This window comes from Promicromonospora soli (assembly GCF_014653785.1).
Taxonomy (GTDB): Bacteria; Actinomycetota; Actinomycetes; order Actinomycetales; family Cellulomonadaceae; genus Promicromonospora; species Promicromonospora soli.
This window is the reverse complement of the sequence record NZ_BNAS01000003.1, coordinates 138,117-253,459: the sequence shown is the minus strand read 5'-3', so window position 1 is coordinate 253,459 and position 115,343 is coordinate 138,117. Positions and strand designations below refer to the sequence as shown.

Annotated in this window: 96 protein-coding genes (1 of these 96 only partly in view); 55 read left to right on the top strand and 41 right to left on the bottom strand. The window is 71.8% G+C overall.

Features of this window, described 5'->3' with window-relative positions; genetic code table 11:
• Together IE250_RS11295 and IE250_RS11290 are read right to left on the bottom strand one after the other, a co-directional pair.
• A protein-coding gene (locus tag IE250_RS11295) for a UvrD-helicase domain-containing protein (protein ID WP_189669386.1) crosses the window boundary here: on the bottom strand, positions 1-574 show its 5' end (the start). 2,147 nt of this gene lie to the left of the window's left edge; the window shows 574 of its 2,721 coding nt (coding positions 1-574); the start codon lies at positions 572-574; its stop codon lies beyond the left edge, outside the window.
• Between the two features lie 61 nt (positions 575-635).
• Entirely contained in the window at positions 636-1,409 is a 774-nt protein-coding gene (locus IE250_RS11290) for a class I SAM-dependent DNA methyltransferase (RefSeq protein ID WP_229872364.1), read from the bottom strand.
• A gap of 141 nt (positions 1,410-1,550) precedes the next feature.
• Here IE250_RS11290 and IE250_RS11285 point away from each other — a divergent pair, with 141 nt between their 5' ends.
• The 3 genes from IE250_RS11285 (at position 1,551) to IE250_RS11275 (ending at position 4,764) form a co-directional block, all read left to right on the top strand.
• Positions 1,551-2,195: a LysE family translocator gene (locus tag IE250_RS11285; protein ID WP_189669385.1), complete on the top strand. Its 645-nt coding sequence runs from the start codon at positions 1,551-1,553 to the stop codon at positions 2,193-2,195.
• 164 nt (positions 2,196-2,359) lie between these two features.
• Positions 2,360-3,739 carry an MFS transporter gene (locus IE250_RS11280; RefSeq protein WP_229872363.1) on the top strand — a complete coding sequence of 460 codons (1,380 nt, stop codon included), beginning with the start codon at positions 2,360-2,362 and terminating at the stop codon, positions 3,737-3,739.
• Positions 3,736-4,764 carry a hypothetical protein gene (locus IE250_RS11275; protein ID WP_229872362.1) on the top strand — a complete coding sequence of 343 codons (1,029 nt, stop codon included), beginning with the start codon at positions 3,736-3,738 and terminating at the stop codon, positions 4,762-4,764. Before IE250_RS11280 ends, IE250_RS11275 begins: the two co-directional genes overlap by 4 nt.
• Before the next feature lie 83 nt (positions 4,765-4,847).
• Here the strand turns inward: IE250_RS11275 and IE250_RS11270 are convergent, their stop codons facing one another.
• On the bottom strand, positions 4,848-5,648 hold the full coding sequence (locus tag IE250_RS11270) for a hypothetical protein (protein WP_189669384.1): 801 nt from the start codon (positions 5,646-5,648) through the stop codon (positions 4,848-4,850).
• 4 nt (positions 5,649-5,652) lie between these two features.
• Positions 5,653-9,528 carry a DUF4082 domain-containing protein gene (locus tag IE250_RS11265; RefSeq protein WP_189669383.1) on the bottom strand — a complete coding sequence of 1,292 codons (3,876 nt, stop codon included), beginning with the start codon at positions 9,526-9,528 and terminating at the stop codon, positions 5,653-5,655.
• A gap of 315 nt (positions 9,529-9,843) precedes the next feature.
• Here IE250_RS11265 and IE250_RS11260 point away from each other — a divergent pair, with 315 nt between their 5' ends.
• From IE250_RS11260 to IE250_RS11215, 10 genes are all read left to right on the top strand, one after another.
• Complete coding sequence (locus IE250_RS11260; RefSeq protein WP_189669382.1) at positions 9,844-11,067, top strand: glycosyltransferase family 4 protein; 1,224 nt, start codon at positions 9,844-9,846, stop codon at positions 11,065-11,067.
• Between the two features lie 201 nt (positions 11,068-11,268).
• Positions 11,269-12,333 (top strand): Gfo/Idh/MocA family protein, encoded by a 1,065-nt coding sequence (locus IE250_RS11255; protein ID WP_189669381.1) that lies wholly within the window; start codon positions 11,269-11,271, stop codon positions 12,331-12,333.
• A complete protein-coding gene (locus IE250_RS11250; protein WP_189669380.1) occupies positions 12,330-13,361 on the top strand; it encodes an NAD-dependent epimerase/dehydratase family protein in 1,032 nt (343 codons plus the stop codon). Before IE250_RS11255 ends, IE250_RS11250 begins: the two co-directional genes overlap by 4 nt.
• Positions 13,358-14,506, top strand: a complete 1,149-nt coding sequence (locus IE250_RS11245) for a DegT/DnrJ/EryC1/StrS family aminotransferase (protein ID WP_189669379.1) — start codon at positions 13,358-13,360, stop codon at positions 14,504-14,506. Before IE250_RS11250 ends, IE250_RS11245 begins: the two co-directional genes overlap by 4 nt.
• A gap of 1 nt (position 14,507) precedes the next feature.
• On the top strand, positions 14,508-15,164 hold the full coding sequence (locus IE250_RS11240; RefSeq protein WP_189669378.1) for a NeuD/PglB/VioB family sugar acetyltransferase: 657 nt from the start codon (positions 14,508-14,510) through the stop codon (positions 15,162-15,164).
• Complete coding sequence (locus IE250_RS11235; protein WP_189669377.1) at positions 15,161-16,339, top strand: glycosyltransferase family 4 protein; 1,179 nt, start codon at positions 15,161-15,163, stop codon at positions 16,337-16,339. Before IE250_RS11240 ends, IE250_RS11235 begins: the two co-directional genes overlap by 4 nt.
• Complete coding sequence (locus tag IE250_RS11230) at positions 16,332-17,843, top strand: oligosaccharide flippase family protein (protein ID WP_189669376.1); 1,512 nt, start codon at positions 16,332-16,334, stop codon at positions 17,841-17,843. The genes IE250_RS11235 and IE250_RS11230 overlap by 8 nt, the downstream gene beginning before the upstream one ends.
• Entirely contained in the window at positions 17,840-19,021 is a 1,182-nt protein-coding gene (locus IE250_RS11225) for a DegT/DnrJ/EryC1/StrS family aminotransferase (RefSeq protein WP_189669375.1), read from the top strand. Before IE250_RS11230 ends, IE250_RS11225 begins: the two co-directional genes overlap by 4 nt.
• Complete coding sequence (locus IE250_RS11220) at positions 19,018-20,217, top strand: glycosyltransferase family 2 protein (protein ID WP_189669374.1); 1,200 nt, start codon at positions 19,018-19,020, stop codon at positions 20,215-20,217. The genes IE250_RS11225 and IE250_RS11220 overlap by 4 nt, the downstream gene beginning before the upstream one ends.
• 16 nt (positions 20,218-20,233) lie before the next feature.
• Positions 20,234-21,451 carry a rhamnosyltransferase WsaF family glycosyltransferase gene (locus tag IE250_RS11215; protein ID WP_189669373.1) on the top strand — a complete coding sequence of 406 codons (1,218 nt, stop codon included), beginning with the start codon at positions 20,234-20,236 and terminating at the stop codon, positions 21,449-21,451.
• A 28-nt stretch (positions 21,452-21,479) separates the two neighbouring features.
• Here IE250_RS11215 and IE250_RS11210 read toward each other — a convergent pair whose 3' ends face one another.
• The gene (locus IE250_RS11210; protein WP_189669372.1) at positions 21,480-22,136 is read right to left on the bottom strand and encodes a hypothetical protein; all 657 of its coding nucleotides are present in this window, start codon (positions 22,134-22,136) and stop codon (positions 21,480-21,482) included.
• A gap of 124 nt (positions 22,137-22,260) precedes the next feature.
• Between IE250_RS11210 and IE250_RS11205 the strand changes: the two genes are divergently transcribed.
• From IE250_RS11205 to IE250_RS11185, 5 genes are all read left to right on the top strand, one after another.
• Positions 22,261-23,046, top strand: a complete 786-nt coding sequence (locus IE250_RS11205; RefSeq protein WP_189669371.1) for a YveK family protein — start codon at positions 22,261-22,263, stop codon at positions 23,044-23,046.
• A gap of 4 nt (positions 23,047-23,050) precedes the next feature.
• Entirely contained in the window at positions 23,051-24,358 is a 1,308-nt protein-coding gene (locus tag IE250_RS11200; RefSeq protein WP_229872361.1) for an O-antigen ligase family protein, read from the top strand.
• Positions 24,359-24,442: 84 nt separating this feature from the next.
• Positions 24,443-25,096: a polysaccharide deacetylase family protein gene (locus tag IE250_RS11195; RefSeq protein ID WP_189669369.1), complete on the top strand. Its 654-nt coding sequence runs from the start codon at positions 24,443-24,445 to the stop codon at positions 25,094-25,096.
• Positions 25,096-25,995: a glycosyltransferase family 2 protein gene (locus tag IE250_RS11190; protein WP_189669368.1), complete on the top strand. Its 900-nt coding sequence runs from the start codon at positions 25,096-25,098 to the stop codon at positions 25,993-25,995. The genes IE250_RS11195 and IE250_RS11190 overlap by 1 nt, the downstream gene beginning before the upstream one ends.
• The gene (locus tag IE250_RS11185; protein WP_189669367.1) at positions 25,992-26,843 is read left to right on the top strand and encodes a glycosyltransferase; all 852 of its coding nucleotides are present in this window, start codon (positions 25,992-25,994) and stop codon (positions 26,841-26,843) included. Before IE250_RS11190 ends, IE250_RS11185 begins: the two co-directional genes overlap by 4 nt.
• A 6-nt stretch (positions 26,844-26,849) precedes the next feature.
• On the opposite strand, the gene IE250_RS11180 is transcribed toward IE250_RS11185, so the two are convergent.
• The gene (locus tag IE250_RS11180) at positions 26,850-27,842 is read right to left on the bottom strand and encodes a hypothetical protein (protein WP_229872360.1); all 993 of its coding nucleotides are present in this window, start codon (positions 27,840-27,842) and stop codon (positions 26,850-26,852) included.
• Positions 27,839-29,101, bottom strand: a complete 1,263-nt coding sequence (locus IE250_RS11175; protein ID WP_229872359.1) for a glycosyltransferase — start codon at positions 29,099-29,101, stop codon at positions 27,839-27,841. Before IE250_RS11175 ends, IE250_RS11180 begins: the two co-directional genes overlap by 4 nt.
• A gap of 176 nt (positions 29,102-29,277) precedes the next feature.
• On the opposite strand from IE250_RS11175, the gene IE250_RS11170 reads away from it, so the two are divergent.
• The 9 genes from IE250_RS11170 to IE250_RS11130 all read left to right on the top strand — a co-directional run bounded on the left by IE250_RS11170 (position 29,278) and on the right by IE250_RS11130 (position 39,725).
• Positions 29,278-30,144, top strand: a complete 867-nt coding sequence (locus IE250_RS11170) for a hypothetical protein (protein WP_189669366.1) — start codon at positions 29,278-29,280, stop codon at positions 30,142-30,144.
• Positions 30,145-30,378: 234 nt separating this feature from the next.
• Entirely contained in the window at positions 30,379-31,983 is a 1,605-nt protein-coding gene (locus IE250_RS11165; protein ID WP_189669365.1) for an acyl-CoA ligase (AMP-forming), exosortase A system-associated, read from the top strand.
• Complete coding sequence (locus IE250_RS11160; RefSeq protein ID WP_229872358.1) at positions 31,980-33,233, top strand: pyridoxal-dependent decarboxylase, exosortase A system-associated; 1,254 nt, start codon at positions 31,980-31,982, stop codon at positions 33,231-33,233. The genes IE250_RS11165 and IE250_RS11160 overlap by 4 nt, the downstream gene beginning before the upstream one ends.
• Before the next feature lie 21 nt (positions 33,234-33,254).
• Positions 33,255-33,560, top strand: coding sequence for an acyl carrier protein (locus IE250_RS11155; RefSeq protein WP_189669364.1), 306 nt, complete (start codon positions 33,255-33,257; stop codon positions 33,558-33,560).
• A 15-nt stretch (positions 33,561-33,575) separates the two neighbouring features.
• Positions 33,576-34,205: an acyltransferase gene (locus tag IE250_RS11150; protein ID WP_189669363.1), complete on the top strand. Its 630-nt coding sequence runs from the start codon at positions 33,576-33,578 to the stop codon at positions 34,203-34,205.
• Positions 34,206-34,609: 404 nt separating this feature from the next.
• Positions 34,610-36,097: a sugar transferase gene (locus tag IE250_RS11145; RefSeq protein ID WP_268247823.1), complete on the top strand. Its 1,488-nt coding sequence runs from the start codon at positions 34,610-34,612 to the stop codon at positions 36,095-36,097.
• Positions 36,098-36,202: 105 nt separating this feature from the next.
• Entirely contained in the window at positions 36,203-36,841 is a 639-nt protein-coding gene (locus tag IE250_RS11140; RefSeq protein ID WP_189669362.1) for an arsenate reductase/protein-tyrosine-phosphatase family protein, read from the top strand.
• A 75-nt stretch (positions 36,842-36,916) separates the two neighbouring features.
• Positions 36,917-38,620 carry a tyrosine-protein kinase domain-containing protein gene (locus IE250_RS11135; RefSeq protein WP_189669361.1) on the top strand — a complete coding sequence of 568 codons (1,704 nt, stop codon included), beginning with the start codon at positions 36,917-36,919 and terminating at the stop codon, positions 38,618-38,620.
• On the top strand, positions 38,604-39,725 hold the full coding sequence (locus IE250_RS11130) for a glycosyltransferase family 4 protein (RefSeq protein ID WP_189669360.1): 1,122 nt from the start codon (positions 38,604-38,606) through the stop codon (positions 39,723-39,725). The genes IE250_RS11135 and IE250_RS11130 overlap by 17 nt, the downstream gene beginning before the upstream one ends.
• Positions 39,726-39,792: 67 nt before the next feature.
• On the opposite strand, the gene IE250_RS11125 is transcribed toward IE250_RS11130, so the two are convergent.
• The 5 genes from IE250_RS11125 to IE250_RS11105 all read right to left on the bottom strand — a co-directional run bounded on the left by IE250_RS11125 (position 39,793) and on the right by IE250_RS11105 (position 47,223).
• A complete protein-coding gene (locus IE250_RS11125; protein ID WP_189669359.1) occupies positions 39,793-40,863 on the bottom strand; it encodes an acyltransferase family protein in 1,071 nt (356 codons plus the stop codon).
• Complete coding sequence (locus tag IE250_RS11120; protein ID WP_189669358.1) at positions 40,860-42,116, bottom strand: hypothetical protein; 1,257 nt, start codon at positions 42,114-42,116, stop codon at positions 40,860-40,862. The genes IE250_RS11125 and IE250_RS11120 overlap by 4 nt, the downstream gene beginning before the upstream one ends.
• Positions 42,113-45,388, bottom strand: coding sequence for a LamG-like jellyroll fold domain-containing protein (locus IE250_RS11115; RefSeq protein ID WP_189669357.1), 3,276 nt, complete (start codon positions 45,386-45,388; stop codon positions 42,113-42,115). The genes IE250_RS11120 and IE250_RS11115 overlap by 4 nt, the downstream gene beginning before the upstream one ends.
• A gap of 147 nt (positions 45,389-45,535) precedes the next feature.
• A complete protein-coding gene (locus IE250_RS11110) occupies positions 45,536-46,201 on the bottom strand; it encodes a hypothetical protein (RefSeq protein WP_189669356.1) in 666 nt (221 codons plus the stop codon).
• Between the two features lie 53 nt (positions 46,202-46,254).
• Positions 46,255-47,223 (bottom strand): glycosyltransferase family 2 protein, encoded by a 969-nt coding sequence (locus IE250_RS11105; RefSeq protein ID WP_229872356.1) that lies wholly within the window; start codon positions 47,221-47,223, stop codon positions 46,255-46,257.
• Positions 47,224-47,313: 90 nt separating this feature from the next.
• Here IE250_RS11105 and IE250_RS24510 point away from each other — a divergent pair, with 90 nt between their 5' ends.
• Genes IE250_RS24510 through IE250_RS11095 form a run of 3 tightly spaced genes read left to right on the top strand, consistent with a single transcriptional unit; the run spans position 47,314 to position 50,845 of the window.
• Entirely contained in the window at positions 47,314-48,528 is a 1,215-nt protein-coding gene (locus IE250_RS24510) for a glycosyltransferase family 4 protein (RefSeq protein WP_229872414.1), read from the top strand.
• Complete coding sequence (locus IE250_RS24505; RefSeq protein ID WP_373301663.1) at positions 48,525-49,538, top strand: glycosyltransferase; 1,014 nt, start codon at positions 48,525-48,527, stop codon at positions 49,536-49,538. Before IE250_RS24510 ends, IE250_RS24505 begins: the two co-directional genes overlap by 4 nt.
• Positions 49,535-50,845 (top strand): lipopolysaccharide biosynthesis protein, encoded by a 1,311-nt coding sequence (locus IE250_RS11095; RefSeq protein WP_189669355.1) that lies wholly within the window; start codon positions 49,535-49,537, stop codon positions 50,843-50,845. The genes IE250_RS24505 and IE250_RS11095 overlap by 4 nt, the downstream gene beginning before the upstream one ends.
• Before the next feature lie 23 nt (positions 50,846-50,868).
• On the opposite strand, the gene IE250_RS11090 is transcribed toward IE250_RS11095, so the two are convergent.
• The 5 genes from IE250_RS11090 to IE250_RS11070 form a co-directional block, all read right to left on the bottom strand.
• Positions 50,869-51,759, bottom strand: coding sequence for a glycosyltransferase (locus tag IE250_RS11090; RefSeq protein WP_229872354.1), 891 nt, complete (start codon positions 51,757-51,759; stop codon positions 50,869-50,871).
• Positions 51,756-52,202: an FAD synthase family protein gene (locus IE250_RS11085; protein WP_189669354.1), complete on the bottom strand. Its 447-nt coding sequence runs from the start codon at positions 52,200-52,202 to the stop codon at positions 51,756-51,758. The genes IE250_RS11090 and IE250_RS11085 overlap by 4 nt, the downstream gene beginning before the upstream one ends.
• Positions 52,199-52,930: a CDP-alcohol phosphatidyltransferase family protein gene (locus tag IE250_RS11080; protein ID WP_189669353.1), complete on the bottom strand. Its 732-nt coding sequence runs from the start codon at positions 52,928-52,930 to the stop codon at positions 52,199-52,201. The genes IE250_RS11085 and IE250_RS11080 overlap by 4 nt, the downstream gene beginning before the upstream one ends.
• A gap of 13 nt (positions 52,931-52,943) precedes the next feature.
• On the bottom strand, positions 52,944-54,185 hold the full coding sequence (locus IE250_RS11075) for a DUF1972 domain-containing protein (protein ID WP_189669352.1): 1,242 nt from the start codon (positions 54,183-54,185) through the stop codon (positions 52,944-52,946).
• Between the two features lie 128 nt (positions 54,186-54,313).
• Positions 54,314-55,549 carry a glycosyltransferase family 4 protein gene (locus IE250_RS11070; RefSeq protein ID WP_189669351.1) on the bottom strand — a complete coding sequence of 412 codons (1,236 nt, stop codon included), beginning with the start codon at positions 55,547-55,549 and terminating at the stop codon, positions 54,314-54,316.
• Between the two features lie 423 nt (positions 55,550-55,972).
• On the opposite strand from IE250_RS11070, the gene IE250_RS11065 reads away from it, so the two are divergent.
• The gene (locus IE250_RS11065) at positions 55,973-57,409 is read left to right on the top strand and encodes a sugar transferase (protein WP_229872353.1); all 1,437 of its coding nucleotides are present in this window, start codon (positions 55,973-55,975) and stop codon (positions 57,407-57,409) included.
• Here the strand turns inward: IE250_RS11065 and IE250_RS11060 are convergent.
• Positions 57,389-57,871 carry a GNAT family N-acetyltransferase gene (locus tag IE250_RS11060; protein ID WP_189669350.1) on the bottom strand — a complete coding sequence of 161 codons (483 nt, stop codon included), beginning with the start codon at positions 57,869-57,871 and terminating at the stop codon, positions 57,389-57,391. The two genes, IE250_RS11065 and IE250_RS11060, sit on opposite strands and share 21 nt — an antisense overlap.
• A 13-nt stretch (positions 57,872-57,884) precedes the next feature.
• Positions 57,885-59,954 carry a S9 family peptidase gene (locus tag IE250_RS11055; protein WP_189669349.1) on the bottom strand — a complete coding sequence of 690 codons (2,070 nt, stop codon included), beginning with the start codon at positions 59,952-59,954 and terminating at the stop codon, positions 57,885-57,887.
• 24 nt (positions 59,955-59,978) lie between these two features.
• Here IE250_RS11055 and IE250_RS11050 point away from each other — a divergent pair, with 24 nt between their 5' ends.
• Positions 59,979-60,518, top strand: coding sequence for a PaaI family thioesterase (locus IE250_RS11050; protein WP_189669348.1), 540 nt, complete (start codon positions 59,979-59,981; stop codon positions 60,516-60,518).
• A gap of 134 nt (positions 60,519-60,652) precedes the next feature.
• On the opposite strand, the gene IE250_RS11045 is transcribed toward IE250_RS11050, so the two are convergent.
• On the bottom strand, positions 60,653-61,135 hold the full coding sequence (locus tag IE250_RS11045) for a DUF456 domain-containing protein (RefSeq protein ID WP_189669347.1): 483 nt from the start codon (positions 61,133-61,135) through the stop codon (positions 60,653-60,655).
• A gap of 92 nt (positions 61,136-61,227) precedes the next feature.
• On the opposite strand from IE250_RS11045, the gene IE250_RS11040 reads away from it, so the two are divergent.
• Positions 61,228-62,073: an arylamine N-acetyltransferase family protein gene (locus IE250_RS11040; protein WP_189669346.1), complete on the top strand. Its 846-nt coding sequence runs from the start codon at positions 61,228-61,230 to the stop codon at positions 62,071-62,073.
• A 12-nt stretch (positions 62,074-62,085) separates the two neighbouring features.
• On the opposite strand, the gene IE250_RS11035 is transcribed toward IE250_RS11040, so the two are convergent.
• On the bottom strand, positions 62,086-62,442 hold the full coding sequence (locus IE250_RS11035) for a hypothetical protein (RefSeq protein WP_189669345.1): 357 nt from the start codon (positions 62,440-62,442) through the stop codon (positions 62,086-62,088).
• A 403-nt stretch (positions 62,443-62,845) separates the two neighbouring features.
• Here IE250_RS11035 and IE250_RS11030 point away from each other — a divergent pair, with 403 nt between their 5' ends.
• From IE250_RS11030 to cobA, 3 genes are all read left to right on the top strand, one after another.
• Positions 62,846-64,624, top strand: a complete 1,779-nt coding sequence (locus IE250_RS11030; RefSeq protein WP_189669344.1) for a nitrite/sulfite reductase — start codon at positions 62,846-62,848, stop codon at positions 64,622-64,624.
• On the top strand, positions 64,621-65,496 hold the full coding sequence (locus IE250_RS11025) for a phosphoadenylyl-sulfate reductase (protein ID WP_189669343.1): 876 nt from the start codon (positions 64,621-64,623) through the stop codon (positions 65,494-65,496). The genes IE250_RS11030 and IE250_RS11025 overlap by 4 nt, the downstream gene beginning before the upstream one ends.
• Positions 65,497-65,646: 150 nt before the next feature.
• Complete coding sequence (gene cobA, locus IE250_RS11020) at positions 65,647-66,927, top strand: uroporphyrinogen-III C-methyltransferase (protein ID WP_189669342.1); 1,281 nt, start codon at positions 65,647-65,649, stop codon at positions 66,925-66,927.
• A 103-nt stretch (positions 66,928-67,030) separates the two neighbouring features.
• Here the strand turns inward: cobA and IE250_RS11015 are convergent, their stop codons facing one another.
• Together IE250_RS11015 and IE250_RS11010 are read right to left on the bottom strand one after the other, a co-directional pair.
• Positions 67,031-67,726 carry a LuxR C-terminal-related transcriptional regulator gene (locus tag IE250_RS11015; RefSeq protein WP_189669341.1) on the bottom strand — a complete coding sequence of 232 codons (696 nt, stop codon included), beginning with the start codon at positions 67,724-67,726 and terminating at the stop codon, positions 67,031-67,033.
• Positions 67,723-69,150 carry an ATP-binding protein gene (locus IE250_RS11010; RefSeq protein WP_189669340.1) on the bottom strand — a complete coding sequence of 476 codons (1,428 nt, stop codon included), beginning with the start codon at positions 69,148-69,150 and terminating at the stop codon, positions 67,723-67,725. The genes IE250_RS11015 and IE250_RS11010 overlap by 4 nt, the downstream gene beginning before the upstream one ends.
• Positions 69,151-69,286: 136 nt before the next feature.
• Between IE250_RS11010 and IE250_RS11005 the strand changes: the two genes are divergently transcribed.
• The 5 genes from IE250_RS11005 (at position 69,287) to IE250_RS10985 (ending at position 74,277) form a co-directional block, all read left to right on the top strand.
• A complete protein-coding gene (locus IE250_RS11005) occupies positions 69,287-70,939 on the top strand; it encodes a PspC domain-containing protein (RefSeq protein ID WP_189669339.1) in 1,653 nt (550 codons plus the stop codon).
• A gap of 11 nt (positions 70,940-70,950) precedes the next feature.
• Positions 70,951-71,628 carry a hypothetical protein gene (locus IE250_RS11000; protein ID WP_189669338.1) on the top strand — a complete coding sequence of 226 codons (678 nt, stop codon included), beginning with the start codon at positions 70,951-70,953 and terminating at the stop codon, positions 71,626-71,628.
• A gap of 55 nt (positions 71,629-71,683) precedes the next feature.
• Complete coding sequence (locus IE250_RS10995) at positions 71,684-72,847, top strand: glycosyltransferase family 4 protein (protein ID WP_189669337.1); 1,164 nt, start codon at positions 71,684-71,686, stop codon at positions 72,845-72,847.
• A gap of 55 nt (positions 72,848-72,902) precedes the next feature.
• Positions 72,903-73,529, top strand: coding sequence for a prepilin peptidase (locus IE250_RS10990; protein ID WP_189669336.1), 627 nt, complete (start codon positions 72,903-72,905; stop codon positions 73,527-73,529).
• Positions 73,530-73,713: 184 nt separating this feature from the next.
• Positions 73,714-74,277, top strand: a complete 564-nt coding sequence (locus IE250_RS10985) for a hypothetical protein (protein ID WP_189669335.1) — start codon at positions 73,714-73,716, stop codon at positions 74,275-74,277.
• Between the two features lie 67 nt (positions 74,278-74,344).
• Here IE250_RS10985 and guaA read toward each other — a convergent pair whose 3' ends face one another.
• From guaA to IE250_RS10965, 4 genes are all read right to left on the bottom strand, one after another.
• Positions 74,345-75,955: a glutamine-hydrolyzing GMP synthase gene (gene guaA / locus IE250_RS10980; protein ID WP_308434126.1), complete on the bottom strand. Its 1,611-nt coding sequence runs from the start codon at positions 75,953-75,955 to the stop codon at positions 74,345-74,347.
• An 85-nt stretch (positions 75,956-76,040) separates the two neighbouring features.
• The gene (dgoD, locus tag IE250_RS10975; protein WP_444544352.1) at positions 76,041-77,174 is read right to left on the bottom strand and encodes a galactonate dehydratase; all 1,134 of its coding nucleotides are present in this window, start codon (positions 77,172-77,174) and stop codon (positions 76,041-76,043) included.
• A 101-nt stretch (positions 77,175-77,275) separates the two neighbouring features.
• Positions 77,276-77,890 carry a 2-dehydro-3-deoxy-6-phosphogalactonate aldolase gene (locus IE250_RS10970; RefSeq protein WP_189669333.1) on the bottom strand — a complete coding sequence of 205 codons (615 nt, stop codon included), beginning with the start codon at positions 77,888-77,890 and terminating at the stop codon, positions 77,276-77,278.
• Positions 77,887-78,936 carry a 2-dehydro-3-deoxygalactonokinase gene (locus IE250_RS10965; protein ID WP_189669332.1) on the bottom strand — a complete coding sequence of 350 codons (1,050 nt, stop codon included), beginning with the start codon at positions 78,934-78,936 and terminating at the stop codon, positions 77,887-77,889. The genes IE250_RS10970 and IE250_RS10965 overlap by 4 nt, the downstream gene beginning before the upstream one ends.
• A gap of 69 nt (positions 78,937-79,005) precedes the next feature.
• On the opposite strand from IE250_RS10965, the gene IE250_RS10960 reads away from it, so the two are divergent.
• Positions 79,006-79,851: an IclR family transcriptional regulator gene (locus tag IE250_RS10960; RefSeq protein WP_229872352.1), complete on the top strand. Its 846-nt coding sequence runs from the start codon at positions 79,006-79,008 to the stop codon at positions 79,849-79,851.
• A 91-nt stretch (positions 79,852-79,942) separates the two neighbouring features.
• Here the strand turns inward: IE250_RS10960 and IE250_RS10955 are convergent, their stop codons facing one another.
• Together IE250_RS10955 and IE250_RS10950 are read right to left on the bottom strand one after the other, a co-directional pair.
• Positions 79,943-81,688, bottom strand: a complete 1,746-nt coding sequence (locus IE250_RS10955) for an ABC transporter ATP-binding protein (RefSeq protein WP_189669331.1) — start codon at positions 81,686-81,688, stop codon at positions 79,943-79,945.
• Positions 81,685-83,526 carry an ABC transporter ATP-binding protein gene (locus IE250_RS10950; RefSeq protein WP_229872351.1) on the bottom strand — a complete coding sequence of 614 codons (1,842 nt, stop codon included), beginning with the start codon at positions 83,524-83,526 and terminating at the stop codon, positions 81,685-81,687. The genes IE250_RS10955 and IE250_RS10950 overlap by 4 nt, the downstream gene beginning before the upstream one ends.
• 54 nt (positions 83,527-83,580) lie before the next feature.
• On the opposite strand from IE250_RS10950, the gene IE250_RS10945 reads away from it, so the two are divergent.
• Positions 83,581-83,994, top strand: coding sequence for a DUF3817 domain-containing protein (locus tag IE250_RS10945; RefSeq protein WP_189669330.1), 414 nt, complete (start codon positions 83,581-83,583; stop codon positions 83,992-83,994).
• 54 nt (positions 83,995-84,048) lie between these two features.
• On the opposite strand, the gene IE250_RS10940 is transcribed toward IE250_RS10945, so the two are convergent.
• A complete protein-coding gene (locus tag IE250_RS10940) occupies positions 84,049-84,861 on the bottom strand; it encodes a hypothetical protein (protein ID WP_229872349.1) in 813 nt (270 codons plus the stop codon).
• A 148-nt stretch (positions 84,862-85,009) separates the two neighbouring features.
• Between IE250_RS10940 and IE250_RS10935 the strand changes: the two genes are divergently transcribed.
• The gene (locus tag IE250_RS10935; protein ID WP_229872348.1) at positions 85,010-86,176 is read left to right on the top strand and encodes a MalY/PatB family protein; all 1,167 of its coding nucleotides are present in this window, start codon (positions 85,010-85,012) and stop codon (positions 86,174-86,176) included.
• Between the two features lie 10 nt (positions 86,177-86,186).
• Here IE250_RS10935 and IE250_RS10930 read toward each other — a convergent pair whose 3' ends face one another.
• On the bottom strand, positions 86,187-87,089 hold the full coding sequence (locus IE250_RS10930; protein ID WP_229872347.1) for an SURF1 family protein: 903 nt from the start codon (positions 87,087-87,089) through the stop codon (positions 86,187-86,189).
• 176 nt (positions 87,090-87,265) lie between these two features.
• Between IE250_RS10930 and IE250_RS10925 the strand changes: the two genes are divergently transcribed.
• From IE250_RS10925 to IE250_RS10915, 3 genes are read left to right on the top strand one after another with little or no spacing between them, the layout of a single operon-like run.
• Complete coding sequence (locus tag IE250_RS10925) at positions 87,266-89,752, top strand: phosphoketolase family protein (protein WP_189669327.1); 2,487 nt, start codon at positions 87,266-87,268, stop codon at positions 89,750-89,752.
• A 34-nt stretch (positions 89,753-89,786) separates the two neighbouring features.
• The gene (gene pta / locus IE250_RS10920; protein WP_189669326.1) at positions 89,787-91,889 is read left to right on the top strand and encodes a phosphate acetyltransferase; all 2,103 of its coding nucleotides are present in this window, start codon (positions 89,787-89,789) and stop codon (positions 91,887-91,889) included.
• Positions 91,886-93,103: an acetate/propionate family kinase gene (locus IE250_RS10915; RefSeq protein WP_189669325.1), complete on the top strand. Its 1,218-nt coding sequence runs from the start codon at positions 91,886-91,888 to the stop codon at positions 93,101-93,103. Before pta ends, IE250_RS10915 begins: the two co-directional genes overlap by 4 nt.
• A gap of 92 nt (positions 93,104-93,195) precedes the next feature.
• Here IE250_RS10915 and IE250_RS10910 read toward each other — a convergent pair whose 3' ends face one another.
• Positions 93,196-95,448 (bottom strand): RICIN domain-containing protein, encoded by a 2,253-nt coding sequence (locus IE250_RS10910; protein ID WP_189669324.1) that lies wholly within the window; start codon positions 95,446-95,448, stop codon positions 93,196-93,198.
• Positions 95,449-95,718: 270 nt separating this feature from the next.
• Between IE250_RS10910 and IE250_RS10905 the strand changes: the two genes are divergently transcribed.
• Complete coding sequence (locus tag IE250_RS10905; RefSeq protein ID WP_189669323.1) at positions 95,719-98,997, top strand: RICIN domain-containing protein; 3,279 nt, start codon at positions 95,719-95,721, stop codon at positions 98,995-98,997.
• Between the two features lie 95 nt (positions 98,998-99,092).
• Here IE250_RS10905 and IE250_RS10900 read toward each other — a convergent pair whose 3' ends face one another.
• Positions 99,093-99,530, bottom strand: coding sequence for a hypothetical protein (locus IE250_RS10900; protein WP_189669322.1), 438 nt, complete (start codon positions 99,528-99,530; stop codon positions 99,093-99,095).
• Between the two features lie 280 nt (positions 99,531-99,810).
• Here IE250_RS10900 and IE250_RS10895 point away from each other — a divergent pair, with 280 nt between their 5' ends.
• Positions 99,811-100,722, top strand: coding sequence for a DUF4031 domain-containing protein (locus IE250_RS10895; RefSeq protein ID WP_189669321.1), 912 nt, complete (start codon positions 99,811-99,813; stop codon positions 100,720-100,722).
• 19 nt (positions 100,723-100,741) lie between these two features.
• Positions 100,742-101,365 (top strand): SanA/YdcF family protein, encoded by a 624-nt coding sequence (locus tag IE250_RS10890; protein ID WP_189669320.1) that lies wholly within the window; start codon positions 100,742-100,744, stop codon positions 101,363-101,365.
• 4 nt (positions 101,366-101,369) lie between these two features.
• Here IE250_RS10890 and IE250_RS10885 read toward each other — a convergent pair whose 3' ends face one another.
• The 4 genes from IE250_RS10885 to IE250_RS10870 all read right to left on the bottom strand — a co-directional run bounded on the left by IE250_RS10885 (position 101,370) and on the right by IE250_RS10870 (position 105,240).
• Complete coding sequence (locus IE250_RS10885; protein ID WP_189669319.1) at positions 101,370-101,852, bottom strand: hotdog fold domain-containing protein; 483 nt, start codon at positions 101,850-101,852, stop codon at positions 101,370-101,372.
• A 39-nt stretch (positions 101,853-101,891) separates the two neighbouring features.
• Positions 101,892-103,526 (bottom strand): succinic semialdehyde dehydrogenase, encoded by a 1,635-nt coding sequence (locus tag IE250_RS10880; protein ID WP_189669318.1) that lies wholly within the window; start codon positions 103,524-103,526, stop codon positions 101,892-101,894.
• Positions 103,527-103,639: 113 nt separating this feature from the next.
• Complete coding sequence (locus IE250_RS10875; RefSeq protein ID WP_229872346.1) at positions 103,640-104,119, bottom strand: GNAT family acetyltransferase; 480 nt, start codon at positions 104,117-104,119, stop codon at positions 103,640-103,642.
• Positions 104,116-105,240 (bottom strand): GuaB3 family IMP dehydrogenase-related protein, encoded by a 1,125-nt coding sequence (locus IE250_RS10870; RefSeq protein ID WP_189669317.1) that lies wholly within the window; start codon positions 105,238-105,240, stop codon positions 104,116-104,118. The genes IE250_RS10875 and IE250_RS10870 overlap by 4 nt, the downstream gene beginning before the upstream one ends.
• Before the next feature lie 174 nt (positions 105,241-105,414).
• Here IE250_RS10870 and IE250_RS10865 point away from each other — a divergent pair, with 174 nt between their 5' ends.
• Positions 105,415-106,137, top strand: a complete 723-nt coding sequence (locus IE250_RS10865; protein ID WP_189669316.1) for an exonuclease domain-containing protein — start codon at positions 105,415-105,417, stop codon at positions 106,135-106,137.
• Between the two features lie 51 nt (positions 106,138-106,188).
• On the opposite strand, the gene IE250_RS10860 is transcribed toward IE250_RS10865, so the two are convergent.
• Entirely contained in the window at positions 106,189-106,827 is a 639-nt protein-coding gene (locus IE250_RS10860) for a Rid family hydrolase (RefSeq protein WP_189669315.1), read from the bottom strand.
• Positions 106,828-107,189: 362 nt separating this feature from the next.
• On the opposite strand from IE250_RS10860, the gene IE250_RS10855 reads away from it, so the two are divergent.
• Positions 107,190-108,803, top strand: coding sequence for a flavin monoamine oxidase family protein (locus IE250_RS10855; protein WP_189669314.1), 1,614 nt, complete (start codon positions 107,190-107,192; stop codon positions 108,801-108,803).
• Positions 108,804-108,892: 89 nt separating this feature from the next.
• Here the strand turns inward: IE250_RS10855 and guaB are convergent, their stop codons facing one another.
• Together guaB and IE250_RS10845 are read right to left on the bottom strand one after the other, a co-directional pair.
• Positions 108,893-110,407, bottom strand: coding sequence for an IMP dehydrogenase (guaB, locus tag IE250_RS10850; RefSeq protein ID WP_189669313.1), 1,515 nt, complete (start codon positions 110,405-110,407; stop codon positions 108,893-108,895).
• 67 nt (positions 110,408-110,474) lie between these two features.
• Positions 110,475-111,698 (bottom strand): MerR family transcriptional regulator, encoded by a 1,224-nt coding sequence (locus IE250_RS10845; RefSeq protein WP_189669312.1) that lies wholly within the window; start codon positions 111,696-111,698, stop codon positions 110,475-110,477.
• Positions 111,699-111,888: 190 nt separating this feature from the next.
• On the opposite strand from IE250_RS10845, the gene IE250_RS10840 reads away from it, so the two are divergent.
• Positions 111,889-112,176 (top strand): WhiB family transcriptional regulator, encoded by a 288-nt coding sequence (locus tag IE250_RS10840; RefSeq protein WP_020016179.1) that lies wholly within the window; start codon positions 111,889-111,891, stop codon positions 112,174-112,176.
• Positions 112,177-112,244: 68 nt separating this feature from the next.
• Here the strand turns inward: IE250_RS10840 and groES are convergent, their stop codons facing one another.
• Positions 112,245-112,541, bottom strand: coding sequence for a co-chaperone GroES (gene groES, locus IE250_RS10835; protein ID WP_171104253.1), 297 nt, complete (start codon positions 112,539-112,541; stop codon positions 112,245-112,247).
• A gap of 334 nt (positions 112,542-112,875) precedes the next feature.
• Here groES and IE250_RS10830 point away from each other — a divergent pair, with 334 nt between their 5' ends.
• Both IE250_RS10830 and IE250_RS10825 read left to right on the top strand, forming a co-directional pair.
• Positions 112,876-114,144, top strand: a complete 1,269-nt coding sequence (locus tag IE250_RS10830) for a class I SAM-dependent methyltransferase (protein WP_189669311.1) — start codon at positions 112,876-112,878, stop codon at positions 114,142-114,144.
• Positions 114,141-115,316, top strand: a complete 1,176-nt coding sequence (locus IE250_RS10825) for a glutamate--cysteine ligase (protein WP_189669310.1) — start codon at positions 114,141-114,143, stop codon at positions 115,314-115,316. Before IE250_RS10830 ends, IE250_RS10825 begins: the two co-directional genes overlap by 4 nt.
• Positions 115,317-115,343 lie beyond the last annotated feature (27 nt).

Sequence of the window (115,343 nt, the reverse complement as noted above, 5' to 3'; positions counted from 1 at the left end):
GCTGGCTGTCCGCGGCGTCGTAGATGCTGAAGCTGGACCTCAGCCCCAGGGTCGTCGCCTCACGCCGCAGGATCCGCACGCACGCCGAGTGGAACGTCGACACCCACATGCGCGCCGCCGACGGGCCCACCAGGCCGACGACCCGCTCGCGCATCTCGGCCGCGGCCTTGTTGGTGAACGTGATCGCGAGGATCTCGCCCGACCGCGCCCGCCCGGTGGCCAGCAGGTACGCGATGCGATGCGTCAGCACGCGCGTCTTGCCCGACCCGGCACCGGCCACGATGAGCAGCTGCCCGCCCTCGTGCACGACGGCGGCCCGCTGCTGCGGGTTCAGTCCGTCCAGCAGCGCGTCCGGGTCGAGGTGCGCGTACGCACCGCGAGCGCGCGGCGCCTCGGACTCGTGCGGCAGGCCCTCCAGCCAGTCCGGCTCCGCGGGCAGAGCCGCCTCGCCCGGATCGCCGGCGGTCGCACCGTCGTCGTCCCACTGCGGTGCCGTGCTCGGCAGGCGCGACAGAGTGCCGGGCGACGCGGGGTCGACGCCGGGCAGAGAGAGGCTGTCAAAGAGGGAAGTCATCGTCCCCAAGCCTATGTGCGCTGACTGACACTGCCGAAGCCCCGCGCGGACTCGGTCGGCGTCAGACCTTCTCCCACACCGACACCTGCTTGGTGCTCTCGTGCTCGAATCGCGACCGGTCCCAGTCCGCCCAGCGGTGCTTGAGCCGCATCCCGGCGATCCGCGCCATGAGGTCCATCTCGGCGGGCCACGCGTACCGGAACGGGACCACGCGGAACTCGCCGCCGTCAGGCGTCACGGTCACGTGGTTCGACGTGAAGAGCTGCGTCGCGACGTCGTAGCGGTCGAAGCCGATGTACCCGCCGCCGGCGTCGGGCGCCACGGTGAAGGGCACCGTGTCCTGACCGGGCGGCATACGCCGCAGGTCCGGGATGCCCACCTCGACGAGGAACAGACCCCCGGGCCGCAGGTGTGCCGCCGCGTTGCGGAAGACGTCGACCTGCCCGTCCTGGGAGGTCACGTTGGCGATGGTGTTGAAGACCAGGTAGACCAGCGAGAACTCGCCCGGCACGCGGGTGGAGGTCATGTCGCCGATCGTGACGTCGATGTCCGCGCCGCCGGGCTTCTCACCGATCCGGGCGGCCATGGCCCGGCTCAGCTCGATGCCGCTCACGGGTACGCCGCGCGCCGACAGCGGCGCCGCGATCCGGCCGGTCCCGATCGCGAGCTCCAGCGCCGGGCCGCCGTCGGCCAGGTCGGCCAGCAGGTCGACCGCCGGGTGCACGGCCTCTGGCGCGTTCGCCCCGCCCGGGCCGTCGTAGCCGGCGGCCACGCTCTCGGGGAACAGGCCGTCGCGCGGGTCGTCGCTCGTCGTGGTGCTCACCTCGTCGCTCACGGCCCCGACGCTATGCCCGACGACGGCGCGGGTTCACCCTGTTTTCGGCCCGGCCGCGCGTGCGACCGGCGCTCCTCCAGCAGGTTCCCATCTTCGACGAATACCGACGACCACCGGCGAGCCGGTCGCTACGCTGAGTTCATGCCCACCGCCACTCAGCTCGCCGCCTTCCTCGCAGCGTCCGTCGTCTTCATCGCGCTGCCCGGACCCAGCGTGCTGTTCGCGATCGGCCGGGCCCTGACGGTCGGACGCCGGGACGCGCTCCTGTCGGTGACCGGCAACGCGCTCGGCCTGCTCGTCCAGGTGGCGTGCGTGGCGATCGGGCTGGGCGCCCTGGTCGAGGCGTCCGCCACCGCCTACACCGTGCTGAAGCTCGTCGGCGCGGCGTACGTGATCTATCTCGGCGTCCAGGCGATCCGGCATCGCGCCGATGCCCGGCTCGCCCTGACCACACCCGACAAGGCTCGTCCAGGCAGCCCGTGGCGTGCGGTCTGGGCAGGCTTCGTCGTGGGCGCGACCAACCCGAAGACCATCGTGTTCTTCGCGGCGTTCCTCCCGCAGTTCATGAACGACGCCGCTCCCGCGACGCCGCAGCTGCTGTTCCTCGGCCTGCTCTTCAGCGCGCTGGCCCTCTGCCAGGACTCGATCCTGGCGTTGATCGCGGGCCAGGCCCGCGCTTGGTTCTCACGCAACCCGAAGCGGCTCGACCACCTGAGCGTCACCGGCGGAGTCGCCATGGTCGGCCTGGGCACCGGCCTCGCGCTCGAGGGCACAGTCAAGGCCTGAGGGCGTGCCTCGGCACCCGCCGCTCCCGCGTCCCCTGTGACGGGGTGAGAAACCCAGTTCACCCGGGCCTGACACGCCACGACGGGCCGGGTCGCTCGTAACCTGGCAGGGCATCGCACCATCTGCCCACACGGGCCGCGTGAGCCGAGATCCGCTGGAGCACCATGTCAGGGCTAGTTCGTGCCGCACCTGGAGAGGCCAGCGGACCGACGAGCGCCCCGGCTCGCGGCCGGCCGGACGCCGGCCGCCGGCGCGCCGGCCGGGTCTCGTCCACCGTTGTGACGCTCGGCGTGGTCAGCTTCCTGACGGACGTCTCTTCGGAGGCGGTCGCCGCGATCCTCCCGCTGTACGTCACGGCAGCGCTCGGCATGTCGGTGGTCGCCTACGGCATCGTCGACGGGCTCGTACAGGGCGCGGGCGCCCTGGTCCGGGTGGCGGGCGGCTGGGCCGCCGACCGCACCGACCGGCCCAAGTGGGTGGCCGCCGTGGGCTACGGCCTGTCGGCGCTCACCCGCGTAGGCCTGCTGTTCGCCTCGGGCCTCCCGGGGGTCGCGTCGCTCGTCGTGGCGGACCGGGTCGGCAAGGGGATACGCACGGCCCCGCGGGACGCGCTGATCGCCGCGTCGTCGAACCCCCGCAACCTCGGGCGTTCCTTCGGGGTGCACCGGGCGCTGGACACCGCGGGCGCTGCCCTCGGACCGCTGCTCGCGTTCGTGGTCCTGTGGGCTGTGCCGGACGGCTATACGACGGTCTTCGTGGTCTCGCTCGGCGCGGCGGTGCTCGGAGTCGGCGCCCTCGTGCTCCTCGTCCCGGACCTCCGACCGCGGCGCGCGGCCTGGCTGCGGACCCATCGGACTCGCGAGGACCGCGGCCTGCCCAAGTGCAAGGGGTGCACGTGCGACGCGCCGGGCGGCCTGGAGCTGACCGGACGCCCCTTCTCCTGGGCCTTCCTGCGCCGCGGGGCCACCGTGCGGCTGCTGGTCGTCGCCGGGCTCCTCGGCCTCCTGACAGTCGGCGACGGGTTCGTCTACCTCGCGCTGCAGGACCGCGACGGGTTCGCTACGCAGTGGTTCCCGCTGCTCTACGTCGGGACGAACGCCGTGTACATGCTGCTCGCCGCACCGGTCGGCCGGCTCGCAGACCGCGTCGGCCGCGCCCGGGTCCTGGTCTGGGGGCACCTGCTGCTGGTCGGCGCCTACGCCTGTGCGGCCGCCCCGTTCCCCGGCGCGACCACGACCGTGGCAGCGCTCGTGCTCCTCGGCACCTTCTACGCCACGACCGACGGCGTCCTCGCGGCCCTGACCAGCGCGCTGGTACCGACGTCGGTCCGGGCCACCGCGATCGGCACCGCGCAGACGGTCACCGCGGTCACACGGATGGTCGCATCGGCAGGGTTCGGCGTGCTGTGGTACGCGTCCGGCCGCGTCGACGCGCTGTGGATCGCGGCTGCAGCCCTGCTGGTCGCGGTTCCGGTGTGTGCTTACCTGATGCGAGGCGGCCGTCTGGAACGGGACCCTGATCTGGTCGAGGAGGCCCCGGCGTGAACCGGAGCCCCGCCATCCGCCGTCGGACGTCGTTCGCCGTGCTGGTCCTCGTGGTGCTGGCCGGCACCGGCTGGTATGTCGCGGCCCAGGTCCGCCAGGCGCGGGCCGAGCATGCGGCCCCGACCCAGGTCGAGATGGCCGAGGGCGTGCTGGACGGCCCGCACGTCCTGTTCCGTGGCACCGCCCCGGGCGACCTGTACGGCAGGGTGGCGGCCGTCGCCCTGGACGACCTGTCCGGCCCCCGTGAGGTCACGCCTGCCGTGTGCGACCGCGTGGACTCCGACGGCGAGACGACCGTCTGCTTGCGCACGCGCCGCGGCGTCGTCACCACGTACGAGGCCGAGGTGCTCGACGCCGCATGGCGCACCACGGCGAGCTGGCCCCTGCCCGGCATGCCGAGCCGGACCCGGCTGTCGCCGGACGGCCTGGTCGCCACCACCTCGTTCGTGACGGGCCACTCCTACGCAGCGACCGGCTTCTCCACGGAGACGACGGTGCACGGCGCGGACGGGGCGGACGTGTCCGGCAACCTCGAGGACTTCACGCTCCTCGCCGATGGCAAGCGGCTGGCCCCTGTCGACCGGAACGTATGGGGTGTGACCTTCGTGGACGCACGGTACTTCTATGCCACGGTCCAGTCGCGGTCCGAGGGGCGCACCTGGCTCGTCCGCGGCGACCTCGCCGAGCGCACGCTCGTGACCCTGCTCGACGGCGTGGAGTGCCCCTCGCTGTCCCCCGACGGGACCCGGCTGGCCTTCAAGCACGACGCCCGCAAGCCCGGTGACGTGACACCCCACTGGACCCCGGCGGTGCTCGACCTGGCCACGATGACGGTCACCGTGCTCGACGCCGAGCAGCGGTCGGTGGACGACCAGATCGCCTGGCTCGACGATGTGACCCTTCTCTACGGTCTGCCCCGCGCCGACGAACCGGGCACCACGGATGTCTGGTCCCTGACCGCCGACGGAACGGCCGACCCGGCCGTCGCGATCCCGCAGGCCTGGTCCCCCAGCGTCGTGGAGTGACGGGAGCCCCAGGCTCCGCTGGCGCCGCGGCGCCGGACAGGTGCGCCGGCGCGCGGTGGATCACCGCGCCTTGGCCACCTTGCTCACCGCGCCGACAGCGTGGCGAACACCGTGACCTCACACCCGGCGGAACTCCGGGCGGTGCCCAGCATGACGCTGCCGTCGTTCCGCTCGAGCTCCACCGTCGTGCGGCCCGGGCGGGTGGTCGTGCCGGTCTCGGCGAAGCCCCCGGTCGTGAACCAGACGCGGTAGTCGAGCAGGACGTCGGTGCAGGCGGCGTCCACGGCCGCGTCGAGCGTCACCTGGTACCGGCCGTCCGACCCGGTAACGGAGCTGGAAGCCACCTTGGCGCCGGCGGGAACCAGCACCACGTCGTCGGGGAAGCCCCGGACGAGGCCCGCGGCGCTTCCCGTCCGCAGAGCCGTGCTCAGCCGGCCGGCGGACGGGACCGGGGTGTCACCCAGGCTGTCGCCCGGAGACCGGTCCTGCGACCCGGCCGGAGCCACCTCGCTACCTTCGCCCCCGCTCTGGCCACCGCTGCGCCCGCTCGGAGTCGGCGTGGGCTCTCCTGCGGCGTCCGGGTCGGCCGTGTCCGGGTCGGCCGTGCCTGGCTCGGCGGTGTCCGGTCCAGCCTTGTCCGGTCCAGCCTTGTCCGGATCCGCGTCGCCCGGGTCCGCGTCGTCCGGTCCAGCCGTGCCCGAGCCGGCCTCGCCCCGTTCTGCCGGCGGGGTCGTCCGGACCGCGCTGGGGCCCGGCTCCGAGGCGGGGCCGTCATCCGGTCCCTGGCCCGGCCCGGCCGTGCAGGCGGTCAGCAGCGCGGCGGCAAGCAGCGGCGCGGCCAGGCGGCCCCTCTTCGGGGCCGTGCGAGTTCTCCTGGGGTTCATGTCGTCACTGGTCCGTGAACACCGGATCGACCCAGTACCCGGCGCTCTGCCACGAGAACTGCGGGAACCCGCCACCGTACAGGTAGCGGCCGGCGTTCGCCGGCGCCGTCAGCGGACCGACGGTGCGCGGCTGCGCGAAGTAGTTGTGCCCCGCGGCGTAGTGGCCGTTCGGCGCAAGGTAGGAGACGACGTACGTGGTCCCCGCCGTGATCGTCACCGGCGTCGGCAGCTGGACCGTCTGCCAGCCGTCGCCCCCGCCCGACGGCGCCTGGGCGGTTGCCAGGCGAGTGCCGCCGGCCGACCACACCGACACCGTGTGCGGGCCGGTGTTCCCAGCACCCCGGTAGAACCGCACCGCGCGGACCACGCCGTTGCGGTTCGCGGAGAACTGGGTGCCGAGCTCCACGGCCGCGCCGTCGTCGGCCGCCGCGATGGGCGGCACGTCGCCGCCGAAGATCAGGCATGGGCACTGGCCGTCGAGCGCCTTCGTGGTGAACGACCACGTGTCCGGCCCGACCGAGGACCCGTCGGTGGTCTTCCCGGTGAACTTCGCCGTATAGCTCGCCCCCGGCAAGAGGTCCGGGAGCGCCAGGGTCGCCGTCGCGTCGTTGACGGAAAGGGTGCCTGGCACGGGCTGACCGTCGGGGCCGGTCAGCGTCAGTGTTGTTCCCGCGGAGGCCAGCGGCTGCGACACCGTGACCGACAGGTCGGTGCCCACCGGCACGTCGACCGCGTCGGCGGACGGCGTCCGCGACACGACCACCGGTACGGCCGGGTTTGGCTGGAACTGCACGTCGACGAGGTAGGACGTCGAGGTCGCCGTCGTCGGACGCCCCGAGCCGTAGACGTACACACCGGCGTTCTGCGGCGTGCTCAGGCTGCCGACGGTGCGCGGGGCGCCGAGCGCCCCGAGCGTGGCCGGATACTTGCCGGTCGGCGCACGGTAGCCCACCGTGTACACCTGCCCGGCAGTCACGTCGACAGGAGTGGCGAACGCGACGTCCTGCCAGCCCTGCGGGACCGAGTTCGTGACCGTCGCCTGAGCGAGCACCTGCCCGCTCGGCCCCCACAGGGTGGTCGCGAACGGGCCGACCATCTGCGTCGACTTCCAGAACTGCATCCCGACGATCTTGCCGTTCACCCTCGGCGAGAAGCGCATGCCCAGCACGACGGCGTCGTTGTCGGCATCCGCGGTGATGTCCGGCACTACGGTGTCCTCGAACAGGCCGCACGGGCACGCCGCGGACGGCGGTCGGACGGTACGGAAGCTCCAGGTCCCGCCGGCGGACAGCGCGGTGCCCTCGGCGGACCGGGCGGTGACCGTCACCGTGTACGTGACGAACCCGGCCCAGGGCGCCGACGGGGTGAAGGTCGCGGTGCGCGTGGGCGCGTCGTACGACACGACCCCGGGGGCCCTCGTACCCGCCTCGTCGGTCACCGCGAAGTCGATCGAGGACGCGACGGCGCTCTTGGAGAACGTGGCGCGCACCGGGGCGTTCAGGGGCACGCTGACCTCCCCGGAGACGGGGGCGCGCGCCGTGACGACCAGCGGCGAGGTGTCCGTGAATGTGAACACGGGGTCGACGTAGTAGGCGGAGTTCTCCCAGGACTGCGTCGGGACGGTTCCGGGCGAGCCGTAGAGGCCTGCCGGAGCGACGCCGAAGCCGCCCTCGACGGTGAGCGGACCGGCGTCGCGCCCCCGGGCGAGGAACGCCCCGCTGGTCACGTTGTACCGGCCGAGGGGTGCGGTGTAGGACACGATGTACTTCTGACCCGCGACGACTGGGACCGGCGTGGTGAACGACGCCTTCTGCCACCCGGACGCCGTCTCACCGGTGAACTGGACGCGGCTCAGCTGCTGGCCGGCCGCGTTCCACAGCGTGCCGTAGTGCACGCCCTTGTTGGCCGCGTCCTTGTGGAACCGGACGCCGCTCACGTAGCCGTCGGCCGCCGCGACGAACCGCAGGCCCAGCTCGACCGCCGACGTGTCGCTCGCCGCCCCGTTCGCGGGCGTCGTGTCGCCGAACACCGTGCAGGGGCAGGTCACCTGGACGCCTACGGACGCGGCGGCCCCGATGTTCGCACTGTCGTCGATCGCGCGGGCACGGACCTGGACCGGGCCCGACCCGAAGACCTGGCCGGTGTACTGCCAGCTCGCGCGGCCCTGGGCGGGGTGCCACGTCTTGCCGTCCAGCGACACCTCCACGCCGGCCACCCTGCCACCGACGTCCGTGGCCGTGCCCGTGACGGTGACCTTGGCCCCGCCGCTGAAGGACGCCTGCGCTGCCGGGCTCTGGATCTGCGTCGTCGGCCCGGTCGCGTCCGTCGTCTGCGTCGCAGGGGTGATGCCGGACGCGATGGTGTCCGGCTGCACGCCCATGTCCGCGAACAGGTTGACCGTCGCCTGGCGCATCCGGGCGTCCGCAGGGGCGCCGCTCCCGTCGTGCTCCTGGTCCAGGCCCCACGACCACTGCACCGTGCCGGCCGAGAACACCAGCGCGCCGCTCGGGGCCCGGTACATCGTGATCGTGTGCGTGGTCACGCCGGGCGCCACCGTGTTGCCGAAGTCCTGCAGGTACTCGGGTACGTTGCCCACGGTCTTCGACATCCGGATCAGACCCTCGGGCCGGAAGCCGTTGTCGAGGTCCTCGTTCGACTCGTACCCGACCGTGTGCTGCGCCAGCGCCTGAGAGGTCCCGGCGGCAAGGGAGGCCAGCGACGTGCCCCGCCAGATCCTCAGCTTGCCCTCCTCGGCCGGGACAGTGACGGGCAGGTCCGAATAGTTGGTCGTGTACAGGGTGCCGATGAGGCCGTTCTCGGGGAGGCCTGCCCCCGCAGCCTTGCTCGCGTACCGCGGGTCCCGCCACGTCCCGGTCCACTCGGTGGAGGGGTCGATCTTGGCGCGGCCCCAGGTCTCCTTGTACGACACGAGGGTGCGGTAGTCGGCCGCCGGGCCGGCCACGGACGGCTCCCAGCGCGTACGCCAGTAGACCTCGTTGCCGGCAAAGAAGGCGAGGTGCACCCCGGCGTCGCGGGCCTTCTCGACGGCCGCTCGCTGCGGGCCGGACCAGTACTCGTCGTGGCCCACCGACAGGAACGCGTCGTGGTTCAGCAGCCGAGCCCCGTCGCGGTGGGTGTCCGCCCCCGCGATGTAGGTGACGTCGTAGCCGTTCTGCTCCAGGAACCGGACCATCGCGTACTCGGCGCTGAAGTAGAAGTCACGGCCGGCCTGCAGCCCGCGTGTGTTGAACGGGCGGTTGTAGCTCAGCTTGTAGGCCCGGTCGTTGGCGCCGCCCTGGTAGAAGCTGGAGCCGCCGTAGGTGTTGTAGGCCTGCCACGTGGTGTCCGCCGTCTGGAAGACCATGTCGGAGGTGGACCCGTCGTCACGCACGACGAACGTGATGTGGCTCTGTCCGCCGGTGTCGGTCCGGGTCAGGAGCGCGATGTACACCCCGGACACTGCGGTGGCCGGGACGTCCCAAGCCGCCGACACGGCCCAGCTCCCGCAGTCGACCAGCTCGGTGGTCACGTCCCAGGCACACTCCGGCTGGTTCTGCGGCAGTGCGGCGCTCGGCGTGACCTGGGCTACCTTGCGCGCCCCGAGCCCCTGGTACCAGCCCGTGCGGAAGACGTCGATCGTGTACGCCCGCGCGTTGGTCTTGACCTTGAACTCGACCCGGTTTCCCGTGTCGACGCTCATCTTGGTGGCGAACCCCTGGATGCTTGGGTCTCCCGCGCCATCGATGTCCCACACCTGGGGGGACGTGCCCGGCTTCGAGTTCTCGCAGACAACAGCGTTGCCCCCGGGAGCGCACGGGTCGGCAGCGGTAGCGGCCGGAACGACCGCCAGCTGCGCCGACGACAGGACGAATGCGCCCACGACGAAGACCGCCAGGGGCCGAAGGCCGCGGCGGGACCGAGATTGCGGAATTTCCTGAGAGGTGCCCACATCGCCACTTTAGGAGCGCAATAGCCGTCGGCGCTGTGCGGAGAGCGTGTATCACCCGCGGTTCACCCGCTCCCAGGAACAGCCCATTCCTTCACAAATGCACCGGGCAGAGAAATGCCCTCTGAAGAAAGCACCGAATCTGGTCCATATCGCCCCAGAAGCCAAGAAATCCGTCAGAGGTGAAAACCCCATATTCACCCTCTCCCCAGGTTTCTGCCTGGCAATTCCTGTGTCAACACTTCGATCATGTATTCCGTCGCTCCACACGTTCTGGTCATCATCCAGAACCTGCCGTTTCGGCTCGACCGCAGAGTGCGGTCCGAGTGCCGCGCCCTGACGGACGCCGGCTACCGGGTGAGCGTGATCTGCCCACAGGAGAACCGGGACGAGCCCAGCCGGTCTCGGATCGACCAGACCACCGTCTACTCCTACCCGGCCCCGCCGGAGTCACAGGGCCCGCTGGGCTACGTGCGTGAGTTCGCCGCCTGCTGGTGGCGGACGGCGCGCGCGGCGGCGCGCGTGCACCGGGACGCCCCGTTCCAGGTGATCCAGGCGTGCAACCCGCCGGACACCTACTGGCTGCTCGCGTGGGTGTGGCGGCTGCGACGCGGGGTGCGTTTCGTCTACGACCAGCACGACCTGTGCCCTGAGGTGTACGTCGCGAAGTTCGGCCGGGGGGGCCTGCTGTACCGGGCGCTGCTGCTGCTGGAGCGGGCCACTTACCGCAGCGCGGACCACGTGATCTCCACCAACGGCTCCTACCAGGCGATCGCGCAGCGGCGCGGCCGCGTCGACCCGCGCCGCAGCTCGGTGGTGCTGAGCACGCCCGACGCCGGTCTCATGCGGCGCGGCGACCCGGAACCCGGTGCCCGTGACCAGGCGAAGCACCTCGTGGCCTACGTCGGGATCATGGGCGCACAGGACGGCGTCGACCGGCTGCTCGCCGCGGCGGACCACGTGATCCACCGCCGCGGCCGCACCGAGGTGCGCTTCGCGCTGCTCGGCTTCGGCGACGCGCTGGAAGACCTGCGCGCGGACTGTACGCGTCGGGGCCTGGACCCCTGGGTGCAGTTCACCGGACGGGTGGACCACGCGGCGATCGGCCGGTGGCTGTCGAGCGCCGACCTGGGAGTCACGCCCGACCCGCCCAACGAGTTCAACGACCGCTCCACCATGAACAAGACCCTCGAGTACATGGCGCACGAGCTGCCGGTCGTGGCCACGGACCTGACCGAGACCCGCCGCAGCGCGGGCGCCGCCGCGCGATACGTCGCGGGGAACGATCCCGCGGACCTGGGCGACGCGATCCTCGAGATCCTCGACGACCCGGAGCGCGCCGGTGTGATGGGCCGCATCGGGCGGGAGCGGATCGTGGGCGAGCTCTCCTGGCGCCGTCAGGCCGAGACCTACGTGCGGGTGTTCGACGGCCTGACGGGTCGCGCCGAGGCAATTCCCGAGAACCACGGGTGAATACCGCTTGCCAGGATTAATGTTGCGCTCTCGCATTCATATTCACCCGTGGGTGAAGACGGCCGGGCGGATGAATACGGACCAGCCAAGGGTGATTTCAAACGCACCGGCCGGTGCGCCGCGGAGCCGGGACCTACATTGATCTTCAGCCAGCGAAGGAATTCTCCGAGTCGATCCGAGCTGATACCGGAAGAAGGCAGCATGGACCAGAAAAGTCTGCGGGCAGCCGTAGTGGGTGCCGGCTACTGGGGCCCCAACCTGGCACGCAACTTCGCGTCGTCGGACCGCTGGGAGCTGGCGGCGGTGTGCGACCTCGACGCGGACCGTGCTGCCCGGGTCGCGGGCGTGAACGGCCGGGTGGACGTCGAGACGTCGCTCGCCGCCCTGCTCGACCGGGACGACATCGACGCCGTGGCCATCGCCACCCCCGCCCGTACGCACCACGCGATAGCCATGGCTGCTCTGCGTGCCGGCAAGCACGTTGTCGTCGAGAAGCCGATCGCGGACAGCGCGGCCGCAGCGGACGAGATGGTCGCCGAGGCCCGCGAACGGGGCCTGGTCCTCATGACGGACCACACGTTCTGCTACACGCCGGCGGTGCGCAAGATCCGCGAGCTGATCTCGCTCGGCGAGCTGGGCGACATCCTGTACATCGACTCGGTGCGGATCAACCTGGGCCTGGTCCAGCCCGACGTCGACGTGTTCTGGGACCTGGCACCGCACGACCTGTCGATCGTGGACTTCGTGCTGCCCGGCGGGCTGCGGCCCGAGTCGGTGGCCGCACACGGCGGGGACCCGCTCGGCACCGGCAAGGCCTGCGTGGGGTATCTCTTCCTGCCGCTGGCCAGCGGCGCCGTCGTCAACGTGCACGTCAACTGGCTCAGCCCCACCAAGATCCGGCGGATCACGATCGGCGGGTCCAGGCGGACGCTCGTCTGGGACGACCTCAACCCGCAGCAGCGGCTCAGCGTCTACGACCGGGGCGTCAACTACGAGCAGATCGCCGCCGACGGCGAGGAGCGCCGGGCAGCCACTGTCTCGTACCGCCTGGGCGACACCTGGTCGCCTGCGCTGCCCGAGCAGGAGGCGCTCGGCCTGATGGTCGCCGAGCTGGCCGACGCGATCACGCAGGAGCGGGCGCCGCTCACCGACGGCCGCGCCGGACGCCGGGTCCTCGGCGTCCTCGAGGCAGCGTCGGCGAGCCTCGCCGCCGGCGGCACCGCCGTCACCCCCGATCCCAACCGAGAACTGGAGCTTTCCGCATGACCACACTGAAGGGCGCCAACGTCCTCGTCACGGGCGGCGCCGGGACCATCGGGTCGACCCTCGTCGACCAGCTCCTCGACGCGGGCGCCGCGCACGTCGACGTGCTGGACAACCTGGTTCGCGGCCGACGCGCCAATCTCGACGACGCGCTCGCCGACGGGCGGGTCACCCTCGTCGAGGGCGACATCCGCGACCGGGACCTCGTGCACGACCTCACCCGCGGCAAGGAGCTGGTGTTCCACCAGGCCGCGATCCGCATCACCCAGTGCGCCGAGGAGCCCCGCCTGGCCCTCGAGGTGCTCGTCGACGGCACGTTCAACGTGGTCGAGGCCGCGGCGGAGCATCGCGTGAGCAAGCTCGTGGTGGCGTCGAGTGCGTCGGTGTACGGCCTCGCCGAGGAGTTCCCCACCACCGAGCGGCACCACCATCACGACAACGACACGATCTACGGCGCCGCCAAGACGTTCAACGAGGGACTGGCCAGGTCGTTCCGTGCGATGCGCGGCCTCGACTACGTGACGCTGCGCTACTTCAACGTGTACGGCCCCCGGATGGACGTGCACGGCCTGTACACCGAGGTGCTGGTGCGCTGGATGGAGCGGATCGCCGACGGGCGTCCGCCCCTGATCTTCGGGGACGGCCTGCAGACCATGGACTTCGTCTGCACGCCGGACATCGCCCGGGCGAATGTGCTCGCCGCGGCCAGCGACGTCGCCGAAGGCGTGTACAACATCGCCAGCGGGACGGAGACGAGCCTGCTGGAGCTGGCCCAGGCCCTGCTGCGGGTCATGGGGTCCGACCTACCCGTGGAGCACGGCCCGGAGCGGGCCGTCAACGGCGTGGTGCGGCGCCTGGCGGACACGACGGCGGCACGCGACGACCTGGGCTTCGAGGCGGAGATCGGGCTGGAAGAGGGCCTGCGGCTGCTCGTCGACTGGTGGCGTCCGCTGCGCGAGGAGATTGCCGCGGGGCGGTCCCTGTCCGAAGCGCCGGCCCTCGCCGCCACCACGGCCGGGGGTGCCTCATGACCGCCGTCACGCCGTCGCGCATCAACGTCATGAAGCCATGGCTCGGGGCCGAGGAGGTCGCGGCGGTCACCGAGGTGATCGAGTCGGGCTGGGTGGCACAGGGACCGCGCGTCGCCGAGTTCGAGACCGCGTTCGCGAGCGCGATGCGGGCCCGCGCCGCGGTCGCGACGTCGAGCTGCACGACCGCACTGCACCTCGCCCTCGTCGTCGCGGGCATCCGCCCGGGGGACGACGTCGTCGTGCCGTCCTTCTCGTTCGTCGCCACAGCCAACGCCCCGACGTACGTGGGCGCACGGCCGGTGTTCGCCGACGTGGACGCTGTCACCGGCAACGTCACCGCCGAGACGGTCGCCGCGGCGCTCACGCCCGCCACCCGCGCAGTCGTCGCGGTGGACCAGGGCGGCATGCCGGTGGACCTCGCACCGATCCGGGAGCTGTGCGACCCGCTCGGCATCGTGGTGATCGAGGACGCCGCGTGCGGAGCGGGTTCGACCTACCTCGACCGCCCGGTCGGGGCGGGCGCCGAGATCGCCGCCTGGTCCTTCCATCCCCGCAAGATCCTCACCACCGGCGAGGGCGGGATGCTCACCACCAGCCGCCCGGAGTGGGCAGCCCGCGCACGCCGCCTGCGGGAGCACGCGATGAGCATCTCGGCGGCGGACCGGCACGGCTCCCTCGTGTCGCCGCCGGAGGAGTACGGAGAGATCGGCTTCAACTTCCGCATGACGGACCTGCAGGCCGCCGTCGGCCTGGTGCAGCTCGGCCGCCTCCCCGAGATCGTGGCCCGACGGCGGCAGCTCGCCGACCACTACCGCGACGAGCTGTCCGGTGTGCCTGGCCTGCGGCTCGTCGAGGATCCCTCCTGGGGCACGAGCAACGTGCAGTCGCTGTGGCTGGAGATCCTGCCCACCTACGGGACGAACCGGGAAGGCCTGCTCCTGGCGCTCGCCTCGGCGGGGGTCTCCGCGCGGCGCGGCATCATGGCGGCGCACCTGCACCCGGCGCACGCCGACAGGGTCCAGGCACCGCTTCCGGTGACCGAGCGGCTCACGGACAGCACGCTGATCCTGCCCCTGTTCCACCAGATGACGGACGACGACCTGGACCGCGTGGTGCAGGTGCTCCGCGACCACGGAGGGCAGTGACGTGCCGGCGAGGGGTGGAGTCCCGCTGCTGCTGATCGGCGCGAGCGGGCTGGCCCGCGAGGTGCTCCCCCTGGCGGCGGAGGCGGGGTACGAGGTGCTCGGCGTTCTCGACGACCGGCACGCCGACCTTCCCCCCACGATCGGCGGCGTGCCGGTGCTGGGCCCGGTGACCGAGGCGTCGGCCCACCTCGAGGCCGACATCCTGCTGTGTGTCGGCCCGAGCCGTACCCGTGCCGCAGTGCAAGGACGCCTGGGACCGTGGGCCCGGTTCGCAACCGTCGTGGACCCGTCGGTACGCAACCCTGCCGGCTGCCCGGTCGGGGTCGGATCGATTCTGCTGGCCGGCGTGTCGATCACCGCGGACGCCGAGCTCGGCGCGCACGTCGTCGCCATGCCCAACGTGACAGTGACTCACGACTGCGTCGTGGCCGACTTCGCCACGCTCGCCGCCGGCGTCTCGCTCGGCGGGGGCGTGCGGGTCGGCCGGGCGGCCTACCTCGGGATGAACGCGGCGGTGCGCCCAGGCGTGCGCATCGGCGACGGCGCCGTCGTCGGCATGGGAGCCGTAGTGGTCGCCGACGTGCCCGCCGGCGAGACGTGGGCCGGGGTGCCGGCGCGCGCGCTGGCACCCCGCCCGGCTGTGGGGGAACCGCGATGAGGGTCGTCGTGTACGTGCACCACATGGAGATCGGCGGCAGCCAGCTCAATGCGCTGGAGCTCGCCCGCGAGACGGCGGCCCGCGGGCACGACGTCGTCGTCCTCGCGCCTCCCGGCGGCGCCCTGTGGGACGTCGCCCGCCGGTTCGGGCTGGACATGGTGACGCTCCCGACCCACCTGACCTGGCCGTCGCCCCGGAACATGGCGCGCGCCGTCTCCGCGGTGCGCCGGCTGCGCGCCGACGTCGTGCACGCCTACGAGTGGGGCCCGGCGATCGACGTCGCCCTCGGGCCGCACCTGCTGCTGGGGACGCCCGCCGTCGTCACCACCCTGTCGATGTACGTCTCCGGCTACATCCCGCGGCACGTGCCCCTGATCGTCGGCACCCGCAGGCTCGCGCAGGAGGCCACGGCCAGGTATCGGCAAGTGCGGCTCATGGAGCCGCCGGTCGACACCATCGCGAACACTCCCAGCAGCGTGGGCGGCGCGGCGGCGCGGGACCGGTGGGGCTTCGGACCCGACGACGTGGTCCTCTCCGTGGTCTGCCGCCTCTCCGACGACCTGGACAAGACGGCCGGCGTTCTCGAGGCGATGACTCTGATCGAGCGGGCGGGCCGCACCAGCCCGCTGCGGCTGCTCGTGGCGGGGGAAGGCCCGCGGTCGGCCGACGTCGCGGCGCGCGCCGCAGCGGTCAACGCTGCGCTCGGCCGGCGCGCCGTGGTGGTGGCGGGACCGCTCGACGACCCGCGACCGGCGTACGACGCGGCAGACGTCGTGCTGGGCATGGGCAGCTCCGTGCTCCGCGGGATGGCGTTCGGCAAGCCCGTGGTGGTCCAGGGCGAGCTCGGGTTCTGGCGCCGCCTGGAGGAGGAGACGCTCCCGACGTTCCTCGACCAGGGCTGGTACGGGTCGGGCGGGGCCGGCGTGCCGGACCTGTCGGCCGCGCTGGAGCCGCTGGTCCACGATGTGGGCCTGCGGCTGCACCTCGGTGCGTTCGGGCGGCGTGTCGTCGCCGAGCGGTTCTCCCTGACTGCCGCCGCGCAGCAGCTGGAGCAGGTCTACCGCTCCGCCGCCCTGTCCGGGCGCCGCTCGGCCGGTTCCCTCGGCCGGACGGCCGCCCTCGTCGCCCGTGACACCGCACGCGGCCGCCTGCGGGAGAGGCACTCCGGTGGCTGAGCACCGGCCTCTGAGCGGCCAGGTCGCACGGGCCCTGCGCTGGAGTACCACCGGCACGCTGGTGGTCCGGCTGGGGAACCTGGGCCTCGGGATCGTCGTCGCCCGCATCGTCTCGCCGGAGGAGTTCGGCCTCTACGCGATCGCCCTGACCGTGCAGAGCGTCGTCATGGCGCTGGCGGACCTCGGCCTGAGCGCCGACCTGATCCGCAGCCCCGACTTTGCGCGCCGAACCGGTCCGGTCGCGGTGCTCGGCCTTGTCACCGGAGGCAGCCTGACTGTCGCCGCTGCACTGTCCGCGCCCGCGCTCGCGACGGCGATGGGTGGCCCCGGCGCCGCCGGGCCGATAGCGATCCTGGCCGGGACTTTCCTGCTCGCCGGCATCGGCGTGGTCCCGTTCGCCACACTCCAGCGGCGGCTCGACCAGCGCGGTCTGTTCCGCTCCAACGCCATCGACTTCGGCGTCGGCGCCGTGGTGACCCTCGTCCTGGCGGCGCTCGGTCACGGCCTGATCGGCCTTGCGGTGGGCCGGGTCGCCGGCCAGGCGTGCGGCGTCGCCACACAGTTCTGGCTGACGCGCTCGGTGCCGCGGCTGTCGTGGGACAAGACGGTCGCGCGGTCCGTGCTGGCGTTCGGGCTGCCCGTCGCGGCGGCGAACCTGCTGTCCTGGGTGCTGCTCTCGGTGGACCGGGTGGTGCTCGGCAACACCGCCGGCGCCGTCGCGCTGGGGTACTACGTGCTCGCGGCGAACATCTCGACATGGCCCATGACCTTGGTCGGCCAGGCGCTGCGGTCGGTGACGCTGCCCGCCTTCTCCCGTGTGGGCGAGCACGCCAGGGCCGCGCTGGTCCCGCTGGTCGGGCCTGTGTGGTGGACCGTAGCCGGCGCTGCCGCCATGCTCGCCGCGCTGGCTCACCCGGTGGTCGTGCTGGTCTACGGCGAGCGGTGGGAGCCGGCCGTGCAGGTCCTGGTACCGCTCGCGGCAGTCGGTGCCGTGCGTGTCATCGCCGACGTCCTGGCCGGCTACCTGTACGCGCTGGGCCGCTCCCGCGGCGTCCTCGTGGTGCAAGCGGTCTGGCTCGTGGCCCTCGTCCCCGCCGTCGTGGTGGGCGCACGGGCCGGCGGAGGCGTCGGCGTCGGTGTGGCGCAGGCTGTCGTGGCCGTCGTCGTGCTGGTGCCCGCGTACCTCCTGCTGCTGCGCCGATCGCGGGACGAGGTGGGGGCGCTCGCCCGCGCGCTCGCCGTGCCGGGACTCGCTGCGGTGTGCGCGGTCCTCACGGGCATGTTCGTCGCGGACCGGGTGACCGGAGAGCTCCTGGGCGACCTGCTCGGCGGCGCGACGACCCTCGTCGTCTACCTGGCCACCACCGTCGTCTGGGTGCTGCCGCGCTGGCGCGCCGCCCGCGCGGCCCTCGACCAGCCGGGCGACGAGCCGAGCGAGACTCCGGCGGAGGTCGCCGCGGCACCTGCCGTCCCTGCCGCCCGAACGAGAGGAACTACGTCATGACCGAGACCGTGCTCACGACACCCCCGGCACCCCAGCAGAACCCGGTGCCTTTCCTGGACCTGCAGGCCCAGACCGACGAGATCCTGCACGAGCTCCGCGACCCCTGGGACCAGGTCCTGCGCACATCCGGGTTCGTGCTGGGACCGGAGGTCGACCGGTTCGAGCGCGAGTTCGCCGTCTACTCCGGCGCGCGGCACGCCGTCGGCGTCGGCAACGGGACGGACGCGCTGGAGATCGCCTTCGCGGCGGTGGGGCTCGGCCAGGGAGACGAGGTGATCGTCCCGGCCAACACGTTCTTCGCGACAGCGGAAGCCGTGCTGCGGTGCGGTGCGACGCTGGTGCCCGCCGACGTCGACGACGACTTCCTGCTCGACCCGCAGGACGTCGCCGAGCGGGTGACGGCGCGGACGCGGGCGGTCGTCGCCGTCCACCTGTACGGGCAGATGGCGCCCGTGGCGCGGCTGCGTGAGGTGGTGGGGCCCGACGTCCTCCTGGTCGAGGACGCCGCGCAGTCCCAGGGCGCGAGCCGGGACGGGTTCCGCTCCGGCGGGGCGGGTGACGTCGCCGCCACGAGCTTCTACCCCGGCAAGAACCTGGGCGCGTTCGGCGACGGCGGCGCGGTCCTGACCTCCGCCGACGACGTCGCGCAGCGCGCCCGCCGCCTCCGCAACCACGGGGGGATCGGGCGGTACGAGCATCTTGACGTCGGGACCAACTCGCGCCTCGACACCCTGCAGGCCGCCGTCCTGTCCGTGAAGCTGACCAGGCTTGACGCGTGGAACGCCCAGCGGTCGGCCGCCGCGGCCCGATACGGCGCCCTGCTGGCGGAAGCGTTCGGCGATGTCCCGGAGGTCGTCGCCCCCCGCGAGCTTCCGGGGGCCGCGCACGTGTGGCACCTGTACGTGGTGCGGACCCCGGACCGGCCGGCGGTGTCGGAGGCGCTTGCTGCCGCTGGCATCGGGCACGGCATCCACTACCCTGCCCCGGTCCATCTGCTCCCCGCGACGGCGCACCTGGGCTTCGGCCCCGGCACCGCCCCCCGCGCCGAGGCGCACGCCGACCGGATCCTCTCGCTGCCGATGTTCCCCGGCATCACCCCGGCACAGCAGGAACGCGTCGTCAGCACGCTGCGCTCCGCTGTGACGGGGCGGCGCGAACGCCCGGCGGTGGTCGTATGAGCACCGGAGCGCTCGACCGGGCTGCCGCCGCGTGGCGCGCCTGGGTGGACCGGAACGCGACGGGCGGGCGCGGTACGGACCGGCTCGTCCAGGCCCTGGGGTGGTGGGTCCGCTCACCGCTGCGAGCACGTGTGGTCCGCCGGCGGCCGCCGTCGTTCCCGGAGTCCCGGCCCCGCGTCTCGGTGGTGGTGCCCTGCTACAACTACGGCCGGTTCCTGCCGCAGACCGTCGGCAGCCTCGTCTCCCAGACGGGCGTCGACGTCGAGGTGATCATCGTCGACGACGCCTCGACGGACGACAGCCTCGCCGTAGCGCGCGGGCTGGCCGCCCGGCACCCCTGCGTTCGGATAGTCGCGAACGCGCACAACGCCGGGCAGGTCGAGTCCTTCAACCGAGGCTGGGAGAGCAGCACGGGCGAGCTCGTGGTGCGGCTGGACGCCGACGACATGCTGCCGCCCGGTGCGCTCGCCCGCGCTGCGGCCCTGATGGAGCAGCACCCGGAGGTCGGGCTGGTCTACGGCCACCCGCAGCACTTCGACGACGGGACGGTGGCGCGTCCCGCGCTCGGCGATCTGACCTGGACGGTCTGGGACGGGCGCGCGTGGCTCGACGAGCGCTGTCGCACCGGCGTCAGCTGCATCACCTCCCCCGAAGTGGTCATGCGCTCCGACCTGCTCAAGGAGTTCGGGCCGCTGGACCCGGAGCTCCGGTTCACGATGGACGTGGAGATGTGGCTGCGACTCGCCGCCGTCAGCGACGTGGCCTACGTCGGCGGCGCCGACCAGGCGCTGCACCGCGAGCACGCGGGCAGCCTGAGCGTGAACGAGGGGGCCGGGGCACTGCTGGACCTGCGGGCCCGCGTGGACGCGTACGACCGGCTGTTCGCCAATGTCGGCGACCGGCTGACCGGCGCGGACGCACGGCACGACCGGGCACGCGCCGCGCTCGCCCGCGACGCGCTGCGCTATGCGGCGGCCGCCGCCGACCGGGGCGACTCGCCCGCCGGCTACCTGGAGCTCGCGGCCGACGTGTGGCCGCCGTCGGGCGCGTGGCGCTCGACGGCGCGTGTGCGGCGGCAGGCCGAACCGGCCGGGAGGCCGTGGGTCACGGGGCGGGCCGGGGTCGCGGTCCGCCGCGTGGCCCGCCGCGCGCGGACCGAGCTGATGTACCTGCGCTGGGCGACGTCCGGCCTGTGACCAAGGAGACCTGTACATGAACCGGCTGACCAGAACCGCCGCGACTATCCGCCGCCTGCGCCGTGCGGGGATCAGCGGGCTGGCCCAGCGGGTCGCCGCCCGCGCCTTTCGGGCCACCGACGCCCGGTCGCTCAGCTTCCAGCTCGAACCGGCGGACGTCGCGAGCGCGGTCCCGGAGGCGCTCCCGGTGCCGGATCCCGCGCCGTCGGACCAGCCGTTGGTCGTGGGCTGGGTGACCTCCCCTCCCGCGGCCGGCTCGGGCGGTCACACCACGCTGTTCCGCATGGTCGAGGGGCTGGAGGCGCGCGGGCACCGCTGCGTCGTGTTCCTGTACGACCGGCACGGGCTGGACGTCGCCCTGCGAACCGCGGAGCTGCGGCACGGCTGGCCCGGGGTGAGGGCCGAGGTCCGGGACGCGCGCGCCGGCATCAGCGGTGTGGACGCGGTGGTGGCGTCGTCGTGGGAGTCCGCGCACGTCGTGCTCTCCCGGAGCGTCGAGCCGGCGCACCGGCTCTACTTCGTGCAGGACTACGAGCCGTACTTCTACCCGCGCGGCTCGGAGTACGAGCTGGCGGCCATGACCTACCGGTTCCCGTTCCGCCGCATCGCCCTCGGCGAGATGGTCGCCGGCTGCCTCCGGTCCGAGCTGGGCCAGGACAGCGACGTCGTCCCGTTCGGGTGCGACACCGACACCTACCACCTGCCGGAGACGGAGGCGCCCCGCTCCGGGGTGGTCCTCTACGCCAAGCCGGACGTCGGGCGCCGGGGCTACCTGCTCGCCCGCCTGGCGCTGGAACGCTTTCACCGTGCGCACCCGGACGAGGAGATTCACGTCTACGGCTCGCGGCCGGCGGACCTGCCCTTCCCGGTGACCTTCCACGGGCGCCTGACGCCGGAAGAGCTCAACACCCTGTACGGGCGCGTCGTAGCGGGCCTCGCGATGTCGTTCACCAACATCTCGCTCGTGGCGGAGGAGATGCTCGCCGCCGGTGTCGTGCCGGTCGTCAACGACTCGCCGTTGGCCCGGGCGGACCTGGCCGACCCGCACGTCGGATGGGCCGAGCCGACCGCGGCCGGCATCGCCGCCGGGCTCGCCGCCGCCGTCGAGCGGCCCGACCGCGACGCCTACGCCGCCAAGGTCGCGGCCGGCGTCGTCGGCCGGTCGTGGGGCCCGACGCAGGAGATGGTCGCCCGCATCGTGGAGGACGAGGTCCGTGGCCCTGCGCGGGGATGACTCGGCGCCGCCGGGCTCGGAACGGCCGTCAGCGCGGGGCCGACGGCGCGGTGCGGGGCCGCCGTGCGCGCGTTTCGAGCATGATCACGACAGCCAACGTGGCACCGACGCCGAGCACGCCGGCCATCCCCAGGCTCCGGGCCCGCGAGCCCTTCACCTGGTGGACGACCGTCGACTCCGGGGCGACCGTCACGCTGATGTCGTTGACGGGCGCCACCTTGGCGTCGCGTTGAAGACGATCCAGCTCCTGCGCGATCTGCTCGATGATCGCCCTCTGCCGCGCTCCGACCTCGGCGGCCGTCGCGCCCACGACCTCGACGTACAGGATCTGCTGAGCGAAGTTGGTGGCCCACTGACCACCGGTGTCCGGCAGTCGGATCGACCAGCCGTCGCGGATGCCCTCGCCGACGAGCGTCGCGTCCGGGGAGGCGTACTTGGTGACCTTGCCGGGTCCGGCGACCCCCTTGGCAACCACGCCGGCCGTGATGATCAGGTCCTCGGAGGTGGTTTTCAGCGCGTTCGGGTAGGCGTTGCTCGTCGGTGCGAGGAACACCACCTGCGTGCGACTCCAGTAGACGCCGTCGTCGAGGGTGGTGGCGTACGCGACCAGAAGCGTCGCCACGGCACCCACCACCAGGACGGGCCAGCGCCGCAGCGCCGCGCGGACCAGGTCCCACAGCGTCATCGGATCTCCGGCATTTCTCAGAGCGGGTGAATTCGCGTGTAAATTCCACGACTCATTCCTTTTCCGTCCCTCGGCACGATACCTTTGTCGAGCGCAGTGTGATACGCCCAGAAAGGGTGAACAAATGCCATTCCTCGACGTGATGCCAGCCCTGCGCCACCAGTGGTTGGTGACAGTGATGGGGCTGCTCGCGACCGCGGCACTGGCCTGGGGTGCAACCGTCGTGTCCCCGCCCGTGTACACCGCACGCGCGCTGGTCCTTCTGGTGCCCTCCGAGCAGGCCGTCGGCGAGGGCGGCAACCCGTTCCTGGCGCTCAGCGGGCTCGACCTGCCGGCCCGCGTGGTGGTCGCGTACTACGAGAGCGACGTCGCCCAAGCCAGGTTCACCTCCGGGTCGTCCGACGCCGAGTACGTCGTGGCCATCGAGGAGTCCACGCGCGGGCCGGTGATCTCCGTCGACGTGACCGACGCGAGCCCGCAAAGCACCCTCGAGACGCTGGACCTGCTCACCGCGTCCATCCCCGTCGAGCTCCAGCGCCTCCAGGACGAGGTGGACGTGCCGCAGGACTCCATCGTGTCGACGCTCGTGCTCGCGAAGGACGAGGAGGCCGAGGCGGACAACAGCGGCACGGTCCGTATGCTCATCGCTGCCGTGGGCGCCGGCCTCGTTGTCACCGGCGTCGTCGCCGTGGCGCTCGACGGGATTCTCCGCAGCCGCAGGACTAGGAAACGGGAACCGGTCACCGGGCCGCCCGTCATCGGCCCCCTGCCGGCCGAGCTCCGGCTCTCCGAGCCGGCCGGGCGGTTCCCGCCAAGCGTCCCCCCGCAGTGGAGCAACCCGCCCCGAGACACCCGCGAGCGGCACCCGGACGACGTCCCGGCCAAGGCATCCCGCGCCGAGACCCGGTGACGTGGTGACGCAGACCCGGACGACCGCGTCCGTGCGTCATGCCGCGCCGGGGCAGGGCCGGCGCGGCGTGCCCTTCGACGCGGTCACGTGGCTGTCGATCTACCTGGTCCTGCTGTTCGCCGTACCGTCGAAGCTCGTCATCGGGCCCCTCGGTAGCGCGGGCGCGCCGTCGATGGTGTTCGGGCTCGGCAGCCTGCTGGTGTGGGTCCTCCTGCGGGTGGCCGCTGCCAAGCCCGCCCCGCCGCGCGCCCGGCCGGTCCGGATCGCCCTCGGCGCGTTCCTGTTCGCCGTCGGGGTCTCGTACGTGATCGCGATGTCGCAGCCGATGGTCGCCGGCGAGGCGAGCCCGGCGGACGTGGCAGTCCTGGCGCTGCTGGCGTGGTCGGGCACGCTGCTCCTGGCGCACGACGGGATCGCCTCACCGGAGCGGGTCGACACGCTCGTGTGGCGGCTGGCCCTCGCGGGCGGCGCGCTGGCCGTGCTGGGGCTCGCGCAGTTCGCGGTCGGCGAGCTGTTCGTGGACCGGATCTCCCTCCCTGGACTGACCCTCACCACGCCCTACGAGCTCGGGCAGCGCAACGGGCTCATCCGGCCGCAGGGTACGGCGGCCCACCCCATCGAGTTCGGCGTGCTCGTCACCATGCTGCTGCCACTGACGCTGCACGTCGGCTTCGAGCACACCGAGCGCCGTGCCGTGGTGCGCTGGGCTCCCGCGGCCGCGACGCTCGCGCTGGTGCCAGCCATGGGCTCCCGGTCCGCCTACATCGGAGCGGGCGTCGGCCTGGTGATCCTGATGATCGGCTGGAAGGGAGCGCGCCGCCGCGCCATGCTCGCTCTCACGGCGGTGAGCGCCGTCGTCGGGGCGGTCGTCGCCCCCGGGATGCTGTCGTCGATCCTCGGACTGTTCACCGGCGCCGCCGAGGACCCGAGCGTCGTCTCCCGGACCGGGTCGTTCGCACTGGCGGGCGATTTCATCGCACGCGATCCGCTCTTCGGACGAGGACTCGGCACGTTCCTGCCCACCTACCGGATCTTCGACAACCAGTACCTGCTGCTCCTGGTGACCATCGGGGTGGTGGGCACCCTCCTGTTCTGCGGCCTCGCAGTGGCAACGATCCGGGAGCTCATGCGCTTGCGCGCACGCAGCGCGGGAGCCGATACCAGGTTGCACGACCTCGCACTGGCGCTCATCGCGGCGGTGGCCGTCGGGTTCGTCAGCCTGTTCTTCTTCGACGCCTTCGCGTTTCCCATGACCATGGGCGCGCTCTTCCTGCTGGTCGGCCTGACCGGAGCGCTGCGCACACCGGGATAGGCGTGTCGGTGCGCTCCATTGATCACCCGTACATTCACCCGGCTCCGCATTCCGTAACGGCACCGAGTCGTTCACGATGAACAAATGATCAATATCTGCATTCACGGTATCGGGACGCCCTCCAAAAGCGTCCCTGCCGCGGAGGCTGCCTACTGGATCGGGATCGACACCTTCCGTCGCGTCCTCGACCAGGTGGCGGAGCGTACGGAGGTGCGGCTCAGCTTCGACGACGGCAACACATCCGACGTCGACGTGGCGCTGCCGGAGCTGGTGGACCGGGGGCGGGTGGCCGACTTCTTCGTCATCGCGGGCCGGCTCGGCCACACCGGCTCGCTGTCGGCCGACGATCTGCACCGGCTGCGCCGGGCCCGGATGGGTGTCGGGTCGCACGGGATGCACCACCGGGTGTGGCGCCGGCTGAGCCCGGCGGAGCAGCACGAGGAGCTCGTGGTGGCCCGCCGTCGGCTCGAGGAGGTACTGGGCGAGCCCGTGCGCTCGGCGGCGTGCCCGCTCGGCCGGTACGACCGCGCGACCCTGGCCGCGCTGCGCCGACTGCACTACACCCGGGTCTACACGAGCGACCGGGCGCTGGCCCGGCCCGGCACCTGGCGCCAAGCGAGGTTCAGCATCCGTGCCGCCGACACGGCGGACGACGTCGCCGCCTGGCTCCGGCACGGCGACCGCTACGCCGTGCGGCTCGCAGACTCGGCGCGGACGTTCGTCAAGGGGCTCCGCTGATGGGGGCACAGGTCGCCGCGGTCGTCGTGACGTACAACAGCGCCCAGCACGTGGACGCCCTGCTGGACAGCCTGCCCCGTGCCTTCGGCGACGTGCCGTACACGACGGTGGTCGTCGACAACGGGTCGACCGACGGTACCCCTGCGCTGCTGCGTCAGCGGGGCGACTGCACGGTCGTCGAGAGCGTGAACGACGGTTACGGAGCCGGCATGAACCGGGCCGTGCGGCACGCACCGGAGACGGACGCGATCCTCGTGCTCAACCCGGACGTGGAGCTCGACGCCGAAGCCGTGCCCCGGATGCTCCGCGTGCTGCGCCGGCCGGGCGTCGGCATCGTGGCGCCGCGCACCCGAGAGGCCGACGGGAACCTGTCCCCGACGCTGCGCCGGACGCCGACCCTCGCCCGCGCCGGAGGGCTGAGCTTCACCGGTGTGCCGCTGCTCTCAGAGCGGATCGAGGACCCGCAGGCCTACGCCACCGAGCACCCGGTGGACTGGGCGGTCGGCGCGATCTGGCTCGTGGACCGGGAGTGCTTCGACACCGTGGGCGGATTCGACGAGTCGTACTTCCTCTACTCCGAGGAGACCGACTTCGCTCTCCGTGCCCGCGACCGCGGCTGGGTCACCGTCTACGCACCGGAGGCCGGCGGCATGCATATCGGCGAAGGTTCCGGCACGAGCCACGAGACGCACACCATGAAGATGCTGAACCGGGTGCGCCTGATCCGCCGCCGCCGCGGCACGGGGGCCGCCTGGCTGTACTACGCGCTGACCCTGCTCGTCGAGCTCCGGCGCGGCCTGCTCGGCCACCGCGCGTCGTGGCCGACACTGCGGGCACTGGTGCGCCCGGCCGTGCGTCCGGCCGTGCTCGGGGCGAGCGACACGGTGCTGCCCCGATGAGTGGCCCTGAGGCCCAGTGGCCCGTCGCGTCCGTGATCATTCCCGCCCACGACGAGGAGCGGACGATCGGCCGCCTCCTGGACGCGCTGTGCGCCGAACCCGGCCGGTTCGAGACGGTGGTCGCGTGCAACGGGTGCACGGACGAGACCGCGCGCGTGGCCGCACGGTACCCGGTGACCGTGCTCGACCTGGCCGAGGCCTCCAAGGCGCGTGCGCTGCGCGCCGCCGACCAGGTGGCCCGGACCTTCCCGCGGGTGTACCTGGACGCCGACGTCGAGATCACCGCTGACGGCGTGGCCCGGCTCGCGACCGCGGTGGGCCCGGGGAGCGCTGCCGTCGCGGCGCCACGACGGACCATGCCCCGTACGGGAGTCACGCTGCTCGCCCGCTGGTACTACGACGTCTGGGAGGCGCTGCCCACAGTGCGTTCGGGCCTGTTCGGGCGCGGGGCCCTGGCGGTGTCCGAGGACGGGGCGCGCCGGGTCGGTGCGCTGCCGGAGATGATGGCCGACGACCTGGTGCTCTCCGAGGCGTTCGCACCGGCGGAGCGCGCCGTCGTGCAGGACGTCGCCGTCGTCGTGCACCCGGCACGCACCGTGCGCGACCTCGTGCGCCGGCGTGCGCGCGTGACCACCGGCAACGTCCAGGCGGACCGCGCCGGCCTCCGCGGGGCCGAGGCGCGCACGAGCCTCGGCGACCTCTGGCGGGTCGTGCGAGAGCGGCCGGGCCTGGCACCGCGGGTCCCCGTCTTTCTCGGCGTCGTGCTCGCCGGGCGCGCCCGCGCCCGCGCGGCGGTGCGCGCGGGCGACTTCACCACGTGGGAGCGGGACACGAGCTCCCGGGTGTGAGACAGCTCAGGTCCCGCTGCCGCCACACTCGATGGCGTCCCCAGGGGCAGTCCGGCCGTCGCTGACCGTCACGACGTGCGCCTGCCAGTCGCCGAGGGCCGAGCACAGGACGTCGACCGGCCCGTAGCCCCAGCTGTCGCGCACCACCTGCAGGTTGCGCACGGTTCCCGGCGTACCCGCGCGGAACGCGTAGCCGCCGCCCTCGACCAGGAGCCCGTCGACGTTCAGCGACGTGTTGCCCTGGCCGCTCGGGTAGAAGAACGGCGCGGTCCCGGAGCAGTCCGTGGTCTCGCTCATGACGATCCGGGTCTGCTTGACGGTCACGCTCCCGCCGCCGTAACCCTGGATGCCGTCACCGTGCCAGTCCTGACAGATCTCCGGCGGGATCACCCGGATGAAAGACCGCTCCACGACGACGTCGCCGCACTTCTTGGCGCCGACCCGGATCCCCTCCGGGAGACCGTCGATCACCACGTTGCGCACGGTGAACCCGCCGTTCCCGATGACCGACAGGTCGGAGTCCCGCGTCGGCTCGGACCCCGCTTCGAACCGGGACGCCTCGATCACCAGGCCCGACCCGCAGGTGTCGCCCACGTCGTTCACCACGTTCGACCCGACGGCGTGCACGCGCCGCAGCGTCACGTTCTTCGCCTCGACGTAGATGGTGCCGTCCGTGATCCGCAGGTCCTGCACCACGGTCCCGGCCTCACTGATCCGCAGGTCCCCGGTGTGGGTGCGCCGCGGCGACCATCCTTCGGGCAGCCCCGCGGTCGTGGCCGTGGGAAAGGTGATCGGCACGCCGTCCCCGACGGCCGACGGTGTGTCCCCGCCGTCGGACGCCCCCGGCGCTTCCGGCACGTCAGGAGGCGAGGCCGGAGGCACCGGTCCCAGCGTCGTGAGCAGAACGGCGACCAGCGCGCCGACGGTCCACCGGAGCGCCACCCGCCAGGATGGAGTGTCGATGCGGCCCATCGTGGCACGCCGGTCGTCCTCGCTCATCCGGTGGCCCGTGCCGCGGTCGACGGCCGCGACGCGGCGACCTGTTCGTAGAGCGCGACCATCTGGTCCACCCGCGTGTCCCACAGGTGCGCGGCCGCCGCGTGCTCGCGGGCCGCAGCACCCATGCGCAGCCGCAGGTCGGGGTCGGTGACCAGGCGGCGCACCGCGGCGGCCACGTCGCGGGCGAGCTGGTCCGGCGACTCGGCGGGCAGCCGGACCGCGCAGGCGTCGGTCACGTTCGCTCCCGGCCCGCCGCGGTCGCACACGACGAGCGGTAGCCCGTGCGCCATCGCCTCGAGCGCGACGGCGCCGCCCGGCTCCCGGTAGCTCGGGAAGACGAAGACGTCGGCCCGCTCGTAGAAACGGTCCACCTCGGCGCGCGGCACCGCTCCGTGCAGCGTCACCCGGTCCGCCAGCCCCAGCTCACGCACCAGGTCGGCGCACGCCTGCCGGTCGTTGCCGTCGCCGACCACGTCGAGCACCACCGGCAGGTCGCGCAGCGCGGCCATCGCACGGATCACGTCGCGGGCGCCCTTGGTGCGCACCAGCCGTCCCACGTGCAGCAGGCGCACGGGGCCGGAGCGGCCGCTGCGGTCGATCGGGGGCCGGACCGCGTGGAGGGCCACCTCGCGGAGGATCTCGAACCGTCGCAGCCGCAGGTCGCCGAGGACCTCCCGCACGTACGGGGCGATCCCCACCACGCAGTCGGCGGACTCGAAGGTAGCGCGCAGGAGGGGGTCGTACTTCAGCCGCAGCCGGTCCAGCTTGCGGAGCCGCTGGTACCACCGGACGACCTCCTCCCGGGCGAACGCGGGCGGGGACTCCAGGCTGCCGCCGACCGGCCCGACCACCTGGGGGATGCCGAGGCCGACGACGGGTGACGGATAGCGCATCGCAACGGGCGTCACCTGGTGTGCCACGTCGAACCGGTCACCCGCCGCGAGCCGTTTCCTTACATAGCGCCGGGCCCGCGAGTAGAACGGCGCGTACGCCGGCTGGAGCAGGCTGTTCAGCCGCTCGGCTCGATGCACCAGCGGGGGCTCCGCCCACTCCACGACCCGGACCGCTGGTAGCTGCTGCGACGGCGGTACGTGGCCCTTCTTGTAGGTCGACAGCAGGGTCACGTGAAACCGCTGCGACAGCAGGTGCGCCCACTGGTAGGCGAGCCAGGACTCGCCCACGTCGTTGCCGTCGCACGCGGGTGCGACCAGCAGCACGTGGGCCACATGAGCTGACCCGGCCCGTTCGTTGATCTCCACCAACCGATAGTGACCGCTTTTACATGCCGAACACACCCCGCAACGGGTGAACGCACGGGTGAGAAATGCGCAGGCAGCCACGGCAAGGGAAATCACCGGATGAAATTCCCCTGCCTCGTGCCTTTCACCCCGCGCACGGCCTCCCGCAGCGAATTACTGGGGTCATACTCGCGGACGTGGCACATTCCAAAGAGGTCGCGCTCACCCCGATCACGACGGGCGATCTTTCGCGCGTAGGCGTATTTCTCAGTACACATCTGGACAATACCCTCACACCCGGACAATGGGCACGATCGCTGCGTCCCACGTGGACCACGAACCACTCCGACCACGGGTTCCTGCTCGAGTCCGACGGCCTGGTCGTGGGTGTGTACGCGGCGCTGTACTCCGAGACCGGCGGCACGGACCGGCGGCGCGCGGTGTGCAACCTCGCGGCGTGGTGCGTCCTTGACGAGTTCCGCCAGCACTCGCTGCGGCTGGTGCGCGCGATGGTCGCGCAGCGCGACCGCGAGCTCACCGACCTGTCCCCGAGCGGCACCGTGGTCCCCTTGGACGAGCGGCTCGGCTTTCGCCACCTGGACACCTCTGGCGCGCTGGTCGTCAACCTGCCCCTGCCCGCGCGGGGCGTGCGCCTGGTCACCGGGCGTGCAGCCATCGAGGCCACTCTCACCGGCGCTGACCTGGCCGCTTACCGCGACCACGCGGACTCGGCCGCCGCCCGGCACGTCGTGGCCATGGTGGACGGGAGACCGTGCTGGGTGGTGTTCCGCGCGGTCCGCCGCAAGAGGCTCCGCCTCTTCGCGTCCGTGATCCATGTGAGCGACCGCGACCTCTTCGGCACCGTGGCACCCGCGGTGTACCGGCACATCCTGCTCGCGCACGGGCTGCCGTTCACACTGGTGCAGAACCGCGTCAGCGGCCCCCGCCCGTGGCACTCCGTGCCGCTGTCCGCACAGCGGCCTGCGATGTACCTGAGCCGGTCCGGCGAACCGCCCGAGTCGGTCACCTACCTGTACAGCGAGCTGACCCAGGTCCCGTGGTGAGGTGCGGCGAGAAGCATCTCACCACCGCGAGACCGGCCGGGACAATGCCTCCCGGATTTAGCCCTCGCACTTTAACCCTTCCGAATTTAACCCATGCGATCCGACCCGCAAACAATTAGCCCACGCCGATTCACCTCGCGAATTCACCCAAGCCCCGCTTGTTCACCCGCTTTCCGGCCGCATTCACCCTTTCTCGGCCTCCCGGAATGACACCCGAGTCGTAACGTGAACTGCGTGACAACCGCAATCCATCACCACTTGGAGCAGCAGGCGCGGGTTAGCCCCGGCGCCCCCGCCCTGTCCGCCCGCGACGCGACCCTGACGTACGCGCAGCTGTGGCAGGCCGCGCGGCAGGCCGGCGCGCAGCTCGCCGAGCTCGGCGTGGCCCGCCACGACCGGGTGGCGGTATATCTGGAGAAGCGGTTCGAGACGGTCGCCGCGCTGTGGGGCACCTCGGTGGCCGGTGGAGTGTTCGTCCCGGTCAACCCGCTGCTCAAGGGCAAGCAGGTGGCACACGTCGTTCGCGACTCGGGCGCGCGCGTGCTGGTCACCTCGCCCGGCCGGCTGGCCGCCGTGGGCGACCAGCTCCGTGACACCGGGCTGACCGCCGTGCTGCTCGTGGACCAGCCCGACAGCGGGGCCGACACGGAGGGCCTGCCCGGCGTGACGTCGCACCGCTGGGCCTCCGCACCAGTGGCCGACCCGGACCTCGCCGCCGCCTCGCTCCCGGACCGCCCGCGGCCCGGCCCCGACACCGACATCGCGGCGATCCTGTACACGTCCGGCAGCACGGGCTCACCCAAGGGTGTGGTCCTGTCGCACCGCAACCTGCTCGTGGGTGCGACCAGCGTCTCTGGCTACCTGGGCAACACCGCCGACGACGTGCTCCTGGCGGTGCTGCCCCTGAGCTTCGACGCGGGCCTCAGCCAGCTCACGACCACCTTCGCCGTCGGAGCCCACGCGGTGCTGCTCGACTACCTGCATCCCCGCGCCGTGGCCACCACGTGCGAGCGGTACGGGGTCACCGGCATCACGGGCGTACCGCCCCTGTGGACGCAGCTCGCGACGGTGGACTGGCCACCACCCGCACGGAAGGCGCTGCGGTACTTCGCCAACACGGGCGGGCGTATGCCCAGCACGCTCCTGCGCGAGCTGCGCGACCTGTTCCCCGAGGCTGCGCCGTACCTGATGTACGGGCTGACAGAGGCGTTCCGCTCCACGTACCTGGACCCCGCCCAGGTCGATCTGCGCCCCGACTCGATCGGCCGGGCCATCCCGAACGCGGAGGTCCTGGTGCTACGCCCGGATGGCACCCGCTGCGCCCCCGACGAGCCCGGAGAGCTCGTACACCGCGGCAGCCTTGTCGCACTCGGCTACTGGAACGACCCGGAGCGCACGGCCGCGCGGTTCCGCCCCGTGCCCGGGTACGACGAAGCCTGGCGTGCGGTACCGGAGCCGGCCGTGTGGTCCGGTGACACGGTCGTGCAGGACGCGGACGGGTACCTCTACTTCGTTGGTCGTACCGACGAGATGATCAAGACCTCCGGGTACCGCGTGAGCCCTACCGAGGTGGAGGAAGCGGCGCTCGGCACGGGCCTCGTGCGCGAGGCGGTCGCCCTCGGTGTGCCCGACGCCCGCCTGGGCCAGCGGATCGTTCTCGTCGCCGCGGCACCGGAGCCCTTCGACACGGACCGGCTGCTCAAGGAGATGCGCCAGTCGCTCCCGACGTTCATGCTGCCCGCAGAGGTTCGCCCGGCGGTTGCGCTGCCCCGGAACCCCAACGGCAAGCTGGACCGTACCGCGATCCGCGCCCAGGTCACTGAGCAGGTGCCCCAGTGACGGCGCAGGTGTTCGCTCCCGCCGCGACACCGCACCCGGCGGTCGCGGCGCTGCCGGTGTCGGGCGACGAGGTCGTCGTGGGCGGGGTGACCCTGGGGCGCCTGGCCGCCCGGGTGGGGTCCACGCCGTTCTTCGCGTACGACCGGCAGCGCATCACGGACCGCGTCCACGAGGTCAGGACCGCCCTCGGCGACGCGGTGCGTCTCGGGTACGCCGTCAAGGCCAACCCGATGCCCGCCGTCGTGCAGCACCTAGCCGGGCTGGTCGACGCGCTCGACGTCGCCTCGGCGCAGGAGATGCGCACCGCCCTCGACACGGGGACCGACCCGGCGCACATCAGCTTTGCCGGCCCCGGCAAGACGCCGGAGGAGATCCGTTCCGCGGTCGCGGCGGGCGTGCTGATCGAGCTCGAGTCGGAGACCGAGGCCCGCCGCGTCGTCACAGCCGGCAACGAGCTCGGCATCGTCCCGCGCGTAGCGGTCCGCGTGAACCCCGACTTCGCGGTGCGCGGCTCCGGGATGCGCATGTCCGGTGGCCCGCAGCAGTTCGGCGTCGATGCGGAACAGGTCCCTGACCTGCTCCGCTACCTGTCGACGACGGGCGTGGACATGGTCGGGTTCCACGTCTTCGCCGGGTCGCAGAACCTCGATGCGGAGCTGATCGCCCACGCCCAGGGCGCCACGGCGGACCTCGTGATCGCTCTCGCCGAGCACTCACCCAGCACCGTGCGATACGTCAACCTCGGCGGCGGCCTTGGCATCCCCTACTTCCCGAAGGACCGGCCGGTCGACCTGGGCCGGGTGGGCGAGAGTCTCGCGGCGGTGGTCGGCGATCGGATCGGCCCGGCGCTGCCGGACGCCGACGTCCACATCGAGCTCGGCCGATACCTCGTCGGCGAGGCCGGCTGCTATGTGACCCGCGTGATCGACCGCAAGGTGTCGCGAGGACGCACCTACCTGGTGGTCGACGGCGGTATGCACCATCAGCTCGCCGCGTCCGGGAACCTCGGGCAGGTGATCCGGCGCAACTATCCGGTACTCGTCGGCAACCGCATGGCAGCGCACGACGTGGAGCAGGTGACCGTCGTCGGCTGCCTGTGCACGCCGCTCGACCTCCTGGCGGACGACGTCCCGCTGCCCCGGGCAGAGCCCGGCGACCTCGTCGTGGTGCTCCAGGCGGGGGCCTACGGCCTGACCGCCAGCCCGACCGCGTTCCTCAGCCACTCGGCGCCCGCCGAGGTACTGGTCTGATCACCCAGACAGGAGAACACGATGAGCAGCGACGTGACACACACCCCGGTCGGCGCCGTGACAGGCGGCATCGCTGGTGAAGTGACCCTCGCCGACGTACTGGACGTGGTCGGCACCATCCTCGGGATCGAGGATCGCGTCGGCACGTTCGACGCCGCCACGCCCCTCTTCGGCACGCTGCCGGAGCTGGACTCGCTGGCGGTGCTGGAGCTCTTGACGGCGCTCGAGGACCGGTTCGGCATCACGGTCGAAGACGACGAGGTCACCGGCGGGCTGCTGGAGACCGCTGGCACCCTGCACGAGTTCGTCCGCGCCAGGACACGCTGACCCATCGAGGCCGCCATGATCACGGACACGACCCCAGCGCACGTGGCCCAGTCGGCCGACGTCGACGAGCGGGCGACAATTGGTGACGGCACAACCATCTGGCACCTCGCCCAGGTCCGGGAGGACGCCGTCGTCGGTTCCGGATGCACAGTGGGGCGCGGCGCGTACGTCGGGCCGGGGGTGCGGATCGGCAACGGCTGCAAGCTGCAGAACTACGCCCTCGTCTACGAGCCCGCAGTGCTGGAGGACGGCGTCTTCGTCGGTCCTGCCGCCGTTCTGACCAACGACCTGTATCCGCGGGCTGTCACACCGGACGGCACGGTCAAGACCAACGACGACTGGCAGGCGGTCGGCGTCACGATCCGGACCGGTGCCGCTATCGGGGCCCGGGCAGTGTGCGTGGCGCCCGTGACGATCGGCCGGTGGGCCACCGTGGCGGCCGGCGCGGTCGTGACTGCGGACGTGCCGGACTTCGCGCTCGTCGCCGGGGTACCTGCGAAGCGCATCCGGTGGGTGGGCCGCGCCGGCGTGCCCCTGGAACGCACGGGACCGGACAGCTGGCGCTGCCCCACGACCGGCGACGAGTTCACCGAGTCCGGCGGCGTGCTGCGTGAGGCGCCGTCACGTTCCACACCTCGCAATTGAAGCTCATCGGTCATTTCATTTCTTCCATGACGAAACTCCGGCGGATGAAAAATCGTCGACATTCCTGACCTCCGTTCTTCGCCCTTTCAGGAAATGGGTGAACACTCGGGTGAAAGGGTTCGCACGCGGCGACAGAATGTATCAAGGCTCCTAATATTGAGCTCAGAGAAAGAGAAGAACATCCAGGCGCGAACAGCGCCGACAAGCGTCTTGACCAGGCCAGGGCCGCCCGTCCGGCGTGGCCGTCGTGCAGTCGTGCCGTGATTCAACGCGTTCAAGAACCGCCCCTTCATAGAGGGAAGAAAGGATTCGACGTGGCAAGCCAGACACTAGGCGGCGAATTCGGGATTCACCCTATGACCGGCGTGCGGATGAAAGAACGCCCCGCGCGCGGATTTCACGATATCCGTGCGGCGCTCGGCCGGCCGGCGTGGCAGGCGCGTTATCAAGCGCGGCTCCGATTCACGGACGCCTTGGTTGTGGTTGGCGCGGCGGTCGTCGCCTATGTTCTCGATGCCACCCCTCTGTTCGGCGCCCCGAGCTCCCCGAACGCCCTGCGGTCGGTCATCGTGCCGGCCCTGGTCGCAGCTGTGTGGATCGGGGCGCTGGCCGCGAGCAACTCGTACGACCTGCGTGTGGTCGGCCGCGACCTCACCGAGTACCGGCGGATCCTCAGCGCGACGTGGACGTCCGTGAGCGTGCTCGTCCTGACCGCGTGGCTCACCAGCTTCGCCGAGGCGCGAGATGTGCTCCCGCAGACCATCGCGGTCCCGCTGGGACTCGCCGGGCTGATCGCGTCGCGATACGCCTGGCGGCAATCGGTGCTGCGAGCCCGGCGCGAGGGCAGCAGCTGCATGACCGCCGTCCTGGTGGTCGGGCACCGCGAGCAGGCCGAGCGGGTGGTGCGCCTGATCAACGACGCTCCCGAGCGGGGACTCGTGGCGGTGGGCGCCTGCATCCCGTCCGACGGGTGGGCGGACGGGATGCAGGCGCCCGACACCTCGCTGCCCCGGGACACGCTCCCCGGCGACGAGGTGGCCGGCGTCCCGATCCTGGGCGACCTGTCCCGCGTCGGCGAGGCGGCGGCGCTGGTCCGCGCGAGTGCCGTCGCGGTGAGCGCGTCCGGCCGGATCACCACCGAGGTCGTCCGCCGCCTCGCCTGGCAGCTCGAGCGGGCAGGGGTGGACCTCATGCTCACGGCAGAGCTCTCCGACCTCGCCGTCTCGCGCGTCACGGTGTCCCCGGCGTCGGGCATCTCGCTGCTGCATGTGGCGGCGCCCCGGTTCGAAGGGCACAAGTTCCACGTGAAGCAGGTCATGGACTGGTCGCTGGCTGCCCTCCTCACGCTGCTCGTGTCCCCGGTGCTGGTCGGTGTGGGTCTGGCCGTGGTGCTGACCAGCAAGGGCGGCCTGTTCTACCTGTCGGAACGGGTGGGGCGCGGCGGCAAGATCTTCAGGATGGTCAAGTTCCGCACCATGCACGTCGGTGCCGACCGTGAGGTGCTGGCGCTGGCCACGGGGAACGAAGCAGCGGGTCCCCTGTTCAAGATGCGCTCCGACCCGCGCATCACCCGTGTGGGCAGGGTCCTGCGCCGGTACTCGCTCGACGAGCTGCCCCAGCTCTTCAACGTGCTGAGCGGTCAGATGAGCCTCGTGGGCCCCCGGCCGGCGCTGCCGCACGAGGTCGCCGCCTACGAGGAGCGCATGCAGCGCAGGCTTCTCGTCAAGCCCGGCATGACGGGCATGTGGCAGGTCTCCGGCCGGTCAGACCTGCCCTGGGACGAGGCGGTGCGGCTCGACGTCTACTACGCCGAGAACTGGACGCCCTTCATGGACCTGCTCATCCTCGCCCAGACCGCTCGCGCCGTGGTCACGGGGCGCGGGGCCTACTGACGCAAGACAGCCGACGGTCTCCGGGGCGCAAAAGGGTGATCTTCAGGTGAAACTACGCTGATCGGCTACTACCAGGACATAAGGCCACGGCATGCTTGACACACCATGGCCACCACCATCCTTGCGGTATGTACGGGGAACATCTGTCGTTCCCCCGTCCTGGCACGCCTGCTCCTGGCTCGGACGGACGGCACCGTCCAGATCAGCAGCGCCGGCGTGCGCGCAAGGGCGCACGAGCCGATCGCACCCCACATGGGCGATCTGCTGAAGTCCCGTGGGCTCGACAGCAGCCAGTTCACCGCGCGCCAGCTCACTCCGGAGATGATCCGCACGGCCGCCGTGATCATCACGATGACGCGCGCGCAGCGTTCGGCGGTGGTGCGGGCCGTGCCGGAGGCCGTCCGGCGGACGTTCACCCTGCTCGAGCTCGCCCACGTCCTGAGCACGTCGCCCGGCCCGCGCTCGGCGACCGACGACGCGACCCGGTGGGTTCGGGTCCCCGAGCTAGTGAGCCTGGAACGCCTGAACCACTCGGCGTGGAACCGCGACCTCGACATCGAGGACCCCTACGGGCGCGGCGAGATGGCCTTCCGGCGCGTGTTCGAGCGGATCTGGTCGGCCACCGACACCGTCTGCGGCGTGCTCGGCACAGGCAGGCAGCCCTGGCTCCTGAGCGCGCCGAGCCCACGCACCGGCGCACAGCTGGCCCAGCCGCGGCACTCCTCGCAGCTCGGCCGGCCCTGAGCCGGACCGACGAGGGGACGCACCGACCGCCGGGGCATCCGGACCACAGGCCATACGGAAACAGGGAGGCAGGACGTGGAACTCGTCGAATACGCGAACGTGCTGCGACGGCGCTGGGTGGTGATCGTCTGCTCCGCGCTGGTCGGGGCACTCGCCGCCTTCGCCTGGGCCTCGTCGACGCCGCCGACCTACACCGCGACCGCCAAGGTCTACGTGTCGCTCAACACGGGTGAGTCCACCAGCGACCTGCTGCAGGGTTCCACCTACGTGAAGAACCTGATCGAGTCGTACGCCGCGCTCACGGACATGCCGGTCGTGCTCGACCCCGTGGCCCGGGACCTCGGCCCGGACGTCACCGGCCGCTACCTCGCCACCATCGTCTCCGCCGACTCCCCGCTGAACACCTCGATCATCGAGATCAAGGTCGACCACGGCATTCCGGAGACCGCCGCGCAGATCGCCGACGCCGTCGCGCAGCAGCTCTCGACCACCGTCGTGGACCTTTCTCCGGCCGCCCCGACGGGCGAGCAGAGCATCGAGGTCACGGTCGTCTCCCCGGCGGAGACCCCCCAGTTCCCGTCCGCCCCCAGGACACGCCTGCTGACGGCCGCCGGCGGGGCCGGCGGCCTCGCGATCAGCGTCGCGTTCGTGCTGCTGTGGGCGGTCCTCGACACCAGGGTCCGCTCGGCGCGGGACCTGGAGACGGTGTCGGAGGGCACCGCGCTGCTCGGCTCGATCCCGCTGGTCAAGCGCAAGGTCGCCCGGGTACCGGCGACCCACGACCCGCTCAGCACTCGGGCCGAGGCCTACCGACGCGTCCAGACCAACCTGTCGTACGTCGACGCGACCACGCCCGCCAGGGTTCTCGTCGTGACCTCGAGCGTGCCCGGCGAGGGCAAGTCGACGACGGCGATCAACCTCGCGTCGACCTTCGCCGAGAGCGGCAGCCGCGTCCTGCTGATCGACGGCGACATGCGGCGCCCGTCGATCGCGCCCACGCTGGGGCTGGAGGACGCCGCCGGGCTCACCACGGTCCTGGTCGGACGCGCCGCCATGACCGACCTGGTCCAGCGGTACGGCCCTGGTCCGCTCGACGTCCTCCCGCTCGGCCCGATCCCGCCGAACCCGCACCAGCTCATCGCCTCGGACGCCACGCGGGACCTGATCGCCGCCGCGCGCTCCACCTACGACGTCGTCGTCATCGACGCACCGCCACTGCTCCCCGTCTCCGACGCGGCGGTCTTCTCCACGATGGCCGACGGCGTGGTCGTCGTGGTCGGCGCCCGCCGAGTACGACGGCCGCAGCTCAGCCAGGCGCTGCGGGCGCTCGCCGGGGTCGAGGCCCGGGTGCTCGGCTTCATCCTGGCGTTCGCGCCCCGGTCCGGCCCGGGCGGTACCTACTACGGCTACAGCTCGACACGACGCCGATGGCCCCGCGTGCTGCCGGGCGTGCGCCGCAACGAGACGCTGGACCTGCCGTCGCTCACCGGCTCGATCAGCATCGTCCCGGCTCCGGGCGGCGCGACCGGTCCCGGCACCGGCGGCATCCCCGGTCCGGGCATCGCGCCGGCAACCGCGCCCCGTCCGGGTCCCGCCGTCGTCCTGGACCCGGACAAGTCCCCCGGAGCCAGCATCGTGCCCGGCCCCGGGAGCACCGGACCCGGCGTCGTTCCCGGTCCCGGCGGCATCCCGGGACCCGGGTCGCGGCCGAGTCCCGTCCAACATCCCGGGACCGCCGTCGTCCCCGACCTCGGGACGGCCGATGAGCGCGCCGGCTGACGGCAGGACGCGCGACGGGCGTGTCTACAAGACGCTCCGCACCGCTCATCTCGAACGTGCCCTCGCGCTGGCCCCGGCCGACATCCTGTACCAGGAGAACCGGTACGACTTCGACGAGGACCTGGCGGAGCAGGTCCGCCCCGAGCAGGCGGGAGACCTGCGCTGCGCGTGGCTCGTCGCCCGCCGCGGGTACGAGATCGTCGAGATCAACGAGCCCGCAGCCATCGACTGCGTCCGGCGGTCCGCCGTCGTCCTGGCCGCGCTGCTCGTGAGCGACCTGGTGCGGCGGCGTCGGACCAGGATCGTCACCTACGCGATCGGCAACCTCGACCCCCGCACGCTGCCCAGGCCGACCGCCTTGTGGCCTCGGCTGGGCAGGTACCTGGACCTGGTCCTCGCCCGCTGGGTCTGGCGGCGCGTCGACCGGGTCGCGTTCGGCACGGAGACCGCACGGCAGCTCTACGGCACGGTCTTCGGCATCGCCGAGCGGCGCGGGCCGCGCTGGACCACGGTCGAGGCGCTGCCGGCCGTGTGCGAGTGCCTGCTCGACGGCACGAAGGTGCCGGGTCGCCTGCTGTTCCTGGGCGACCTGTCGGTGCGCAAGGGGTTCGACTCGGTCCTCGCCGCGTGGGCCCAGGTCCGGAACCGGATGCCCTACGCCGTCCTCACCGTGGTCGGCCGTGGCGCGCTGCTCGACGAGGCCCGCGCGGCGGCTCGAGCCGACGGCCGGATCCGCGTCATCGCGGACCCGCCGCGCGACGTCGTGCACGCGGAGCTGCGCCGCGCATCCGTCGTGGTGCTCCCGTCCCGCCGGCAGGGGGCCTGGCGTGAGCAGGTCGGGCTCCCGATCGTCGAGGGCCTCGCGCACGGCTGCACGGTCGTGACGACCGACGAGACCGGCATCGCGGACTGGCTCCGGCGTTACGGGCACGGCGTCATCCCGGCGGGTTCCGTGGGCGAGCTGCTCGCCCCGGTCGTCGCCGAGGCGATGCGCAGGCCGCTCGACCCCGGCGCCGTCCGCGCGTCGCTGCCGCTGCAGGACTCCCGCCTGGAGGCGGACGCGTGGCTGTTCTCGCGTGAGGTCATCGCGCTGGGGGCGCCCTGAGCGTCACCGGCGGGGCCGCCATGGTCGGCCTCGGTACGAGCCTCGCGCTCCAGGGCAGCGCAAAGGCCTAAGCGTCTGGTACGCCCGGTTTGTCGTGCAGTGTCATCGCCTCGGCACCCGGCCGCTCCTGCTTCCAGCCGAGCCGGTCCGGGATGGCGTAGAGGTAGCGCAGCGGGCCCGACGCGGTCCACCTGTGCGTGAGCCACGACAGCCCGATCGCGGCCGCCGCGGCCGCCGGCACCAGAAGGAGTCCGGGCATGCCCGGCGGGGCCGCCGATCCGGTGAGGGCGACCACCAGGGACGACCCCAAGATGATCACCGGGGTGTGACCGAGGTAGACGGGCAGCGTCGTCGACCCGATCCGCGCCAGGACGGCGCTCCGGGCAAGGAAGGTACCGAGTGCGACGCCGGCGAGGATCCCGACGACGCACAGGACGAAGTACACGCCGACGACGGACCGGAGCCCGGACACCTCGACGGCCGCGGCCAGGAGCGCCCATACGAGCGACAGCGACGCCCTCGCCTGCCAGGGCGTCCGTGCGAACCGGAGCAGCGGCTCGCGCAGGTGCATGCCGCACACGAAGAACGCGTAGTACTTGAGCGCACCGTTCCACCCGACGTTGCCGAGGTCGAAGCCGTCCGTGAGCGCGATCACCGACGGGACCACTGCGACCATGAGGTGCCATCGCCAGTCAAGGGACCGCAGCAGCCGTGCGGTGACGCAGAAGAGCGCGAGCGCCCAGATGAACCACAGCTCGAACTGAGGGCGGACCGGAGCCAGCAGCAGGTCGCGGAGCATCGGGCCGAACCCGAGCGGACTCCCGCGCAGGGCGAACCCGATCAGGTAGCACGCGGTGCCGATGACCTCCCAGATCACGAACACCCACAGGTAGAGGCGCAGCCGCCGGTCCCACAGCGTCCGCCAGGTCGTCCCGGCCAGGCCGGCCACGCCGATGCGGTACGCGAGCATGCCCGAGATCATGAAGAAGAACGGCATGCGCACGGAGGACACGTAGTCGTTGACCTGCTCCCACTCGGCCACGCCGAACCAGCGCGCCGCGTGGTACAGCACCACTAGGAGGACCGCGATCCCACGGCCCGCATCGATCCAGACCTCACGCACCGCCGGGCCGGTCACGGCGCTGCCTGCCGCACTTGCCGAACCAGGGGCGCCATCAGCGCCACGGCAAGGATGAAGACGGTCAACGCGCTCTCCAGCGGAGCGAACAACAGGTTCCAGACCGACTTCACCCCGAGGAACAGGAGCAGCGCGGAAGCGGCTCGTCCCGTGGTGAGGACCGCGGTGCGGGCGACGAAGAACGCCAGCAGCACGACGGCCAGAGCGAGTCCCGGGATGCCGCACCAGGCCCACAGGTCGCCGATCACGGAGTGCAGCTCGAACCCGCTGCCGAACAGGTAGTTCTCCACGTATCCGTTGTTCGGCTCGTACCCGAGGGCGGCCATGCCGGACTTGGCCACGAGGACATCTGCCATGGACGGGACGGTCCCGCCACCGAACCCTCCCGGGGAGGAGCCCATCAGTGCGACGGTCGCCCCGATCTCCGGCCGCCCGCCGGTGATCAGGGTGCCCGACGTCGCCAGCTGGAGCTCTGTACGGTCCTGTGCACTCTCGCCGAGCGCACCATCCAGGATCGCGGCCTGGAGCGCGAAGTACGTGCCGAACGCGAGCGTCCCGAACAGGATCACCGTCCGCAGGGCCGCGAGCCCGGACGACGCCGGCTTCCCCCACGCCTGCCACAGCACGAGCAGCGCGACCATGAGAAGGATCGCGGTCGTGGAGCGCCCGCCGCTGACGACGGAGCCACCGGCGAGCGCGAGCACGGCGATGACGTCGACCCACCTGCTGCGCCACCGCGCCGCGACGGCGAGGACGATGACGGTGACCGGTAGCGAGAACCCGAACCGCCAGGGGTTCTCGGCGAACATCTCACCGGACGGGTTGACGCCGAGCAGCAGCCCGACGCCGAACGCGGCCCCCACCGCCCACACCGAGGTGCGGCTGCGCGCCCAGATCGCGGCGCCGATCCCGCACGCCAGCCCCAGCACGAGGAAGACCGACTCCAGGAGGCCGACGGTGAAGACGGTCCGCGAGCTGCTGTGCCAGACCGTGAGCCAGACGCTCCATGCGGCCCCGACCCCCGCCAGGACGGCTATCCAGGTGACCCATCGCGAGCTGTGCACCCAGGGCGCCCACAGCGGCAGGAGCACCAGGGCGAGGGCGAGTCCCGCCGTCAGGCCGAAGGAGAGGTCCCAGCGCATGCCCGTGAGGACGACGCAGAGCACCGCCAGCCCGGTCGTGACGACGGCCCAGCCCCCCTGTCCCTCACGGGACGGGAGGACTGGGACCGGCACGACCCGGGTGGACGTCACGGTGCGAGCGGCCCCGCCCAGAAGTCGTCCAGCCTGACCACGTTCGCGCCGGTCGTGACGCTGCCCGCGTTGCTCACCGCGTAGCCGACGGCTCCGGCGTCCTGCAGCTCGGGGGTCGAGCTGGTCGTCGTGAGCTGCCAGGCGGCCGGCTCGGCGGTCCCGGCGGCCCATACCTTCGCCCGGATCGTCGTCGGCGACGAGCCCGTTACCTGCATCCGGACCGCGAGCCGCTCACCGGCCCCGACGCTCAGGCCGGTGATGTTCGCGGCGGCCAGCGTCGTCTCCCCGGACTGCAGGGCGTTGAGCTGAAGCTGGACCGCACCGGTCGACTTGACCCAGACCTTGGCCCGGTACTCGCTGGAGAAGCCGCTCGTGCGCCCCGCGAGGGAGACGAACGTGCCGCCGCCGTCGGAGATCTCCTCGAGAGAGAGCACACTCCTGATCTCGACGTCCTCGGCGGAGACGCCCTGCAGCTGGGCCTTCCGGTTCGTCCCGGCCGTGGGAAGCGCCATGAGGCCCTCACCGCCGGCGACCGAGAAGCTCGACGCCGTGCCGGAGAGTGTCCAGGCGCCGCCCACCGGGGCAGTGCCCCAGCTGCCGGCCACGTTGCGACCGAAGCCGTCGGTGGCGAACTCCGCGGGAGCCGTGGCCTCGACCTGCAGCGTGTCCTGGTCGGTCGCGCCGTCGGGGTCGGTCACCGTGAGGGTCACGGTGTACGTGCCGGGCTCGGCGTAGGTGTGCGTCGCCTCCGGGCCGGAGCCCGTCGCGCCGTCGCCGAAGTTCCAGTGCCAGGACGAGATCGGGCCGTCCGGGTCGGAGGACCCGGTGCCGTCCACCGTCAGGTCGAAGCCGTTGATGCTCGCCGACGCCGCCGCGACGGGCGGACGGTTCGGGCGGCCGTTGGCGGCCACCGTGTAGTGGTCGAGGACGGTGGCCGTGGACAGCGCCGTCGGATAGATCGCGACATCGTCGATCGAGCCCGCGAACCGGTCACTCAGGAGCGGGCGGTTGGGCCAGCTGCTCAGGGTGTCGGCGCCGATCCGCCAGTAGCCGCTGTAGGACTGCCCGCTGGTGGTGTCGGTCCGGGTGCCGACCTGGACGCCGTCGACGAACAGCTGCATGCCGCCGGCTCCGAGCGTGCCGACCACGTGGTGCCAGGCGCCGTCGTTGACGGGTGCCGGAGACCGGAGCGTGCGGACCTGCCCGGGGTACACACCGAAGGTGATCCGACCACCGGAGTCGATGTAAAGGTGCCTGTCGTAGGAGCTGGACGTGCCCGTGGCGCTGTTGCTGTTGGCGAAGCCGACGATCCTGCCGGTTCCGGTGCCCTTGACCCACGTCTCGATCGAGAAGGTGTCCGGGCCGGCGACCCGGGCCGGCGAGACGAGCCTGCTCGACGAGGTGTTCTGGAACGTCACCGCGGTGTTCGGGTCATCCGCGATCGCACCGGTGGTACCGAGCTGAACGCTCGTCGGCACCGTCATGTCGCCTGCGCCCGCCCAGTCGTAAGTCGTGGTCGAGCCGGCGGGCTCGCCGAGGCGCCACAGGTGGGTGGCCCCGTCCTGGACGACGGTGTCGGCGTAGTCGCTGCGGGGGGCGTCGGACACCGTGACGTCGATCCACTCCGATCGCTTCACGTTGCCCCACGGGTCCGTGACGGTCAGGCGGTATCGGTGGCTCGAGCCGGGGACGAGGCCGGTGTCCCGGACGGTCCGTGTCTCCGGCTGCCAGAACTTGGTGGAGATCGTCTCCTCGAAGATCGGCGCAGCCGAGTCGGAGTCGCGGTAGACCCGGTAGGTGAGGGCCTCGTCGTCACGGTCCCAGGTGGTGTTCAGGCCGACCCGGACGGTGCCCGCCGACACCGAGACCACCGGTGGGTTGAGGTCCGCGCCGGAGGGCACCGGGCCGGAGGCGTTCGGCGCTGCAGTGCGCTTCGTGTACCGGACCAGGCCCTGCTGCGCGACGCCGTTCACCTTCGGGAACTCGCCGCCGTACAGCACGTAGTCCGCGTTGCCGGTGACCGTCCAGACGGCCTGGCTCTTCCCGGAGTACGTCCCGACATCGGTCTGGGGGTACCAGGTCAGCGGTTCCGGACGCGGTGTGCCCGGGTGGTCGGGGTAGCCGTAGATGTCCTTGGTGTTGGTGCCCCGGACCTCGTCGGTCCAGGCGGTCGAGTGGTAGAAGGTCCAGGGGTCCGTCTGCGGGAACCCGCCGCTGTTGCCGCAGTAGTGCTTGTGGCTCGCGGTGTAGACGACGTCGCCCAGCGGGGCCACGTCGTACGTGTCGCCGTGGCAGTCCTCGATCCAGATCAGCGTGCCGTCGGTCCAGCTGACCTTGAACGTGCCTTCGGTGGTGCCGCCCCTGCCGTAGTGCCAGCCGACGCCGTACCAGGCGTCGCCGGTGGTCGCCACGCGCAAGACGCTGGAGTTGTCGCCGGCGTTGCGCACCCGCGAGTTGACGGGCAGCGTGCGGTTGGCGCCCGTGGCGGCGTCGAGCCACGCGATGCCGTAGGAGTTGGCGGTGTCGGAGTTGACCGAGGTGAACGTCCCCGAGATCACCACCGACTGCTCGTCCGGGGCCACGACTATCGACTGCACCTGGCGGTCGTCGACAACCGGGACGAACCCGGGGCGCAGGACGCCGTTCGCGGCGTTGATGGCCGCCACCCGGTAGCGCGTGTGGCCGTTGACGGCGGAGAAGTACCCGCCCGCGTAGACCGTCGTGTTCGTGGCCGCGACGGACTTCGTGTTGCCGTTCATGTTCGGGGCGAACGACGTGTTCAGCGTGCCGCTCGGCAGGTTGAACGCGGCGATGCGGCTGCGGGTGACGCCGTCGACCGTGGTGAAGCTGCCGACCGCGTAGAGCCGCGTCCCGTCCGGGGAAGCGGCCAGGTCGGTGACGTTGCCGTTGAGCGTGTGGTTGAACGAGGTGTCCAGCACGCCCGTCGCCAGGTCGTAGGCGAGCAGGTTCGTGCGCGGCACCAGGTTCGTGCCGGGCGCGGCACCGGCGGGCCGGGCGTTCGCGAACTCGCCGCCCACGTACACGGTGTCGCCGACGATGACCTGCTTCCACACGATGCCGTCGACCTGCACGGTCGGCAGAGCGTCGGCGGACACGGAGACCGGGTCGGACGCCGGCTCCACGACCTCCGCGGCCACCTGGGCGACCTCGGTGGCGGACGCCGACGGCGTGGTCACGAGCGACGTGACGACGAGCGTGATGCTCGCGAGGACGGCAGAGACTCTCCGGCCGGGCAGGCTGCGATGGGACACGAGAACCTCACTGGGGAGACATGGACCCGCCGGACCGCACAGCTGCCGGACGATATGGACCTGTAGGACTGATCACCCAATACGCTAATAGCGGACACGGCAGCCGGCACAGTCAAACCGGGGTGAACTCAGGGGTGATCTCCGGGCTCAGGCTCCGGTGAACACGACTATCGCCGCGCCGACCCCCGGGTCGATCTCGAGCTCGACCCGGTCCTGGGACTCGGGCGGGACGCTGAAGACGAACACCCCGCGGGCCGCGTCGTCGGCGCCGACCTCCGACTCGAACGCCCGGCCGCCCGGCTTGAGCAGCGGCGTGGCCGGTGTGCGGTCGGGTCCGTAGTAGGCGTTCACGACCACCGTCCGCAGGTCCAGCACCTCGCCGGTGCCGTTCGTGAGCTCGACGGTGAACCGCAGCGCCGGGCCGCCCACCTCGCCCGGGACGTTCGCCTCCCCGGTCACCTCCTCGACGGACGGCACGGTCACGGTCACGCCGGGCTCGGGTGTCGCGACGGCACCGAACGGCGCGGGGTCCAGCGTCTCCCGCGGCTCGGGGGCCGCGCCCTCGTCCGCCCCGGGCTCCGGCTCGGCGTCGGTCCCGCCGCCGTTGGACGGCTCGGTGCCCGGCCCGTCCTCGCCGTCGGCCCCGCCATCCGCACCCGACGACGCAGCCGGGCTCGCCGAGCCCGTCGCACCGGCCGCAGGCCCGCCGTCCGGCCGCAGCGACAACACCGCCGCGGCGACGACGGCCACCAGGACGAGCGCGCCGAGGGCAACAAGAAGCAGACGACGGCTGATGCGCGGGGATGCAGGCATGAACCCGGAGCGTAACCGTGCGCCATGCCGACGGGCCGGTGTTCCGCCCGAGTTCACCCGGACCGGGCGTACGGCAGCAGCACCCTCCCGGAGGCGGCGCGCAGCTCCCCTCGCGACCTGGCGAGGGATCGCCGACCACGCGCATTCCCTGCGACGTCGCCCTGCAGCGCCGCCCTCGCGACCTGCAACGCCCCGAGCGCACCCCGGGCCAGCCCGGCGCACAGGACTCGCGCCCGCAGGGCGGTCCGCCGTCCGCGGCCGGGCGCAAGCAGCAGCGCCGCGCCCACCGTGGAGCTTGCGAGCCCGGCAGTACGCGCCAGGAGGTAGGAACGGGTGAGCCGGTCGGCGGGCACTACGTCGGACACGACGGCCTCGGCGCACCAGACGATGCGCCCGCCCGCGGCGGTCAGCGAGCTGGTGAAGTGCGTGTCCTCGCCGCCGGAGAGGCCGAGGGCCGGGTCGAACGCCAGGCCGGCCCGCCGCACCACGCGCAGGTCGAGCAGAAGGTTGTTCGTCGCGGCGCTCGGCACCGTGTCCCCGCTGTGCAGTCCTAGGCGATGGCCGCGGTCGTAGAACCCGCCCGCGATGACCCACGGGTCGGGCTCGACGTCGTACCGGGACACCACCGGCCCTGCGACGGCAGCCGCCCCCGTCGAGCGGTACGTCGTGTACAGGGCATGGAGCCAGTCGGTGTGCGGCAGCTCGTCGTCGTCCACGAACACGAGCAGGTCCTGGTCACCCGAGGCGCGCAACGCACGGTTGCGCGCGGCCGAGATGCCCGGCTCGGGCTCGATCACTGCGGTCACGGGCACGACGGTGGCCTGCGCCGCCTCCGCCACCGCGGCGACGCCCGTGCCGGCCGCGTCGTTGTCGACCACCAGCACGCTCGCCGCGACCCCCTCGAACCGGCGGGTCAGGGCGGCAGCCTGCTCTACGAGCACCGGGACCAGTGCAGCGATCCGCCCCGGGCGACGGTAGGTGAGCACGGCGACGACCAACCGCTCCGTCCCTGCAGTGCGCACCACAATCACCCCTTTCCCGGCACCACGACGACTGATCCGGCAGTTACCGTAGCGTGGCCCGCCCCCTGACCCTCCGGAGAGTCGAGACTCGTGCAGCAGGTTCACCCGCGTGTCCTGGTCAGCGCCTATGCCTGCGGGCCCGGCGACGAGCCGGAGGCTGCCGCCGGCTGGGCGTTCGCCCGCGCGGCGGCCAGGTCCCACCGGGTGCATGTGATCACCCGGCACCGGTTCGCCCCGGCCGTCGCCGCCGAGCTCGAGCGCGACCCGGACCTCGCCCGGAACCTGACCGTCGAATACCTCGATCTGTCCGAGCGGGTGCTCGCCCGCAAGCGCCGCGGCAGCGACGTGTACTGGTACTACGTGCTCTGGCAGCGCGCACTGGCACGCCGGGCCGCCGAGCTGCACCGCGCCACGCCGTTCGACGTCGGCCACCACGTGACGTTCGCGAACGACTGGCTGCCCTGCGGGCTGGCCCGGGTCCGTGACCTCCCCGTCGTCTGGGGGCCGGTCGGCGGGGCGAGCACCGTGCCCTTCCGGCTCTCCCGGTGGCTGGGGGTCCGCGGCACGATCACCGAGCTCCTCCGCGGGGTGCTCACCGCGCCGCTGCGGGCGCTGTGGGGCGACGCCGCCGCCCGGCGCGCTGCCGTCGTCGTCGTGCAGAACGAGTCGGTGGCGCGGCGGTTCCGCCGGGCTCGCCACGTCGTCGTGGAATCGAACGCCGCGCTCGACGACGACCTGCCCGGTCGGGCCCGGCCGACTCGGCCCGAGTCGGCGGAACGGCCCCGCCGGGCCGTCTTCGTGGGCAGGCTCCTGGCCTGGAAGGGCTGCCGCCTCGCGATCGAGGCGCTCGCCCGTACCCCCGGCTGGGAGCTGCACGTCTACGGCGAGGGGTACGAGCGCCCGGCGCTCGGGCGGCTCGCCGAGCGACGCGCTGTCGCCGGCCGCGTCGTCTTCCACGGGCACCGGCCGCGGGCCGAGGTCCTCGACGCGATCGCCGGGTGCGATGCGATGCTGTTCCCCTCGATGCACGACCAGGCCGGCTGGGTGGCGGCCGAAGCGAGCGCGCTCGGGCGCCCGGTGGTCTGCCTGCCGCTCGGCGGAGTACCGCTCCTCGCCGGAGCCAACGCGCGCCCCGCAGAGCTGGCGGGCGATGTCGTCGGCCAGCTCGCGGCCCGCCTCGCGGAGGCCGCCACCGCACCGGGCACGCCGTCCGGCCGATGGTCTGCGTCCCGGCTGCCCGACGTCGTGGAAGGCCTCTACCGCACCGCCGCCGGCGCCGTCGCGCCCTCCGGGAGCTCCGTATGAGCACCGTCCGGGTCCTGACGTCGAACCGCGAACCAAGCAGCACCACCAACCCGTACATCACCATGCTCACCGCGGCGTTGCGCCGGACTCCGGGCGTCGAGGTCGTCACGTTCTCCTACCGAGCCGCCCTGTTCGGCCGGTACTCCCTGGTACACCTGCACTGGCCGGAGACAGTCATCGGCCTGGGCGGCGGGCGACGGGCCGGTGTGCTCGGCCGCTGGGTGCTCGCGGCGCTCCTGCTCGTTCGCCTCACCGTCACCCGCACGCCGATGGTCCGCACGGTGCACAACGTCGAGCTCCCGGCCGACGCCGGCCGGCTCCAGCGCGCGCTGCTGCGCTGGTTCGACCGGCTGACCACGCATCGGATCCTGCTGAACGACCGCACGGAGTCCCCCGGACCGGCGACCACCATCCCGCACGGGCACTACCGCGACTGGTACACCGGTCCCCGCTCGACGATGCTCCCCGGCCGGCTCCAGTACGTCGGCCTCGTCCGCCGGTACAAGGGGGTCGAGGGGCTTGTCGAGGCGTTCCGGTCAGTCGCCGACGGCTCGGTCACACTGGGGATCGCGGGGGCGGCGTCGACCCACGAGCTTGCGGCCACCATCACCACGCTGGCGGACGGCGACCCGCGGGTCACCCTGCGGTTCGGCTTCCTGTCCGACGACGAGCTCGTCGCAACCGTGACGGCCGCGGAGCTGGTCGTGCTCCCGTACCGGTTCATGCACAACTCGGGGACCGTGCTGGCCGCGCTGTCGCTCGACCGGCCCGTCCTGGTCCCGGACACGCCGGTCAACGCCGACCTTGCCGCGGAGGTCGGCCCGGGCTGGATCCACACCTTCGCCGGTGACCTGACGCGCGACGCGCTCCTCGCGGCGCTGTCCGCCGCGCGTGAGCCACGTACAGCCGCACCGGACCTCGGCGCACGCGAGTGGACCGGCGCCGGAGCGGCGCACCTGGCCGTCTATCGTGCGGCGCTGTCCCGGGCCGGGTCCGGGGTGCGCGCGTGACCAGGGCCCGGACGGGCGCGCCCTGGCGCTCCGTCGGGAGCAGCGCGGTGGTCCAGGTGATGGTGACCGGCCTCTCCGGCTTGCTCGGGATGGTGACCGCGCGCCTGATCATCGAGCAGTTCGGCGTCGCGCAGTACGCCCAGTACGGACTCCTGGCGTCCTTGCCCGCCCTGATCCCGTTCGCGGACCTGGGGATGGCCGCCGTGGTGGTGAACGTGCTGGCGTCGTCGGACCGGGCGAGCACGGATCCCGACGTCCGCAGGACGCTGACCAGCGCCTTCCGGGTCCTGGTCTGCTCCGGCCTCACGATCGCGGCGATCGGCGTCCTCCTGGGCGTGCTCGGCTGGTGGCCCGTGGTCCTGGGTCCGGGCCTGCTGGAGGGCGGCGCGGTCACCGCCACGGTGTGCGTCATGATTCTCGGCCTGGCGCTGCCGTGGGGTGTCGGCTCCCGGATCCTGGTGGGGCTCGGCCGCAACCCGCTGCAGACCGCGCTCACCGGGCTTACCGCACCGCTCGTCATGGCCGGCGTGCTCATCGTCCTCGAGGTGGGTAACGGTTCAGGGTCCCTGCTGGCCGTCGCGTCCTATGCGGCAGCGGCGATCGTGGCCGTGGTGCTCCTGGTCACCGGCGCTCGCCTGGTCCGCCCGCAGGTCGGCGCGGCGCTCCGGGACGTCCCGCGGGTGCGGTCGGTGGCCGGGGTGCGGGTCTTCGACGTCGCCTGGCCGATGCTGGTGCAGATGATCTCCCTGCCGATCGCCATGCAGACCGGCCGGATCTTGCTGAGCCACCAGGGCACGCCCGTCGAGCTGGCGCGGTACAACCTCGCCGCCCAGCTCTTCGGCGTCGTGCTCGCCGCCGTGGCGACGGCAGGCCTCGCCCTCTGGCCGCACTTCGCGCAGGCCCGCAGCCGGTCGGTCAAAGCCTCGCCGTTCCGGGCCTCGCTGGTCTTCGTCGCGGCGGGAATCGTGCTGGCCCTGCTGCTGGCGGTGCTGCTCCCGTTCCTGGTCCCGCTGGTGACCGACGGCGAGTTCGGTCTCGGCCTCCCGCTCGTCGCGGCGTTCGTGGTGTTCGTGGTCGTCCAGGCCGCCAAGTACCCGGTCGGCATGTACATGACCGACGCCGCGGGCCTGCGCGCCCAGGTGCTGCCGATCGTGCTGATGGTGCCCCTGAACCTGGGCCTGGCATGGTGGTCGATCCCGTACCTCGGCGCGGCCGGCCCGGTATGGGCGACGTCGGTCTCGGTGCTGCTGTGCCAGGTGGTCCCCAACGCGCTGTGGGTGCGCCGAAGGCTCGGAGAGAGCGCATGAGATGACGCCCACGGCGCCCGAGCTCATCGGACGCCGAGCGCCTCCACCATGCCCCGGGCGACGCCGCGCCACGGCCCGATGCCCTGCACGAACTGTCTGCGCCCGCCCCGCAGCGCCACCGCCCGGGCGGCCCGGGGCAGGGCGCGCCGCCACCGGCGCACGTCGGCCGGGCCCAGGTTCTTGCGGGCGAACACCATCCGGTTGCGGATGTCGTACCGGTAGTACGTCTCGCTCTTGGCGCGACCCCGGGACTCCTGGGTGCCGCCCTCGTCGTGCACCACGTGGGCGCCGTCGACCACCTCGAGCCGCGCCCCGAGCGCCACCGCCCGCCACGACAGGTCGACGTCCTCCCAGTAGAGGAAGTAGTCCTCGTCGAACCCGCCGAGCTCTTCCCAGAGCCGGGCCCCGACCGCCAGACACGCCCCGCTGAGCCACGGCACGTCGTCGGGCGACGTGCGGCGGCCCCTCATGGTGCCGTCCGCGCGGTGCAGGTAGGTCAGGCCGCGTGAGTACACGCTGCCGTCTGGCCGGTGGATCCGCGGCGCAACGAGCACCCGGTCCTGCGACCGCGCCGCCGCGGCGAGCGCCGCGAGCCCGGCCGGGTCCGTCCACGCGTCGGGATTGAGGAAGACCAGCACCCGGGCTCCGACCGCCACCGCGCGCGCGGCGCCGAGGTTGGAGCCGCCGCCGAACCCGACGTTCGTATCGGGTGCCAGGAGCTCCCACCCGTGGGCGGCGGCCAGGCGGGTCACGGCCGCACGCTCCCCCGCGCCGCTGAAGCTGTCGACGACGACCACGCGCACACCGCTCCTACCGGTGGTCCGAGGCAGGTTCGTCGCGAGCAGGCGGGACGAGCCGTAGTTGACGACGACGAGAACGACGTCGTGGTACCCCGCGGGCAGCACCACGCTCACAGCACCTCGCTCCTGCCGGTCACATCGCCCTCGAGCAGCTCGAGCGCGCGCCGTAGGACCGTGCTGGACGTATGCACCGTGTACGGAAAGTAGACGACCTCCACCCCGACGTCGGCAAACCTGCGCTCAAGGTCACGCCCCTTGGCCGTGCCCTTCCAGTCGTCGCCCTTGAAGAACACGTCGAAGGGCCGCCGGCGCCATGTCTCGACCTTGTCGGGCTGCGTCTCGACGAACACCTCGTCCACGTACACGACGTGGCGCACGATCTCCGCGCGCTCGACCACAGGTATCACCGGACGGCGCCCCTTGGCGAGCTCAAGCATCTCATCGTCGACCACCCCGGCCACCAGGTAGTCGCAGCTGCCCCGGGCATGCCGCAGGACGTTCAGGTGGCCCACGTGGAACAAGTCCCAGGCGCCCGGTGCGTAGCCCACGACGTTCATAGGTCGCGGACCTCGCGGAACCACTTGACCAGGGCCAGACCCAGGAACGCTGTCGTGCAGGCGGTGATCGCCGCGTACACCCAGAGGAAGGCCGTCGGCGCACCGAGCAGCAGGAACGTCCAGCAGAGGACGCCGTAGTCGGTCGGCAGCACCAGGACGGACCGGAGCCACGGGAACCGGCCGCCGGTCGGTGCCTGCGACTGTACGCCGTGCGCCCGGCGGAGCTGTTCGGTCAAGATCATCGCGAAGAACAGGACGCTGCTGGTGATCGCGGAGACAAGAGGGACGAGCAGCCAGGCGGGCGCCGCTGTGTCATGCACCGCGAGGCCCACCGCGAGCGCGAGCGGGAGGGTCACCACCTTGACCGCGTCGACGGCGTGGTCGAGCCATTCGCCCGCCGGGCTACCAAGACCGGTCAGCCGCGCGACCTGCCCGTCGGCCGAGTCCCAGGCATAGCCGAGGACGAGCAGCACGGTGACGGCCGCACCCTGACCCCACGAGGGCGGCAGCGCGATCAGCAACGCGATACCGCTGAACGTGAACAGCGCGCTCACGCCCGTGACCGCATTCGGGGAGAGTCCCGCCCGGTACGCGGCCGCCGCGAGGTATCTGCCGATGCGGCGGTTCACGAACCGGGAATATGCCGGGGCTCCGCGGGCGGCACCCTTCTGCGCTGTGCCGAGTCGGGCGAGTACCTCGCCGTACGGCTCACGGATGGCTGTGTTCATCAGGGCTGGCCCCTCAGGATCGTTCGGCGGGAACGCCGGCGCGGGCGCTGGCTGGTCCGCCGGGTTGGTCGACGTCCGTCGCCCACTGCGGGGCGTGCTTGCGCCGCGCGAACGGCTTCGGACCTGGTGTGCTGCGTGCTACGAGGTCGAACGCGAGCTGTTCGTATCCGTCGGCGACGTCGTCCCAGTCGTACGTGGCCGCGCGCTCGGCCAGGGCCTGGCCCAGGTCGGCAAAGCCCGCAGGGTCGCTCTCGGCCTCTGCGAAACGCAGGCCGACGTCGTCCGCGGTCCGGAAGTACCGGCCCACGCTCCCGATGACCTCCCGGTTGAACGTGACGTCGTACGCGATCGTCGCCGTACCGCCCCCGATCGCGCGGAGCAGCGACGGGTTCGTCCCGCCGACCGAGTGCCCGTGCACGTAGGTGAGGGCACCGACGTAGAGCTGGTCGAGCAGTCCCTGGTCCCACACGCCGCCCAGGAGACGCACCCTCGGGTCATCCGCCGCGAGCGCCGCGATCCGCTCGGTGTACTCGTGCGCGTAGGGCGCGGAGCCGACGACGACGAGCGGGCGGACCGCGCCGCTCGCCACGTACCCCTCGACGATCATGTCGACGTGGTTCTCCGGCTCGAACCGGGCGACGACCAGGTGGTAGCCGCCTGGGGACAGGTGCAGCTCGGCGAGGCGTTCGCTCCCGACCCCGGTCAGGTCCGGCGCGCCGTACTTGAGGAGGCGGGTGTCGACGTCGTACTCGTCGCGGTAGTAGTCGGCGATGCCCGGCGCGTCGGCAATGAGGGCGTCAGAGAGCCCCACGGCCACCGTCTCGGCGGCCCGGTAGTACTTGCGGCCGGTCGGGCCCCACTTGGCGCGCCGCCATTCCAGCCCGTCCACGTGCGTGGCGACCGGGATGCGCACAGCGCGCAGCGCCGGTAGCAGCGGCGCGTTCGCCGCGTTGAACATGAATGCCACGTCGGTGCGGCGCGCCGCCAGGTGCCCGACGGAGAGCGCGGTGTGGCTCAGCGTCTCCAGGCTGCGGCGACGCAGGGCGGGGAGCGTGACGAGCTCCATGCCGAGATGGTGCGTGAGCGGTGGGGCGCCGTCGCGCGCGACAGGACCGCGGCGGCAGTAGACCCGGACCCGGTGCCCGCGCGCCGCGAGCCTGGACCCGATCTCCTCGACCGCCGTCTCGAACCCTCCGTAGTGTGCGGGAACACCGCGTGTCCCGACCATCGCGATCTGCAGGATTCTCTGAGGCATGGCGGGAGCGTAGATCGACCAAGATGTGCAGAACAGCCCAACAGTCCCAGTTCACCCATATTGTTCAGTTGGGTACGCAGAGGGCATATTGCCCGGTTATTTCCAGGTTGTTTCCATTTTTAACCCAATCACCCTTCCCTGAGCACCGTCCGGACCACAGCTCGCCGCACCACCAGGAGCCGGCCCATCTGCTCCCGGTACCGCTGCACCCCGAACCTCTCCTCCGCGTCCAACCGCCCCGCCTCCGCGAGCGCAGCCGCTCGCGCCCGGTCGTCAAGGAGCGCCGCGACAGCCTCGGCGAGGGCTGCTGCGTCGCCGGGCGGCGCGAGCAGTCCCGTCTCCCCGTCCCGCACGATCTCCGCGAGCCCTTGCGTACGGCTCGCGATCACAGGCCGCCCGGCGAGCAGAGCCTGGACCGCCACGTTCCCGAACGGTTCCACCAGCGACGGCACCACGACGACGTCGCTCCGGGCAAACCACTCCCACGGGTCGGCGTATCCCACGAACCGCACCGCACCGATCAGGTCCGTTTCGCCCGCCCGCTCCCGGAGCTGGTGCTCGAACCACTCGTACCCGGCGAATGCCGACCCGCACAGCGCCAGCCGCACGTCCCGGCCGGCTCGGCGCAACAACGCCACCGCTTCAAGTGCCACGTCAGTACCCTTGCGCGGCGACAGGCGGCCAACGAGCACCACGTGCGCCGGAGCACCCGCAGCCGTGTCGCCGTCGGCCGCCGGGAGCGGCACGGCGCCGCCACCGGGAACGGCGCCAGTGCGGGTGGGGCCGAGAACGCGGTTGCCGACGTCGTCGACCGTGTCCGCAGGACCTGGCACACCGTTGTAGATCACACGCGTCCGGCGCCCCAGCACCGGGACGGCCGACACGACGACGTCGCGCGCCGTTGCCGAGTTCGCGATGACGTCCCGCGCGAGCAGCAGCGGAGCCGCGAGGCCGACCCGGACGGCCCACGGCACGGCCGCCTCGGCCTCGTGCACGTGACACACAGGCGCGACGCCGGCGAGCCGGGCGGCCGCCAGCCACGTCGGGATGGTGAGCGTGTTCACCAGCATGGAGTCCGGACGCACGCGACGGATCAGCCGCACCGTCGGGCCCAGCTCTCGCAGCATCCGGACGCCCAGGGCGACCGTGCCCCGCGGCGTCAGGTGCGACTTGCGCAGCACGGGCACCTCGAGGGTCTCGACCCGCGCCCCGACACGTCGCATCCGCGCTGCGAGCGGGCCGTCGTCCGGCAGCACGACGACGACGTCCGCACCGGCATCCACGCATCCCGCCGCGGTCTCGACGAGCTGGAGGTCTGAGCCGTAGAGCTCTGCTGAGGCGTGCGTGAGCAGAACCGTCGTCATGAGCGCCAACTGTGCCAGGCGGGAACCAACCAGGAGATCTCGGACCGGGTGATTTCCGGGTGGACTTTACCTCCGGGCGAAATATCCGCCTATCTCAACATATCGAACGCCCGAGAGGTGAAGTTTGAGCATTATCGGGTGACTTATAGCAATTCACGCCATGTTGTCCGCTCGTTCACCGTATTTTGTCCTCAGCCGCGACCAGCCGCACCGCCCGTTCGACAAGGCGCCGCCGACAGCACTCGTCGAGAAACCCATCAGCAGGAACCGGAGGGATCGAGCGTGACCACGCACTCGGTTGACAGTGAGCCAGCCCTCCTACTTCCCGCGCAGCATGGTTTCCCGGCGGACAACAGCCTCGGCGCGCGCCACGTCGCCCCTGCAGAGAGTCCTGCCGGAGACGACGGCCGATCACCACGTGTGGTGACACCGCGCACCCGGACGGGATGGCAGGCCAAGCACCGGGCGAGGGTGCGGCTCACCGACGCCGTGGTGGTCGGGACCGCGCTGATCGCCGCGTACGGGATGCAGGCCGCGTTCGACGCCATCTCCCCGCGCTCCGTGCTCGGGCTGCCGATGCACGCCGCCGCCACCCTGCTCCTTGCCGCGGTCTGGCTCGCGGCGCTGGCCACGAGCCGGGCCTACGACGTGCGCTTCTTCGGCCGCGGCATGACCGAGTACCAGAAGGTCCTCGACGCCACCTGGAAGTCGTTCAGCGTGGTCATCCTGGTGGCGTGGGCCACCCAGTTTGCGGAGGCCAGGGGCCTGCTGCTGGTCGCCTTCCCGCTCGGCATGGTCGGCCTCGTCCTGTCGCGGTACGCCTGGCGCCAGGACCTGCTGCGCCGGCGCCGCCGCGGCGAGGGCGGCATGACCACCGTCCTGGCGATCGGCGACCGCCCGCAGGCGGCCCGCCTGGTCCGGCTGCTGAACGGCGCGCCGGAACGGGAGTTCGTCGTGGTCGGGGTGTGCCTGCCGTCGGGCGGCATCCGGCCGGACGAGGAGGTGAGCGGCGTCCCCGTCCTGGGCGACCTCGACGAGGTCGGCCGGACCGCGCACGAGATCGGGGCGGGCGCGGTAGCGGTGAGCAGCTCGCACGAGATCACCGCCGACGACGTTCGGCGGCTGGGCTGGGAGCTCGAGCGGTACGGCGTCGACCTGATGCTCACGGCCGAGCTGGCCGACGTCGCCGTCCCGCGGATCACCGTGTCCCCCGCCCCCGGCATGTCCCTGCTGCACGTGGACACCCCGCGGTTCGAGGGCCCCAAGTTCTCCGTGAAACAGGTCATGGACTGGGGTCTGACAGCCCTGCTGACGGTGCTGGTCTCGCCGCTCCTGCTGGCCATCACGCTGGCCGTGGCGGTCACCAGCCGGGGGCCGGTGTTCTACCTGTCGAACCGGGTCGGCCGGGGCGGGCACGCATTCCCGATGGTCAAGTTCCGCACCATGCACGTCGGCGCGGACCGGGACGTCACGACCCTCGCCGCCGCCAACGAGGCGGCCGGCCCGCTGTTCAAGATGCGGGCCGACCCGCGGGTCACCCGCGTCGGGCGCGTCCTGCGCCGGTACTCGCTCGACGAGCTGCCCCAGCTCTTCAACGTCCTCTGCGGGCACATGAGCCTCGTCGGCCCGCGCCCGCCGCTCCCGCACGAGGTCGCGGTCTACGAGGAGCGCATGCGCCGCAGGCTGCTCGTCAAGCCCGGCATGACGGGCCTGTGGCAGGTCACCGGCCGGTCGGACCTGTCCTGGGAGGAGTCGGTCCGGCTCGACGTCTACTACGCCGAGAACTGGACGCCCTTCCTGGACCTGCTCATCCTCGCCCAGACCGCCCGGGCCGTGGTATCAGGCCGAGGCGCGTACTGACCGGCGCATCGGGGTGTGCGGGATCCCGTCCTCGAGGAACTCGTCCCCGTCCGTCACGAACCCGTGCTTGCCGTACCACCGCGTCAGTGGCGACTGGGCGTCCAGCACGATGTCGCGGTCGTCGCCCGCGTCGCCGATGTACTTCAGCGCCGCGCGCATGACCTCGTCGGACAGGCCCTTGCCCCGCGCCCCCTTGACCAGGGCCACACGACCGATGCGCCAGGCGTCGCCGTCGTCGAGCACACGCGCGGTGCCCAGCACGCGGGTCCCCCCGTCGGACACGGAGTCGGGCGCCGCCTCCCCGAGCATCACCACGTGCACGGTGGTGGGCTCGAGATCGCGCCCGTCCAGGTCCTCGTAGGGGCAGTCCTGCTCGACGACGAACACGTCCTGGCGCAGCTTCCAGACCCCATAGGCGATGGCGACGTCGAGCTGGGCGAGCGGGGAGGTGATGATCTGCACGGGGTCGATGCTCTCATCCGACCGGCAGGTGCCGCTGCCACCAGTCGAGGATCACCTCGAAGCGCTGCTGCCGGTGCCGGGGCCGCCCGGACCGGGACAGCTCGTGGTTCTCTCCTGGGAAGACCACCAGCTCTGTCTCCACACCGTGCCGCTTGAGCGTCGAGTAGTAGCGCTCCGCCTGGGACAAGGGGCAGCGCAGGTCCTGCTCGGAGTGCAGCACGAGCGTGGGCGTCGTCACCCGACCGGCCACGGCCTGCGGCGACTGCGCGGCCACCTGCTCCAGGGTCCCGCCCACGTACTCCTGGCTGAAGAACGAGCCGATGTCGCTGGTCCCGGAGAACACCTCCGGGTCGAGGTACCCGCGCTCCACGATCGCGCCGGCGAACCGGTGGTCGTGCGCGATGGTCCACGCCGTGAGGTACCCGCCGTACGATCCGCCCAGCACGCCCACGCGAGACCCGTCCAGGCGCCCGTCCGCGGCCACGGCCCCGTCCAGGAAGTCCAGCACGTCGTGCAGGTCGACGGTGCCCATGGCCTGCCGGATCGTGCGGCCGTGCGCCTGCCCGTAGCTCGCGGAGCCGCGCGGGTTGCAGTACACGACGGCGTACCCCGCGTCGACCAGCACCTGCGTCTCGTCGAACAGCCCCACGTCGTAGTAGGAGTACGGGCCGCCGTGGATCATCAGCAGCGTCGGGTGAGGGCCCCGGCCCTCGGGCACCGCAACCCACCCGTGCACGGGATACCCGTCGCGACCGGTGACGGTCAGCTCGGCCGGGGTCACGACGCCGGCCGCGCGCAGCGGCGCGGAGAAGTCCGTCCGACGGCCTAGCCCGGCGTCGGCCACCACGTCCACGACCCCCAGGTCGCCGTAGCTGCCCGCGTCGCGGTACGCGACGGCGATCGTCCCGCCGCCGACGCCGTACTCCGATACGACGACGTCGCCGCTGGTCAGCTGGGTTGTGGTGCCGTCGTCGGTGATCCGGACGAGCTGCTGGGTGCCGCGGCTCGCGAGGACGAGCAGCACGCCGCCGTCCGGCAGCGGGAGGGGCTCCCCGGCGAGCTCCTGCGTCTCGGGGTCGGTGAGGCGGCGGGGCTCGGGGTCGGCCCACGCGGACAGCACGTACAGCGCGGCGTTCCGGGCCACGAAGTCCTTGCCCTCGGGGCCGTAGTCCTGCGCGAGCACGTACAGCTCACCGCCCGCGCCGAACGCGATCGCCTGCGGGCCGAGCGTGCCGAGCTCGACCTCCGAGCCGCCACCCTCCGCGCCGGCGCCCAGCGGCAGCACGCGCAGGATGCTGCGAGGCACCTGGCCCGCACCCTGCTCGCGCTCGGCGAGGACGGCTATCGAGCGGCCGTCGGGCGTGAAGGCGATGCCGCTGTGGTCGACGTCGTCCGTGGTCAGCCGCCGCGGCTCCGGCACCGTACGGCGGGGCTCCGCCTCGCTCTGAGCCGTCGGGGCGGGCTGGACCACGGGCTCGCCCTCGACGTCGGGCACGTCGACGAGGTACACGTGCTGCGGGCGGTCGCGGTGGTAGCCCAGGCCGTTGCGTGTCCAGCTCCACTCGGTGATGCGGCGCGGCCCCTCGGCGTCGGCCCCCAGGCCCTCGACAGAGCCGTACCGGCCCGGCTGGGGCTCGCGGCTCAGGAAGGCGAGACGCTTGCCGTCGGGCGAGAAGCGGAAGTCGGTCACGCCGAGCTTGCGGTCCGTCACCTGCACCGCCTCGCCGCCGCCGACCGGCAGCGCCCAGAGCTGCGGGGCAGCCTGGGGCTCCGCGCGCAGGAAGGCGACCAAGGCGCCGTCGGGCGAGAAGCGCGGCTCCGTGTCCCGGAACCCGCGGGTGAGGCGGTGGGATCCGTCGCCGATATCGGCGGTCGAGCCTGTTTCGCTGGTCGAGCCTGTTTCGCTGGTCGAGCCTGTTTCGCTGGTCGAGCCTGTCGAGACCAGCGGGACCCGCCAGAGCTGACCCACTGCGGCGTCGGCGTCGAGGTCGGGGCGAGTCACGGCCACGATGGCCCAGGTGCCGTCCGGGTGCACGGCGGGCCGGGAGACGGTGCGGATCAGGGGGAGGTCGGCTGCCTGCATGGGCCGGACATTACCCTTGCCCACATGTCCGAAACACAACGGTCCGACGCCCCGGCGAGCGCGCCCACGGCCTGGGGCGAGCCGCGCACACGGGAGCTGACCTGGTACGACCCGATGCAGATCGCGGCCCAGGTGCCGCGGATGTCGGGCGTCGAGTTCCTCGGCCGGATGCGGGACGGCCTCATCCCGCCGCCGCCGATCGCCGGGCACTTCGGCCTCGACATCGACGTGGTGGAAGAGGGCCGTGTCACGTTCGTCTGCACGCCGGACGAGTCGGGCTACAACCCGATCGGCACCGTGCACGGCGGCGTCATGTGCACGCTCCTGGACACGGTCTGCGGCTGCGCCATGCAGTCGGTGCTGCCCCAGGGCAAGGGCTACACGTCGGTCGAGATCAAGGTGACCTACGTCAAGGCCGTGCGCGGCGGCAGCGGCCCGCTCACCGCTGAGGGCACGGTGGTCAAGGCCGGCTCCCGCGTCGGGTTCACCGAGGGCGTGGTGCGGGACGCGTCGGGCGCCGTCGTCGCGACGGCGTCGAGCACCCTCCTGGTCTTCGACCTCTGACACGAGGGCTGACTCTCGTCCGCGGTGCCGCACGCGGGGGGACGCTCCGAAGGTCCGCTTCCAGAACGCGATCAGGCATGGGTCTGGTGCTCAAACCATGCCTGATCCCGTTCTTGAAGCGGACTTCCCAGGGGTCAGGTGAAGAAGAGGCCGATCACCCAGGCGCCCGTTGCGATCAGCGCGCCAGCGAGCTGCACGCCGATGGTGATCAAGGTGGCCTGGACGGCCGCCTTGGTGGCGCCCCACGCCAAAGACACGTCCCTGCGGCGGGCCCACTCCAGCAGGAAGATCGCGCCGACGAAGAACAGGAACAGGCCGATCACCGGCACCACGAAGAACCCGATGATGCCCGCGATGCCGCCCACGGCGAGCGTCAGCACCGGCACCTTGGCCTTGCGCATGTGCTTGCCGGCCAGGATCCACTGGGCCACCTCGGCGACGGCGATCGCGACGGCGGCGATGCTGAACACCACCCACGCCTCGACGCCGCCGGTGAAGATCGCCCACACGAGGATGCCGCCCAGCACGAGGACGGCGCCGGGCAAGACCTGGACCACGATGCCTATCAACCCCGCCAGGATGGCCACACCGACGAGCACTTCTCCCAGAACGTCCACGGCCGAACACTAGCGGTCGCACGGCGTCTGATCGATCAAACCAGGCTGGTCGCTCAAACCTCGCGGAACACCACACGCCTACCCTGCTCACCATGAAGCGTGAAGTGGCCGGCTACCTGACCCGGCTCGGCCTCGACGAGCGGCCTCCGGCGACCCTCGGGACCCTGTTCGAGATCCACCGGCGGCATGCCGAGCGGATCCCGTACGAGAACCTGCACACCATGCTCGGCAGCCCGCCGGCCATCGACGCGGAGGCGACGCTGGCCCGGGTCGCGGCGGGCGGCAACGCCGGCTACTGCTTCCACCACAACGGGGTCATGACCGTGGTGCTGCGGGCGCTCGGCTACGACGTGGTGCCCGCGTGGGGCCACAACTGGGACACGGACGCCGAGCGGCGGGACGTGCACGTCGGACACCTGGCGATGTACGTCCGGGGGCTCCCTACGCACGACAACCCCGGCGGCCTCTGGTGGCCGGACGTCGGCTTCGGTGACGGCCTCCGCGACCCGCTCCCCCTGCTGGCGGGCGAGCACCGGCAGAGCCCGTTCACCTACCGGCTCGAGCTGCGCGACGGCGGCTGGACGTTCCATCACGACGCCAAGGGCAGCTTCGGTGCCGTCGACCTCTTCGACGAGGAGCTGACGGCGGAGCAGGAGACGGCCGCCCACCGTCGCCTCACCGCCCCGGTCGGCGGGGCGTACGCGCGCAAGCTCGTCGTCCAGCGACGCCTGCCCGACGCCGCGGAGACCCTGCGCGGCTGCCAGTTCACCCGGACCGGGTCGCGCGCCGCGAAGGTCGAGCTGACGGCGTACGACGACTGGCGGGACGGGCTCCTGTCGCTGGGCGTCGCCCTGCGGGGCGTCGACGACGACGCGCTGCGCGGCCTGTTCGACCGCAGCCTGGCCGCACACCGGGAGTGGATGGCGGCGACCCGCTAGGCGGTCAGGCGATCAGTTCCAGAACACCGCGACCAGGATGTTCACCAGGGTGAGGCCCAGCACGGAGCCCTTGAGGCCCGGGGAGACGTCCTCGCCCTTGCGGACGGCGAGCACGGCCAGCACGGCGACGGCGAGCGCGACGACGAGCTTGACGCCGATCTTCGCCATCGCAGGACCGGCGTCGCCCTCCCAGAGGCCGCCCATCTCCGCGATGCCCACCATGATCACGCCCGCGACGACGGCTCCCATGGCGCCGTGCGAGACGCCCTTGTAGAGAGCCTTGGTGCGCATCGACGCGATCGAGCCGCCGAACACGAGCGCCCAGCTCGCGAAGTGCAGGAACACGAAGACGTTGTAGAGGAACTCCATGCCTCGCAGCCTATCCGGGCTCGCCCATTCCCTACTGAATTGGTAGGGAAATACATAGGCAACATCGATGTTGTCGATAGACATCCACTATGTGGACGGGGCCTTCCGTGCGCCAGGTGCTGCGGTTAACGTCATCGCCATGACCAAGGCAGCGCGCATCCTCCTCGTGACCACTCGTCACGAGATGCGAATGTGTGCCATGCCGACCTGTGCCTGCGACGGCTGTCGCAGCTGTCAGATCTGACACGCGCCCCTCGCCCAGCAAGGTCAGCGCGCGCCGCCGGCCCGCAGCGCTGAGTCCCTGGTCACACCCGGGAACCGGCCTCCTGTGCCCGTACGACGCGCACCACCCCCAGCTTCAGCTCCACGCCCGCGCGCCCCGCACGAACAGGACCCCTGCCCCATGGTGAACACGGCCCCCACCCCGCCCGAGACCCAAGTCGCCACACAGCCCGGCGGCAAGACCGGCACAGCTCCCGCCCGCCGTACACCCACGGCGTCGAAGCGGCCAGCACGCCCGAACGGCCAGTGGAAGGTCGACGGCAAGGCGCCGCTGAACCACAACGAGGAGTTCAAGCAGGAGTCGGACCCGCTGCTGGTGCGCGAGCGCATCGAGCAGGTCTACGCCAAGAAGGGCTTCGACTCCATCCCCGGTGACGACCTGCACGGCCGGTTCCGCTGGTGGGGCCTGTACACGCAGCGCAAGCCGGGGATCGACGGCGGCAAGACCGCAACGCTCGAGCCGCACGAGCTCGAGGACGAGTACTTCATGCTGCGCGTCCGGATCGACGGCGGGGCGCTGAGCACCGAGCAGCTGCGCACCATCGCGGGCATCAGCACCGACTTCGGCCGCGGCTCCGCGGACATCACCGACCGGCAGAACCTCCAGCTGCACTGGATCGAGGTCGAGGCGATGCCGGAGATCTGGCGCCGCCTCGAAGCGGTGGGGCTGAGCACCACGGAGGCCTGCGGCGACGTGCCGCGCGTCATCCTCGGCAGCCCGGTGGCCGGCGTCGCGAAGGACGAGCTCATCGACCCGACGCCGGTGATCGAGCAGATCCAGGAGCGCTTCATCGGCGACCCGGCGCTGGCGAACCTGCCGCGCAAGTTCAAGTCGGCGATCACGGGCCACCCGAGCCTGGACGTGGTGCACCAGATCAACGACATCTCGTTCGTCGCCGTCGACCACCCGGAGCTGGGGATCGGCTACGACGTGTGGGTGGGCGGCGCGCTGTCCACCGCGCCGCGCCTCGCGGAACGGCTGGACGTGTTCGTCACGGAGGAGGAGGCGCCCGAGGTCTGGCACGGCGTCGTCCGCATCTTCCGCGACTACGGCTACCGCCGCCTGCGCAACAAGGCCCGCCTGAAGTTCCTGCTCGCCGACTGGGGCGTCGAGAAGTTCCGCCAGGTCCTGGAGGACGAGTACCTGGGCTACAAGCTGCCCGACGGCATCGAGCCGCCGTCGCCCGCCTCGCTGGGGCTCGACGAGCGCGGCGACCACGTGGGCATCCACGAGCAGCACGACGGCCGGTTCTACATCGGCGCCGCACCCACCGTCGGCCGCGTCTCGGGCGAGACCCTGGCCAAGCTCGCGGACCTCGCCGAGGCGCACGGCAGCCGCCGCGTCCGCCTGACGCCGCAGCAGAAGCTGCTGGTGCTGGACGTCGTCAAGGACGAGGTCGAGCCGCTGGTCGCCGGCCTCGCCGAGCTCGGCCTGCAGGCCCGGCCGAGCATCTTCCGCCGGAACACGATCGCCTGCACCGGCATCGAGTACTGCAAGCTCGCGATCGTCGAGACCAAGGCGACGTCGGCCGCGGCGATCACGCAGCTCGAGGAGCGGCTCGGGGACCTGAAGAACCTCAAGCCCCTCAGCCTCCACGTCAACGGGTGCCCCAACTCGTGCGCGCGCATCCAGACCGCCGACATCGGGCTCAAGGGCCAGCTCGTGATGGACGACGACGGCAACCAGGTCCCCGGCTTCCAGGTCCACCTCGGCGGCGGCCTCACGTCGCTGGACCGGGACGACGCCGGGCTCGGGCGCACGGTGCGCGGGCTCAAGGTGACCGCCGACGGGATCGGCGACTACGTGGAGCGGGTGGTGCGCAGGTTCGACGCGGACCACGACGGTGAAGAGACATTCGCGCAGTGGGCGCACCGCGCCGATGAGGAGGCCTTGCGATGACCGCTGTGGAGATTGCACCGACGTCCTCTCTCTCGCTCTCGGGGCACGGCTCCAGCCTGAACGGCGGCGCCGTGAACCCGCGGCTCGCCCGCGTGCGCGCCCGGGCCGCCGCCCGCGAGAGCATCCGTGCCATGCGCCCGGCCGCCCGGGCCAAGCGCCGTCGTCGGACGCCCGAGGAGCTCCGGGCTGTGGTGGAGCGCGGGCAGGCGCAGCTGAACGCTTCGTCCGAGAGCCCCGAGGCGGACGCCCAGGCCGTCATCGCGTGGGCGGTGCGCGAGTTCGGGCCGTACATGGCCGTGGCCTCCTCGATGCAGGACACCGTGCTGTCGCACCTCGTGGCCGAGCAGTTCCCGTTCGTGGACGTGCTGTTCGGCGACACCGGCTACCACTTCGCCGAGACCCTCGGCACGCGCGGCGCCGTCGAGATCGAGCTGGACGTGAACGTCGTGGACGTGCGCCCCGAGCTCACCGTGGCCGAGCAGGACGCCAAGTACGGGCCCCGCCTGCACGACCGCGACCCCGAGGCCTGCTGCGCCATGCGCAAGGTGGCCCCGATGAAGAAGGCCCTGCAGAGCTACGAGGCGTGGGCCACCGGCGTACGTCGCGAGGAGACCGCGGCCCGCGCCAACGCTCCGCTGGTGTCCTGGGACGAGCGCAACGGCGTGGTGAAGATCAACCCGATCGCCGCCTGGACCGAGGAGCAGGTCGCGGACTACGCCGGCCGCCATGGCCTCGTGGTGAACCCGCTGCTCGCCGACGGTTACCCGTCGGTCGGTTGCGAGCCGTGCACCGCTCGGCCGCTGCCGGGCGAGGACGCGCGCTCCGGCCGGTGGGCCGGCCTCGACAAGGACGAGTGCGGTCTCCATGTCTGACACCGAACGGGGCTACGGTCGAGGGGTCGGCGGTCCAGGCGCCGACGTCCGCTTCGAGCACGCGATCGCGCATGCTCTGGCACGCGAGAGCGTGCGCGATCGCGTGCTGGAAGCGGACCTTTCCCGGACCGCTGGGGGAAGGCGGGGGTTGTGACTCACGACATCTATCCGCTCGGGCTGAAGGTCGCCGGCCGGCTCGTCGTCGTGGTCGGCGGCGGACCCGTTGCCGTGCGCCGCGTCCGCTCGCTCGTCGAAGCGGGGGCGCGCGTCCGCCTCGTCGCGCCGCACACGGTGCTCGCCGAGTCCGGGATTCCCGTCGCCTCCGCGACCCTCGAGCCCACGGACGGCCCTGGTCCGGCCGAGGTGGAATGGGTCCGGCGGGACTACCGGTCGGGTGACCTCGACGGGGCATGGCTTGTGCACACGGCAACGGGTTCAACCGAGATCGACCGCCAGGTGTCCGACGACGCCGAGCGCGCCCGGGTCTTCTGTGTCACCGCGGGTGACGCGTCAGTAGGCAGCGCATGGGTGCCGGCGGTGGCCCGCACCACCCTGACCGACGACGCCGAGGTGACCGTCTCGGTGACCGCCGGCCGGGACCCGCGCCGGTCACGGGCGATCCGGGACGCCGTCGCGGCCGCGCTCCAGTCCGGCGCGCTGCCGCTGCGCCGCCGCCGGCCCAGGTCGGTGACCGAACCCGTCGAGACACCCAATGGCCGCGTCTGGCTCGTCGGCGGCGGGCCCGGCGACACCGGCCTCATTACTGCGCGCGGCCGGACGGTGCTCGCCCAGGCCGACGTCGTGGTCATCGACCGGCTCGGCCCGCGCGCACTGCTGCACGAGCTCTCGTCCGACGTCGAGGTCATCGACGTCGGCAAGACCAGCGGCAACCATCCGGTGCCGCAGCACGAGATCAACGCGCTGCTGATCCAGCACGCCCTGGCCGGGCGCGACGTCGTGCGCCTCAAGGGCGGTGACCCGTACGTGCTCGGACGCGGCGGCGAGGAGCTCGCCGCGTGCCGCGCAGCCGGCATCGAGGTCGAGGTGGTGCCGGGCGTGACCAGCGCCGTATCCGTCCCCGCGGCGGCCGGCATCCCCGTCACGCACCGCGGCGTCGCGCGCGGCTTCAGCGTCCTGACCGGGCACGACGGAGCCGCCGAGGTGCCGGGCGGCGCCGACCACACGCTCGTCCTGCTCATGGGCGTCACCCACCTGGCCGACACGGCCGAAGCGCTCGTGACCGCGGACCGGCCCGCCGACACGCCGGCCGCCGTGGTCGAGGACGGCTACGGCGCCCGGCAGCGCGTCACGGTCGGCACGCTCGGGAACATCGCCGAGCGCGCCGCCGCCGTCGGCGTCCGACCGCCCGCGGTGATCGTGGTCGGGAACGTCGTACGCCTCTCGCCCGCCTGGGCGGAACAAGCTCGTTGAGTGCCGGGCATCCGCCGGCGCGAAGGCCATCAACCTGACGGATGCCCAGCACTCAACGTAACCCCGGCGCGGGCGCGCTACCGCGGCCCGGGCTGCGGCCGGTTCAGAGCAGCCTGCGCGCCACCGCCCAGCGCGTCAGCTCGTACCGCGACGACAGCTGCAGCTTGCGCAGCACCGCCGAGACGTGCGTCTCCACGGTCTTGATCGAGATGAACAGCTCGCTCGCGACCTCCCGGTAGGAATAGCCGCGCGCGATGAGCCGCATGACCTCCTGCTCCCGCTTCGAGAGCCGGTCGAGCTCGTCGTCGGCCACCGCTATGTCGTTCGCGGACGCGCCGAACGCGTCCAGCACGAACCCGGCCAGCCGCGGCGAGAAGACGGCGTCGCCGCCTGCCACCTGCACCACCGCCGACGACAGCTCGGACGGCGCGATGTTCTTCGTGACGTAGCCGCGTGCGCCGGCCCGGATCACGGAGACTACGTCCTCCGCGGCGTCGGACACCGAGAGCGCGAGGAACCGCACGCCCTCCCCCAGGAGGTCCGCGCAGCGCTGCACCACCTCCGCGCCGCCTCCGCCGTTGCCGCCGGGCAGGTGCACGTCGAGCAGCACCACGGGCGGTCGGTGCTCGTGCACCTGCGCCACAGCGGTGTCGACGTCGGACGCCTCGCCCACCACGGTCACCCGGTCGTCCAGCGAGGCGCGCACACCCGTGCGGAACAGGTGGTGGTCGTCCACGAGCACCACGGGCACGGGTAGCGCCACCAGCCCGCCGCCCGACGCCGTCGCCTGGGTTGTCATCTCGTCGCACCTTCCGCAGTGGTGGGCACAGGGCTGGGGGCCGTCGCGGCCCGCGCCCTGCCGTTCCTGTCGTTCTTCTTCTCGCCGTTCGCCGGCTTCTCGAGGGGCATCCGCAGCCGCACCTCGGTACCCCAGCCCGCGCGGCTCACGACCTCGGCGGTCCCGCCACGACGGCGGACCCGGCCGAGGATCGACTCCCGGACGCCGAACCGGTCCAGCGCGATCTCGTCGAGGTCGAACCCGTCGCCCCGGTCGCGGACGAACACCTCGGCCACCTCGTCGGTGACCTCGAGGTACACCGAGACCGGCGGCCTGCCGTGCTTGAACGCGTTGAGCAGGGCCTCGCGCGCCGCCTGGAGGAGCGCTGCCGTGCACTCGGTGGGCGGGCAGTCGCCCACCACCACCGTCTCGACGGTGAGCGGCGCGACGGCATCCTCGATCTCGGCCACGAGCTCCTTCAGCTCGGCGGCGACGGACGTGCCCGGCTCGCGCCGGTCGTCGTACAGCCATCCGCGCAGCTCGCGCTCCTGCGCGCGGGCCATGCGGGACACGGCCTCGGGGTCGGACGCCTGGGCGCGGATCAGGGCGAGGGTCTGCAGCACCGAGTCGTGCAGGTGGGCGGCGATGTCGGCGCGCTCGGACTCCCGGGCGCGGGCGGCGCGCTCGTCGCCGAGCTGGCGCACCAGCCGGATCCACCACGGGACCGAGACGAGCACCACGCCGGCGACCATGGCCACGGACGCGATGGTGGCCTGCATCATCACGCTGACGGGCGTGTCCTGGCCCACGAGCATCAGGACGCCGAGCATGGTGAGCACCACGCCGCCGGCCAGCCGCAGGAGCGCCGTCCGCGACCGCAGGCCGGAGCCCGTGCCGCCCACCCAGCGGTCCCGCTCGGTAGCGTCGATCTGGCTCCACGCCAGGGCGACGCCGCCGAGCCCGATGAGCGCGGGGAGCACCCACGACGCCACCGGGTCCCAGTCGGCGCGGATGGCGACCAGGAGCGCCGCGCTCGACAGCAGGGCCACGCCGATCCAGATGTCCCGCACCGCGAGCCGCGACACCGGACCGGACAGCCGCACGCGGTCGGCGAGCGACGCGGCGGGCCGGTCCCCGGCGGCGTCACTCTCGATGCCGGTTGCGCCGGGTACGCCGGGTGTCAGCCGCGGGGCGAGCCGGCGGCGGTCGGTGGGCACGACGTCCTCGGGCACGGTAGGTACGCCCACGGGGATCGTCATCCACCAGAAGACGTAGGCCACCACGCCGGCTCCCGCGAACCCGGTGAGCACCATGAACCCGATCCGGACCAGCCACACGGGCAGGCCCGTGTGCGCGGCGATGCCGGCGGCAACACCGGCCACCCAGCGGCCGCTGTATCCCGGCCCGGCCTTGCCGGGCCTGCGGAGGGTGAGTCGTTGGTTCACCCCCTGATCGTCACATGCCCCGGCCCCCCTGAACACGCCCGAGGGCGGATCTCAGGGTCTCGCGCCGGGGGAACCAGGGTCGGTTCAGGGCAGGTCCCGATGCCGCTCGCGTCGCCCGGCGACCAGCATGGACATCATGAGCACCGACGAGACGCGTCCCGAGGACGCCACGAGTGAACCGGGTGGCCCGGCCGACGCCAGGTCGGCCGGTCCGGACGTCAAGTACGCCGGCCCGAGGGTCGACCCGGTCGACCCGGTCGTGGACCCACCAGCTGACCCAGCAGCCGGCCCGATGGCCGACCCTGCACCTGTCGCGCCCGGACAGCAGCCCTATCCGGAGTCCGGCTTCTTCGCCTCTGTCCGCCGCGGTCTGTTCCCGCGCTCCGACCAGCGCTGGGTGGGCGGCGTCGCCGGCGGCCTCGCCGAGCGGATCGGCTGGGACCCGCTGCTGGTGCGCGGCCTGCTGATCGTCAGCTTCTTCCTCGGCGGGCTCGGCCTGATCCTGTACGGCATCGGCTGGGCGCTGCTCCCCGAGCGCGACGGTCGCATCCATCTGCAGGAGGCCATCCGCGGCAACTTCGACGTCGCCATGCTGGGCTCGGTGGCCGTGCTCCTCATGGGCTTCGCCTGGGGCGGGCCGATGGGCTGGTGGGACGACGGCGGCTGGGAGTGGCTCAGCTTCTTCTTCTGGCTGGCCGTCCTCGGTGGTGTGCTCTACCTGGTTGTCCAGGGTGTGCAGCGGCACCGCGACAACACCGCGGCCCAGCGCCAGGGCTTCGCCCCGGGCGTCCCGGGCACCCCGGCCGCCGGCGCGCCGGTCGCGACCCCCTTGCCCGGCACCGTCCCCGGCACCATGGCCGGGCCCGGCACGCCCGCACCGTTCACGCCCGCTCCGCCGGTCGACTACCGCAGGTCGGACGGCCTGGTCTACGCGACCGGCGCCGGCCCGGCACCGCAGCGCCAGACGCAGACCCAGGCGCCCTACCAGGCAGCCCCCGGCCCGGCCCACCAGCCGCGGCCGAACTACACCCCGCCCCCGCGCCCCGCCCGCGCCTCGCGTGGGCCGGGCGGCGCGGCCGTCGGCATCACCCTGGGCGTGATCCTGCTGGCCGGGGCCCTGCTCCTGGCCGCGCTCCGCCTGAACGGCGAGGGCAGCCTGCCTGGCGGCGCCGAGTTCGTCACGGCATGGCTGGGCATCGGGACGGTGGCGCTCGGCGTCGCGATCTTCGTCTCCGGCCTGCGCGGCCGCTCCAGCGGCCTGCTCGGGTTCTTCGCGATCCTCGCCCTGCTGATCGGCTTCACGTACGTGGCCGTGGCGGATTCCGCAGGACCGCGCTGGGTGGGCGACGCCGTGGAGAGCGGCCAGGAGATCGAGGACCTCGTGACAGAGCCCGACAACCCGCGTTCCGCCACCATCACCGAGGGCACGATCACCGTGCAGACCGCGCGGGAGGCGGAGAACGGCTTCTACGTCCAGTTCGGCGACCCGACCATCGACCTGTCGGAGCTCGACCTGTCCCGGATCGTGCCCGGTGATCCCCTCGTGGTGCCCATCCAGCTCGGGGCGGGCCAGACCGTGGTGATCGTCCCCGAGGACGTGCCCGTCGAGGCGAACGCCTACGTCACCGCCGGGGCCGTCCACTGGAACGTCGACGACCAGGACCGCTCCGCGAGCGGCGTCCGCTCCAACAGCTACTTCGCGAGCGACGAAGTCCGCGACGACGGCGCTGTGCTGAGCCTCGAGATCAAGGCCGGCGCGGGCGAGGTCATCGTGTCCGAGAGCAAGTGAGGGAGCGCGCCATGACCGAGCACACGAACCACAGCAAGAACCAGAGCGAGATCCCCGGCGGGCCCGAGGGCCAGGACACGAGCGAAAACATGGACGACAAGACCACCGCGCAGGACTCCGACATCACCGAGGTGCTGCCGGCACAGGCAACCCCGCCGACGCAGGAGCTCGCGCAGCATGGCACCCAGCGGGTGCCCGAGCGCGCCGCGCCCGACGGCACGGCTCCCGAGGGCCCTGCTCCCGAGGGCGAGGTGCACCCGGCCTACGGCGTCGCCGCGGCGCAGGCGGAGGCCGAGGCGTCGGCGGCCGCTGTCCACGACGCCCCCGCGCCGGACGACACCGACCTGCTCGCTCCGCTGCGCGACCCGGCACCCCACGTGCCGCCGACGCCCGTGGCGACCACTCCGGCGTCGGGCAGCGGGCTAGCCCCGGCTCAGCCTTCTCAGCCCTCTCAGCCGGTCCAGCCTGCGCAGCCCGCTCAGGCGGTCCAGGTGGCCGTGGCCGCCCGGCGAGGGCCGCGCGTGGGGACGGCGGTATGGGGCCTGATCGTGATCGCTGTCGGGCTCGGCATCCTCGCCGTCTCGGCCGGGGTCGTGTTCGACCTGGGTGTGGCCCTGATCGTGCTGCTGGGTGCGGCAGGCGCGATCCTCGTCGTCGGCTCTGTGGTTTCCAGCCTCCGGCGGCGCTAGGCCACACCGCACCGTCGGCCCACCATCGGCGGCCGCCGGTGCGAGGATGACCAGCGTGCGCATCACCCACGTGTCCGACACCTACCTTCCGCTGCTCGGCGGCATCGAGGCCCAGGTCAGTCGCCTCGCCAAGCAACAGGCTGCGGTCGGGCACGACGTCGAGGTCATCACCACCACGCCCGCCGCCCCCGGTGCGCACGGGGTGAGCACCGCCGTCGAGGACGGCGTCACGGTGCACCGGATCGCCGCACGCATCCCGGGCGGCTGGCCCATCCACCCGCGTTCCACCGCCCATGTGACCCGTCGCCTCCGGGAGGCGATCGCACGGGGCGAGCAGCCCGACGTCGTGCACCTGCACATGGGCGTGCTCGCCCCCACGGTGCAGGGCGCACTGCGGCCAGTGACCCGGCTGGGGCTGCCCGCGGTGCTGACCGTGCACAGCGTCTGGGGCGGGGCGTGGCGGCTGTTCGCGGCGGCCGACACCGTGGCGAGGTGGTCACGCTGGCCCGTACGCTGGACGGCCGTGAGCGACATGACGGCGGAGCCCCTGCGGCGGCTCCTGCGCACCGCCGGGGCCGCGGGCGACGTGGCGATCCTGCCCAACGGCCTCGACCTGGGCGCCTGGCGGGTGCCGCGTACCGAACGCAGGGCACGGCCCGAGGGCTCCGCCGTGCACGTGGCGGCGGCTGCGCGGTTCGCGCCGCGCAAGCGGCTGCTGCCGCTGCTCGCCGCGATCGCCGACGCCAGCTCCCGGCTCCCGGACGGCGCGCTGTTCGCGACCCTCGCGGGGGACGGCCCACAGCGCTCGGCGGCGCGGCGGTTCGTCGCGGAGCACGGGCTGAGCGACATCGTCTCCCTGCCCGGGCGCCTCAACGCCACCGAGCTCAAGCGGCTCTATGCGCGCGCCGACGTCTTCGCCGCGCCCTCCCCCGAGGAGGCCTTCGGCATCGCGGCGCTCGAGGCGCAGGCTGCGGGGCTCACGGTGATCGCCCACACCGAGTCGGGCGTGGCCGAGCGCGTCGTCGACGGCGTCACGGGCCTCCTGGTGCCCGACGACGGCGCACTGGCGTCGGCGCTCCTGCGGCTCGTAGCCGAACCCGGGCTGCTGGACGGGCTGCTGGAGCGGGCTACGACGCCGCCGTCGGGCGTGGACTGGCCCGAGGTGCTGGCCGTGACCGAGGCGGCGTACCGGGAGGCGGCGGTGCTGGCGCGGGCGTGACATGGCATCGGACCGACCTGGTGCGGCGGCAACCCCGCGCCGATAGCCTCCCGAGGTGAGCCCCAACGAACCGGCTGCGACGAGCCCGGCTGAGCCCTTCGTCGTCCGCCGGTACCGGCGCGCCCTGGTCGAGGTGCGGCCGTACCCGCTGGCGATCGGCGTCGTCGCGGTGTTGGCGGTCGGGTGGGCCGTCTGGGCGAGTGGCCCGGGCTGGCTCACGCCGGCGTATCTGGTGCTCGCGATCGTGGGTGCGGCGCTCGGCGTGATCGACGCGCGCACGCACCGGCTGCCGAACGCGCTGATGTTTCCCCTGATCTGGGCGACCGCGGTGCTGCTGGCCGTGGCCGCTCTCGGCACCGGAGCGTGGTGGACGCTCGGCCGGGCAGCGCTGGGCGCGCTGGCGTTCTTCGCCCTCTACCAGGCGCTCTACCTGGTGGCGCCGCGCGGCGGGATCGGGTACGGCGACGTCAAGCTCGCCCTGGCCCTGGGCGCCGTCCTGACCTGGCACTCGTGGACCACGCTCCTGGTCGGCCTCCTCGCCGCACACGTACTGGCCGGTTTGGTCGCGATAGTGCTGCTCCTCGGGCGGCGCGCCGGCTGGAAGTCGAGCATCGCGTTCGGCCCGTACCTGCTGCTCGGCACCGCGGTAGCGCTGACCTGGGCGCGCATCACCGGCTGGTGATTCGCCGGCAGAACATTTGCTGCACACAAAAGGGCGAAACACGACAAAGAACGTCGAAGGAAAATTCGACAAATACCGGCCACAATCCGGGGTGAAATTGACTTCTGAGTATTAACGGTCGTGCGCGTTCCTCGTCATTCAGTGACCGGCAGCACCACGTTGTCGGCTGACATGAGGAGCACTCATGAGGAACGACAGACACTTTGACCGCGCGCTCCGGACCCGGCTGATGGCCGTGGCCTCCGGGGCGCTGCTGCTGGTGGCGCTTGGCGCCACAGCCCCCGCGACAGCGCGGACCGCAACCGACCAGAGCCACACGGACGTGCAGGTCGAAGAGGTCACCTCGAGCTCGCCGGTGATGGTCGAGGACCTGGAGGCCGCCCCCGCCGCCGTAACCGCGACGTACTACTGCGCTGTTCGCGACGGCACCTTCGGGTGCCAGAGCGGCACTCCCGGAGACGGGCTCGTGGTCACCGAGCTATTCCAGCACGCCGACTTCGGCGGGTGGCGCATCGTCGTCTTCAACCCGGCCTACTCCTACGGTTGCACCAGCGGCACCGGAGACAACGAGGGCGGAGCGAACCTCGGCACGTACGCGAACCAGGTCAGCTCGGTGAAGACGTACAACCACTGCGACGTCAAGCTCTTCGACAGCAACAACAAGACCGGCGCCAGCACCGCATTCATCCACTGGGACAACAACCTCGGCAGTTTCAACGACCGGGCAAACTCCTTCCGGATCTCGTAATCTCGTGATCTCCCAGCCAGGAGAGAACTGCGGCCCCGCCCCGAAGAAGGGACGGGGCCGCAGGATGTCACTCCCACTCGATGGTGCCCGGCGGCTTGCTCGTCACGTCGAGCACCACGCGGTTGACCTCACGCACCTCGTTGGTGATGCGCGTCGAGATGGTCGACAGCACGTCGTACGGCAGGCGCGTCCAGTCCGCAGTCATTGCGTCCTCGGACGAGACCGGGCGCAGCACGATCGGGTGTCCGTACGTGCGGCCGTCGCCCTGGACGCCGACGCTGCGTACGTCGGCGAGCAGCACCACGGGGCACTGCCAGATCTCGTTGTCCAGGCCTGCCTTCGTCAGCTCCTCGCGCGCGATCGCGTCGGCGCGGCGGAGGATCTCCAGGCGCTCGGCGGTGATCTCGCCGACGATCCGGATGCCCAGGCCCGGGCCCGGGAACGGCTGGCGCGAGACGATCTCCTCGGGCACGCCGAGCTCGCGGCCCACCGCGCGGACCTCGTCCTTGAACAGGGTGCGCAGCGGCTCCACCAGGGAGAAGTCCAGGTCGTCGGGCAGGCCGCCCACGTTGTGGTGGCTCTTGATGTTGGCCGCGCCCTCGCCGCCGCCGGACTCGACGACGTCGGGGTACAGCGTGCCCTGCACGAGGAACTTGACCTCCTCGCCGTGCTCACCGGCTTCCGCGACGATGTCGCGCTGCGCGTCCTCGAAGACGCGGATGAACTCGCGGCCGATGATCTTGCGCTTGGTCTCCGGGTCGCTGACACCCGCGAGCGCCGTCAGGAAGCGCTCCTTCTCGTCGCGGACGATGAGGCGCACGCCGGTCGAGGCGACGAAGTCGGTCTCGATCTGCTCCACCTCGCCAGCCCGCATGAGGCCGTGGTCCACGTGCACGCAGGTCAGCTGGTCGCCCACGGCCCGCTGCACGAGTGCGGCGGCCACGGCAGAGTCGACGCCGCCGGACAGCGCGCAGATGACACGGGCGCCACCGATCTGAGCCTTGATCGCGGCGACCTGGTCGGCGATGACGTTGTCAGGCGTCCAGTCGGGCTTCAGGCCGGCGCCCTCGTAGAGGAAGTGCTCCAGCACGGTCTGGCCGTGCGCCGAGTGGCGCACCTCGGGGTGCCACTGCACGCCGTAGAGGCGGCGGCGGGTGTCCTCGAAGGCCGCGACGGGCGAGCCGACAGACGTCGCGAGCACCTCGAACCCGACCGGCGCCCGGTGCACGGCGTCGCCGTGGCTCATCCAGGCGGTCTGGTGCTCGGGGGTGTCGGCGAGGAGCACGCCGGAGGAGCACACCTCGACCTCGGTCCCGCCGAACTCGCTGAGGCCGGTCTGCGCCACCTCGCCACCGAGTGCCTGCGCCATGGCCTGGAACCCGTAGCAGATGCCCATGACCGGAACTCCGGCCTCGAACAGCTTGGGGTCCACGAACGGGGCGCCTGCCGCGTACACGGAGGAGGGACCACCGGACAGGATGATGGCCGCCGGGTCCTTGGCGAGCATCTGCTCGACCGTGAACGTGTGCGGCACGATCTCCGAGTAGACCTTGGCCTCGCGCACCCGGCGCGCGATCAGCTGGGCGTACTGGGCGCCGAAGTCGACGACGATGACCGGGCGGGGGGTCTGGGGCTGGCTCTCTGGCTGGCCTGAGCCAGCGGTGGCGGGTGACGTCACGGGCCAAGTCTATGTGCCGGGGCGGCGGCCGGGCGCCCCGCACCGGTGTAATCTCCCGCACCCGTCGGCACCCGGCCGCCATCGGTCACCATTCGGCGAACGAGCCGTCGTCGTGCCGCCAGACCGGGTTACGCCAGCGGTGGCCCTCCACGGCGCGTTCGCGGACGTAGTCCTCGTTGACCTCGATCCCGAGGCCCGGTCCCAGCGGGATCGCGACGGAGCCGTCGTCGTACGCGAAGACCGTCGGGTCGACGATGTAGTCGAGCAGGTCGTTCGAGGTGTTGTAGTGGATGCCGAGGCTCTGCTCCTGGATCACCGCGTTGTAGGCGACGGCGTCGAGCTGCAGGCACGCGGCGAGCGCGACCGGGCCGAGCGGGCAGTGGGGGGCGACGGCGATGTCGTAGGCCTCCGCCATCGCCGCGATCTTGCGGACCTCGGTGATGCCGCCGGCGTGGGAGAGGTCGGGCTGGATGATGTCGACCACGCCCGACGTGATGACGTCCTTGAAGTCCCACCGTGAGTACAGCCGCTCGCCGAGCGCGATCGGCGTGGCCGAGTTGCGCAGCACGTCGGCGATCCCGTCCACGTGCTCGGACAGCACCGGCTCCTCGACGAACATCAGGTGGTAGGGCGCCAGGGCGTCGAGCAGCACGCGGGCCATGGGGCGGTGGACCCGTCCGTGGAAGTCGACGCCGATGCCGATGTCCGGGCCGACGGCCTCCCGTACCGCGGCGACGTTGGCGACGACCTTTTCCACCTTGTCGCGCGAGTCGAGGTACTGCAGCTCCTCGGGGCCGTTCATCTTGATCGCGGAGAAGCCTCGCTCGACGGCGTCCTTCGCCTGGGCCGCGAGCTCGGCGGGACGGTCGCCGCCGATCCACGAGTAGACCTTGATGCGGTCGCGCACGCGGCCGCCCAGCAAGTCGTGCACGGGCACGCCGAGCGCCTTGCCCTTGATGTCCCAGAGCGCCTGGTCTATGCCGGCCAGCGCGCTCATGTGGATGCCGCCGCCGCGGTAGAACCCGGAGCGGTACAGGACGGTCCAGTGCTCCTCGATCCGCCGGGGGTCCTGACCGATCAGGTAGTCGGACAGCTCCTCGACGGCGGCCGCGACGCTTGCGGCCCGCCCCTCGAGAACGGGTTCGCCCCAGCCGACGATGCCCTCGTCGGTCTCGATCTTGAGGAAGAGCCACCGGGGTGGGAGGGCGAATGTCGTCATCGACGTGATCTTCACGGCGTGCCTTTCAGCTTCTTTGCTTGTGTTGTCGGTTCTGCTGCGAAGGTCCGGCTGCGGGTGCTGTTCGAGTCCGGACGGCGGGGCTAGGCGGTGGCTGCGGACCAGATCCGGACGATCTCGGCCGCCCGCGTGCCGACCACGTCCGGCGTATCGCCCGGGCCGTAGAGGGAGGTGCCGAGGCCGGCGCCGGCCGCGCCCGCGTGCGCCCAGTCGGCAAGGTTCCCCGCGGCGACGCCGCCGACGGGTACGAGCGCGGTGCCTGCCGGCAGGACGCTCGCCCAGGCGCGCATGCCGTCGATGCCGACCGCCGAGCTGGGGAAGAGCTTGATGGCGCGCGCCCCCGCGTCCAGCGCGGTGAACGCCTCGGTCGGCGTCGCCGCGCCGGGGTAGCTCTCGAGGCCGAGCCGGACGGTCTCCGCGACGACGTCGGGCCGGGTGTTCGGCGAGACGATGAGGGAGGCCCCGGCGTCGGCGGCCCGGCGGACGTCGTCCGGGCTGAGCACCGTGCCGGCCCCGACGCGGCGGTCGGCCGGGCCGGCCGCCCGGATCCGGCGGATCGACTCCAGCGGGTCCGGGGAGTTGTACGGCACCTCGACGGCGTCGAATCCCGCGTCGAAGATCGCCTCCGCCACGGCGACCGCCTCGTCGGGCGTCACGCCGCGCAGGATGGCCACGAGGCCGGTGGGCTGGGAGGTCATGTGAGCTGGTCCTTCCTTGTCGGGGTGGCTGGTGGGGTGCTCGCGGGTGCGCTTGCGGGGTTGCCTGCCGACGTCGTCGGAGTGCGTACGGCCAGGCCGGCGTCGAGCGCGATGCCCCACAGCCCGCGGGCCGCGGCGTCCTCTCCGACGGTGCGGACGGACGCCCCGCCCCGCTCCAGCGCCAAGCGGTAGCGGTGCTCGGTCGCCGGGGGCCCGCACAGCGCGACGATGCCGGCCGGGGTGCCGCGCAGCATGTGCCGCACCTCGGATCCGATCAGGAGGCCGGAGACATAGTCGGCGACCTCGGTGGGGTCGAGCCGGCCGGCGAGTACGAGCGGCCGCGCCGTGAAGAGCAGGGCGGCCAGCCCGCGCCCGTCGCCGCGCGCGTCCTCGGCGTCGAGCCCACGGGTGAACGCTTCGGTGATCTCGGTTCCCGGCTCCCCCGTCGCGAGCCGCGCGAGGATGCTCTCCCGTATCAGCAGGCCGTAGAGCTCGCCGGTCATGGCGGTGGCGAAGCCCGTGACGCGGGCGCCGTCGAGGCGCACCCATTTGGAGTGCGTACCGGGGAGGACCACCGTCGCCGGGCGGTCCGCGGCTTCGGCCAGGGCCCCGACGAGCTGTACCTCCTCGCCCCGCATCACGTCCGGGTCGGGCCGGTCGACCCGCAGGCCCGGGACCAGGTGAACCACGGACTTCCCGGCGGGCACGACCGTCAGGTGATCCGCCAGGTCACCGAGCTCCGCCGGGACGTCGAGGTAGCCAGCTTCGGCCCAGCCGTGGTTCGACCCCGCCATCCCCGCGCACAGCACGGGCACCCCGGAGTGCTCCTCGAGCCAGGGCCGGCACAGCCGCGCGAACGTGTCCTCGAACGCGACGGCTCGCGCGCGGGCCGAGTCGGATCGCTCGGAGATCGTGAGGGCGCCGTCGGCCGTCCGAAGACTGCCGAGCACCGAACCCGTGCCGTCAAGGAGCCAGGCGCGGAACGTCGTGGTCCCCCAGTCGAGTGCGACCAGCGCGGCGTCGCGCCTCGGTCCGTCGTCAGCCATGTTCCGGACGGTAGGTCGATCGTCCCGACTATGTGAACCCCGTCCCTATTATCGGGATACGGTGATCCGATGACCGGCTCTTCCGGCGCGCCCGCGCCATCCGTCCGCGACGTTCCCGGCCCGCGTACCCGCGACGAGATCGCTACCGCTCCGCCGGGCACCCAGACGCTCGCCCGCGGCATCGCCGTCGTCAACGCAGTGGCCCGCGGCAGGACCCGGCTGCGGGAGATCGCGGAGGAGACCGGGGTCGGCCGCAGCACCACGCACCGCCTGCTGCAGCTGCTCCTCGCCACGGGCTACCTCCGCCAGCTCGACGACGGCGCCTACGCGCTCGGTCCCGCTCTGATCGAGCTCGGCTACCAGGCGCTGCAGGAGAACCCCGTGACGGGGGTGGCCGCACCCGTGTTGCGCGCGCTCGCGGAGCGGGTGCACGACACGGTCCACCTCGCCATCGAGGACCGCGGGCAGGTGCTCTACCTCGACAAGATCCCGGGCACGCGGGGGGCGGTCATGCGCTCGCAGATCGGGCACCGCATGCCCCTGACGCGTACCGGGATCGGCAAGGCGCTGCTCCTGGACAGTCCGGGGCGCTGGAGCGAGCAGTTCCTCGCCGAGCGGCCCGCGGGCGCCGGACACGGCCTGGACCACGACGTGCTCACCGTCGAGGCGTTCGCGCAGGTCATGCGGCTATCGGCTGGCCGCGGGGTGGCCTTCGACCTGGAGGAGAACGAGCCGGGCATCCTCTGTGTCGCGGCACCGGTACGCGACACGTCGGGCTCGATCGTCGCGGCCATCAGCGTCACGGCGACCCGCCCCTACATGCCGCCCGAACGGCTCGAGACGCTGGCGCCGATAGTGCACGACGCCGCCGCCCGGATCTCGGCGGGCCTGGGCTGGCGACCGGCCCCGGGCTGACTTGGGTTCAGCAGGCTGGGCAGAGCCACAACTCGACTCATTCCGGCACCCTGGAGCCTGCTGAACCAAGATCAGGAGCGTCCGCGCCCGACTACTCGTGCTGCCAGCTGTGCCAGAGCTTCGCGTAGTCGCCGCCCGCCGCGACCAGCTCGTCGTGCGGACCGATCTCGGTGATGCGGCCGCCGTCGAGCACGGCCACCCGGTCGGCATCGTGCGCGGTGTGCAGGCGGTGGGCGATGGCCACCACCGTCCGCCCGTCGAGCACCGCGTTGAGCGAACGCTCCAGATGCCGGGCCGCCCGCGGGTCCAGCAGCGACGTCGCCTCGTCGAGCACGAGCGTGTGCGGGTCGAGCAGCACCAGCCGGGCGAGCGCGATCTGCTGCGCCTGCGCCGGCGTGAGCTTGTAGCCGCCCGAGCCGACCTCCGTGGCGAGACCGTCGTCGAGCGCCTCGACCCACCCGTGCGCGTCGACGGCGCGCAGCGCGTCCATCAGCTCGTCGTCGTCCGCGTCGATCTTGGCGAGCCGCAGGTTCTCCCCCAGCGACCCCACGAACACGTGGTGCTCCTGCGTCACGAGCGCCACATGCTTGCGCAGGTCCTCCAGCGGCAGGTCCACCAGCGGTACGCCGCCGACCTTCACCGTGCCGCCCGTGGGCGGGTGGATGCCGGCCAGCATGCGGCCGAGCGTCGACTTGCCGGAACCCGACGGCCCGACGATGGCCAGCCGCTCCCCGACCCTGAGGTCCAGGTCGATGCCGTGCAGCACGTCCGTGCCCTCGCGGTACGCGTAGCGCACGCTTGCGCCGCGCACCTGCTCGTCACCCGGCACGGCGTCGCCCGCCGCGCGGTCCATCGGCACGAGCCGGACGCCGATGATGCGGGACAGGGACGTCGCGGCGACCTGGATCTCGTCCAGCCAGAAGATGAGCTCCCAGACCGGGCCCTGCAGCTGGTAGGTGTACGCGACGATCGTGGCGACCATGCCGATGGTCACGGTGCCCTCCGAGGCCAGGAACCCGCCCCACAGGAGCACCGCGATGGGCGCGATCGTGAACGCGAAGTCCACGCCAGGGAACAGCACGGTCCGCAGGTTGAGGGTCGCGCGCTCGGCCTCGAACGCCTCGTGCAGGTCGTCGTCGCCCCGGGTCGTGCGACGTCGGCCGATCTTCAGCGCGTCGATCGTGCGCGCGCCCTCGACGGACTCGGTCACGGTGCCGTCGAGCCGCGCGTATGCCGCGGACTCCCGCTGATAGGCGGGCGCGGCCCGCTTCAGGTACCAACGGGATACCGCGACGAGCACCGGCACGCCCACGAACATGGCGATCGCCACGAGCGGCGACACCACCAGGCTGACCACGGACGTCAGCACGAGCGTCACCACCGCGATCACCAGCCGCGGCACGCCGAAGCGCACTGCGTTCTGGATGCGGCCGACGTCGCGGGTGGTTCGGGCGATGAGGTCACCGGTCCCGGCGGTCTCCACCGTGGACAACGGGAGGGACGTGACGGTCTCGACGAACTCCTCGCGCATGTCGGCGAACACCGTCTCGCCGAACACCATGGCACGGCGCTGCGCGAACCTGGTGATCAGTGCCTGCAGCACCACCGCGGCGACGGCCGCGAGCACCAGGTTCCGCGCCACCTCGAGGGTGGTCCCCTTCGTCACGGCGTCGACGAGCTTGCCCAGCACGAACGGTCCGACCAGACCGGCCATGGCCGCCACCGTGTTCGCCACCGTGATCACGATCAGGGGCGCCCGGTGCCGCCCGAACATCTTCCGCGTGTACCGCCACGTCTCGGCGGCATCGGCGATCGGCAGGATCTTCTCCGTGCTCATGCCGTGCCTCCTTCCTGTGCGTTGGCGCTGCCCAGCAGCTCGTCGAGCTCCGCATCAAGGTCTTCGTCCAGCGAGCGGCCCACCACCCGCCGGTAGCGGGCGGCCTCGCGCCCGCCCTCGGCGTTCGTGGAGAGGTCCAGCAGCTCGCGGTGCGTCCCGTGCGTGACCACGTTCCCGTCGTCCAGGAAGATCACGTCGTCCACGTGGTCGAGCACCAGCGGGCTGGCGGTGACGATCAGCGTGGTCCGCCCGCGGCGCCATTCGGTGAGCCGCTGCGCGATGCGCGCCTCGGTGTGGGCGTCCACCGCCGAGGTGGGTTCGACCAGCACCAGGATCTCCGGGTCGGTGAGGAGCGCCCGGGCCAGCGCCACCCGCTGCCGCTGCCCTCCCGACAGCGAGCGCCCCTTCTCCGGGATCTCGCCCTCGATGCCGTCCGGCAGGGACTCCAGCACGTCGTGCGCGTCGGCAATGTGCATGGCGCGGAGCAGCCCCTCGGCGTTCGCGGTGTCTCGTACGTCGAGCTCGCCCGCGAGCCGGCCGGAGAACAGCGCCGGCGTCGCGTCCGCGACGACGATCCGGTCCCGCAGCTCCTGCTTGTCGAGGTCGGTCAGCCGGACGCCGCCGAGGGTGACCGGTGTGCCGGTCTCCGCCTCGTCGTCGAACCGGCCCATCCGGACCGCTACCTGCGCCGACTCGTCCGGGTCGGCGCTGACCAGCGCGACGACCCGGCCGGGCGGGAGCGTGACGCCCGTCGTCTCGTCGACCAGCGGTACCCCGGCGGGCGGCATCGTGGCGGTCGACCGCTCCGCGCCGCTGGCCGGCACCACCTGCAGCACCTTGACCACCTTGCCGGCCGCTACGTGCGCCCGGGTCACGACGTTGACGGACTGCACGAGCATCTGCACCGGCCAGGACAGGAACGACGCGTACCCGTAGAACGCGACGAGCTGGCCCGTGGTGATCCGCCCGGCGATGGCCTCCACCGCGCCGAGGTACACGACCAGAGCGATGAACAGCCCGGGCAGCAGGATCTGCAGGGCGTCCAGCACCGACTGCGTGCCCGCCACCTCGACGCCGGCCTCCCGGACCTTCTGCGACTGCGTCCGGTACCGCCCCGTGAAGACCTTCTCGCCGCCGATGCCGCGCAGGATCCGCAGCCCGGAGACCGTGTCCGCCCCGAGCGTCGTGAGCCGCCCCTGCGCGTCGCGCTGGCGCTTCTGGCGCTTCTGCAGCGGCTTGACCAGCAGCGCGAGGATCGCGGCGACGACGGGCAGGCCGAGCGCTATGACGACCCCCAGCGTCAGCGACTGGTCGAACATCAGCACCACGACTATGCCGTAAGCGGTGATGCTGCCGATGGTCTGCGCGGCGATGCCGAACACCTCGCCGATGCGCATGGTGTCGTTCGCGACGGACGACACCACCTCGCCGGTGGGCAGCTCCTTGGTGATGTTGTGCCCCGACCGGGCCACGGTGCGCGTCACCAGCTGAGACGTGCGGAACGCGGCATGCATCCAGGCCGCGATGTCCCACCGGTGCCCTGTCGCGTTCGAGGCGATCAGGATGACACCGAGGCCCAGCATGATCCCCGCCCACATCCAGGTGGTGCGGTCGAGCCCCGACGCGCTCGCACTGTCGATGACCCGGCCGAGCAGGAACGGCTGGAAGGCGGCGCACCCGAACGAGACGACGCCGAAGAACATGGCGACGAGCAGCACCCGGACCTGCTTGCGGGCGAGCCACAGGAGCAGGGTGAGTGGACCGCGCAGCGGCGGGGTGCCGGGATCGGCGAAGGGGAGGGAGCGCACGACCAACACCGTACGGAAAACCACTGACATTCATCCACGCTTTATCCGGGCGGCAGAAGCCACCCAGGAAAAGGCATATCCTCAATGGTTGTGAGTACCCCGCAGACCGCTCCCCAGATCTCCGCCGAGGCAGCCGCCACCGCCATCCGCAAGGCCCGCGGCGCCATGGCCCGCTACCGCTTCATGGCGATCCTGACCGGTGTCATGCTGCTGATCCTCTGCGTCGAGCTGGGCATCAAGTACGGCCTGGGCGCGCTGACCGACGTCGACGGCGTGATGCCGTTCATCGCGTGGGTGCCGTTCGCGCACGGCTGGATCTACGTCGCGTACCTGGTCACGGTTGCCGACCTCTGGTCGAAGATGCGCTGGGGCTTCGGTCGCCTGGTGACGATGGTGCTCGCCGGTGTGGTCCCGGTGATGTCGTTCGTGCTGGAGAAGAAGATCCACGGCGAGGCCGAGGCGAAGCTCGCCGCGCTCGAGGCGCGCTACCTGTCCTGAAGCTCGCCGCGGTTCCTGCACAGCGCGGTCCTGCACCCCCGCGCGGGCCGGGTCTCAGGCCTCGCGCTGCCGGTCCAGCACGGCCCGGAGCCCAGCGCCGAGCATCTCGACGATCTCGGCGCCTGGTTCGTCCTCGTAGGGCAGCATCTCGAGGAACGCCACGGCGATGAGGTTGTCCACGTCGGCGTCGGTCCCGAGCTCGGCCTCGAGGAAGCCGAGCACGGCCCGTACCTCCGCCGACGGATCCGGGGCCGCCGAGGTGTACAGCCGGCGCACCTCGGCCTGGTCCTCCTCGGGCCACTCGTCGTCCATCTCCAGGGACGCCCCTCCGGTGAGCAGCGCGACCTCCCGCTGCACGACGTCGCCCAGGAACGGGTGGGCCAGCACCTCGTTGTGGTACCCGTAGCGCTCCTCGTCGGCGAGCGGCCGCAGCGCGGGCACCGCCAGGAGCAGCCGGTCCAGGAACGCGGCGACGGCGGGCTCGTTGCGGTGGTCGCGGTCCTGGTCGAGCGCGGCGCGAACCCGCGGGCCCAGCGTGTCGGTGATCTCGTCGTGCGGCTCGCCGGGCGACGGGACGTGGATCAGGTAGCCGCTGACGACCTCCTCGCCGACGACGGGCGGCCCGACCTCCAGCTCCGCGCCCAGCGCGATCATCGCGTCCCGCGCCGCCGTGTCCCCCTCCCGCACCCGGGCGATGAGCTCCGCCGTGACCAGCTCCGTGACGAATCCGTCGGTCATCAGCTCGGAGTCGAGACCGGCGTCGGTAGCGGCCTGCACCTCGCTCCGGGCTACCTCCCCCGCGAGCGGCACGACGCGCGCCAGGTGCTCCCACCAGGCCGATCCGGTCCAGGGTCCGGTGCGAGTCATCGTCGTCCTCTCACGTCAGTGCCTTCCGCATGTCGCTGCTAGGAACACCCACGGGGCGAAGACCCTCGCGAGCGGTGATCACTCGTCCATCCTCGCGCATCCTTGGGCACCCGAACGAGAAGCGTGGCGCACCTGGTTCAATGCGACGGTGAACGCCCACGCCTTTGATGCCCTCACGGCCGACCGCCTCCGCGAGAACGGCAGCCTCAAGTGGACGGCCTTCCCCGACAAGATCGGGGCCTGGGTCGCGGAGATGGACTTCCCGATCGCGCCCCCGATCGCCGCGGCGCTGCACGACGCCGTGGACCGCAGCATGTTCGGCTATCTCCCGCAGGGCCTCGTGACGGGCATGGTCGAGGCGTACGCGGCGTTCGCCGCGGACCGGTTCTCCTGGAATGTGGACCCGGCACGGGTGCGTCCCGTGTCCGACGTGCTGACGGCGCTGGAGCACGCGATCACGCACCTCTCGCGCCCCGGTTCGCCGATCATCCTGCCCACCCCGGCGTACATGCCCTTCCTGACGCGGCCGGGCGGGCTGGGCCGGAAGGTCATCCAGGTCCCGATGCTGCGCGATTCCCGGGGCCGGTACACGTACGACCTCGACGCGCTCGACGCCGCGTTCCGCGCGGGCGGAGACCTGCTGGTGCTGTGCAACCCGCACAACCCGATCGGCCGGGTCCTCGAGCCCGACGAGATGCTGGCCGTCGCGGAGGTCGTCGACCGCCACGGCGGGCGCGTCTTCTCGGACGAGATCCACGCCCCGCTCGTCTACCCGGGCCACCGGCACGTCCCGTACGCATCCCTCAACGAGACGACGGCGGGCCACACCCTTACCGCGACGTCGGCCTCGAAGGCGTGGAACCTGCCCGGCCTCAAGTGCGCACAGGTCGTCCTGACCAACGACGCGGACGTGAAGGTCTGGAACGAGGTGGGCAAGCGCCTCGAGGAGGGCGCGTCGACGCCGGGCGTCCTGGCGAACCGGGTCGCGTACACCGAGGGCCGCGACTGGCTGGACGACGTCGTCGCCTACCTGCACGGCAACGTCACCCGGCTCGGCGAGCTGCTCGACGGGACGGGCATCGGCTACCGCGCACCCGAGGGGACCTACCTGACCTGGCTGGACTGCCGGGGTCTGGACCTCCCGGACGGGTCCACCAGCGCGGCCGCGTTCTTCCGGCAGCACGCGGGCGTCGCCCTGATCGACGGCGGCCTCTGCGGCGAGACCGCTCAGGGATTCGTGCGGCTCAACGCCGCGATGCCCCGCCCCCTGCTGGAGCAGGCGGTCGGCCGGATCCTGGAGAGCCTGGACCACTGACCCGAACGGGTCACGCCGACGGCAGGCCCGCGATCCCCGTGTCGGCGGAGGTCGGCTCCCCACCCCGGCGTCCGCCCGCCATCTCGTCGCGCACCAGGCGGATCCACAGGAGCACGGCGAACCCGCCGAACACCCACCACTGCAGCGCGTAGAAGACGTTCTGCAGGTTGGCCCCCGAGCCGCCGTCGATGGTGGGGCGCGGCAGGGCCGCGACTCCGCCGTCCTCGGGTGAGCCGGGGCCCTCCGTCGCCACGAGGTACCCCGTGTAGATCGGCCCGCCCCACTCGTTGACGAGCGCGCTCAGGGCGATCTGCTCGGTCTGCCCGTCCACGACGGCGGCGCTGCCCGACGTCGACTCGCCCGCCTGCAGCCAGCCCGTCAGCGTGACCTCGCCCTTGGGCAGGGTCAGCGCCTCGGCGTCGGCGGGTGCGGGCACCCAGCCCTGGACCACCGCGAGCACGGGCGGGCCGGACAGGTCAGCCCACGACTCGCCGGCGGTGCCGTCGTCGGACACCCGGAAGGGGGTCAGGACGAGGTAGCCGGCGTGCCCCTCCAGGACACGGCCGGGGACCAGCAGCGAGCCGGAGGGCTCGAACTCGCCGGCCACCCGGACCTCGCGGCCCACGAGCTCGCCGGGGAAGCTCTCCTGCGGCGCCAGCACGCCGCCCAGCCAGGAAGGCCCGGCCGCCGCGGCCTCGACGGCCTCCTGCTGCGCGGCCAGCTCGGCACGTTCGTACGCCCGGTCGAGCTGCCAGGCGCCCAGGCGGCCGCACACGAGCGCTGCCAGGACGAACACGAGCAGCAGGCCGATCATGCGGGGCTGCCGGGCGACCTGTACGAAGGTGCGGCGCTCGTTGTTCGGCTCGGCGTCGATCACCCTCGGATCGGGTGTGCTGGGGGCACTGACAGGCATAACGTCAACGGTAACCGCCCTAGGAGGTGTCAGACGCACGGATCAGGGGGATGACCTGTACATCTGACAGATCACACGGCGCCCCCCTCGCATGCATGGCAGTTCTGCGTTCGAATGAACGAGCAGTCAACCTGGCACTGACCCCCGCAGGTAACTCGCAGGCAGGAGCGTGAGCGATGACCACGACAGCAGTCCCCGACTCCACCACCGGATGGCGCGCCACGGGCGTCGCCGAGCTGGCGCCCGCCGAACTGGAACGGATCCACGCGTGGTGGCGGGCAGCCAACTTCCTCTCGGTCGGCCAGATCTACCTCCTCGACAACCCGCTCCTGCGCGAGCCCCTCACCCGGGACCACGTGAAGCCGCGGCTGCTGGGCCACTGGGGCACCACGCCGGGCTTGAACTTCCTGTACGCGCACCTGAACCGCGCCATCAAGGAGCGGCAGCAGAAGACGATCTACATCACCGGCCCCGGCCACGGCGGTCCGGGACTGGTCGCCTCGGCCTACCTGGACGGCACCTACTCCGAGGTCTACAGCGACATCACCGAGGACACCGAGGGCGTGAAGCGCCTGTTCCGGCAGTTCTCGTTCCCGGGCGGTATCCCGAGCCACGTCGCGCCGGAGACGCCGGGGTCGATCCATGAGGGCGGTGAGCTCGGCTACTCCCTGAGCCACGCCTACGGCGCGGCCTTCGACAACCCCGACCTCATGGTCGCGGCAGTGGTGGGCGACGGCGAGGCCGAGACCGGGCCGCTGGCGACCTCGTGGCACTCGAACAAGTTCGTCAACCCGGCCCAGGACGGGGTGGTGCTGCCGATCCTGCACCTCAACGGCTACAAGATCGCCAACCCGACGGTCCTGGCACGCATCTCGCGGCCGGAGCTGAACGACCTCATGGTCGGCTACGGGCACAAGCCGTACTTCTTCGACGGCGGGTACGACGAGAGCGAGCCGCCGCTCGAGACCCACCGTCGGTTCGCCGCCCTCCTCGACGAGGTGCTCGACGAGATCGCCGCCATCAAGGCGCGGGCGGCGGGCGGCGACCTCAGCCGTCCGATGTGGCCCATGATCGTGTTCCGCACGCCCAAGGGGTGGAGCGGCCCGGCGGAGATCGACGGCAAGAAGACGACGGGGTCGTGGCGCGCGCACCAGGTGCCGCTCGCGAGCGCCCGCGACACCGACGAGCACCTGAGCGTGCTCGAGAAGTGGCTCAGGTCGTACCGCCCGGAGGAGCTGTTCGACGCCGACGGCCGCGTGCTGCCGGAGATCACCGGGCTGGCGCCGGAGGGCGCGCTGCGGATGAGCGCGAACCCGCACGCGAACGGCGGCCTCCTGCTCAAGGACCTGCGGCTGCCGGACTTCCGTCGGTACGCGGTGGACGTCCCCGCGCCCGGCGGGTCGACGTCGGAGGCGCCGCGTGTGCTGGGCCAGTGGCTCACCGACGTGATCCGGCTGAACCCCGACAACTTCCGGATCTTCGGCCCGGACGAGACGGCGTCGAACCGCCTGCAGGCGGTGTACGACGTGACGGACAAGCAGTGGAACGCCGAGTACATCGGGCCCGAGGTGGACGAGCACATGGCGCGGGCGGGCCGCGTCATGGAGATGCTGAGCGAGCACCAGGTGCAGGGCTGGCTGGAGGGCTACCTCCTGACCGGCCGGCACGGCCTGCTGACCAGCTACGAGGCGTTCATCCACATCGTCGACTCGATGTTCAACCAGCACGCCAAGTGGCTCAAGGTCACGAACGACATCCCGTGGCGGCGGCCGATCGCTTCGCTGAACTACCTGCTGTCCAGCCACGTGTGGCGGCAGGACCACAACGGCTTCAGCCACCAGGACCCCGGCTTCATCGACCACGTGGTGAACAAGAAGGCCGAGATCGTGCGGGTCTATCTCCCGCCGGACGCCAACACCCTGCTCAGCACCTACGACCACTGCCTGCGCAGCCGCCAGTACGTCAACGTGGTGGTGGCGGGCAAGCAGCCGGCGCCGAACTTCCTCGACATGGAGACGGCGGTCGAGCACTGCACGCGCGGCCTCGGCATCTGGGAGTGGGCGGGCACCGAGACGGCGGGCGAGAAGCCTGACGTCGTCCTGGGCTGCGCGGGCGACGTGCCGACCCTCGAGGTGCTCGCCGCGGCGGACATCCTGCGCCGCGAGCTGCCCGACCTGAAGGTGCGCGTGGTGAACGTCGTGGACCTCATGCGGCTGCAGGACGCCACCGAGCACCCGCACGGCCTCACGGACTCCGAGTTCAACGGCCTGTTCACGAGCGACCGGCCAGTGGTGTTCGCCTACCACGGCTACCCGTGGCTCATCCACCGCCTCACCTACCGCCGTGCGGGCCACGGCCACTGGCACGTGCGCGGGTACAAGGAGGAGGGCACGACGACGACGCCGTTCGACATGGTCATGCTCAACGACCTCGACCGGTACCACCTTGTGATCGATGTCATCGACCGGGTTCCCTCGCTCGGCAGCGCCCAGGCCGGACTGCGCCAGCGCATGCAGGATGCCCGGCTTCGCGCCCGTGCCTGGACCCGCGAGCACGGAGACGACATCCCCGAGGTGCGCGACTGGGTCTGGCCGGACGCCCAGGACCTGGCGGACGGGGACCAGGTTGGCGCTACGCTCGGCACTGGTGGAGACAACGAGTAGCAGCAAATATCACGGAGTGAACACGGAGCGGCATGTGACCGGCGCAACCCGCAGCATCGTCATCGCGTCCCCTGAGGGCGAGAGCGGAAAGTCGACGGTCGCTCTGGGCGTCCTCGACCTGCTGGTCCGCAAGGGTCAGCGGGTCGGGGTCTTCCGGCCGGTTTCCCGCGCGACCGAGGCGGAGGACACGAGCGGCGAGCGCGACCACGTGCTGGAGCTCCTCCTGGAGCACGACGGCGTCGACATCGCGTACGACGACGCCGTCGGCGTGACCTACGCCGCCCTGCACACCGACCCGGAGGATGCGCTGAGCCGCATCGTGTCCCGGTTCCACGACCTGGCCGCACGCTGCGACTCGGTGGTGGTGCTCGGCACGGACTACACGGACGTCGCCGGCCCCACCGAGCTCTCGTTCAACGCACGCATCGCGGCGAACCTGGGCGCCCCGGTCCTGCTGGTCGTGTCCGGCCGCGAGCGCACGCCGGAGGGTGTGCGCACGGTCGCCGACGTGAGCCTCGCCGAGCTGGCGGCCCACCACGCGCAGGCGATCGGGCTGGTCGTCAACCGCGCGGACACGCACAGCGCGCTGGACGTGCGGAACCTGCTGGGCGAGGCCCACCCCGACCTGCCGGTGTGGACCATCCCCGAGGAACCGTTCCTGCAGGCCCCGACTGTGGGCCAGCTCCTGGAGGCCGTGGACGGCAAGCTCGTCCTCGGCGACCCGGAGCTGCTCGGCCGCGAGGCGCTCGAGCTGCTGGTGGGCGCCATGAGCTTCGAGCACCTGCTGGAGCGGCTGACCGACGGCGCCGTCGTCATCACGCCGGGCGACCGCACCGACCTGCTCGTCGGCCTGCTCGCCACGCACATGACGCCGTCGTTCCCGTCGCTGGCGGGGATCATCCTCAACGGCGGGTTCTACCCGCAGGGCCGCCCGGCCGAGCTGCTGGAGGCGATGCGACCCAAGCTGCCGATCATCACCACCGGGCTCGGCACCTACCGCGCGGCCCGCGAGGCGGCGAAGACGCGCGGCCGCGTCGACAAGAACGCGGTGCGCAAGGTCGAGACCGCCCGCGCCCTGTTCGAGCGCAACGTCGACTCAGGCGCGCTCGCGGCCCGCCTCGACCTGCCGCGGCCGCAGGTGGTCACGCCGCTCATGTTCGAGTACCAGCTGATCGAGCGGGCCCGCACGGACCGCCGCCACATCGTGCTCCCGGAGGGCGGCGACGACCGGATCCTGCGCGCCGCCTCGACCGTGCTGGCCCGGCAGATCGCGGACCTCACGATCCTGGGCGACGACGAGCCGATCCGCGCCCGCGCCGCCGAGCTGGGCCTCGACATCGAGGCCGCCCGCGTGCTGTCGCCGCACGACCCCGAGCACGTGGAGAGGTTCGCCGCCGAGTACACGCGGCTGCGCGCGCACAAGGGCATGACCGTCGAGCGGGCCCGCGAGATCGTCACCGACGTCTCCTACTTCGGCACGATGATGGTGCACCTCGGCCTCGCCGACGGCATGGTGTCGGGCGCTGCCCACTCGACCGCCCACACCATCCGGCCGTCGTTCGAGATCATCAAGACGAAGCCCGGGACGTCGTCCGTGTCGTCGGTCTTCCTGATGTGCCTCGAGGACCGCGTGCTCGTGTACGGCGACTGCGCGGTCATCCCCGACCCGACGTCGACCGAGCTCGCCGACATCGCGGTCTCGTCCGCCGCGACCGCCAGGCAGTTCGGCGTGGAACCGCGCATTGCGATGCTGTCCTACTCCACGGGCACCTCCGGCACCGGCGTCGACGTGGACAAGGTCCGCACCGCCACGGAGCTCGTCCGCGAGCGCGCGCCCGAGCTCGACGTCGAGGGCCCCATCCAGTACGACGCCGCCGTGGACGCCTCGGTCGCCGCCTCCAAGCTGCCTGGGTCCGACGTCGCCGGGCGGGCCACCGTGTTCGTCTTCCCCGACCTGAACACGGGTAACAACACGTACAAGGCTGTGCAGCGGTCGGCGGGCGCGGTCGCCGTCGGGCCGGTGCTGCAGGGCCTGAACAAGCCGGTGAACGACCTGTCCCGCGGGGCGCTGGTGCAGGACATCGTGAACACGGTGGCGATCACGGCGATCCAGGCCCAGACCAAGGAGCCCTCATGAGCACCGTCCTCGTCCTCAACTCTGGCTCGTCCTCGCTGAAGTACCAGCTGGTCGCCCCCGCCTCGGGCGAGGCCCTCGCCGTGGGCATCGTCGAGCGCATCGGCGAGGCCTCCGGGCGGGTCAAGCACGAGGCGAAGGGCGAGCAGCTGGTGCGCGACCTGCCGGTGCCCGACCACGGCGCGGCGCTGCGGACCGTCATCGGCCTGTTCGACGAGGTGGGGCCGTCCCTCGCGGAGGCCGGCATCGCCGCCGTCGGACACCGGGTGGTGCACGGCGGCGAGGTGTTCTCCGCCCCCACCCTGATCGACGACGACGTCGAGGCCGCCGTGCGCGACCTCATCCCCCTGGCCCCGCTGCACAACCCGGCCAACGTGACCGGCATCGAGGTGGCGCGCGAGCTGCTGCACGTGCCGCACGTCGCCGTGTTCGACACCGCGTTCTTCGCGTCCCTCCCGCCGGCCGCCTCGACGTACGCGCTGAACCGCGAGGTCGCCGCCGAGCACGGCGTCCGCCGCTACGGCTTCCACGGCACGTCGCACCAGTTCGTGTCGTCTGCGGTAGCCGCCCATCCGGCCGTCGTAGAGAAGCTGGCGGCCGAGGGCCGGGGGCCCGAGACCCTGCGGCAGGTGGTGCTGCACCTGGGCAACGGCGCCTCGGCGTCGGCGGTGCTGGGCGGCAGGCCGGTCGACACGTCGATGGGCCTGACCCCGCTCGAAGGGCTGGTCATGGGCACGCGCTCCGGTGACCTGGACGCGGGCATCGTGTTCCACCTGATGCGCCGCGGGATGTCCGGCGACGAGGTCGACACCCTGCTCAACAAGCGCTCGGGGATCCTCGGCCTGTCCGGGGTGCGCGACATGCGCGAGCTGCAGAAGCTCGTGGCCGACGGCGACGGGGACGCCCGCCTCGCGCTCGACGTCTACCTGCACCGGCTGCGCAAGTACGTGGGCGCGTACGCGGCGGTGCTGGGCGGGATCGACGTGCTGACGTTCACCGCGGGCGTCGGCGAGAACGATCACCGGATCCGCTCGGGGGTGGTGCGGGGCCTGAAGTTCCTCGGCCTCACCATGGATCCGGCGGCGAACGAGGCCCGGTCGGACGAGGCCCGCGTGATCTCGGCCCGGCCGGGCGGCACGAATCTCCTGGTCATGGTGGTGCCGACCAACGAGGAGCTGGCAATCGCCCGCCAGACCATGGAGCTGATTGCGGGCTAGCGACGCCCCTCTTGGCTGTGGGCGCGATGCTTGCGACCACATGCCCGTTCTAGGCGCAACGGTCGCGCCCACAGCCAAGAGGGTTGTGCGGGTCAGCCCACGAGCCACCGCTGGTTGGCTCCGCCGTTGCAGGTGAACTGGGTCAGCGCGGTGCCGGACGCCGTCGAGAAGTTGGGGACGTCGAGGCACTGACCGCTGTTGACGTTTCGGAACGTCAGCGTGCGGCCAGGTTCGCCGGTCCGGGTCCACAGCTGGTTGGTTCCGCCGTTACAGGTGTACTGCACGGCGGCGGTCCCGGGGGTCTTGCTGAACGCGGGGATCTCGAGGCACTTCCCGCTGTTGACGTTCACGAGCCGATAGCTGCTCCCGACGGGCTCCACCGTCCACTGCTGGTTGGTTCCCGTGTGGCACGTGCCCTGCCTGACGGCCGCCTGGTTCGCGGTGCTGGAGTTCCAGACGTCGGCGCAGAGGTTGCTGTTGACGTTGCGGATCCGAACCACGGGCGTGGGCTCCTGGTCGAGCCGCCACTCCTGCGACCCGTCCGTCAGCGAGCTCTCGAGCGTGAGCGGCCCTGCTGCCGTCGCGCCGGTCAGGTAGAGGTTCGTGTTCGCGGTGGACCGGAACCGCACGTAGCCGTCCGAGGCCGGGACGACGGTCCAGAGCCCGCTCGCCGAGTTGTCGACCCACTGGCCGATCCGCTGCCCGGCGGTCGCATTCCCGGTCCAGATCCCCGCCGCACGGCCACCCGACTTGTTGAGCAGCGTCACCGTGTTGTTCGGCTTCGCCGTCACGTGCCAGAGCTGCGTGGCCGGGTTGCCCGCCGAACCCGCCGCCTCGAGCCGCACGTCCGGGACGTCGCCGTTGCCGAGGTTGGCGTCGTTGGTGTTGTTACCGGTACCGATCACCTGCCCGGTCTTGCGGTTGACGATCTGCTGGTAGGCCCCGTTCGAGTGCCCGAGGTCGACCTCGCCGAACCGGATGACGGGGGTGGTCGTCGCCCCACCCCACGTCCCGGAGAGGATCGCCACGCGCCCCGTTCCTTCGACGTACTGCAGGGGGCGGCTGTACCCGGCGCCCACCGTCGTCTGGTACTCGGTCCAGGTGCCGGTGCTGCTTCCGTCGTTCATCCAGATGCTTCCGCTGCCGGCCGCGTTGTAGATGATCCGCCCGTCGGGGAGGGTCATGATGACCGGGCTCCCGCCGGTCGAGAGGCGCCGCGACCCGGTGTCCACGGGCAGCTGGCCGATGTCGAGGCCGTTGGGGTCGCCGTCGGCGAAGAACCGCATGGGGTCGTTCGCGACCTTGTACCGGACGTTCGAGCCCCCGCCCCAGTACTCGAAGGTGAGGAGCCACCTGCCGTCGGTCGTGGGTGCGATCGTCGTCATGCCCGGCCGGCCGCCGCCGATCTGCTGCCCGCCGTTCCAGCTGAACGTGTCGCCGGCGACGTCGACGACCGGCGCGCTCCAGGCGGCGCTCGTTCCGTCCCAGGTCTTGTGCGCCAGGATCTGGGCGTGCGAGTCCGGCGCGGTGTCGTTGGCCGGATCGATGATCGGGACGCCCGTCGTCGTGTTGTAGCCGAGGTAGTCGTTCTCGTCGGAGTAGAAGGCGACCAGCCGGTTGTTGCGCACCATCAGGTGCGGCTCCCAGACCGGGTCCACCTGCCGGGTCGTGTTCGCCTGCGCGACGTTGGTTCCGGTGGCCCCGGCGCTGCCGCCCTGCCACCCGCCCTTCGCGATGATGTTGAGGAAGTCCCAGCTCACGCCCTCGTCCGTGCTCGAGTAGAGCGCGATGGCAAGGTCACGGCGGTCGCCGTCGTTCGACGGCACCCAGCTCGGGTCAGCGGCCTTGCGCTCCCGGTAGTACTCGTCCTCGCCGGTGACCAGGCTCGCCAGGAGCAGCGTCCCTGCCTTGAGGTTGCCGATGTCCTGCGGCAGCACGTACAGGTACGGGCTGCCCCAGTTGCTCGTGTACTTGTCGACTGCCGGGTCGCTGGACAGCTCGGCCGGCGGCGGCACCTCAGTCAGGTGCTGCCACGAGGTGCCGAAGTCGTCGCTCTTCCAGATCGGCATGGTCTGACCCACGGCACCGCCGATCGTGTCCGGTGCGGGGTAGTCCACCATCGTCGCCTTCTCGAACGCAGCGACCAGCCGCCCGCCCGGCACCTGCGCCATCTTCGGGTAGACCACGCAGTTGCCGAGGCCCTTGAGGCACGGCGTCCCCGCGGGGAGCTGGTAGAGGACTCCCCCGGTCGGGTTGTATGCCTGCGCGGTCACGATCGGCGCTGCCACCGCCGAGACGGCAAGGAGCAACCCGAGCGCCATCGCTTTGATCTTTGTTCTTCTCATGCCATTTCCTCCAGTCGGACGGACCCCGGTGTCTGTCGCCGGTTGCACCCTAGGGCAGAATGTTACCGGTAACAAGAGCCGGTTCGAGGGCTGATCACTCGTAGTGGCGCCCATGAAGAGACCGCGAGGCTTGACGTCAACGGCGTCGCCGAGGAAGATCGGCCCAGCCATGGTGACGTCAACATCCGTTCGATGACGAGCCGTTGTTCGCGTGAGAATCCGCACCGCACGTCCTGATCCATCGCACTGGCGCGAGAGGAAGGCTCACTGATGAGCTCGAGAAATAGGAACGCAGGACGACGGCGCGCGGGCGCCGTCATGGCCGGGAGCGCGCTGCTCGCGGCCGGGCTGGTCCCGGCGTCGGCTACTGCCCAGCCCGACGCCGCCGCGACCACGGCCGCCTTCGGCGCCCCGGGCGTGACCGTGCGCCTCGACCCCTCGTACGCGGGAGAGCCGTTCGAGGGCTGGGGGACGAGCCTGGTGTGGTTCGCCAACGCCACCGGCGGCTACCCGGACGAGATCAAGAACAAGCTCGCCGACATGCTGTTCGGCGACGACGGGATGAACCTCAACATCGCCCGGTACAACATCGGCGGCGGCAACGCCCCCGACGTGCCCGACTACCTGCGCGCCGGCGCTGACGTCGAAGGGTGGTGGAAGGCGCCCGAGGGCACCACCCGCGAGGACGTCGACTGGTGGGACCCGGCGAACCCGGACCACTGGAACCCGGATGCGGACGCCACGCAGCGCTGGTGGGTCGACCGCGTCAAGGACGACATCACGCACTGGGAGACGTTCAGCAACTCCCCGCCGTGGTTCCAGACCGTCAGCGGGTACGTCTCCGGCGGGTTCGACTCCAACGCCGACCAGCTCAAGACCGAGAGCATCGACGAGTTCGCCGCCTACGTCGTCGGCGCGACCGAGCGTCTCGAGAACGCGCACGGCATCGACGTCGACACCATCGACATCTTCAACGAGCCGAACACGAACTACTGGGGCACCCAGCTCGGTGCCGACGGCAACCCGACGGGCGGTCGCCAGGAGGGCGCCCACATGGGGCCCGGTCTGCAGCAGCAGGTGATCCCGGCCCTTGCGAACGCCATCGGCGGCTCGACGACGGACGCCGTGATCTCCGCGATGGACGAGACCAACCCGGGCCGGTTCGCCACCAACTGGAACTCGTACCCGACCGCGGTGCGCGACCAGGTGTCCCAGCTCAACGTGCACACCTACGGCACCGGCCAGCGCACCACCGTGCGCGACATCGCCAAGGGCGAGGACAAGCCCCTGTGGATGAGCGAGGTAGGCGGCTCCTGGTCCAGCACCGGCCAGGACTTCGAGTCGATGGAGTCCGGCCTGGGCAGCGCGCACCAGATCGTGAACGACCTGCGCGAGCTCGAGCCGTCCGCGTGGGTGTTCTGGCAGCCCGTCGAGGACTACGACAACATGGCGCCCGGCGGCGAGAGCCCCGAGGGCGGCAACTGGGGCGAGATCCAGATCCCGTTCTCCTGCACCGCGCAGGACACGCTGGAGACCTGCCCCATCTACACGAACACCAAGTACTGGGTCACCCAGAACTTCACGCACTACATCACGCCGGGTGACCGCCTGATCGGCGTGGACAACACGGACAGCACCGCTGCCGTGTCCGCCTCGGGCACCGCTGCGACAGTCGTGCACGTCAACGACACGACGGCGGACCGCGACGTCACGCTCGATCTCTCCGGGTTCGCGGACATCGCCGCCGGCGCGACGGTCACCCCCGTCGTGACCAGCGTCGACGGATACCTCGTCGAGGGGCAGCCGGTGGCCGTGCAGGACGCCGCCGCGACGCTCACCGTGCCGGCGGAGTCCGTGACGACGTTCGTCGTCGACGGCGTGTCCGGCGTGGCGGACGACGCTACCTTGGCGCAGGACGGCCACGTGTACCGGATCGACGGCGTCCAGTCCGATCGCTCGCTCGCGCCGTCGGGCGACCGCGTGGTGATCCGGACGGATGCCGCGACCGCCAACCAGCTCTGGGAGCTGGCCCCGCTCGGTGCGCCGGAGGGCTCCGGCACGCACCGCACGCAGTACCTGGTCACGTCGGCCGCCGACGGGCGCGCCGTCACGGTCGCCAGCGACGGCTCGGTGGTCCTGGCGCCCGCCCCGGCGTCGCCGCAGGACGCGCCTGCCAACGCCCGCTGGATCCTGTCGACCACAGGCGACGGCACTTACACGCTCGTGAGCGCGGCGACCGGCCGACTGCTCGAGGTCGGCGGCGAGTCCAGGGCCGACGGCGCCTCGGTGGGCACCTGGCTCGCCAACTCGAACTCCAACCAGCGCTGGCGCGTGGTGGACGAGACGGTGCTCGGCACCGAGCCGGTCGACGTGTTCACCACACCAGGTGTCGCGCCCGCGCTGCCCGACGCCGTCACCCCGGTCTACCGGGACGGGGCTCGCGGCTCGCTCCCGGTCGTCTGGGACGTGCCGGGCGCCGAGGCGTGGGCCGAAGCAGGCACGGTCGAGGTGGCCGGGACCGTCACGACGCCGACCGGCACAACGGTCCCAGCGACCGCGACCGTCATCGTCGACACGCTCGTCGAGACCCTGACCGCGCAGGCCGAGGCGTACGTCGGCGGGACGGCCGAGCTGCCTGCGACCGTGACGGCGCGCGCGGACGGCGGTGCCCTGGTCCAGCGGCCGGTCACGTGGCACGACGTGCCCGCGGGCGCGTTCGACGAGATCGGGTTCGTCGAGCTCACCGGCACGGCCGACGCCGGTGCCGGCGGGACACTGCCCGCCACGGTGCGCGTCCAGGTGACCGAGCCGGGCGAGGCCAACACGGCGCTCAGGCCGGGCACGACGACGAGCTCGAGCTTCACCGAGCCGGGCTACTCGTCCGACGGCGTCGTCAACGGCAACCTCACCGACAAGGCGTGGTCGAACTGGCGGTCGGGCACGAAGAACACGGTCGACACGCTGACGGTCACGCTCGCCGAACCCCGCGACCTGACCGGGGTCGTGACGCGGTTCTGGAAGGACGGGTCGCACGCGAGCTGGGCTCGGGAGGTCTCGCTCGAGGCACGCGTCGACGGCGTGTGGACCATGCTGCATCAGGCCGTGCCGACCGACTCCGACCCGGCCGGGCCCGCGCCCGTCGTCGACCTCGAGGCCGAAGTCCGCGCCGACGCGGTGCGCGTGACGATGGTCGCGCGGCCGGACACGCACATGATCGTCAGCGAGATCGAGGTCATGGCGAAGGTGCCCGGCGACCCCTCGCCGGTATGGGACGCGGCGGTGACCTACGGCCCCGGCGACGAGGTCTTCCACGACCGGGCCTACTACCGTGCAGTCCGGACCACCCAGACGGAACCGGGCACTTCGGACCACGGCCCGTGGGAGGAGATCGTCCGGTCCGGGGACGGCACCCCGGTCTGGACGGCGTCGCGGATCTTCGTGAAGGGCGAGGTCGTCGTGCACGAGGGCGACCGGTACCGGGCGATCCGGACGATCCGCGGCGAGGAGCCCGGTAGCTCGTCGGGCGCGTGGCGGGTCGTCAACGCCTGACCGACCGGAACGAGCGCGCTTGTGCGCTGTGCGGAGCGGCCCTGCCGGGTATCCGGCAGGGCCGCTCTGTCGTGGGGCGTTCCGACGTGAACTGGCTACGAGAGCGTTGTCGACTGCTCGGCGACCGGCAGCTGCTCGACGATCGAGTGCTCACGCGGCTGCGGAATGACGATGCCCAGCTCCTGGCCGTCGGCCGTGACGGCCTCCCAGACGGGAGTGCCCGGGTCGAGGAACCACAGGTCGCTCTTGTTCCGTGGGCGCGACTCCCGGCTCCGCAGGGTCACCGCCAGCGGATCGCCCGCCGGTTTGACCCACACCAGGCGCCCGGACTCGTCCACGCTGACCTTGGCCTTGACCCACTTCTTCTGGCGCGCGAGCCCGGGGACCCGGCCCGTGCGGGCCCAGACCATCATCTGCACGACGCCGGAGCCGGAGCGCTTCGATGCACTCCGGCGGAAGATCCACTGCGCTACGACACCAGCGAAACCGATACCGAGAACAATAATTAGGATGCCGATGAGGTCGTCCGACACATTTCTTCCTTACGTTCGAAGATCGATCTCGGTTGCCCGCGTTTGCGGCAACACCGGTAGCCAGTCGGCCATCAGTCGATTCAACGATCGACGCCAGTCATTCCACCAGCGGGTTCCCATCCGCCATCTACCCCGGTCCCGCCGCACTCTGCATCCGGTGAACATCACCCGGACCGAGGAGGAATCTAAGGGTCCAAGCGACCCGATCATGACCAAGACAGCCCCTCGCGCGGGTGATATCTGAAGATCACCCCGCGTCCCCCCGCGCTAACCTCACACCGTGACCCTCTTCATCGACCCGCCGGCCTGGCCCGCGCACGGGACCCTGTTCTCCCACCTGGTCTCGGACGGGTCGCTGCAGGAGCTCCGCATCTTCGCCCGGGAAGCGGGCGTGCCCGACCGCGCGTTCGACCTGGACCACTACGACGTCCCGGCCGCGCGGTACGACGCGCTGGTCGCGGCGGGCGCGGTGCCCGTCGAGGGCGGCGACCTGGCCCGGCGGCTGGCGGGCTCTGGCCTGCGGGTCTCGGGCGCCGAGCGTAACCGCGCCAAGCGGGCCACGCTCCTGACCCGCTGGGACGCCCTGTGGGCCGACCCTGGCCTGGCCCGCAAGGCCGGCGAAGACCTGGTGGACCGCTGGCGCGAACCGCACCGGGTCTACCACACGACCCTGCACCTGGCCGCGGCCCTGGACGCGCTGGACTCGATCGCGGCCGACAGCGAGGCCTCGGAACGGGCGCTGTGGCGCGCCCGCCTCGCCCTGTGGTTCCACGACGCGGTGCACGACGGCGTCGCCCAGCAGGACGAGGAACACTCCGCCGAGCTCGTCGCCGAGCTGCTCGGCTCGCTCACCGGCAACGGCGTCTCCTCCGAGGACATCGACGAGATCGCGCGCCTCGTCCTGGTCACGGCGGACCACGACCCGGCGTCCGACGACGTCGTCGGTGCCCTGGTCAGCGACGCCGACCTGGCCGTGCTGGGCGGGAGCCGCGCGGTGTACACGCGGTACACGCGCCAGGTCCGCGCCGAGTACTGCGACGTGCCCGACTCGCTGTTCCGCGCCGGCCGGTCCCAGGTCCTGCGCGCGCTCCTGGAGGGCGGCCCTCTGTTCCGCACCGCTCCGGGAGCGGCCCGCTGGCAGTCCGCGGCGACGACGAACCTCCGCGCCGAGCTGACGGTCCTGGCCGCATGATCGCGATACGGTTCCGGTCGTGACTCCCCTCAAGGTCTCCGCGATCGTCGCGGGCGTGCTCGCCGTCGCCTTCACCGTCCCCGTCGTCGCCGTGCAGGCCACCGGTCACGCCCGGGTGCGGCACGACCCGGGCGAGATCGAGAAGGCCGACGCGATCATCGTCCTCGGGGCCGGGCTCCGTCCCGACGGGACGCCGTCGACGTACCTGCGCCGCCGCGTCGAGGCCGGCGCCGAGCTCTATCGCGCCGGCATCGCACCAACGGTGATCCTGAGCGGCGACGCGCACGACAACGCCGACGGCACGAGGTACGACGAGCCGGGCTCGATGCGCAGCTGGATCCTGGACAACGACCTCGGCGTCCCCGACGACGCGATAGCGCTGGACCGCGAGGGTTTCAACACCACGGCCACGTGCCGCCGCGCCTACGACCTGTACGACGCGCGCACCGCCGTCGTCGTCACGCAGGGCTATCACCTGCGCCGCGCCCTCTACTCCTGCGTGGAGGCCGGGCTGGACGCCGTCGGGGTGGGCGTGAGCGCCGCGAGCGTGACGCCCGTGCGGGCGGCCTGGTGGCACGTGCGCGAGCTGCCCGCGAGCTGGAAGGCAGCGGTCCGCTCCCTGGCCCGCCGGGTGCCGGTCTGACAGGTCACTTCTTCTTCGGCGTGACCCACAGGTGGATGGTGCCCTCGACCACCACTGTCCCGTCGTCCAGGGTGGCGCGCACACGCACCGGCAGGTCCCGGTCGTCGCCGTCCCACTGGTCCTGGTCCGTCTCGGCCACGCAGGTGACGTCACCGGTCGACTTCGCGAGGTAGGCGACCTCCATGCCCTTCGGCAGCCAGCGCTTGTCGTCGGGCACGGTGGCCTCGGCGAGCGAGCCCATGGCCATCTCCAGCCCGTTGCAGACAGCGATCGCGTGCACGGTGCCGATGTGGTTGCGGTTGCGACGCCGGTTGGGCACCACTACCTCGCCGTAGTTCGGCCGCATGTCGACCACGCGCGGCGCGAAGCTGCCGAAGTACGGGGCCTTGAGGGTGTAGGCCAGGGTGAAGATCCGCTTTCCCAGCAGCCCGCCGATGAGCGGCAGCGCGTTGGCGGACTTCCAGAAGGCATGGAGCTGCGTCGTCATGCGGGCGAGCGTACCCGCGCCCCGTGACGGCCGTTCACCTCACGACATCCGCAGCCTGCGCATGGCCTCCAGAGCCGTCGTGATCACGCGGCTCGGGGTTTCGCCACCCAGGCCGTAGAGGTTGTCGAGCGTCGCGCCGAACCGCGCGCCGCGGGACGTCACGACGGTCTGCTGCCGCGTGACCCCGGAGATCGACGCCGAACCGTGCCGCCCGCCGAGCCCGGACGCCTTCCAGCCGCCTTGCGGCGCGGAGACGGAGCCCCAGGACATCGTGTATCCGTCGTTGATCCCCACCGAACCTGTCTCGACGCGGACGGCGACGCGCCGCGCCCGGGCGGTGTCCCGGGACCAGACGGCTGCGTGCAGGCCGTACTCGGAGTCGTTCATGACGGCGACGGCCTCCTCGTCGCAGTCGACGCGGGTGATCGTGACGACGGGGCCGAAGGTCTCCTCGCGCATCACCACGGCCTGCGCGGGGACGTCGTCGAGCACGGTCGGGGCGTAGAAGTACGGGCCGACGTCGGCGCGGTGCACCCCGCCGGCGAGCACTCGTGCGCCGCGGGCCAGTGCGTCGTCCACGTGCGCCGTCACCTTGTCGAGCTGCGCCGCGGACGTGAGCGAACCGACCTCGGCCGAGTAGTCCAGGGCCGGGCTGAGGTGCAGGTTCCGCACGGCGCGCACGAACTTCGCGACGAACTCCTCGGCGACCGCCTCGTGCACCACCAGACGTTCGGTGGATACGCACAGCTGGCCCGCGTTCGAGAAGCAAGCTCGCACGATGCCGGGCACTGCCGTGTCGACGTCGACGTCGTCCGTGACGTAGAGCGCGTTCTTGCCGCCCAGCTCGAGCGTGGCACCGATGAGGCGCTCACCCGCTCGCGCCGCGACCTTGCGCCCCGTGGCGGTGGAGCCCGTGAACGCTATGTGGTCCACCTGGTCGATCAGTGCCTCGCCCACGTCGGGACCACCCGCGACCACTTGGAAGAGGCCGGCGGGCAGGCCGGCGTCGTCCAGTGCCTCGGCCGCCCACAGGGCGGTCAGCGTGGTCTGCGGGTCAGGCTTGAGGAGCACGGCGTTGCCGGCCAGGAGCGCGGGCAGCGCCTCCGAGAGCGCGAGCACCAGCGGGTAGTTCCACGGCGAGATCGCGCCGACGACGCCGACGGGCCGGCGGTGCACCTGCACGCCGGCGAGCAGCGGGACGATGCCCCGGACCCGCCGGGACGCGAGGTAGCGCTCACCGCGCACGGCATAGTGCCGAGCGACCTGGGCGATGTCGCCGACCTCCTCGAAGGCGGCGCGGCGGGTCTTGCCCGTCTCGAGCTGGATGAGGTCGAGCGCCTCGGACTGCCGCTCCAGGACTATCCGCCCGAGCCGCTGGAGGACTCCGGCGCGTTCACGTATGGGGACGCGTGCCCACGTTCGCTGAGCGACCCGGGCCCGCACGGCGGACGCGGCGACGTCCTCGGCGGAAGAGACCGGGAACGTCACGAGCGGAGCGCCCGTGAACGGGCACATGGACCGGTGCATGCCCGATCCCTCGGAGGTAGCGATCCGAGCCACGAGCGGGGCCATCACCCCGGGCTCAAGGACAAAAGTCCCCTGCGGGTGCTCGGGGTCGAGCACACCGCCGACCGCACCACTAGCCGCTGCGTCGGCTGCTGCGTCGTCGATCATGGCGGCCACCCTAGCCGCAAAACCCTGCGCCACGTATTGATAGGTGTGTGAAAGTGACTTTCAGGGCGGTTCCACCGCGGCGGGAGCAACGTAGTCGCACCGCCTCTCCCGGCTCAGTCCGAGTCGACCCAGCGACCCAGCACCGTGCACTCCTGGTCGGTGTAGCCGAGCCGCTCGTAGAAGCCGAGCACGTCCGTGTTGGTGGTCCGCACCATGAGCTGGATCTTGCGCGCACCGCGCGCGACCAGCCATGCCTCGGCGGCGACCACGGCCGCCCGGCCCAGGCCCGAGCTCTGCAGGCCGGGCGCGACGGCCACGTAGTAGAGCCAGCCGCGGTGACCGTCGTGGCCGGCCATCGCGGACGCGGCCACGCGGCCGTCGGCCCGCGCCACCAGGACGGTCGAGGTGTCCCCCGCCCGGGCTTCGGCGATGTCGACGTGCGGGTCGTTCCACGGCCTGGTCAGCCCACAGGCCCGCCACAGCTCGACGACCTGATCGACGTCGGCGTCCGTGACCTCGACGAACTCGCCGTCGGCCGCTGGGGCCGCCGCGAGCACCGGGGAGAGCGGCCCGCCGCTGGAGAGCGTGCTCACCGCGGCTGGTACGGCGACACGACGACCTCGACCCGCTGGAACTCCTTGAGGTCGGAGTAGCCGGTGGTGGCCATGGCGCGCCGGAGCGCACCCACGAGGTTCAGCGTGCCGTCGGCCTGCTTGCCCGGCCCGAAGAGGATCTCCTGGAGCGTGCCGACCGTGCCCACCTCGACGCGCTCGCCGCGCGGCAGCTGCGGGTGGTGCGCCTCGGGGCCCCAGTGGAAGCCCCGGCCGGGCGCCTCGGCCGCCCGGGCGAGCGCGGCGCCGAGCATGACGGCGTCCGCGCCGCAGGCCACGGCCTTGACGATGTCGCCGGAGTGGCCCACACCGCCGTCGGCGATGACGTGCACGTAGCGGCCACCGGACTCGTCGAGGTAGTCACGACGTGCCGCCGCGACGTCGGCCACCGAGGTGGCCATGGGTGCGTGGATGCCGAGGCTGACGCGGGTGGTGTGGGCGGCGCCGCCGCCGAAACCGACGAGCACGCCCGCTGCGCCCGTGCGCATGAGGTGCAGCGCCGCGGTGTAGGTCGAGGCCCCGCCGACGACGACCGGGACGTCGAGCTCGTAGATGAACCGCTTGAGGTTGAGCGGCTCGGCGTTGCCCGACACGTGCTCGGCCGAGACCGTGGTGCCACGGATGACGAACAGGTCGACACCGGCGTCGACCACCGTCTTGTAGAACTCCTGGGTGCGCTGCGGGGTGAGCGCACCCGCGACCGTGACGCCCGCGGCCCGGATCTCCTTGAGCCGCTGCGTGATGAGCTCGGGCTTGATCGGCTCCGAGTAGATCGCCTGCATCCGGCGCGTCGCCTCGTCACCGGGCAGGGCCGCGATCTCGGCGAGGAGCCGCTCGGGCGACTCGTAGCGGGTCCACAGGCCCTCGAGGTCGAGCACGCCGAGGCCGCCGAACCGGCCCAGCGCGACGGCGCCGTCCGGGGTCATCACGGAGTCCATCGGGGCCGCGACGATCGGCAGGTCGAAGTGGTAGGCGTCGATCTGCCAGCCGACCGAGACGTCCTTCGGGTCGCGCGTACGACGGGACGGCACCACCGCGATGTCGTCGAAGGAATAGGCGCGCCGCCCGCGCTTGCCGCGTCCGATCTCGATCTCGTTGCTCACCCGCCAAGCCTACCCATCGGACCTGATGCAGCGCGCCGCGTCCGGTGATGTGCTCCGGTGGGACGAGCCACACAGTGTCAGTGGCGGGTGGCAAGGTTCTCCGTGGACGCACCGGGAGCCGGGCACTGCTGGACGGCAGAGCCCGGAAAACCCCGGACGAGCAGGGAGGACACCATGAACGAGAGCTGGATCCGCAGACCACTGCTGGGCTTCGACACCGAGACCACAGGGGTGGACGTCGCGGGCGACCGCATCGTCACGGCAGCCCTCGTGCTGCGTACGCCCGGAGCGGGCACCGAGGTCCGCACCTGGCTGATGGACCCGGGGGTGGAGATCCCGGCGGAGGCCGCCGCCATCCACGGCATCACCACGGAGCACGCGCGCGCCCACGGCGTCGCGCCACTCGAGGCACTCGAGGAGATAGCCGCCGAGCTCACCAAGCACCTGGCCGACGGCGTGCCGGTGGTCGCCTACAACGCGGCCTTCGACCTCTCGCTGCTCGACTCCGAGCTGCTGCGCCACGGGCTCAAGACTCTCCCCCAGCGGCTGGGCCATCCGGTCGAGCCGGTGGTGGACCCGCTGGTCATCGACCGGTGGCTGGACCGCTACCGCTCGGGCAAGCGCCGCCTCGGCGACCTCTCGGAGTGGTACGGCGTCACGTCCGACGGCGACCTGCACACCGCCGAGGTGGACGTGCTCGCCACGCTCGACGTGCTGGAGGCCCTGGCCCGCCGGTTCCCGCTGCTGGAGCGCATGCCCCTGGCGGACCTGCACCAGCAGCAGATCGGTGCGCACCGCCAGTGGGCCGTGAGCTTCAACGAGTGGCGCCGCGAGCAGGGCCTCGAGGGGCCCGGCGCGTCCGGGACGTGGCCGGTGCAGCACGCGGCCGGCGCCTGACGGGACGGCTCGCACGCCCAAGACGCCCCGGACGCTCTGGTGTGGCCGGGCTCAGCGGGGGTACACGGCGTCGACCTCGACCTCGACGAGCCACCCGTCCACCGGGAGGTTCTCGACCTCCAGCGCGAAGCGCGACGGGCGGGCGCCGTTGACGACCATCGGCTCGGTCGTCGCCGACCCGAGCTGCACGTCGAGCACCTCGCCGGTGGACAGGTTCGTGTTGGCGAAGAACTGGCGGTAGGCCCTGTTCCACCCGGCGAAGTCCATCTTCTCCTCGCCCTCGGGGTTCTGCAGGAACACCCGCATGGAGACGACGTCGTCGTAGGAGAGGCCGGCCCTTTCCAGGTTGGCGCCGATGCGAGTGAGGGCGTTGATGCCCTGAGCCTCGGTAATGGTCACGCCGTCGGGCAGCTCGCCGCCCGGGAAGATGTCGGTCGGGATGTAGCGCTCCTCGGCGGACGCTCCGGGAGCGGTGTTGCGCTGGGCGGGGCCGAGGCCTGAGGACTTGTACCAGGAGACGTTCCTGCCGATGGCCACGCCGTCGGCTATGAGCGGGGTGTCTCCGGTGACGAACGAATGGGCTCGGTTGGGATCGGGCGTGAAGAGCTGTGCGGCGGCGAATGCGGTGCCGGGCACGGCGACCGCGGCGGTGACGACGACGGCGGCGATGAGCTTCGTGCGGATCTTCATGGTGCTCCTCCATCTGGCCCGGCGGGCCCCACGACGGCGCCCGGATGCAGTGGCCCGGCGATTGGCACCGGCTGGCGCGTGACGCTATCCAGGGGGCGTTTCCGGAGGATGAACTTCGCGGGTCACGCCGGGAAAACGCCCTCCGCCGGCGATCCGGCTCTTCCCTGGCTTTGCCTGGAAGGGCTGCAACTTACGGCGAAAGCCCAGAAACAACATGGTTACTGCGGGCAATTGCACAGAAACGGCGCAGACCCGTCGTGGTGACCTGCGTTACGTAGCGTCGGCGGGGTGCTGACGGCGGCTTCCGGCGTCCAGGCCGGGTCCACCGCCCGTCAGGCCCGTCGTTACGAGAGGTAGGGACCGTGGTCACCGAGAAGAGCACCCCCGGCGTCTCCCGCCGCAACTTCCTCCAGGCCGTCGGCGCGGGTTCCAGCGCCGGTGTCATGTTCGCGACCATGGGCGCGATGGGTATGGCCCCCACAGCCGCCGCCCAGCCGAGAGCCGAGTCCTGGGTACCCCCGCGAGGCAGCGATTTCACACTGACCGGCCGTTCCGCGAAGAAGGTAGTGGTCGTCGGAGCCGGCCCGGCCGGCCTCGCTACCGCCTATGAGCTGCAGAAGGCCGGCTACCAGGTGACCGTGCTCGAGGCGCGTCACCGCCCCGGTGGGCGAACCTTGACGATCCGCGGCGGGGACGCCGAGACCGACGTCGACGGCGTCACGCAGACCGCGAGGTTTTCCGACGGCATCCATATGAATGCCGGCGCGGCCCGCATCGCGCAGTGGATGGTCACCATGGACTACATCCGCGAGCTGGGGGTGCCGTACGAGGTCTTCACGAACGCGAACGCCGACGCCTACCTGTACAACGAAAAGTCGGGCGCGACGCCGGGCAACCCGGTCCGTTACCGCACCGCCAAGGCGGACGTCTTCGGCTACACCTCCGAGCTGCTGCACTACGCCACCGACCAGGGCGCCCTCGACCAGAAGCTGACCGCCGCGGACAAGGACAACCTGCGCTCCTTCCTGCGCAGCTGGGGCTCGCTCGGGCCTGGCGGCACATACGCCGGCGGCAGCAACCGCGGCTTCGAGGTCTACCCGTCCGCGTGGAACGAGCACGGCACGCCCTTGCCCGGACCCGGCACGGTCTCCGAGGTGCTGGCCTCGAAGGTGGGCCAGTACTTCCCGTTCGAGATCAACTGGGAGCAGTCGATGCTCATGTTCCAGCCGAAGGGCGGCATGGACACGACCTACCAGTACCTGGTGCGCGCCATCGGCACCCAGAACGTGCACTTCAGCTCGCCGGTCTCGGGTGTCGAGAACACGAGCCGCGGGGTCAAGGTCACCTACTCCACACGAACCGGCACGGAGCGTCAGATCGAGGCGGACTTCGCGGTCGTCGCGGCGCCGGCCGGCCTCATGCGGCGGTGGGACACCAACTGGGGTCCGGAGATCGACGCGGCGCTCGGCGAGTTCGCCCTGGGCTCCCCCGCCGGCAAGATCGGCCTCCAGTACCGGTCGCGGTTCTGGGAGGACGACCACCGGATCTTCGGCGGGATCACCGAGACCGACATGGACCTCGCCCACCTGTGGTACCCCTCCTACGGGTACGGCGAGAAGAAGGGTCTGGTCGTCGGCTACTACAACACCGGCGCCAACGCCCGCGCGTACGCCGACATGGCCCCGAAGCAACGAGAGCTGCGCGCCGTCGAGCAGGGTGTGAAGATCCACGGGGAGAAGTACCGCACCGAGCTCGACAGCTCCTTCTCCGTCGCCTGGCACAAGGTGCCCTACATCGAGGGCGCCTGGGCCTTTCCCAACACCGCTTCTGCCCGCTTCAAGCTGCTGCAGCAGGGTGCGGGCAACGTGTACTTCGCGGGCGACTGGATGTCGGAGATCTCCGCGTGGCAGCACGGCGCCTTCTGGTCCGCCCGCTACGCGGTACAGACCCTGCACGAGCGCGTCATGTCGAGCTGACGAGCCAGCCCGGGCGGCTCGAGCGGCCGAAGTTGTTCAGCCGTTGGTCGAGCTTGTCGCGACCCAGGTCGCGACAAGCTCGACAGGGCTCAGAACCCGCTGTAGTTGGGCGACTCGACGGTCATCTGCACGTCGTGCGGGTGGCTCTCCTTGAGCGACGCCGACGTGATGCGGATGAACCGGCCGCCCGCCTGCAGCTCCGGGACGGTCCGCGCACCGGTGTAGAACATGGTCTGGTGCAGGCCGCCGATGAGCTGGTGCGCCACCGTGGACAGCGGCCCCTTGTAGGCGACCTGGCCCTCGATGCCCTCGGGCACGATCTTGTCGTCGCTCGTGACCTCGGCCTGGAAGTACCGGTCCTTCGAGTAGGACTTCTTGCCGCGCGACGACATGGCGCCCATCGAGCCCATGCCACGGTAGGACTTGAACTGCTTGCCGTTGACCAGCACCAGGTCACCCGGCGTCTCCTCGCAGCCCGCGAACAGCGAGCCCAGCATCACGGTGTCGGCCCCGGCCACGATGGCCTTGCCGATCTCGCCGGAGTGCTTGAGGCCGCCGTCGGCGATGACGGGCACGCCCGCCGGCTTGCAGGCGAGCGACGCCTCGTAGACGGCGGTGATCTGCGGTACGCCGACGCCGGTCACGATGCGGGTGGTGCAGATGGAGCCCGGTCCCACGCCGACCTTGACGGCGTCGGCCCCGGCGTCGACGAACGCCTGGGCGCCCTGGCGGGTGGCGACGTTGCCGCCGATCACCTGGACGTCCTTGGTGGCCGGGTCGGTCTTGAGGCGCTTGACCATGTCGATCAGCATCCGGACGTTGCCGTGCGCGGTGTCGGCGACGAGCACGTCTACGCCGGCCTCGATCAGCGCGGTGGCGCGCTGCCAGGCGTCGCCGAAGTAGCCGATCGCGGCGCCCACCATGAGGCGGCCCTGGCCGTCCTTGGACGAGTCGGGGAACTGCTCGGACTTCACGAAGTCCTTGACGGTGATGAGACCGGTGATGCGGCCGTCGGCGTCGATCAGTGGGAGCCGCTCCAGCTTGTGCTTGCGCAGCAGCAGCGTGGCGTCGTCCCGGGAGATGGTCGACGGGCCGGTGATCAGCGGCTGCGGCGTCATGACCTCGTCCACCTTGGTGGTGGCCCACTCCGCGACGGGCGTGAAACGCAGGTCGCGGTTGGTGACCATGCCGATGAGCCTGTTGTCGAGGTTGACCACGGGGAACCCGGAGATCCGGAACTGGCCCGCGAGGGTGTCGAGCTCCTCGAGCGTGGCGTCCGGGCCGATCGTGACGGGATTCGTGATGATGCCGGTCTGTGTCCGCTTCACGAGGTCGACCTGATAGGCCTGGTCCTCGATGGAGAGGTTGCGGTGCAGCACACCGAGGCCACCCTGGCGGGCCATCGCGATGGCCATGGCCGACTCGGTGACGGTGTCCATCGCCGCTGACAGCAGCGGGATCTTGAGCGAGATCTCGCGCGTCAGGCGAGACGTCGTGTCGATGTCCGACGGCGCGAGGTCGGAGTAACCCGGCAGCAGCAGGACGTCGTCATAGGTGAGCCCGAGGAAACCGAACGGGTCGCCCGGCGAGGTCTGGTCCGTCATAACGGCAGTCTACGGCCCGTACCGCCACGGATCCGTGCCGGGCCGTGATACCCCACCGAGGCGTGTGTCACCTTGCCTTGATGACGGCGAGCACCTCGTGCAGGAGCCCGGTGAACGAGCGCACCCGCTGCACCGTGGGCCCGAACGGCAGGTCCGTCGCCGCCGCGTCGGCGCGCAGGCCCACGAAGATCGGCAGGTCGGGATAGCTCTCGTTGACCGCGTGCACGACGTCGAGGTCCGGCTTGTTCTGCGTGGTGGCCAGCACCACCGCCGTCGGGCGGACCATGGTCACCAGCTCGACCGAGCGGTGGGTGCTCGCGGGACCCGTGACGATCCGCGCCATCGAACCCTGCGCCGCCAGCGCCGCGGCAAGCGCGTGCGCCGACAACGGCACCACCTCGTCCGGGGCAGCGAACACCAGGACGATCTTGCGCATCCGGCTCGGGTGGTTGGCCGGCGGGCCGCCCGCCTCGACCATGGCGCGCTCGAACTCCTCGGTGTAGTTGCGCAGCGCGCGGAGCGCGGAGGTCGCGAGCACCACCTCGGGCATCTCTCCGGGGCCGGCCAGGACCGTCCGCTCGGACAGCCGCAGCCAGGCCGGCTCCACGAGATCGGTCCACCAGGCGGCCGGGTCGCCGTCGGGGCCCAGCACGAGGAGGTTGTCGCAGGCGGTCCGGCTGTAGGCCAGGGCGGCGTCGACCAGGGCGGACACCCTGCCCGACGTCGGCGCCGGGCTGGCGGCCGACCGCGGCCCGGCCGCGGCCGGGGCGTCGCCGCCCGTTGCGCCACCGGGCAGGGCCCGCAGGCGCACTCGGCCGCGCGGTTCGTCCGCCCGCTCGCCGCCCGACGCCGGGGGCGCCACGACGGCATCGTTCTCCGCCTCGGTCGGCGCCTCGAGAGTACCGAGGAACTCCTCCTCGAACTCGGCCTCGGCCTCGTCGGCCTCCGGCGCGTCCTCCATCCCCACCTGCACGGCGGGGAGCGCCGGCGCGGTCCGCGTCGCGTCCTCCAGCTCCGCTTCCCCCGCGTCGACCGCGGCACGGGCGGCATCCACCGGCGCCACGCCCTCGAGGGTCAGCCGGCGCATCACGAGGAGCCGGGCGACGTCGTCCGGCGTGTAGCGGCGGTGCGATCCAGCAGTGCGGCCCGACGGGCCCAGCCCGTACCGGCGGTCCCAGGTGCGGAGGGTCGCGGGAGCGACCCCGAGGCGCTTGGCTACGGCGGCGACTGCCAGTCCGGGGCTGGATGTACGTGACCCGCCCGAGTTCTGGGCGGGCCGCGAGGATGTCATGGACTCGATTCTGCCGACCTGGCCCTCTCCGCGCCACTGCGAAACCCGGCGTGCCGCCGATCTCGGTGGAATTCAGTTCAGATCAGAACAAAACCGGTCAGCCGTGGCGCGCTTGCCGCTGAACGGATCGGGTCACATGGACAAAAACTGCCCCTTGAACAACTTCTGCACAACTTGTAGGTTGTTCGCCATGACGGAGATCTCGAGGCTTCCCGGTCCGGTGATGGAATTGTGGGAATGGCAGTACCAGGGCGCGTGCCGCGACGCGGACGACACCCTGTTCTTCCACCCCGAGGGTGAGCGTGGGTCAACTCGCCGCCGGCGAGCCGAGGCCGCCAAGGCGATCTGCCGCTCCTGCCCCGTGATGATGCAGTGCCGCGAGCAGTCGCTCCGCGTGCGCGAGCCGTACGGCGTGTGGGGCGGGCTCAGCGAGGACGAGCGGTCGGCGATCCTCGCCGGCAAGTCAGTCTCGGCCTGACGGCGGAGACGCAAGGGCCCCGCACCATTCGGTGCGGGGCCCTCGTCATCTCCTGGCGTGGGCTGAGATCAGCCCACGACCACGGCGAGGACGTCGCGGGCCGAGAGCACCAGGTACTCCTCGCCCGCGTACTTGACCTCGGTGCCGCCGTACTTGGAGTAGATCACCTTGTCACCGACTGCGACGTCCAGCGGCACACGGTTGCCGTTGTCGTCGATGCGGCCCTGACCAACGGCCAGAACCTCGCCCTCCTGGGGCTTCTCCTTGGCAGTGTCCGGGATGACCAGGCCGGAAGCGGTCGTGGTCTCGGCTTCGAGAGCCTTGACGACGATCCGGTCCTCGAGCGGCTTGATGGGGACCGACACGTCGGACCTCCTCTTTCGTGAGCGGATCGAGAGATCAGCTGCGTGGTTGACTGAGTGGCTCGAACGTTCGACGGTCCGCCGTCGTCGCGGGTGCCGGCGGGCACGAACGTCTGGGTCCTCCGCCGTGAGTCCCTGCAATCGGGAACCCGCGGCGGTGGACAAGCCCAAATCTAGGTCGGCGCTAGCACTCGGTCAAGGCGAGTGCCAATCGGGTGGAGTGACTCACACATCGAGCGGCTCGTACGCTGCCCCCACACCGAAATCTCGCCAGCTCCACGACAAGATGGCGTTGCGCCACTCGTCACCACCAGGGCAAACGTGGAAAGATCTTCCCATGGATGCGGCGATTCTGAGCAAACTCCTCAGCTCCGACGGCTGGGCCCTGCTCAGCGCCCTCCCGCCCTACGACGAGCGGGACGCGATGAAGACCGTGACGACCCTGCGCGCCAAGGGCGTCGCGGCGGACCTTGCCGCCGCAGTCGTGACCCAGTCCCGGCTGCGCGCCCGGGCGCGAGTCAAGTTCGGCGACTTCGCGGACGGGATGCTCTTCACCGCGGACGGCCTGGAGCAGGCCACCCGGCTTGTCGTCGCGGCGCTGCACGCCCGACGCTACCTCGAGGCCGGTATCACGGCCGTCGCCGACCTGACCTGCGGCATCGGCGCCGATTCCCTCGCGTTCGCCGGTACCGGGCTCCGGGTCGTCGCGACGGACCTGGACGAGTGCACCGCCGCCATCGCCTTGTGGAACCTGCGCCACTTCCCCGAGGCGGAGGTGCGGCATGCGGACGGCCTCGCGCTCGACCTGCGCGCCGAGAGCATCGAAGGTGTCTACGCCGACCCGGCCCGCCGGGTGCGCGACGGCTCGGGCGGCCGCAGCCGCCGTATCTTCGACCCCCACGCCTACGAACCGCCGCTCGACGCCGTCTGGGCGCTGCGCGAGACGGTGCCCGCCGTCGGCATCAAGGTCGGCCCGGGCATCGCTCACGACGGTCTGCCGGACGACGCCGAGACGCAGTGGGTCTCGGTCAACGGCGACGTGGTCGAGGCCGGGCTCTGGTTCGGCCCGCTCGCCCCCGACGGCCCCGGCCGCTCGGCGCTCGTGCTGCGCACGTTCACCGACGACGACGGCAAGGAGCACACGCTCAGCCGCACGGTGCGGGGCGCCGACGTCGAGCCGGACGTCGGCGGCATCGGACAGTACCTCTACGAACCCGACGGTGCCGTCATCCGCGCCGGGCTCGTGGGGGCGGCGGCCGCCGAGCTGGGCGGGCGGCTCGTCGACCCGACCATCGCGTACATCACTACGGACGACGCCGCCGACCTGCCGCCGGCCCGGCCCGCGGACCCCGCAGGCGCACAGGCCCCGATCGCCACCGGCTACCGGGTGCTGGACACCATGCCGTTCGGCCTGAAGCGGCTCAAGGCGTACCTGCGGACAAGAAACGTAGGGCGCATCACGATCAAGAAGCGGGGTACCGCCGTGGTGCCTGAACAACTTCGAAAGCAGCTCGTGCTCACCGGAACCGAGGAGGCGACGATCGTGCTCACACGCGTGGCAGGCAACCAACAGGTACTCGTCGTCGAACCCCTGGGAGCCGCATGAGCTCGCCGGCGCGGCTCGGCTTCGGCGAGTCCCCACGCTCGACCGTGGGCCTCGAGTGGGAGATGGGGCTCGTCGAGCCGGGCACCGCCGAACTGTCCCAGGCCGGGCCCGAGGTGCTCGAGGCACTCGCGCGCGGCGGCGGCAACCAACAGGACTACTCCGGAACCTACGCCCCGCACGTCACGGGCGAGTTCATGAACAACACGATCGAGATCGTCACCGGCGTCTGCCGGACCGTGGGCGAGGCCGGGAAGGACCTCACCCGCAGCATGGACCGCGTGCGAAAGGTGACGGACGCACTAGGCCTCGACCTCATGGGCGGGGGATCGCACCCCTTCGCGCGGGCGGCCGACCAGGTGGTGGGCGACAAGGAGCGCTACGCCCGCATCCGCAATCGCACCGGGGTCTGGGGCGCGCACCTGATCATCTGGGGGCTGCACGTCCACGTCGGCGTCGAGCACCGGGACAAGGCGCTGCCGCTGATGCGGGCGATGCTCAAGTACTTCCCGCACCTGCAGGCGCTGTCGGCGGGTTCGCCGTACTGGGCCGGCGAGCACACGGGCTACGCGTCCAACCGGTCGATGCTGTTCCAGCAGATCCCGAGCTCGGGGCTGCCGGTCGCGTTCAAGACCTGGCAGGAGCTCGAGGCGTACGCGGGCGACATGCTGCACGTCGGTGCGGTCAAGGCATTCAACGAGGTCCACTGGGACGTCCGCCCCTCGCCGAAGTTCGGCACGCTCGAGGTCCGCGTGTGCGACGGCCCGACCAACCTGACGGAGGCCCTCACGCTGGCAGCGCTCGTGCACTGCCTCGTGGAGCACCTGTCCACGCAGCTGGACCATGGCCGGACCCTGCCGGAGCTGCCGCCGTGGTTCGTGGAGGAGAACAAGTTCCGGTCGGCGCGCTACGGTCTCGACGCCACCGTGATCCTCGATGCCCACGGCAACCAGGGGCCGGTTGTCGACGCGATAGCCAAGCTGCTGGTCGAGCTGGAGCCGGTCGCGCAGCGGCTCGGTTGCGGCGCTGAGCTGGCCGGGGTGCGGGACATCATCCGTGGCGGGGCCTCCTACCAACGCCAGCAGGCTGTGGCGGAGGCGCACGACGGCGACCTGGTGCCGGTCGTGCGCGCGATGGTGGAGGAGATGCGGACGGGCCGGCCGCTCCCCAGCTGATCCGACCCTGGTGGTCGAGCGTGTCCC

Bases quoted from the DNA above. Each gene is read 5' to 3' on its own strand.
- IE250_RS11285 (WP_189669385.1), top strand. From the start codon at position 1,551: ATGCCCACCGCCACTCAGCTCGCCGCCTTCCTCGCAGCGTCCGTCGTC.
- IE250_RS11280 (WP_229872363.1), top strand. From the start codon at position 2,360: ATGTCAGGGCTAGTTCGTGCCGCACCTGGAGAGGCCAGCGGACCGACG.
- IE250_RS11270 (WP_189669384.1), bottom strand. From the start codon at position 5,648: ATGAACCCCAGGAGAACTCGCACGGCCCCGAAGAGGGGCCGCCTGGCC.
- IE250_RS11260 (WP_189669382.1), top strand. From the start codon at position 9,844: ATGTATTCCGTCGCTCCACACGTTCTGGTCATCATCCAGAACCTGCCG.
- IE250_RS11255 (WP_189669381.1), top strand. From the start codon at position 11,269: ATGGACCAGAAAAGTCTGCGGGCAGCCGTAGTGGGTGCCGGCTACTGG.
- IE250_RS11250 (WP_189669380.1), top strand. From the start codon at position 12,330: ATGACCACACTGAAGGGCGCCAACGTCCTCGTCACGGGCGGCGCCGGG.
- IE250_RS11245 (WP_189669379.1), top strand. From the start codon at position 13,358: ATGACCGCCGTCACGCCGTCGCGCATCAACGTCATGAAGCCATGGCTC.
- IE250_RS11235 (WP_189669377.1), top strand. From the start codon at position 15,161: ATGAGGGTCGTCGTGTACGTGCACCACATGGAGATCGGCGGCAGCCAG.
- IE250_RS11225 (WP_189669375.1), top strand. From the start codon at position 17,840: ATGACCGAGACCGTGCTCACGACACCCCCGGCACCCCAGCAGAACCCG.
- IE250_RS11220 (WP_189669374.1), top strand. From the start codon at position 19,018: ATGAGCACCGGAGCGCTCGACCGGGCTGCCGCCGCGTGGCGCGCCTGG.
- IE250_RS11215 (WP_189669373.1), top strand. From the start codon at position 20,234: ATGAACCGGCTGACCAGAACCGCCGCGACTATCCGCCGCCTGCGCCGT.
- IE250_RS11210 (WP_189669372.1), bottom strand. From the start codon at position 22,136: ATGACGCTGTGGGACCTGGTCCGCGCGGCGCTGCGGCGCTGGCCCGTC.
- IE250_RS11205 (WP_189669371.1), top strand. From the start codon at position 22,261: ATGCCATTCCTCGACGTGATGCCAGCCCTGCGCCACCAGTGGTTGGTG.
- IE250_RS11195 (WP_189669369.1), top strand. From the start codon at position 24,443: ATGATCAATATCTGCATTCACGGTATCGGGACGCCCTCCAAAAGCGTC.
- IE250_RS11190 (WP_189669368.1), top strand. From the start codon at position 25,096: ATGGGGGCACAGGTCGCCGCGGTCGTCGTGACGTACAACAGCGCCCAG.
- IE250_RS11185 (WP_189669367.1), top strand. From the start codon at position 25,992: ATGAGTGGCCCTGAGGCCCAGTGGCCCGTCGCGTCCGTGATCATTCCC.
- IE250_RS11180 (WP_229872360.1), bottom strand. From the start codon at position 27,842: ATGAGCGAGGACGACCGGCGTGCCACGATGGGCCGCATCGACACTCCA.
- IE250_RS11155 (WP_189669364.1), top strand. From the start codon at position 33,255: ATGAGCAGCGACGTGACACACACCCCGGTCGGCGCCGTGACAGGCGGC.
- IE250_RS11150 (WP_189669363.1), top strand. From the start codon at position 33,576: ATGATCACGGACACGACCCCAGCGCACGTGGCCCAGTCGGCCGACGTC.
- IE250_RS11140 (WP_189669362.1), top strand. From the start codon at position 36,203: ATGGCCACCACCATCCTTGCGGTATGTACGGGGAACATCTGTCGTTCC.
- IE250_RS11130 (WP_189669360.1), top strand. From the start codon at position 38,604: ATGAGCGCGCCGGCTGACGGCAGGACGCGCGACGGGCGTGTCTACAAG.
- IE250_RS11110 (WP_189669356.1), bottom strand. From the start codon at position 46,201: ATGCCTGCATCCCCGCGCATCAGCCGTCGTCTGCTTCTTGTTGCCCTC.
- IE250_RS24505 (WP_373301663.1), top strand. From the start codon at position 48,525: ATGAGCACCGTCCGGGTCCTGACGTCGAACCGCGAACCAAGCAGCACC.
- IE250_RS11085 (WP_189669354.1), bottom strand. From the start codon at position 52,202: ATGAACGTCGTGGGCTACGCACCGGGCGCCTGGGACTTGTTCCACGTG.
- IE250_RS11080 (WP_189669353.1), bottom strand. From the start codon at position 52,930: ATGAACACAGCCATCCGTGAGCCGTACGGCGAGGTACTCGCCCGACTC.
- IE250_RS11075 (WP_189669352.1), bottom strand. From the start codon at position 54,185: ATGCCTCAGAGAATCCTGCAGATCGCGATGGTCGGGACACGCGGTGTT.
- IE250_RS11070 (WP_189669351.1), bottom strand. From the start codon at position 55,549: ATGACGACGGTTCTGCTCACGCACGCCTCAGCAGAGCTCTACGGCTCA.
- IE250_RS11055 (WP_189669349.1), bottom strand. From the start codon at position 59,954: ATGCAGGCAGCCGACCTCCCCCTGATCCGCACCGTCTCCCGGCCCGCC.
- IE250_RS11050 (WP_189669348.1), top strand. From the start codon at position 59,979: ATGTCCGAAACACAACGGTCCGACGCCCCGGCGAGCGCGCCCACGGCC.
- IE250_RS11040 (WP_189669346.1), top strand. From the start codon at position 61,228: ATGAAGCGTGAAGTGGCCGGCTACCTGACCCGGCTCGGCCTCGACGAG.
- IE250_RS11035 (WP_189669345.1), bottom strand. From the start codon at position 62,442: ATGGAGTTCCTCTACAACGTCTTCGTGTTCCTGCACTTCGCGAGCTGG.
- IE250_RS11030 (WP_189669344.1), top strand. From the start codon at position 62,846: ATGGTGAACACGGCCCCCACCCCGCCCGAGACCCAAGTCGCCACACAG.
- IE250_RS11025 (WP_189669343.1), top strand. From the start codon at position 64,621: ATGACCGCTGTGGAGATTGCACCGACGTCCTCTCTCTCGCTCTCGGGG.
- IE250_RS11015 (WP_189669341.1), bottom strand. From the start codon at position 67,726: ATGACAACCCAGGCGACGGCGTCGGGCGGCGGGCTGGTGGCGCTACCC.
- IE250_RS11005 (WP_189669339.1), top strand. From the start codon at position 69,287: ATGAGCACCGACGAGACGCGTCCCGAGGACGCCACGAGTGAACCGGGT.
- IE250_RS11000 (WP_189669338.1), top strand. From the start codon at position 70,951: ATGACCGAGCACACGAACCACAGCAAGAACCAGAGCGAGATCCCCGGC.
- IE250_RS10985 (WP_189669335.1), top strand. From the start codon at position 73,714: ATGAGGAACGACAGACACTTTGACCGCGCGCTCCGGACCCGGCTGATG.
- dgoD (WP_444544352.1), bottom strand. From the start codon at position 77,174: ATGACGACATTCGCCCTCCCACCCCGGTGGCTCTTCCTCAAGATCGAG.
- IE250_RS10970 (WP_189669333.1), bottom strand. From the start codon at position 77,890: ATGACCTCCCAGCCCACCGGCCTCGTGGCCATCCTGCGCGGCGTGACG.
- IE250_RS10965 (WP_189669332.1), bottom strand. From the start codon at position 78,936: ATGGCTGACGACGGACCGAGGCGCGACGCCGCGCTGGTCGCACTCGAC.
- IE250_RS10960 (WP_229872352.1), top strand. From the start codon at position 79,006: ATGACCGGCTCTTCCGGCGCGCCCGCGCCATCCGTCCGCGACGTTCCC.
- IE250_RS10955 (WP_189669331.1), bottom strand. From the start codon at position 81,688: ATGAGCACGGAGAAGATCCTGCCGATCGCCGATGCCGCCGAGACGTGG.
- IE250_RS10950 (WP_229872351.1), bottom strand. From the start codon at position 83,526: ATGTCAGTGGTTTTCCGTACGGTGTTGGTCGTGCGCTCCCTCCCCTTC.
- IE250_RS10945 (WP_189669330.1), top strand. From the start codon at position 83,581: ATGGTTGTGAGTACCCCGCAGACCGCTCCCCAGATCTCCGCCGAGGCA.
- IE250_RS10940 (WP_229872349.1), bottom strand. From the start codon at position 84,861: ATGACTCGCACCGGACCCTGGACCGGATCGGCCTGGTGGGAGCACCTG.
- IE250_RS10930 (WP_229872347.1), bottom strand. From the start codon at position 87,089: ATGCCTGTCAGTGCCCCCAGCACACCCGATCCGAGGGTGATCGACGCC.
- IE250_RS10925 (WP_189669327.1), top strand. From the start codon at position 87,266: ATGACCACGACAGCAGTCCCCGACTCCACCACCGGATGGCGCGCCACG.
- IE250_RS10915 (WP_189669325.1), top strand. From the start codon at position 91,886: ATGAGCACCGTCCTCGTCCTCAACTCTGGCTCGTCCTCGCTGAAGTAC.
- IE250_RS10910 (WP_189669324.1), bottom strand. From the start codon at position 95,448: ATGAGAAGAACAAAGATCAAAGCGATGGCGCTCGGGTTGCTCCTTGCC.
- IE250_RS10905 (WP_189669323.1), top strand. From the start codon at position 95,719: ATGAGCTCGAGAAATAGGAACGCAGGACGACGGCGCGCGGGCGCCGTC.
- IE250_RS10885 (WP_189669319.1), bottom strand. From the start codon at position 101,852: ATGACGACGCAGCTCCATGCCTTCTGGAAGTCCGCCAACGCGCTGCCG.
- IE250_RS10880 (WP_189669318.1), bottom strand. From the start codon at position 103,526: ATGATCGACGACGCAGCAGCCGACGCAGCGGCTAGTGGTGCGGTCGGC.
- IE250_RS10865 (WP_189669316.1), top strand. From the start codon at position 105,415: ATGAACGAGAGCTGGATCCGCAGACCACTGCTGGGCTTCGACACCGAG.
- IE250_RS10860 (WP_189669315.1), bottom strand. From the start codon at position 106,827: ATGAAGATCCGCACGAAGCTCATCGCCGCCGTCGTCGTCACCGCCGCG.
- guaB (WP_189669313.1), bottom strand. From the start codon at position 110,407: ATGACGGACCAGACCTCGCCGGGCGACCCGTTCGGTTTCCTCGGGCTC.
- IE250_RS10845 (WP_189669312.1), bottom strand. From the start codon at position 111,698: ATGACATCCTCGCGGCCCGCCCAGAACTCGGGCGGGTCACGTACATCC.
- IE250_RS10840 (WP_020016179.1), top strand. From the start codon at position 111,889: ATGACGGAGATCTCGAGGCTTCCCGGTCCGGTGATGGAATTGTGGGAA.
- IE250_RS10830 (WP_189669311.1), top strand. From the start codon at position 112,876: ATGGATGCGGCGATTCTGAGCAAACTCCTCAGCTCCGACGGCTGGGCC.
- IE250_RS10825 (WP_189669310.1), top strand. From the start codon at position 114,141: ATGAGCTCGCCGGCGCGGCTCGGCTTCGGCGAGTCCCCACGCTCGACC.